This is a genomic window from Halomonas sp. ND22Bw, assembly GCF_003011945.1.
Classification (GTDB): Bacteria; Pseudomonadota; Gammaproteobacteria; order Pseudomonadales; family Halomonadaceae; genus Halomonas; species Halomonas halophila.
Genome location: NZ_PXWD01000010.1, coordinates 1 through 111986, shown reverse-complemented (window position 1 = coordinate 111986; position 111986 = coordinate 1). Strand labels below are relative to the sequence as shown.

Genomic DNA, 111986 nt, shown 5'->3' with positions numbered 1-111986 from the left:
ACTCCGGTGCCCGGGGTAGTGCCGCCCAGATCCGCCAGCTGGCGGGCATGCGTGGCCTCATGGCCAAGCCGGACGGCTCGATCATCGAGACCCCGATCGTCGCCAACTTCCGTGAAGGCCTGAACGTCCTCCAGTACTTCATCTCGACCCACGGTGCGCGTAAGGGTCTGGCGGATACGGCACTCAAGACCGCCAACTCCGGTTACCTGACCCGTCGTCTGGTCGACGTGGCACAGGACATGGTCATCACCGAGGCCGACTGCGGCACCGAGAACGGCCTGACCCTGCACCCGGTCATCGAGGGCGGCGACATCATCGTCTCGCTGGCCCAGCGCGTGCTTGGCCGCGTGGTCGCACAGGACGTCATCGATCCCGAGAGCGAGGAAGTGCTGATTCCGCGCGGCACGCTGCTCGACGAGGCCTGGTGCGCCGAGCTCGACACCATGGGCGTCGACGAGATCGTGGTGCGCTCCGCGATCAGCTGCGACACCAGCCATGGCGTCTGCTCCTCGTGCTACGGTCGCGACCTGGCCCGTGGCCATCAGGTCAACGTCGGCGAGTCCGTGGGCGTCATCGCCGCCCAGTCGATCGGTGAGCCGGGTACCCAGCTGACCATGCGGACCTTCCACATCGGCGGTGCGGCCTCTCGTGCCTCCGCAGTGGACAGCGTCCAGGTCAAGCACGGCGGCAAGGTGCGCCTGCACAACATCAAGCACGTGGAACGCGGCGACGGCAAGCTGGTCGTGGTCTCCCGCTCCAGCGCCCTGGCCGTCGCCGACGAGCACGGTCGCGAGCGCGAGTACTACAAGCTGCCCTACGGCGCCGAGCTCTCCGTCAAGGACGGCGATGTCGTCGACGCCGGTCAGACCGTGGCCAAGTGGGATCCGCACACCCACCCGATCGTGGCCGAGGCCGAGGGCAAGGTGCAGTACGCGGACATGGACGAGGGCGTCACCATCCACCGCAGCGTGGACGAGATGACCGGCCTGTCCTCCATCGAGGTGATCGAGTCTGCGGCGCGTCCCATGGCCGGCCGCGACAAGCGCCCGATGATCCTGCTGTCCGACGAGGCCGGCAAGCCGGTGACCGTGGCCAACTCCGACACCCCGGTGCAGTACCTGCTGCCCGGCAAGGCGATCGTGACCGTCGACGACGGTTCCAAGATCGGCGTCGGCGAGGTGGTGGCCCGTATTCCGGTGGAAGCCACCGGTAACAAGGACATCACCGGTGGTCTGCCGCGCGTGGCCGACCTGTTCGAGGCGCGCAAGCCGAAAGAGCCGGCGATCCTCGCCGAGATCAGCGGTACCATCAGCTTCGGCAAGGAAACCAAGGGCAAGCGTCGTCTGGCGATCACCCCGGAATCCGGCGATCCGTTCGAGATGCTGATCCCGAAATGGCGCCAGATCGCGGTGTTCGAGGGTGAGACCGTCGAGAAGGGCGAGGTCATCTCCGACGGCCCGAGCAATCCGCACGATATCCTGCGTCTGCTCGGCATCGCCGAACTGGCCAAGTACATCGTCGCCGAGGTGCAGGACGTCTATCGCCTGCAGGGCGTGGGCATCAACGACAAGCACATCGAAGTGATCGTGCGTCAGATGCTGCGCAAGGTCGAGATCACCGATGCCGGCGATTCCGACTTCATCCCGGGCGACCAGGTCGAGCTGGTGCGGGTGCTGGAGCAGAACGCGGCGCTCGAGGCCACCGACAAGTTCCCGGCCAAGTACCAGCGCCTGCTGTTGGGTATCACCAAGGCCAGCCTGGCCACCGAGTCGTTCATCTCCGCGGCCTCCTTCCAGGAGACCACGCGGGTGCTGACCGAAGCGGCGGTTACCGGCAAGCGCGACTACCTGCGCGGCCTGAAGGAAAACGTGGTGGTGGGACGTCTGATCCCGGCCGGTACCGGCCTGACCCACCACGCGGAGCGCCGCCGCAAGCGTGAAGACGCCGAACGCGTGCTCCAGCCGTCGGCCCAGGATGTCGAGCAGGAACTGGGCGCTCAGCTCACCGCGCTCGACTCGGACGACGACGAAATCTGACGTCGATGACCGCTCGCGCGGCGCCCCTCGGGGCGTCGCGCTTGACGGTCGATGGCGTCAGCCATTAGAATGCGCAGCCTTTAACAGTGGGGCGGGTGCGCCCGCGCCATTGGGAAAGAGGAACGCAAGACAGGAAGCGAACGGCTACTCGCTTCCGCCAAGGCAACCCATTTGGAGCGATAAATGGCTACCATCAATCAGCTCGTGCGCAAGCCGCGCAAGCGTCAGGCCGCCAAGAGCGACGTGCCTGCGCTGCAGGCCTGCCCGCAGAAGCGCGGCGTCTGCACCCGCGTTTACACCACCACCCCGAAGAAGCCGAACTCGGCCCTGCGTAAGGTCTGCCGTGTGCGCCTGACCAACGGCTTCGAGGTGTCTTCCTACATCGGCGGTGAAGGCCACAACCTCCAGGAGCACTCCGTGGTCCTGATCCGTGGCGGTCGAGTGAAGGACCTTCCGGGTGTCCGTTACCACACCGTTCGCGGTGCCCTGGATACCTCCGGCGTCCAGAACCGTAAGCAGGGTCGTTCCAAGTACGGTACCAAGCGTCCGAAGGCCTAAGCCTCCGCGCAGCGTTACCGGCTACGGCCACACCAGAACATCGATATTGACACGGTCTGATAAGAGTAAGGTCGAGCGCCCATCCGGTCGTCTCGGGTTTACCTGAAGGACCCTTCGGAAGAGGGCTTATCATGCCTAGAAGAAGAGTTGCGGCCAAGCGCGAGATCCTCCCGGATCCCAAGTTCGGATCCGAGCGCCTGGCGAAGTTCATGAACCACCTGATGATCAGCGGCAAGAAGTCCGTAGCTGAGCGCATCGTCTATGGTGCGCTGGACAGGGTTGCCGATCGTTCCAACGAAGAGCCGCTGGAGATCTTCGACAAGGCGCTGGAAACCATCCAGCCCATGGTCGAGGTGAAGTCTCGCCGCGTCGGCGGTGCGACCTATCAGGTACCGGTCGAAGTGCGTCCGTCTCGCCGTCAGGCGCTGGCCATGCGTTGGCTGGTGGACGCCGCACGTCGTCGCGGTGAGAAGACCATGGTGCAGCGTCTGGCTGGCGAAATGCTGGATGCCGCCGAAGGCAAGGGTTCGGCCGTCAAGAAGCGTGAAGACGTGCATCGCATGGCAGAGGCCAACAAGGCCTTCTCTCACTACCGCTTCTAAACCGCACCGCCAACCAACGGGAGTTACATCGTGGCTCGCAAGACTCCGCTCAAGCGTTACCGCAATATCGGTATCGTGGCCCACGTCGACGCCGGTAAGACTACCACTACCGAGCGTGTCCTGTTCTACACCGGTCTGTCTCACAAGGTCGGCGAGGTCCATGAGGGCGCCGCCACCATGGACTGGATGCAGCAGGAGCAGGAGCGTGGCATCACGATCACCTCCGCGGCGACCACCTGCTTCTGGCAGGGCATGAACAAGCAGTTCGATGAGCACCGCATCAACATCATCGACACCCCGGGGCACGTTGACTTCACCATCGAAGTCGAACGTTCCCTGCGTGTGCTCGACGGTGCGGTCGTCGTGCTGTGCGGTTCCTCCGGTGTGCAGCCGCAGACCGAGACCGTCTGGCGCCAGGCCAACAAGTACGAAGTTCCGCGCATGGTGTTCGTCAACAAGATGGACCGTGCCGGTGCCGACTTCTTCATGGTCGTCAACCAGCTGAAAGACAAGCTGGGCGCCAACGTCGTGCCGATCCAGATCAACTGGGGCGCCGAGGACGACTTCAAGGGCGTGATCGATCTCATCCAGATGAAGGCCATCCAGTGGGATGAAGCCAACTTCGGGATGAACTACGAGCTGGTCGACATTCCTGCCGATCTGCAGGACAAGGCCGCGGAATACCGCGAGCACATGGTCGAGTCCGCCGCCGAGGCCTCCGAAGAACTGATGGAGAAGTACCTCGAGGAAGGCGACCTCTCCGAGGAGGAGATCAAGGCCGGTCTGCGTCGTCGTACGCTCGACAACGAGATCGTGCTGGTCACCTGTGGCTCCGCGTTCAAGAACAAGGGCGTGCAGGCGGTTCTGGACGGCGTGATCGAGTACATGCCGTCGCCGACCGAGGTCAAGGCCATCGAGGGTGAGCTGGACGACAAGGACGGCACCCTCGCGACCCGCGAAGCGGACGACAGTGCGCCGTTCGCCGCTCTGGCGTTCAAGATCGCGACCGACCCGTTCGTCGGTACCCTGACCTTCATCCGCGTCTACTCCGGCGTGCTGAAGTCCGGCGACAGCGTCTACAACTCCGTCAAGCAGAAGAAGGAGCGCGTCGGCCGTATCGTGCAGATGCACTCCAACTCCCGCGAGGAGATCAAGGAAGTGCTGGCCGGCGACATCGCCGCCTGCATCGGCCTGAAGGACGTCACCACCGGTGACACCCTGTGCGACCTGAATGACAAGATCATTCTTGAGCGCATGGAGTTCCCGGATCCGGTGATCTCCGTGGCCGTGGAGCCGAAGTCCAAGGCCGACCAGGAGAAGATGGGTGTCGCCCTCGGCAAGCTGGCCCAGGAGGATCCGTCCTTCCAGGTCAAGACCGACGAGGAAACCGGCCAGACCATCATCTCCGGCATGGGCGAGCTGCACCTGGACATCATCGTTGACCGCATGCGTCGCGAGTTCAAGGTGGAAGCCAACATCGGCAAGCCGCAGGTCGCCTACCGCGAAACCATCCGCAACAGCGTCGAGCAGGAAGGCAAGTTCGTTCGCCAGTCCGGTGGTCGCGGCCAGTACGGTCACGTTATCCTGCGTATCGAGCCGTTGACGGCCGAGGACAAGGGCGAAGATGAAGAGATGAACTTCAAATTCGCTTCTGAAATCGTCGGCGGTGTGGTTCCGAAGGAATACGTGCCGGCCGTCGAGAAAGGGGCCTATGAGCAGCTCCAGAACGGTGTCATCGCGGGCTACCCGATGATTGACGTCAAGGTCACGCTGTTCGACGGTTCCTACCACGACGTGGACTCTAACGAGACCGCGTTCAAGGTCGCCTCTTCCATGGCGATCAAGGAAGGCGCACCCAAGGCCAAGGCCGTGCTCCTCGAGCCGGTGATGAAGGTCGAGGTCGTGACTCCCGAGGAATTCATGGGGGATGTCATGGGCGACCTGAACCGTCGCCGTGGTCTGGTCCAGGGCATGGACGACTCGCCCGCAGGCAAGGTCATCCGCGCCACCGTTCCGCTGGCTGAGATGTTCGGTTACGCAACCGACCTGCGCTCTCAGACCCAGGGCCGCGCGAGCTACACCATGGAGTTCGCGGATTACGAAGAGGCGCCGAACAGCGTCGTTGAAGCCGTCATCAACCAGAACGGTTAACCGTTAGCTAACGTAAAGAGGTCATAGCAGTGGCTAAGGAAAAATTCGAACGTTCCAAAACGCACGTCAACGTCGGTACCATCGGTCACGTCGACCACGGTAAGACCACGCTGACTGCGGCCCTGACTCGCGTGTCCGCGGAAGTCTTCGGTGGCGACGCTCGTGCGTTCGACTCCATCGACAACGCCCCGGAAGAGCGTGAGCGCGGCATCACCATCGCGACCGCTCACGTCGAGTACCAGTCCGAAGAGCGCCACTACGCGCACGTCGACTGCCCGGGTCACGCCGACTACGTCAAGAACATGATCACCGGTGCTGCCCAGATGGACGGCGCTATCCTGGTCTGCTCTGCCGCCGACGGCCCCATGCCGCAGACTCGCGAGCACATCCTGCTGTCTCGTCAGGTCGGCGTGCCGTACATCGTCGTGTTCCTGAACAAGGCCGACATGGTCGACGATGAAGAGCTGCTCGAGCTGGTCGAGATGGAAGTCCGTGAGCTCCTGAGCGAGTACGACTTCCCGGGCGACGACTGCCCGATCATCACCGGTTCCGCGCTGATGGCCCTGGAAGGCAAGGACGACAACGGCATGGGTACCACCGCCGTTGCCAACCTGATCAAGGCCCTTGACGCGTACATCCCGGAGCCGGAGCGTGCCATCGATCAGCCGTTCCTGATGCCGATCGAGGACGTGTTCTCCATCTCTGGTCGCGGTACCGTTGTGACCGGTCGTGTCGAGCGCGGCATCGTCAAGTCTGGCGAAGAAGTCGAGATCGTCGGCATCAAGGACACCACCAAGACCACCGTTACCGGTGTCGAGATGTTCCGCAAGCTGCTCGACGAAGGTCGTGCCGGCGAGAACATCGGCGCCCTGCTGCGCGGCACCAAGCGTGACGACGTCGAGCGTGGTCAGGTCCTGGCCAAGCCGGGCACCATCACCCCGCACACCAAGTTCGAGGCCGAGGTGTACGTGCTGTCCAAGGACGAGGGTGGTCGTCACACTCCGTTCTTCAAGGGCTACCGTCCGCAGTTCTACTTCCGTACCACCGACATCACCGGTACCTGTGAACTGCCGGAAGGCGTCGAGATGGTCATGCCGGGCGACAACGTCAAGATGGTCGTCAGCCTGATCGCTCCGGTCGCCATGGACGAAGGTCTGCGTTTCGCCGTTCGTGAAGGCGGTCGTACCGTCGGCGCCGGCGTCGTGGCCAAGATCGTCGAGTAAGCATCACGCTGATCGAGCGATCGAAGGGGGCTCCTTGCGGAGCCCCCTTTCTGCGCACCGTCATGAGGGGTTTGACTCTCGTCGGCGGCGCGCCTATAATGCGCATCCTTTGAATGCGTGGGTTGACGGCTCGCGCCGTCAAGATCCATTGGAGTTTAGGGCAAATGCAGAACCAGAAGATTCGCATTCGGTTGAAGGCCTTCGACCACCGCCTGATCGACCAGTCCGCCGCGGAGATCGTTGATACCGCCAAGCGTACCGGCGCCCAGGTGCGGGGTCCGATTCCTCTGCCGACCAATCGCGAGCGCTACACCGTGCTGATCTCTCCGCACGTGAACAAGGACGCTCGTGACCAGTACGAGATTCGTACGCACAAGCGCGTGCTCGACATCGTCGAGCCGACCGAGAAGACCGTTGACGCCCTGATGAAGCTCGACCTCGCCGCCGGCGTGGACGTGCAGATCAAGCTCGACTGATACCACACTAGACACTCGCGGCCCAGCGCCTGTCGGAACATGGTACAGGCAGCAGCCGCCGCGCCGGGATGGCGCCACACAACGTGCTAGTGGAATGCTCTGGAAAGGGCAGCCATAGCGGGTGATAGCCCCGTACACTAAAGGAGACGTAGTAATGACTATCGGTTTGGTCGGTACGAAGGCCGGGATGACCCGTGTCTTTACCGAAGACGGCGCCTCAGTGCCCGTGACCGTGATCGAGGTTGAGCCGAACCGCGTGACTCGCGTCAAGTCCGTCGAATCCGACGGCTATGCCGCGGTGCAGGTGACAACCGGTTCCCGCAAGGCCAAGCATCTCTCCAAGGCCCAAGCCGGTCAGTTCGCGAAAGCCGGCGTCGAGGCCGGTCGTTCGCTGATGGAGTTCCGCCTGGAAGAAGGCGTCGAGGCTCCGGAAGTGGGCGGCGAACTCACCGTATCCCTCTTCGAGGCTGGTCAGAAGATCGACGTGACCGGCTCCTCCAAGGGTAAGGGTTTCCAGGGCGCCGTGAAGCGCTGGAACTTCCGTACCCAGGACAACAGCCACGGTAACTCCCTGGCCCACCGTGCACCGGGTTCCATCGGCATGTGCCAGACCCCGGGTCGCGTGTTCAAGGGCAAGAAGATGGCCGGTCAGCTCGGCAACGAGCGTTGCACCGTCCAGAGCCTGGAAGTCGTCCGTGTCGACGCCGAGCGTAACCTGCTGCTGGTCAAGGGTGCCGTGCCCGGCGCCACCGGCAGTGATGTCATCGTGCGCAGCGCCGTCAAAGCAGGCTGAAGGGGAATTTACCGATGAATCTGAATCTTGCAGGTGCTGGCGGCACCGTCGAAGTCGCCGAAGCCACCTTTGGCAAAGAGTTCAACGAAGCACTCGTGCACCAGGTCGTCACCGCCTATCTGGCCGGTGGTCGTCAGGGTACCCGTGCCCAGAAGAACCGTTCCGACGTTCGTGGCGGCGGCAAGAAGCCGTGGCGCCAGAAGGGCACCGGCCGTGCCCGCGCCGGTACCATCCGCTCGCCGATCTGGCGTGCCGGCGGCGTGACCTTCGCGGCTCGTCCGCAGGACTACACCCAGAAGGTCAACCGCAAGATGTACCGTGCGGCCATGCGCTCGATCCTCTCCGAGCTCGTGCGCCAGGAGCGTCTGGTGGCCGTCGACGCCTTCGCCGTCGAGACCCCCAAGACCAAGCAGCTGGTCGCCAAGCTGAGCGAGCTGGGCCTCGAGGATAAGGTGCTGATCGTCACCGAAGAGGTCGACGAGAATCTGTACCTCGCCGCCCGCAACATCCCGAACGTGGATGTCGTGGACGTCGCTGCCGCCGATCCGGTGAGCCTGGTCGCCTTCGACAAGGTCCTGGCCACCGTCTCCGCTCTGCGTAAATTCGAGGAGAAGCTGGCATGAACCAGGAACGTGTATTCAAGGTGCTGCTGGGTCCGCACGTGACCGAGAAGGCCGCCATGGCCGCCGAGCGCAACCAGTACGTGTTCAAGGTGGCAAGCGACGCGACCAAGCCCGAGATCAAGACCGCCGTGCAGGAGCTGTTCGGCAAGAAGGTCGATCGCGTTCAGGTCCTGAACGTCAAGGGCAAGACCAAGCGCACCGCGCATGGCACCGGTCTCCGTAAAGGCTATCGCAAGGCGTACGTCACCCTGGCCGCCGGCGAGACGCTCGAAGACTTCTCTGGCGCCGAGTAAAGGCAGGAGCACGGATCATGGCAATCGTCAAGACTAAACCTACTTCCGCCGGTCGTCGCCACGTCGTCAAGATCGTCGGCGAGGAGCTGCACAAGGGCCGCGCGTACGCGCCGCTGCTCGAAAAGCAGTCCAAGTCCGGTGGCCGTAACAACTACGGTCGCATCACCACCCGCCACGTGGGCGGTGGTCACCGTCAGCACTACCGGATCATCGACTTCAAGCGCACCAAGGATGGCGTTCCCGCCGTCGTCGAGCGCCTGGAGCACGATCCGAACCGTAGCGCCCACATCGCGCTGCTGAAGTACATGGACGGCGAACGTCGCTACATCATCGCTCCGCGCGGTGTGAAGGCCGGCGACCGTCTCGAGTCCGGCGTGAACGCAGCGATCAAGAAGGGCAACGCCCTGCCGCTGCGCAACATCCCGCTGGGTTCCACCGTGCACTGCATCGAGCTCAAGCCCGGCAAGGGCGCTCAGATCGCACGCAGTGCCGGTACCAGCGCCCAGCTGGTGGCCCGCGAAGGCAACTACGCCACCCTGCGTCTGCGCTCCGGCGAGATGCGCAAGGTGCTGGCCGAGTGCCGCGCGACCCTGGGTGAGGTGAGCAACTCCGAGCACAGCCTGCGTCAGCTTGGCAAGGCCGGTGCGAAGCGCTGGAAAGGCGTGCGTCCGACCGTTCGCGGCGTGGCCATGAACCCGGTGGATCACCCGCACGGTGGTGGTGAAGGCCGCACCAGCGGTGGTCGTCATCCGGTGTCTCCGTGGGGTATGCCCACCAAGGGCCACAAGACCCGCAAGAACAAGCGCACCGACAAGCTGATCGTCCGTCGCCGCAAGGCCCGGAAATAAGATCCCACGCCAAGACATTAAGAGGTAACGGCTGTGCCACGTTCACTGAAGAAAGGTCCTTTTATTGACCTTCATCTGCTGAAGAAGGTTGAGACTGCAGTGGAGAAGGGCGAGCGCAAACCGATCAAGACCTGGTCGCGCCGCTCCATGATCCTGCCCAACATGGTCGGGCTCACCATTGCGGTCCATAACGGTCGCCAACACGTCCCGGTGCACGTCTCCGAGGAAATGGTTGGCCACAAGCTGGGCGAATTCGCTGCCACCCGCACCTATCGCGGTCATGCGGCGGACAAGAAAGCCAAACGGTAAGCCAAGAGGATTAAGAGATGGAAGTCACAGCAAAGCTGCGTGGCGCTAGCTTATCCGCCCAGAAGGCCCGTTTGGTGGCTGACCAGGTGCGCGGTAAGCCGGTCGCCGAAGCACTCGATCTGCTGACCTTCTCCCCGAAGAAGGCCTCCAAGCTGGTCAAGAAGGTGCTGCAGTCCGCCATCGCGAACGCGGAAGAAAACAACGGCATGGATATCGACGAGCTGCGTGTCTCGACCATCTGCGTCGATGAGGGCATGACGCTCAAGCGCATCCGTCCGCGCGCCAAGGGCCGTGCGGATCGCATTCTGAAGCGCACCTGCCACATCACCGTCAAGGTAGCCGAGAAGTAGGAGTCGACCAGATGGGTCAGAAAGTCAATCCGACAGGCATTCGCCTGGGTATCGTCAAGGACCATACCTCGGTCTGGTATGCCGAGCGCGGCGCCTATGCCGATAAGCTGAACAACGACCTCGAGGTGCGTAGCTTCCTGGAAGAGCGTCTCAAGAACGCCTCCGTGAGCAAGATCACCATCGAGCGTCCGGCCAACAACGCCCGCGTCACCATTCACACTGCCCGTCCGGGCATCGTGATTGGCAAGAAGGGCGAGGACGTCGACAAGCTGCGTCGCGAAGTCACTCAGATGATGGGCGTGCCGGTTCACGTCAACATCGAGGAAGTTCGCAAGCCGGAGCTGGACGCCCAGCTCGTCGCGCAGAACATCGCCGGCCAGCTCGAGCGTCGCGTCATGTTCCGTCGCGCCATGAAGCGCTCCGTCCAGAACGCCATGCGCCTGGGCGCCGGCGGTATCAAGGTGCAGCTCTCAGGCCGTCTCGGCGGCGCCGAGATCGCCCGCACCGAATGGTATCGCGAAGGTCGCGTGCCGCTGCACACCCTGCGTGCGGACATCGACTACGCCACCTACGAGGCCAAGACCACCTACGGCATCATCGGTGTCAAGGTCTGGGTCTTCAAGGGTGAAATCCTCGGGGGCATCGAGGAGGTCCGCGCCAAGGCCAAGCAGCCGCAGAGCGCGCCCTCCAAGAAGAAAGGTTCCAAGTAAGGGGAGAGCGAGTCGATGTTACAACCCAAGCGTTTGAAATTCCGCAAGGTGCAGAAGGGCCGCAACCGTGGCCTGGCGCATCGCGGTAGCAAGGTGAGCTTCGGCGAGTACGGCCTGAAGGCCACTGGTCGCGGTCGCGTCACCGCCCGTCAGATCGAAGCCGGCCGTCGTGCCATCACCCGTCACGTCAAGCGTGGCGGCAAGATCTGGATCCGTGTCTTCCCCGACAAGCCGATTTCCAAGAAGCCGCTGGAAGTCCGGATGGGTAAGGGTAAGGGCTCTGTCGAATACTGGGTCGCGCAGATCCAGCCCGGCCGTGTCCTGTACGAGATCGAAGGCGTTTCCGAGGAGCTGGCACGCGAGGCATTCGCCCTGGCCGCCCAGAAGTTCCCGGTCTCCACCACCTTTGTGAAACGGACGGTGATGTGATGAAAGCCCAGGAAATTCGTGAAAAGTCCGCAGAGCAGCTCCAGGAGCAGCTCCTCGAACTCCTCCGCGAGCAGTTCAACCTGCGCATGCAGAAGGCCACCGGCCAGCTCAGCCAGACCCATCTGCTCAAGCAGGTTCGTCGGGATATCGCCCGCGTGAAGACTGTGCTCAACGAGAAGGCAGGTGTCTGAGATGGCCGAAGAGAAAAAAGCCCGTACGCTCACCGGCAAGGTGGTGAGCGACAAGATGGACAAGTCCATCGTTGTGATGATCGAGCGTCGTGAGCGCCACCCGATCTACGGCAAGTACGTCAAGCGCTCCACCAAGCTGCACGCCCATGACGAGGCAAACCAGGCCAAGGCCGGTGATACGGTCTCCATCGAGGAGAGCCGTCCGCTGTCCAAGAAGAAGGCCTGGACCCTGGTCGAAGTTCTCGAACAGGCCAAGGGTTGATCGGCAAACGCCAGTCGAACCAGTGCAGTCAGTTTAGGTTTGGAGAAAACCGATGATTCAGACTCAGACAATGCTGGATGTCGCCGACAACAGCGGGGCGCGCCGGGTGCAGTGCATCAAGGTGCTCGGCGGTTCACACCGCCGTTACGCCCGCGTCGGCGACGTCATCAAAGTCACGGTGAAAGAAGCCATCCCGCGTGGCAAGGTCAAGAAAGGCCAGGTCCTCAAAGCGGTGGTCGTTCGCACCCGTAGCGGCGTCCGTCGTAACGACGGTTCGCTGATCCGCTTCGATGGAAATGCGGCGGTTCTGTTGAACAACACCAACGAACAGCCGATCGGTACCCGGATCTTCGGTCCGGTGACCCGTGAGCTTCGCACAGAGAAGTTCATGAAGATCATTTCCTTGGCGCCTGAAGTGCTGTAAGGAGCGAGGCGGATATGCAAAAGATCAAACGTGACGACGAAGTCGTCGTCATCGCCGGGAAGGACAAGGGCAAGCGTGGCACCGTGAAGCGCGTCCTCAAGGACGACCGCTACATCGTGTCCGGTGTGAACATGATCAAGCGTCACACCAAGCCCAATCCCATGGCGGGTAATCAGGGCGGTATCGTCGAGCGCGAGGCTCCGATTCACGCGTCCAACGTGGCCATCTTCAACCAGGAGACCGGTAAGGCAGATCGCGTCGGCGTCCAGGTTCAGGAAGACGGTACCAAGGTACGTATCTACAAGTCGACGCAAGCGCAGATCGACGCCTAACGCGAGTCGGGTAGCAAAATGGCGAACTTGAAAGAACGTTATCAGAACGAGGTGATGGCTAAGCTGCAAGAGCAGTTCAGCTACGCCAACGTGATGCAGGTGCCCCGGATCACCAAGGTGACCCTGAACATGGGCATCGGCGAAGCGACCAGCGACAAGAAGCTGATCGACAACGCCATCGGCGACCTGGAGAAGCTCTCCGGTCAGAAGCCGCTGGTGACCAAGGCGCGCAAGTCCATCGCGGGCTTCAAGGTGCGTGAAGGCTGGCCGATCGGGATCAAGGTGACCCTGCGCTCCGAGCGCATGTGGGACTTCCTCGATCGCCTGGTGAATATCGCGATCCCCCGCGTTCGTGACTTCCGTGGTCTCAACCCGAAGTCCTTCGACGGTCGTGGCAACTATTCCATGGGGGTGCGTGAGCAGATCATCTTCCCGGAGATCGAGTATGATAAGATCGACCGGATCCGTGGTCTGGATGTCACCATCACCACCACCGCCAACACCGATGAAGAAGGTCGTGCGCTGCTGAGCGCATTGAACTTCCCGTTCAAGAAATAAGGGTGGGATCATGGCAAAGAAAAGCATGGTAGAGCGTGAGGCGAAGCGCGCCGAACTGGTGGAGAAGTACGCCGCCAAGCGCGCTGCGCTGAAGGCGATCATCCAGGACGTGAACGCTTCTGACGAAGAGCGCTTCGATGCGCAGCTCAAGCTGCAGCAGCTGCCGCGTGACTCCAGCCCGGTGCGCCAGCGCAACCGCTGCCGCGTCACTGGCCGTCCGCACGGCTACTACAACAAGTTCGGCCTCGGCCGTAACAAGCTGCGTGAAGCCGCCATGCGTGGCGATGTGCCCGGACTCAAGAAGTCCAGCTGGTAACGTCACGTAGAATCATCAGGAGCGCAACGTAAATGAGCATGCAAGACACTCTGGCGGATATGTTCACCCGTATCCGCAATGCGCAGATGGCCACCAAGGAGACGGTTTCCATGCCGTCCTCCAAGCTCAAGGTCGAGGTGGCCCGCGTGCTGAAGGAAGAGGGTTATGTCACGGACTACGCCGTCAGCGACGAGGCCAAGCCGTCGCTGACCGTGACCCTCAAGTACTTCGAAGGCAAGCCGGTCATCGAACATCTGCAACGGGCTTCCAAGCCGTCTCTGCGCAGCTACAAGGGCAAGGACTCCCTGCCCAAGGTTGCCGATGGCCTGGGTATCGCGATCGTCACCACCTCCAATGGTGTGATGACCGACCGCGCGGCCCGTCAGGCCGGTGTCGGTGGTGAAGTCATCTGCACCGTATTCTAGGAGTTTGGAATGTCACGCGTAGCCAAATATCCGGTTAAAGTGCCCGCCGGCGTCGAGCTCAAGCTCGACGGCGACCAGCTGTCCGTCAAGGGCAGCCAGGGCGCGCTGTCCATGACCGTTCACCCCGACGTGGCGATCGCTCATGAGGAAGGTCAGGTGACCTTCCAGCCGAGCGAGTCCGCCAAGAGCTGGGCGATGGTCGGCACCACCCGTGCCCTGGTTCAGAACCTGGTCACCGGTGTTTCCGAGGGCTTCACCAAGACCCTCGAAATTAATGGCGTCGGTTATCGTGCCCAGGCCAAGGGCCAGACGCTGAACCTGACACTGGGCTTCTCACACCCGGTCGACTACGAACTGCCTGAAGGTGTCGTGGCGGAAACGCCGAAGAACACCACTATCGTGCTGAAGAGCGCGGACAAGCAGAAGCTCGGCCAGGTTGCCGCGGAAATTCGCGCTTACCGTCCGCCCGAGCCCTATAAGGGCAAGGGTATCCGGTACGGCGACGAACAAGTCCGCCGCAAAGAAGCCAAGAAGAAGTAAGGCAGGGTTATGAACGCGAAGAAAGAATCTCGTCTCCGTCGTGCCCGCCGCGCTCGCGCCAAGATCCGCGAGCTGGGCGTGTATCGCCTGTGCGTCAACCGTACCCCGCGCCACATCTACGCGCAGATCATCTCGCCGGATGGTGGCAAGGTCCTGGCCAGCGCTTCCACGCTGGACAAGGCCCTGCGCGAGGGTGCGACCGGCAATGTCGACGCCGCCACCAAGGTGGGCGCGCTGATTGCCGAACGGGCCAAGCAGGCAGGCATCACCCAGGTGGCCTTCGATCGTGCCGGTTTCAAGTACCACGGTCGTGTCAAGGCCCTGGCCGACGCCGCTCGTGAAGGCGGCCTGGAATTCTAAAGGGTTTTACGATGGCGAAGAACGAACAGCAAAGCGGCGATCTGCAGGAAAAGCTCGTGCAGGTCAACCGTGTCGCCAAGGTGGTCAAGGGTGGCCGGATCTTCGGCTTCACCGCCCTGACCGTCGTCGGTGACGGTAACGGTCGTGTCGGCTTCGGTCGTGGCAAGGCGCGCGAAGTGCCGGTCGCGATCCAGAAGGCCATGGACCAGGCGCGTCGCAACATGGTCAAGGTCAACCTGAAGGGTGGTACCCTGCAGTACGCCGTCAAGGCCCGTCACGGTGCCTCCAAGGTGTACATGCAGCCGGCCTCCGAAGGTACCGGGATCATCGCCGGCGGCGCCATGCGCTCCGTGCTCGAGCTGGCCGGCGTCCATGACGTCCTGGCCAAGTGCTACGGCTCCACCAATCCGGTGAACGTGGTGCGTGCGACCGTCAACGGTCTGACCGCCCAGCGCTCTCCGGAAGACGTGGCCGCCAAGCGCGGTCTGTCTGTCGAAGCGATCACGGGGTGAGTACCATGGCAGCTACGATCAAGGTTACCCAGACCCGCAGCACCATCGGCGTGCTGGCCAAGCACAAGGCCACCATGAAGGGCCTCGGCCTGCGTCGCATCGGTCACACGGTCGAACTGGAAGACACCCCTGCCGTTCGCGGCATGATCCACAAGGTCAACTACCTTGTGCGTGTTGAGGGAGAGTAATCCATGAAACTCAATAGCCTGAGCCCGGCACCGGGCTCCAAGCACGCCGAAAAGCGCGTCGGTCGTGGCATCGGCTCCGGTCTGGGCAAGACCGGCGGCCGTGGCCACAAGGGCCTGAAGTCGCGCAGCGGCGGCAGCGTGAAGCCCGGCTTCGAAGGCGGTCAGATGCCGCTGCAGCGTCGTCTGCCGAAGTTCGGTTTCACTTCCGCGAAGTCGCTGGTCTCCCAGGAAGTCCGCCTGGCCGAACTCGGCCGGGTCGAGGGTGACGAAGTCACTCTGGACACCCTGAAGCAGGCCAACGTGCTGAAGGATGCCACCCAGTATGCCAAGGTGATCCTTTCCGGCGAACTGAACAAGGCGGTTACCGTCCGCGGCCTCAAGGTCACCAAGGGTGCCCGTGCCGCGATCGAAGCCGCCGGCGGTAAGGTAGAGGACTAAATGGCCAAGTCAGGAAACATGCCGGCGATGGGCAGCGGTCTGAGTGAACTCTGGGCGCGTCTGCGCTTCGTGCTCCTCGCCATCGTGGTCTACCGTATCGGTGCCCACATTCCCGTTCCCGGTATCAATCCTGACCAGCTTGCTGCCTTGTTCAGGGAGCAGCAGGGCACCATCCTGGGCATGTTCAACATGTTCTCGGGCGGTGCCCTGGAACGCATGAGCATCTTCGCGCTCGGCATCATGCCGTACATCTCCGCGTCGATCATCATGCAGCTGCTGACCGCCGTCTCGCCTCAGCTGGAGCAGCTGAAGAAGGAAGGCGAGGCCGGTCGTCGCAAGATCAGCCAGTACACCCGCTACGGCACCGTACTGCTGGCTCTGGTCCAGGCCATCGGCATGTCCGTGGGCCTGGCGAGCCAGGGTATCGCCTACACGGCCGACTTCAGCTTCTATTTCACCGCCGTCGTCACTTTCGTGTGCGGGGCGGTGTTCATGATGTGGCTGGGCGAGCAGATCACCGAGAAGGGCATCGGCAACGGCATCTCGCTGCTGATCTTCGCGGGGATCGTCGCCGGTCTGCCGGGGGCCGTGGGCCAGGCCTTCGAACTGGCCCGTAATGAAGGCGCATGGAACGTGCTGCCGCTGCTGGCCTTGTCCCTTCTGGGCATCGCCACCGTGGCCTTCGTGGTGTTCATCGAGCGCGGCCAACGCCGCATCACGGTGAACTATCCGCGTCGCCAGGTCGGCAACAAGATGTACGCCGGCCAGAGCAGCTACCTGCCGCTCAAGGTCAACATGGCGGGCGTGATTCCGGCGATCTTCGCCTCGAGCATCCTGCTGTTCCCGGCTTCGCTGGGTCAGTGGGTCGGTGCCGGGGACGGCATGGAGTGGCTGCAGCGTGCATCCCAGGCTCTTGGCCCGGGTCAGCCGCTGTACATCTTGCTTTTCGCGGCAGCGGTGGTATTCTTCTGCTTCTTTTACACAGCGCTGGTCTTCAATCCCAAGGACGTCGCCGACAACCTCAAGAAGTCGGGGGCCTTCCTTCCGGGCATCCGCCCCGGCGAGCAGACCGCTCGCTACGTCGACAAGGTCATGACCCGTCTGACCCTGTTCGGTGCCCTCTACATCACTGCTGTTTCCCTGATGCCCCAGTTCCTGATCGTGGCCTGGAACGTACCGTTCTTCTTCGGCGGTACTTCGTTGCTGATCGTGGTGGTGGTCATCATGGACTTCATGGCCCAGGTGCAGTCGCATCTCATGTCGCATCAGTACGATTCGGTGATGAAGAAGTCCAACCTGAAAGGCTACGGCAGCGGCGGCATCACGCGCTGAGTGCGCCGCTGGTGAATTGGCGCGCCGCGAGCTGAATTGTTGGCTCGCGACGCGGGCCAACAATGGAGAGGAACGATGAAAGTTCGAGCTTCCGTGAAGAAAATGTGCCGTAACTGCAAGATCATTCGTCGCAATGGCGCCGTGCGCGTCATCTGCAGCGAGCCGCGGCACAAGCAGCGTCAGGGCTGATCCCTGACACTGCACTAAACCGGGTGCCGGCATGCCCCTTGCCCTTTGCAGGGTGAAGGGGTATGCTGTTGCGCCTTTTGTAGATGACTAATCGAGCAAGCCGCTCAAATTTCGGAGTAAGCTGATGGCCCGTATTGCAGGCGTCAATATCCCGGACAACAAGCATGCGGCGATCTCGCTGACCTATATCTTCGGGATTGGCCGCACTCGCGCTCAGGAAATCTGTGTCGCGGCCGGCATTGCGCCGACCACCAAGATCCAGGAGCTGTCTTCTGACGAAGTCGACACCCTGCGTTCCGAAGTCGGTAAGTACACCGTTGAAGGCGATCTTCGTCGTGATGTGACGCTGAACATCAAGCGTCTCATGGACCTGGGTTGCTATCGTGGTCTGCGTCATCGTCGTGGTCTCCCGCTGAAGGGTCAGCGGACCAAGACCAATGCGCGCACCCGCAAGGGTCCGCGTAAGCCGATTCGCAAATAACACGCACGTTCTGCGTAACGACAGGAATTGACATCAACATGGCTAACCCGCGTAGCAACCGTAAAAAGGTTAAAAAGCAGGTAGTGGATGCCGTCGCGCATATCCACGCCTCTTTTAACAACACGATCATTACGATCACAGACCGCCAGGGCAACGCCCTCTCCTGGGCGACTGCCGGTGGTTCGGGTTTTCGTGGTTCTCGCAAGAGCACCCCGTTCGCTGCTCAAGTGGCAAGCGAACGTGCAGCGACCGCTGCAGCCGAGTATGGTGTGAAAAACGTCGACGTGCTGGTCAAAGGCCCCGGTCCGGGCCGTGAATCCGCCGTGCGTGCACTGAATGCCGCCGGCTTCCGCGTGCAGAGCATCACCGACGCGACGCCCATTCCGCACAATGGCTGCCGTCCGCCGAAGAAACGCCGCGTTTAAGGAGACAGATTCATGGCTCGTTATATTGGACCGAAGTGCAAACTGTCTCGTCGTGAAGGCACCGACCTCTTCCTGAAGAGCGGTGTCACTCCCTTCGAGAAGAAGTGCAAATCCGAGCAGATCCCGGGTGTGCACGGCCAGCGTCGTCAGCGGATTTCCGACTACGGCTTGCAGCTTCGCGAGAAGCAAAAAGTACGCCGCATGTACGGCGTGCTCGAGAAGCAGTTCCGCAACTACTACAAGGAAGCGGCCCGTCTGAAGGGCGCGACCGGTGAGCTGTTGCTGCAGCTTCTCGAATCCCGACTGGACAACGTCGTCTACCGCATGGGCTACGGCGCCACTCGCTCCGAGGCCCGCCAGCTGGTGAGCCACAAGGCGATCGCCGTCAACGGCAAGACCGTCAACGTGGCGTCCTACCAGGTCAAGCCGGGTGACGTGGTCTCCGTCCGCGAGAAGGCCAAGAACCAGGCGCGTATCCAGAACGCCCTGAGCATCGCCGCCAACCGTGGCGATGTCGCCTGGGTTGAGGTCGATGCCAAGAAGATGGAAGGCACTTTCAAGGCTCTGCCTGAACGCGGTGACCTGTCTGCCGACATCAATGAGCAACTGATCGTCGAGCTGTACTCGAAGTAAGCGGCGATCGCCGCGCCGCCCTCCCCGCGGGGTGGGCGGCCTTCAGTACCGAGTATCCGTTTGGCAGCCTGAAAGGTATTCATCATGCAGCGTTCAGTGACAGAGTTTCTCCGTCCTCGCGACATCAAGGTCGAAGAGATCAACGCGCACCACGCAAAGATCGTGCTCGAACCCTTCGAGCGTGGCTTCGGCCACACTCTGGGCAACGCTCTGCGTCGTATCCTGCTCTCGTCCATGCCCGGCTGTGCCGTGGTGGAGGCCGAGATCGCCGGTGTCGATCACGAGTACAGCGCGATCGAGGGCGTCCAGGAAGATGTCATCGAAATCCTCCTGAACCTCAAGGACGTGGCGATCAAGATGCACAGCCGCGACGAGGCGGTGCTCTCGCTGAACAAGCAGGGCCCGGCCATCGTGACCGCGGGTGACATCGCTCTCGACCACGACGTCGAGATCGTCAACCCCGAGCACGTCATCGCGCACGTCAACGAGGGCGCCGAGCTGAAGATGCAGCTCAAGGTGGCCCGCGGCCGCGGCTATGAGCCGGCGGACGTCCGTGGCGAAGCCGACGACGAGTCTCGTGCCATCGGCCGTCTGCAGCTGGATGCGACCTTCAGCCCCGTGCGTCGGGTTTCCTACACCGTCGAGGCCGCGCGTGTCGAACAGCGCACCGACCTCGACAAGCTGATTCTCAATCTGGAAACCGACGGCACCCTGGATCCTGAAGAGGCGATCCGTCGCAGCGCGACTATCCTGCAAGAGCAGCTGGCCGCGTTTGTCGACCTGGAAGCCGACAAGGAACAGGAAGTGGAAGAGGAAGAGGATCACATCGATCCGATCCTGCTGCGCCCCGTAGACGATCTCGAGTTGACCGTCCGCAGCGCCAACTGCCTGAAGGCCGAGAACATCTACTACATCGGGGACCTGATCCAGCGCACCGAGGTGGAGCTGCTGAAGACCCCGAATCTCGGCAAGAAGTCCCTGAACGAGATCAAGGACGTGTTGGCCGCCCGTGGTCTGTCCCTGGGTATGCGGCTGGAAAATTGGCCGCCCGCTAGCCTGAAGGACGACAAGGCCTCCGCGTGAGCGTCGACTCGAGTCCCAGTTTGGTAAGGAATCACAACCATGCGTCATCGTAAGAGTGGTCGTCATCTGAATCGCACCAGCTCGCACCGCCAGGCCATGTTCAAGAACATGAGCGTGTCGCTGGTCGAGCACGAGGTGATCAAGACAACCCTGCCCAAGGCCAAAGAGCTGCGTCGTCACATCGAGCCGCTCATCACCCTGGCCAAGCAGGACAGCGTCGCCAACCGTCGTCTGGCCTTCAGCCGCACCCGCTCCAAGGAAGCGGTCGGCAAGCTCTTCAATGAGCTGGGTCCGCGTTACGCCAATCGCCCGGGCGGTTACGTCCGTGTGCTCAAGTGCGGTTTCCGTACTGGCGACAACGCCCCCATGGCCTACGTCGAACTGGTCGACCGTCCGGTCGTCGAGGACGCCGCCGAGGAGTGATCCTCGCGCGCGACCTCCAGGTCCGACACGAAACCGGCTCCCTCAGGGAGCCGGTTTTTTTTATGTCGCCGTGCGGGATGCCGTGGTGTCGCCGGCGGATCAGAAGCGATAGCTGTAGGCCACCACCGGCCCCTCGTAGATGACTTCCTCGAGGAAGTCGCTGTCGTCGAGCCGCCACTTCATGTAGCGATAGCCTGCAGTCACGCTGCTGGCGCCCCAGGCGTACTCGGCGGCGGTGAAGGCCTGCAGGCTGATCTCGGTGCTGCCGGTGCCGACGTCCACGATGAAGGGCGTGGACCAGCGGGGCGTGAAGCTGTAGTGCCCGCGCAGGCCGAAGGTGGCGTCGGTCAGGTTGTCCTCGGTATCGAAGCGCCGGGCCCCATCGTCGGTTTCCACGGTCAGGTCGGTCTCGAAGCGCGTGTAGCGGATGCCGCCTGTGCCGTAGACGGACCAGTTCGCGTCGCGGTACCACTCATGGCCGACGAAGGCGTGAGCCATGGTCGTTCTGGTGGTGAAGTCCAGCGCCGCTCCGATGGCGTCCGGTCCGTCGGGTTCCTCGCTTTCCACCGGCACGTCGACGTCGCCGTCCTTGCCGATATCGGCGTAGAGGCCGTCGAAGCCGTAAAGCCAGGGGCCGCGGCGATGCACCAGGGTGCCCATCAGGCCGAACTCCAGGTTTTCCATCACTGTCTGGCGGCTGGTCTCGAGGCGCGTGCCGCCCTCCAGCGTCTGGTCGACGTCGGTGCCCCACAGGTAGAGCGAGGCCGTGGTCTCGTCGGCCTGGGCCTGAGGCGTCGCCAGCGCCAGGCATAGCACCGTGCCGCCCAGCAGGCGTGTGGTGGTCGGGGCGGGCGTGCGGGAGGTGGCGAGAGGCATGGGCGGTCTCCAGAGGCGGAAGGGGACGAGGGTCGTCTCTGGAAAAGCTAGCAGATTCTGCCTCGTTCGCCGCCGATCGTTCCGACCGGCGGCGAACGGTGGGGATCAGGCGGGCGTGGTGTCTCGCGAGGTGGCCGCCGCCCGCTCCAGCAGCGGCTGGAGGAAGCGCCCGGTGTGGGAGATCTCCTGGCGCGCGACCTGTTCCGGAGTGCCCTCGGCGATGATGCGCCCGCCGCCGGAACCGCCCTCGGGGCCGAGATCGATCAGCCAGTCGGCGGTCTTGATCACGTCGAGGTTGTGCTCGATGACCACGATGGTGTTGCCGTGGTCACGCAGCCGGTGGAGCACCGTCAGCAGCTGGCGGATGTCCTCGAAGTGCAGGCCGGTGGTGGGCTCGTCGAGGATGTAGAGCGTCTTGCCGGTGTCACGCTTGGCCAGCTCCCGGGCCAGCTTGACGCGCTGGGCCTCGCCGCCGGACAGCGTGGTGGCGCTCTGGCCCAGGCGGATGTAGGACAGGCCCACGTCCATCAGCGTCTGCAGGCGGCGGGCGATGGCCGGCACCGGGCTGAAGAACTCCAGCGCCTCCTCGACGGTCATCTCCAGCACCTCGTCGATGCTCTTGCCCTTGTACTGCACCTCGAGGGTCTCGCGGTTGTAGCGCTTGCCCTTGCACACGTCGCAGGGCACGTAGATGTCCGGCAGGAAGTGCATCTCCACCTTGATCATGCCCTCGCCCTGGCAGGCCTCGCAGCGCCCGCCCTTGACGTTGAACGAGAAGCGACCGGGCTTGTAGCCGCGGGAGCGTGCCTCCTGGGTGCCGGCGAACAGCTCGCGGATCGGCGTGAAGATGCCGGTGTAGGTGGCCGGATTGGAGCGCGGCGTGCGCCCGATCGGGCTCTGGTCGATGTCGATCACCTTGTCCAGGTGCTCGAGGCCCTCGATGCGGTCGTGGGCCGCCGGGCTCAGTGCCGTGGCGCGATTCAGCTCGCGGGCGGCGATCGGCATCAGCGTCGCGTTGATAAGCGTCGACTTGCCGGAGCCGGAGACCCCGGTCACGCACACGAACAGGCCCAGCGGCAGACTCAGGGTCACGTCCCGCAGGTTGTTGCCTCGGGCACCGTGCAGCACCACCTGCTTCTCGGGGTTGCCGGGAATGCGCCAGGGCGGCACCTCGATGCGCTTCTCGCCGGACAGGTACTGGCCGGTCAACGAGTCCGGCGTGGCCATGACCTGCTCGGGCGTGCCCTCGGCCACCACCCGGCCGCCGTGGACGCCGGCGCCGGGGCCGATGTCGAGCACGTGGTCGGCGGCGCGGATGGCGTCCTCGTCGTGCTCGACCACGATCACGGTGTTGCCCAGGTCGCGCAGGTGCTCGAGGGTGTGGAGCAGGCGGTCGTTGTCGCGCTGGTGCAGGCCGATGGAGGGCTCGTCGAGGATGTACATCACCCCGACCAGGCCGGCGCCGATCTGGCTGGCCAGGCGGATGCGCTGGGCCTCGCCGCCGGACAGGGTCTCGGCGCTGCGCTCGAGGTTGAGGTAGTCGAGTCCGACGTTGACCAGGAACTCGAGGCGCGCGCGGATCTCGTTGAGGATCTTCTCGGCGATCTCGCCCTTGCGTCCCGGCAGCGTCAGGGCCTGGAAGTAGGACAGCCCCTCGCCGATCGGCAGGCGCACCACGTCCGGCAGAGTCCGGTCGTCGATGTAGACGTGGCGCGACTCCTTGCGCAGCCGCGAGCCGTGGCAGGTCGGGCAGGGCTGCACGGCGATGTGGCGGGCCAGCTCCTCGCGCACCGAGCTGGATTCGGTCTCGCGATAGCGGCGCTGCATGTTGGGCAGCACGCCTTCGAAGGGATGCTCGCGGGTGACCTTGCGGCCGCGGTCGTTGACGTAGTGGAAGGCGATGTCGTCGCTGCCGCTGCCGTGCAGGATGACCTCGCGCTCGTGGCGGGCGAGGTCCTGCCAGGGCGTCTCCAGGGTGAAGCGGTAATGGTCCGCCACCGCCTGCAGCTGGTTGAAGTAGTAGACGCTGCGCCGGTCCCAGCCCTTGATTACGCCCTCGGCCAGCGACAGCTCGGGATGGCTGATCAGCTTGTCCGGATCGAAGTACTGCTGCACGCCCAGGCCGTCGCAGCTCGAGCAGGCGCCGGCCGGGTTGTTGAACGAGAACATCCGCGGCTCGAGCTCGGAGATGGAGTAGCCGCACACCGGGCAGGCGAAGCGCGACGAGAAGGCGATGTCGTCGCGCTCGCCGTCCATGAAGTGGATCAAGGCGGTGCCGTCGGCCAGCCCCAGGGCGGTCTCGAAGGATTCGGCCAGGCGCTGTTCCAGGCCCTCGCGGACCTTGATGCGGTCCACCACCACGCTGATGTCGTGCTTCTTGTTCTTGTCGAGCGGGGCGATGTCGTCGAGCTCGAGCACCTGGCCGTCGACCATGGCGCGCACGAAGCCCTGGGCGCGCAGTTCGGCCAGCAGCTGCAGGTGCTCGCCCTTGCGGCCGCTGACCACCGGGGCCAGCAGCATCAGCTTGCTGCCCTCCGGCAGTGCCGTCACCTGGTCGACCATCTGCGAGATGGTCTGGGCCTCGAGGTCCTCGCCGTGCTCCGGGCAGCGGGGCGTGCCGGCGCGGGCGAACAGCAGGCGCAGGTAGTCGTAGATCTCGGTGATGGTGCCCACGGTGGAGCGCGGGTTGTGGGAGGTCGACTTCTGCTCGATGGAGATCGCCGGTGACAGGCCCTCGATGTGGTCGACGTCGGGCTTCTCCATCATCGACAGGAACTGCCGGGCGTAGGTGGAGAGCGATTCCACGTAGCGCCGTTGGCCCTCGGCGTAGAGGGTGTCGAAGGCCAGCGACGACTTGCCGGAGCCCGACAGCCCGGTGATCACGATCAGCTTGTCCCGGGGCAGCTCGACGTCGATCTGCTTGAGGTTGTGGGTGCGGGCACCCCTGACCAGAATCCTGTCCATTCCTACCTCGCGGGCCGCGGCAAAAGATCGATTATACGGGCCCGGCCCGGAGCGCGGCAAAGTCGCCGGGGGGAGGCGGCGTTTCGTGTATCGAGGCGACGCGGTAGAATACGCGGTCCATCCGGGCCCCGCGCCCTCCCTCTGGAAGTACTGGAATCGCTATGTCCAAGGCCAGCTTGCTGTTAGCCGCCGAGCGGCGGGCCATCGTCGGCCTGGCCGGGCTCTATGCCACGCGCATGCTCGGCCTGTTCATGGTGCTGCCCGTCCTGGCCCTGAAGGCCGAGGAACTGATCGGCGCCACGCCGCTGCTGGTCGGCTTCGCGCTCGGCATCTATGGCCTTACCCAGGCGGTGCTGCAGATCCCTTTCGGCGTGCTGTCAGACCGCATCGGCCGCAAGCCGGTGATCGCCGGCGGGCTGCTGCTGTTCCTGATCGGCAGCGTGGTGGCGGCCCAGGCCGACGACATCGCCGGGGTCATACTCGGGCGCTGTCTGCAGGGCAGCGGCGCCGTGGCCGCCGCCATCATGGCGCTGCTGGCGGACCAGACCCGCGAGCAGGTGCGCACCGCGGCCATGGCCACCATCGGCCTGTCGATCGGCGTGGCCTTCGGCGTGGCCATGGTGCTGGGGCCGCTGGTCTCGGCACACTTCGGCCTGTCCGGTGTGTTCTGGTTCACCGCCGCCCTGGCGGTGCTGGGGCTCGGCGTGCTGTGGAAGCTGGTGCCCCGGGCGCCACAGCGCCGCGGCCATCATGACGTGGGCCTGGACCGCCGCCAGCTGAAGGGCCTCGTCGGCCGCCTCGACCTGTGGCGGCTCAACGCCTCCATCTTCGGCCTGCACCTGGTGCTGATGGCGATCTTCGTCGCCGTGCCGTTCCGGTTGATCGAGGCCGGCATCGCCGAACCGCAGCACGGCCTGGTGTATCTCGGCGTGATGGGGCTGTCCTTCGTGGCCATGGTGCCGCTGGTCATCGTCGCCGAGAAGCGGCGCAAGATGAAGCTGATGTGCCTCGGGGCGATCGCCGCCATCGTCGCCAGCCTGCTGGGGCTGGGCCTCGAGGGGCATGGCCTGGCGCCGCTGCTGGGTTGGCTGTTCGCCTTCTTCACGGCGTTCAATCTGCTCGAGGCGACGCTGCCGTCGATGATCAGCAAGCTGGCGCCGGCCGGCGCCAAGGGCACCGCCATGGGGCTGTATTCCACCAGCCAGTTCCTCGGGGCCTTCCTTGGCGGCGTGCTGGGCGGCTTCCTGTCGCAGCACTTCGGCCTGACGGCGGTGTTCCTCGGCGTGGCCGTGATCGGCCTGGCCTGGTTCGTGTTCATGCTCGGCATGACCCCGCCGCGCCACCTGTCCAGCGAGGTGGTGGCGCTGGCCGAGGAGCAGCAGGACGATGCTCTCGACGCCCTGATGGCGCGCTTCGCCGCGGTTGCCGGGGTCGAGGACGTGCTGGTGGTGCCCGAGGAGCGCGTGGCCTATCTCAAGGTCGACCGCGAGCGGCTGGACACCGAGGCCCTGTCGCGGCTGACCGGGTCACGCTGACCCGCCGGCGGCGTCGCGGCGGGAACTCGCGTATAGTATCGGGATCGGTCTTTCACGTGCCGGGTGTGGCCCGCGCGTCAATCTACATGCATTCGAGCGTTCCGGAAGGCCGGGGCCTTCGCCCGGGGTCGTCCGGCGCCCCGTCTTCCGACAGAATCAAGGAGTCAACCATGGCCCGTGGCGTCAACAAGGTCATTCTTATCGGCAACCTCGGACAGGATCCCGAGGTGCGCTTCACCCCGTCCGGCACCGCCGTGGCCAACCTCAACCTCGCCACCACCGATACCTGGATGGATCGCCAGAGCGGCCAGCGTCAGGAACGCACCGAGTGGCACCGGGTGGTGATGTTCAACAAGACCGCCGAGATCGCCCAGCAGTACCTGCGCAAGGGCAGCAAGGTCTACGTCGAGGGCCGCCTGCAGACGCGCAAGTGGCAGGACCAGAACGGCCAGGACAAGTACTCCACCGAGATCGTCGCCAACGACATGCAGATGCTGGATTCGCGTGGCGGCGAGATGGGCGGCGGTCAGCCGGGCGGGTTCGGCGGCGGCCAGCCCCGTCAGCAGGGCGGCAACTACGGCCAGCCCCAGGGCGGTCAGCCGCCGCAGGGCGGTGGCTTCGGCGGCCCGCAGCAGGGTGGCAACTACGGTCAGCCCCAGGGCGGTCAGCCCCAGCAGGGCGGCGGCTTCGGCGGGCAGCAGCAGGGCGGACAGCGTCCCGCGCCCCAGCCGGCTCCCGGCCAGGGCGGCGGCCAGCAGCAGGGCGGCAACTTCGGCGCCCCGGATCCGGGCAGCTTCGACGACTTCGACGACGAGATCCCGTTCTAAGGACGCGCCTCGACGCTGCTTCACGACGCCCTGCCTCGGCAGGGCGTCGTCGTTTCTGCGTTGTCGTGTCTGCGTTGGTGCCGCGCGTTGACGCAGGGCATTCCGCCTCCGTCGATACCCGCTATGGTGGGAAGAGGTGACGACAGGAGTCCTTCCCATGACACGATCTTTCCCGGGACGCCGAAGCCGGCCTTGCCTCTGGCTGGCCATGGCGATGCTGCTGTGGCTGGCGGGCTGCAGCCCCCTGCCGCCCCTCGAGGGGCGAAGCGAGACGCAGCAGCTGCCGGTGGCGCAGGCCCGAGACACCTCGCTGGGCGAGATGGTGTCGCCGCTGGTGGCGCAGCATGACGATACCAACGGCTTCCACGCCCTGCGCAACGCCCGGGATGCCTTCGCCGCCCGCCTGTTGCTGGCGCGCTCGGCGGAGCAGACCCTCGACGTGCAGTACTACATCTGGCATGACGACATCACCGGCTCGCTGCTGCATCGGGCCCTGCTCGATGCGGCCGATCGCGGCGTACGGGTGCGCATGCTGCTGGATGACACCAACACCGCCGGGCTGGACGACACGCTGGCCGCGCTCGACGCGCATGCCAACATCGAGGTCCGGCTGTTCAACCCCTTCGTGATTCGTTCGCCGCGTTTCGTGGGCTATATCACCGACTTCTCCCGCGCCAACCGGCGCATGCACAACAAGTCCTTCACCGTGGACAACCAGGCCACCATCATCGGCGGTCGCAACATCGGCGACGAGTACTTCGGCGCGGCGACGGACGTGGCCTTCTCCGACCTGGACGTGCTCGCCATCGGCCCGGTGGTGCAGGACGTCTCGGGGGACTTCGACCGTTACTGGGCCAGCCGCTCCGCCTATCCGGTCAGTCGCCTCATCGACTCGGTGGGGCGCGAGGGCACCGCGCGGCTGGAGGACGAGCTCGATGCGCTGCTGGCGGAGCCCGAGGCCCAGGACTACCTGGCGGCCCTGGAGGAGGAGCCTCTGATCCGGCGCCTGCGGGAGCGGCGGCTCCCGCTGGTCTGGGCCGAGGCGACGATGGTCAGCGACGATCCGGCCAAGGGGCTGGGCGAGGCCGGGGCCGACGAGCTGCTGATCGGGCGCATCCGCGGCCTGCTGGGGCCGCCGGAGGACGAGGTCTACCTGGTCTCGCCCTACTTCGTGCCCGAGGACCGCGGGACCGGGCTGTTCACCGGCCTGGAGGCGAGCGGCGTCGATGTCACCATCCTCACCAACGCCCTGGAGGCCACCGACGTGGGCGCGGTGCATGCCGGCTATGCCAAGCATCGGCGCGAGCTGCTGGAGGCCGGGGTGCGGCTGTTCGAACTCAAGCGCCAGCCCGGGGCCCCGGGGCGCAGCCAGGCGGCGGGGCCCTTCGGCAGCAAGGGCGCGAGCCTGCACGCCAAGACCTTCGCGGTGGACGAGGAGCGGCTGTTCGTCGGCTCCTTCAACTTCGACCCGCGCTCCGCGGACCTGAATACCGAGCTCGGCTTCGTCATCGAGAGCCCCGAGCTCGCACGCGAGATGACGGCGTTCTTCCGCGACGACATCCCCGCCAATGCCTACGAGGTGCGTCTCGACGAGGGCGGCGACCTGGTGTGGCTGGAGCGCACCGACGCGGGCATGATCCGTCACGACAGCGAGCCCAACGTCGGGGCGTTGCGGCGGGCCTGGGTGCGGTTCATCTCGGTGCTGCCGATCGACTGGCTGCTGTGAGGGGCGGCGGCGCGACGGTCGGGTTTCGCTTGCGGCGCAACCTGGCCGCGGGCCTCGGACGGGGCCATTCGAATCTTCCAGGGGGGCCGACCGCATAAGGGCATGCCCGGCAACGCGACTCGGCTGTCGCCTCGGCGACGATCTTCCGCTGGCGACACGGCCGCGGCTGCCATGACGGCGGGCGGTAATGGTATAGTGGCGCGATGGCCGACGCGAGGGGCGTCCTGTTTCAGGATGCCCCTCGCGTCGTGGTTCCCAAGATTGTCGCCGTCTGGTGAGTCGTGGTCGCTGCGATCCCGACGCCCAGCCCCTAGGAGTCATCGTGAAGCTGCTGATCCTGGACGCCGGACACTGTCTGAGCCTCGCCATGGCACGCGAGGCCAATCGCCGCACCGACGTGGAGCTGGTCATCGAGCCCGGCCTGTCGCTGTCGGCGGAGCGGCTCGACGCGCTGCGCCCCGATGCGCTGCTGATCCCGCCGCTGTCGCGGCCGATCACCGATGCGCCGGCCGCCGTGACCGCCCACGCCGAAGCGGTGGAGGCCTGCCTGACGGCCTGTCGCGAGCGCGAGGTGCCGATGGTCTGGTGCGTGTCCGACCAGCTCTATGAGGACGGGCTCGAGGAGCCCATCGACGAGCATGTCGTGCCCGCCCCCCGCGACGAAGGGCTGCGGCGCCTGGTCGCCACCGGCGAGCGCATCCGCGCTGAGCTGCCGCGTCACCTGATCGTGCGCCTGGGGCCGCTGTTCGCCCTGGAAGGCACCCACGCCTGGCTGGGCGAGCTGCTCGACACCCTGGTCGGCGGCAACGAGCTGCGCGCCGAGGACGATGTCATCTTCTGCCCGACCTCCGCCGACTCGGTGGCCATGGCGCTGATCGGCATGCTCCAGCAGCAGGGCTGCGGCGCCGATGCCTGGGGCAGCTATCATCTGGCCGGCACCGAGCCGGTCAGCGCCTACACCTTCGTGTCGATGGTGCGTACCCAGCTGGCCACGCGCCTCGAGGGGCGCGGCGAGACCCTCGCCCTGGGGGGCGTCAAGGCGCTCAGCCACCACCACGATCAGCCGCTGCGCCGGGTGCTGAACTGCCGGCGAGTCCTCGATGTCTTCGGTGTCCACCAGAAGCCCTGGCGGCTCGAGGTGGGGCGCATGCTCGATGTCTGGTGCCTGGCGCGTGGCGACGATGCCCGACCCGTCGAGGAGACCCGCGAGACATGAGCGTGATCCGCAGCATCATCTTCTATATCGGTTACCTGATGGCCATGCTGGTCTGCGGCGTGCTGTTCCTGCCGCCGGCGCCGCTGCTGCCGCTGCGCTCGCGCTATCGCCTGCTCAACCTCTACAACCACTTCATCATCGCCTGGTTCCGGATCGCCTGCGGGGTTCGCTACGAGATCCGCGGCCGCGAGCGGCTGCCCGACGGCCCCTGCGTGCTGCTGTCCAATCATCAGTGCGAATGGGAGACCGTCTACCTGCAGCTGCTCAAGCCGCCGGTGTGCACGGTGCTCAAGAAGGAGCTGCTCAACATCCCGATCTTCGGCTGGGGGCTCCGGCTGCTGCATCCCATCGCCCTGGACCGCTCCAAGCCGGCCCGGGCCATGAAGCAGGTGCTGACCCAGGGCAAGACCCGGCTCGAGGAAGGGCTCTCGGTGCTGATCTTCCCCGAGGGCACCCGGGTCGACCCCGGCCAGCGCCGCCGCTACAACAAGAGCGGGGCGGTGATCGCCTGCCGCGCCGGCAAGCCGGTGGTGCCGGTGGCGCACAATGCCGGGGAGCGCTGGCCGGGGCGTCACTGGGTCAAGCACCCGGGGCGACTGACGCTGGTGGTGGGTGAGCCGATCGAGACCGTCGGTCGCAGCCCGGAAGAGGTGCTCGCCGAGACCGAGGCCTGGATCGAGGCGCAGCTGGCGGAGATCTCCGAGGTGCCTCGGCCCCGCGACGACAGCGCCGAGGCCGGCGCCCGGGAGACGGCGGCGAGCTGAGCCCGTTCGTTGCCGGCGCGATCGCCCGGCGAGGCGGCGAGTCGACAGGCATGAGGCAAAAAAGAGAGGCGCCCCGCGGGGCGCCTCTCTTCATTTCCGTCGTGCCTTCGTCGCGGGCAGGGACGGCCCCGTCAGCCGCGATACTTCTCCAGCACCAGGCAGGCGTTGGTGCCGCCGAAGCCGAAGCTGTTGGACAGCACGCGCTCGACCTTGGCCTCGCGGCGCTCGGTGACGATGTCGAAGCCGTCGGCCTGCTCGTCGAGGTCCTCGACGTTGGCGGAGGCGGCGATGAAGTCGTTCTCCATCATCAGCAGCGAGTAGATCGCTTCCTGCACGCCGGTGGCGCCCAGCGAGTGGCCGGTCAGCGACTTGGTCGAGCTCATCGCCGGCGTGGAATCGCCGAACACCTCGCGCACCGCCTTCAGCTCGGCGACGTCGCCGACCGGCGTGGAGGTGCCGTGAGTGTTGATGTAGTCGATGTCGCCGTCGACGGTGGCCATGGCCTGGCGCATGCAGCGCACCGCGCCCTCGCCGGACGGGGCGACCATGTCGTGGCCGTCGGAGGTGGCGCCGTAACCGACCAGTTCGGCGTAGATCTTGGCGCCGCGGGCCTTGGCGTGTTCCAGCTCCTCGAGCACCAGCATGCCGCCGCCGCCGGCGATGACGAAGCCATCGCGGGCCTGGTCATAGGGGCGGGAGGCCTTGTCCGGCGTCTCGTTGTAGTGGGTCGAGAGCGCGCCCATGGCGTCGAACAGGCAGGACAGCGTCCAGTGTTCCTCCTCGCCGCCGCCGGCGAAGACCACGTCCTGCTTGCCCAGCTGGATCTGCTCCATGGCGCTGCCGATGCAGTGCGCCGAGGTGGCGCAGGCGGAGGAGATGGAGTAGTTCACGCCCTTGATCTTGAACGGCGTCGCCAGGCAGGCCGACACGGTGCTGCCCATGGTGCGGGTGACCCGATACGGGCCCACGCGGCGCAGGCCCTTCTGGCGCATGACGTCGGCGGCCTCGACCTGGTTGGCGCTGGAGGCGCCGCCGGAGCCGGCGATCAGGCCGGTGCGCTCGTTGGAGACCTGCTCCGGAGAGAGGCCGGAATCCTCGACCGCCTGGGCCATGCTCACATAGGCATAGGCCGCGGCGTCGCCCATGAAGCGGCGCAGCTTGCGGTCGACCAGGGCGTCGAGGTCGATATCGACGACGCCGGCGACATGGCTGCGGAAGCCGAGCTCGGCGTATTCATCCTTGAAGCGAATGCCTGAGCGCCCGGTGCGCAGGGCGTCGAGAACCTGTGTTGCGTCGTTGCCCAGGCAGGACACGATGCCCAGGCCGGTGACTACCACTCGTCGCATGGGAGCCTCCTGATCAGAAATTCGCGGTGGAGGTGAACAGGCCGACCCGCAGGTCATTGGCCTGATAGATGTCGCGGCCGTCGACGGACACGGTGCCGTCGGCGATGCCCAGAATCAGGCGCCGGGTGATGATGCGCTTGATGTTGATGCGGTAGGTCACCTTCTCGGCATCCGGCAGGATCTGGCCGCTGAACTTGACCTCGCCGCAGCCCAGGGCGCGCCCGCGGCCCGGGTGACCCAGCCAGCCCAGATAGAAGCCCACCAGCTGCCACATGGCATCGAGGCCCAGGCAGCCCGGCATCACCGGATCGCCGGGGAAGTGGCAGTCGAAGAACCACAGGTCCGGGTGGATATCCAGCTCGGCGATCAGTTCGCCCTTGCCGTGTTCGCCACCCTCTTCATGGATGTGCGCGATGCGGTCGAGCATCAGCATGTTGGGTGCCGGCAGTTGGGCGTTGCCGGGGCCGAACAGCTCGCCACGGCTGCATGCCAGCAGTGCTTCGCGATCAAAGGAATGTTGCTTGGTCACTGAATCGTTCCGAGTGTCGAGATGGTGGTATGCCGTATCGAAACGGCATGGGCCGCCCTGGCGGCCCCGCCTAGTCTACTGTTCGTGTCCCGCGAATGCACGCCGGCCAGGGGGCCGGGGGGATTTCGTCGTCGTCCAGGGTACAGTTATGTTCGCGTCGGCCGATAGGGGAAGGTTAGCGCTCTCCCGAAAGGGCAGAGTCTCATTCATGTCGACGAGTCGAGGCCGAAGCCATGTGGCCCGTACTTTCCCTCAATCGCCCGCTGCTGTGGGTCGCCCTGGCCGCGGTGTCGGCCGGCGTCTGGCTGCCCGATGCGGGGCTCCGCGTCGCCGCCGTGCTGATCGCCGCCACCGGGCTGTGGGATGCCTGGCGCCAGGTGCGGCTGGAACGCCTGCGTTCGCGGCTGGGCCAGGAAGCGCTGACCATGACCGAGGAAGGCGTGATCGTCACCGATGCCGACTATCGCATCCTGGTGGTCAATCCCGCCTTCACCCAGATCACCGGCTACGACCCGGCAGAGGTCAAGGGGCTGAACGTCGCCTCCCTGGCGGCGCCGCGGCACGATGCGGCCTTCTTCGAGCGCTACTGGCAGACGCTGCACAGCACCGGCCGCTGGGAAGGCGAGATCTGGAACCGCCGCAAGCAGGGCGACGAATATCCCGAGTGGCTCAAGGTCCGCGCCGTCAGCGACGATCGGGGGCGGGTACGCCACTACGTGTGCCTGTTCTCGGACATCTCGCTGCGCAAGGCCCGCGAGCGCGACCTGCGCCGCATCGGCTTCGAGGACCCCCTGACCGGACTGCCCAACCGGCGCCGCCTGCATGACCTGCTGACCTCGCGGCTGCGTCACCTCCAGGCCGGCGAGAGCCTGGACATGGCGATGATCGACATCGATGGCTTCAAGGAAGTCAACGATGGCCTGGGCGTCGAGATCGGCGACCGCCTGCTGGCCCGGGTCGGCGAGCGGCTGGCGCGACAGGTGGCCGGCGGCGTGGTGGGCCGGCTCGGCGGCGACGAGTTCATGGTCATCCGCACCACCACCTTCGACGACCACGAGCAGTGGGTGGCTGGCCTGCAGTCGCACCTGGGCGAGCCCTTCGAGCTGGATGGCAACACCCTGCGCCTGGGGCTGACGCTGGGCAGCTGCCGTGCGCCGGAGGACGGTCGCGACGCGAGCGTGCTCTTCCAGCGCCTGGAGTCCGCGCTCTATGCCGCCAAGCGCCACGGCCGCAATCATTGCCTGCGCTTCCGCCCCTCGCTGGACGTGCAGGAGGGGCCGAAGCTGGCGCTGGTCAACGAGCTGCGCAATGCCCTGGCCACCGGCGGCCAGCTGGAGCTGCACTATCAGCCCCAGTATCGGCTGATCGACGACGGCCTGGCCGGGCTCGAGGCGCTGCTGCGCTGGCGCCATCCCCGCGACGGCATGATCTCGCCGGGCGAGTTCATTCCCCTGGCCGAGCGCCATGGCCTGATGGCACTGCTGGGCAACTGGGTGATCGACCACGCCCTGGCACAGATCGCCCACTGGCGTCGCCAGGGGATGCCCGAGGTGCCGGTGTGGATCAACATCTCGGCCATGCAGCTGTTCCAGGGCGACCTGGAGTCCGCGCTGGCCGCCGGCCTGTCGCGTCACAAGGTACCGGCGCGGCTGCTGGGGCTGGAGCTCACCGAATCGGTACTGCTCGACGAGCGCGCCGGCGACGTGGCACCGCGGCTGGAGGCCCTGCGCGACCGCGGCCACCCGGTGGCCATCGACGACTTCGGCACCGGCTACTCGTCGCTCGGCTACCTCAAGCATCTGCCGCTGGACAAGCTCAAGCTCGACCGGGCCTTCATACGGGCCCTGCCGGACGACCGCGCCGATGCCGCCATCGTCGGTGCGGTGCTGGCCATGGCCCGGGGGCTTTCGCTGGAAGTCGTGGCCGAAGGCGTGGAGACCCGCGCCCAGCGGGACTTCCTGCGCTCGGTGGGCTGCGAGCTGGTACAGGGCTTCCTCTACGATCGGCCGCTGACCGTTCAGGCCCTGGACGCCCGCTGGCGCACGCAGGCCTCAGCCGGCACGAGCGAGGCCGCCGGGCCGGCCGAGTCGATGGCATAGCCACAGGCACAGCATGGCCCAGCACAGCGCCTCGGTGGCCAGCAGCCAGGGAGCGAGGGTGACACCGGCGAGTTCGGCGCCGGCATAGTAGGACAGCGGCCCGCTGGTGGCGCCGCCGGCCGCCGCCAGCCAGGGATGCCGCCACAGCCAGGCCAGGGAGTGGTGCAGCAGGGTGGCGAACAGCGGCCACAGCAGCCATAGCCATAGCGGTAACGGTCCTGTCCAGGCCGGTAGCGGGCCGATCAGGAAGGTCGCCGGCGGGAAGCGAAAGCCGCCGGCCATCGCCAGGCCGCCGTCGATGACGAGCCCCAGCCCCGCGAAGCCCGCCAGCCAGCGCCATTCCCCCGGCCGCGCCTGCCAGCGCAGGTGCGCCGCGATCACCCCGCCCGCCACGATGCCCCCCACGAGGCTGCCGCCCAGCACGCAGGCCAGCCAGCCCAGCTGGAAGCCGGCTAGGTTGGCCAGCGCCCGCCAAAGCCCGGGTGTCATGCCGCCCCCGTCAGCGGCGCCGGCCGCGCGCCCGGCTTGGCCAGCAGCAGCTGGCTGGTGCCGATGGTGCGCTCCAGGAAGCCGCCCTCGCAGTAGCACAGGTAGTAGCGCCACATGCGGATGAAGCGCTCGTCGTAGCCCAGCCGGCGCACGGTCTCCAGGTTGGCCTCGAAGCGATGGCGCCACTCGCGCAGGGTGCGCGCATAGTGCTGGCCGATCTCCTCCAGGCCCACCAGGTTCAGCGAGGTGTGACGGGTCAGGCCGTCGAGAATGACGCTCTGGGAGGGCAGGAAGCCGCCGGGGAAGATGTAGCGCTTGATGAAGTCCATCTCGCGCTTGGCGGCCTCGTAGCGCTGATCGCGAATGGTGATGGCCTGCAGCATGGCCATGCCGTCGTCGGTCAGCAGCCGGTCCAGGGTGGTCAGGTAGGTCTCCAGGTACTGGTGGCCGACCGCCTCGATCATTTCCACCGAGATCAGCCGGTCGAAGCGGCCCTCCAGCTCGCGGTAGTCGCGCTTGAGCAGGGTGACGCGGTCCTCCAGCCCTTCCTCGGCCAGCCGCCGGGCGGTGTGGGCATACTGCTCGTCGGAGATGGTGGTGGTGGTGACCCGGCAGCCGCGGGTGCGGGCGGCGTGGATGGCCAGCCCGCCCCAGCCGGTGCCGATTTCCAGCAGGTGGTGATGCGGGCGCACGTCGAGGCGCTCGAGCATCAGGTCGAGCTTGTGGGTCGAGGCCTCCTCGAGGCTGGCGCCCGTGCGGGGAAAGACGGCGCTGGAGTACATCCAGTGGCGGCGGTCGAGGAAGGTCGCGAACAGGTCGTTGCCGATGTCGTAGTGGGCGGCGATGTTGCGCCGCGAGCCGCTCAGGCTGTTGCGCTGCAGCCGGTAGAAGGCGCCGAGCAGCCAGCGACCGGCGCCGGCCAGGCCGCCTTCCATCTCGCCGTTGACCCGTTCCAGGTTGGCGGCGAACAGCCGCACCAGCACCACCGGGTCGTCGGCGTCCCAGTCGCCGTCCATGTAGGCCTCGCCGGCGCCCACGGTGCCGCCCAGCGCCATGCGTCGCCAGGCCCGCGAGTCGCGCACCACCAGGGTCACCGAGAGCGGGCCGCCGCGGCCCAGGCGGTGGCGCTGATGGCCCTCGATCAGGGTGATCTCGCCGCCTTCCAGCCGATCCAGCTGGGGCAGCAGGCGAGCCTTGAGCCAGCGCGTCAGGCGATCGCCCTGGGCCGGCAGTGGACGGGCGTTGGCGGTGCGTGTATTCACGGCGAACTCTCCTGATGGCGGGGATGGTCGTGGACGGGGACGCGCTTGAGCCACAGGCGCAGGGCCTCGAAGTGGATGCCGGCGACGGTCTTCAGCGCCATCGCCGGGTGACGGGCCAGGGTGGCCAGCAGCACGCGACGGGTCGCCGGGCGGGCTTCCAGGCTCAGGCTGGCGTCGAAGTGGCGCTCGTCGCCGCGCCAGGTCTCCATGTTCAGGTTCAGGCGTTCGCCGGGGCTGTCGAAGCGCCAGCGGTAGCGCATGTCCATGGGGTTGAACGGCGAGACGTGCATGGCCTTGTCGAACTCGGCGCGATGGCCGTGGCGCCGCGGCTCGACCCGGCAGGCATAGGTGGTGCGCTCGCCCCAGGGCGTGTTGCTGACCTCGCCGAGCAGGGCCCGCAGCTCGCCGCGGGCGTCGTAGGCGTAGTACAGCGACACCGGATTGAAGCCCACGCCGAGGGTGCGCAGCTGGGTGAGCAGGCAGATGCGGCCGTCCGGGGCGTCGCCCAGCCGCCGCGTCAGCTCGGCGCGCACGGCGTCCTTGAGCGGCCGGTCGTGGGGCGCCAGGTAGTCCTCGCGGCGGAAGCGCGCCAGGGCCGGGCGCCGGGCGCTGAAGCCGGGCACGCCGTCGAACAGCTCAGGCAGCTCGTCGAGGTCGAGCCATGCCATCCAAAGCCGGTAGCGGAAGGCGTGGGCACGGGGCGTGAAGCGACGATGACGCAGCCAGCCGCGATAGATGCGCGAGCGCGGGGTGGAGATCATGCCGGCACCTCCGTGGCCGCCCGGGCACCGGCCGGCGCGTCGGGGTCGCAGCCCAGCGCCCGGGCCACCCGTAGCGCGCTCCACACGCCGTCCTCGTGGAAGCCGTTGCGCCAGTAGGCGCCGCAGAAGTGGGTGCGCCGGCCCGGCCCCGAGATCTCGGCGTGGCGGGCCTGGGCGTTCATGCCGGCGAGGCTGAACTGCGGATGGGCGTAGGTATAGCGCCCGAGCACCTTGGCCGGGTCGATGCTGTCGCCGTCGTTGAGGGTCACGCAGAAGGTGTGCGGCGCCTCGAGGCGCTGCAGGATGTTCATGTCGTAGGTCACCGAGACCCGGGCATCGTCGCCGCGGCCGTCGAGCCGGTAGTTCCAGCTCGCCCAGGCGCGCTTGCGGCGCGGCAGCAGTCGGGTGTCGGTATGCAGCACCACCTCGTTGTCGTGGTAGGGCAGGGCGCCGAGGATCTCGCGCTCGGCGGGGCTGGCGTCGTCGAGCATGGCCAGCGCCTGGTCGGCGTGGCAGGCCAGCACCACCTGGTCGAAGTGTTCCTCGCCGGCGTCGCTGCGCACCCGTACCCCGTCGGCCTCTCGACGCACGCCGCGCACCGGCGTGGCTAGCCGGAGGCGTTCGGCGTAGGGCGCGGTCAACGCCGGTATATAGGCCCGCGAGCCGCCGACCAGGGTGTACCACTGGGGACGCTCGTTGACCGACAGCAGGCCGTGGTGATGGAAGAAGCGCACGAAGAAGCGGGCCGGGAAGGCGCGTAGCTGGCCGATGCTGGCCGACCAGATCGCCGCGCCCATGGGCAGCAGGTAGTGGCGCTGGAACCCCTCGCCGTAGCCGCCGGCGTCCAGGTAGTCGCCCAGGGTCAGGTCCGCCGGTAGGCGGTCATCGACCATCGCTTGGGTGGCCTCGCGGTTGAAGCGCAGGATGTCGCGCAGCAGGCCGTGGAAGCTCGGCCGCAGCAGGTTCGACCATTGCGCGAACAGCCGCGGCAGGCTGTGGCCGTTGTACTCGAAATCGCGGGCGGTCTCGTGCACCGAGAAGCTCATCTCGGTGGCCTGGCTCTCCACCCCGAGGGTCGCCAGCAGGCGCCGGAAGTGGGGATAGGTCCAGTCGTTGAAGACGATGAAGCCGGTGTCGATGGCGTAGTGACGGCCCTCGAGCTCGACGTCCATGGTGGCGGTGTGGCCCCCGAGGCGGGTGTCGGCCTCGAACAGGGTGACCTCGTGGTGCCGGGACAGGTACCAGCCGGCGGCCATGCCGGCGATGCCGCTGCCGATTACCGCGATGCGCTGGCGGCCCTGGGGAGAAGCGGGAGTGGCGAGCGACGTCATGACGAAGCCTCCGTGTCGGCGCCGCGGGCCAGGCGCCGCCCGAGGCGGAAGCGCAGCCCCGGCGGCAGGATGCCCAGCAGCTTTAGCGGCAGGGTGAAGCGGCGTGGGAAGTGGATGTCGAGGCGGTGGGCCTCCAGGCCCTCGAGGATCGCCTCGGCGGCCTGGTCGACGCTGACCCGCATTGGCATCGGGAAGTCGTTGCGATCGGTCAGCGGCGTCTTCACGAAGCCGGGATGAATCAGGCTGACGTCGATCTCTTCGCCAGCCAGGTCGAGGCGCAGCGATTCCAGGAAGTGGCTGAGGGCGGCCTTGGAGGCGCCGTAGGCCTCGGCGCGCGGCAGCGGCAGATAGGCCGAGGCGCTGGAGGTGGCGGCCAGCAGCGGCCGGCCGCCCTGGGCCCTGGCCTGACGCAGCAGCGGCAGCGCGGCCTCCACGCCGTGCAGGGCGCCGAAGAAGTTGGTGGCGAAGACCCGCTCGATCAGCGCGGCGTCGAAGGTGCCGGCCTCGAGATATTCGCAGGTGCCGGCGTTGAGGATCGCCAGGTCGAGGCGGCCGAAGCGGGCGGCGATGCGATCGCCGGCGGCCAGCACGGCGTCGCGGTCGCTGACGTCCAGCGGCAGCAGCAGGGCGTTGTCGCGGTCGCCGGCCAGCTCCTGCAGGGCGTCAGGGCGGCGGGCGCTGAGCGCGACCCGATGCCCCTGGTCGAGCAGGCGCACGGCCAGGGCGCGGCCGATGCCGGACGTGGCGCCGGTCAGCCAGATGCAGCGGGTCGTATGGGATGCCGTCATGTCGTCTCCTCGCGTATGGCGACGCCTGTGTTGCAGCTACGCGGGAGGCGGCGTTGCGGTTTCAGCCGCCCTTCAGCCTCCCGCGCGACGCTTGAGCCAGCGGATCGCCGTGCCCAGCAGCGGCACCCGCTCGTAGAGCAGGGCGCCGGCGTCGAAGTAGTCCCGGTGCTCGCGGACCCGCCCCGATCCGTCGTCGGCGAAGAGCAGCCGCGAGGCGCCTTCCACCGTGATCTCCCGGCCGCCGTCCAGGCGGCGGTGAGCCAGATGCATCGTCCAGGTCACGAAGGCGGTGTCGCCTTGTCGCTGGCGATCGTGGAAGACGAATCGACACGCCGTGACGTTCTCGTACAGGGCGGCGAAGTAGGCTTCCAGGGCCGGCAGGCCGTCGATGCGGTGCAGCGGGTCGGCGAAGCTCACGTCCGGAGTATATATCTTGTACAGATTTTTTGTACAGGACTTGTCCAGCTTGTTGTAGAAGGCGCAGAAGGCCTCCAGGTCCGGGTCCGGTGACATGACGACCTCCTTAGCAGAGAAGAAGCGCGGAGCGGGAACGGGGGAGTGGCCGGGAAAATGAGGCGGCGAGACGTGGCCGGGAGCGGCGCCCGCGTCAGGACGCGGGCGGCAGGTTCTTGAACGCGTCCAGGGCGCGGGCGCGGGCGGCCTTGTGGTCGACGATGGGCGCCGGATAGTCGACGCCGCTCAGCAGGTCGTTGCCCGGGGCGTGACGGGCCTTGGGCGACAGCTCGGCGAGCTCCGGCAGCCACTCGGCGAGGAAGCGGCCTTCCGGGTCGAAGCGCTGGGACTGGGTGGTGGGGTTGAAGATGCGGAAGTAGGGCGCGGCGTCGGTGCCGGTGGAGGCCGCCCACTGCCAGCCGCCGTTGTTGGCGCCGAACTCGCCGTCGACCAGGTGACGCAGGAAGAAGGCTTCGCCGCGGCGCCAGTCGATCAGCAGATGCTTGGACAGGAACATGGCGGTCACCATGCGCAGCCGGTTGTGCATCCAGCCGGTGGCGACGAGCTGGCGCATGGCGGCATCGACGATCGGGTAGCCGGTGCGCCCCTCGCACCAGGCCCGGAAGCCGGCCTCGTCGTCGCGCCACGGCAGCGCCTCGGTGTGACGCTGGAAGGCGCGGTGGCGGCACACCCGCGGGAAACCGGCGGCGATGTGCTGGTAGAACTCGCGCCAGATCAGCTCGCCGACCCAGGCGGTGAGGCCGGCGTCACCGTCGGCCAGGGCGCCGTCGTTCTCGGCCATCACCGCCTGCATGCACTGGCGATGGGAGATCATGCCCAGCGCCAGGTAGGGCGACAGCTCGCTGGTGCCGCGGATCGCCGGGAAGTCGCGCTGGTCGTCGTAGTGGCGGCCGCGAAAGCGCAGGAAGCGTTCCAGGCGGTCCGCGGCCGGGCCCTCGCCGGCGGGCCACAGGCGGCCGTCGACCGGCGTGTCCTCGAGCTCGGGCAGCTCGGGGATGGGGTCGGCATCGACCGACAGCCTGGTCTGGGGCTCGGGCGCGTCCTGCAGCGCCAGCCGGTCGGCGGTGATCGCCTTGTGCCAGGCCTTGGCGAAGGGGGTGAAGACGCCGTAGACGTCGCCCTTGCCGGTCAGCAGCTCGCCCGGGGCGAAGGCCACGGCGTCGCGATGGCCGTGGGCGGCGAGACCGGCGTCCTCGAAGGCCTCGATCACCGCCGCGTCGCGGCGCGCCTCGTCGAGCGGGTACTCGCGGTTGAAGTGAATCGCCTCGGCGCCGAGCTCCCGGGCCAGGGCGAGCAGCGTTGCCGGGGCCTCGTCGAAGGCCTCGATGTCGCGATGCAGCAGCGGAATGTTGAGCCCGGCCAGCGACTCGGAGAGCGCGGCGACGCCGCGACGGGTGAAGTCCAGCTTGTTGGCGCCGTGGCCGTGGGCTTGCCATTGTGGCAGGCAGCGCAGGAAGACGCCGATCACCGGGCCGCGGCGGGCCGCGGCGGCCAGGGCGGTGTTGTCGTGGATGCGCAGGTCGCTACGGAACCAGACCAGGGTCGGGGACATCGGTGTCTCCGTTCAGGCGGCTTGGGTCAGGGAGTGCAGGCGTGTCATGGCGTGGCTCAGGTCGTCGCCGAGCAGCTCCACGCCCGAGGCGTCGAGGTCGGCCGCGCGAATGCGGGCCACCGGGCCGCACAGGGCCACCGGCACCTCGAGCTGCTCGGCCAGGCGCGGCAGCTGGCGGCGCACCAGGTCGGCGCGCTCGGCGCGGCCACTGGCCAGCAGCAGGGCGCTGGCGTGGAAGCGCTCTACGGCCAGCGGCAGCTCCTGTGGCGGCAGCGCGGCGTCGAGCCACTGCACGCGGTAGCCGCGATCGGCGGCGGCCAGGGCGGCCAGCAGCCCCCACAGCGGGCCGTCGTCGGGCAGCGGCACGATCAGCAGCGTGGAGCCGCCGGCCCGGGCGTTGGCGTGATACAGCCGCGTGCCGATGCGAGTGCGCAGGAAGGCTTCCAGAGTGCGGCGCTGCAGGTCGGCGCCCAGGCGGTCGTCCCAGCGCTCCTCCAGCTCGCGCAGCACCGGCTGCCACAGCTCGTCGAGGCAGGTGGCGACCGGATAGAGGGCCAGGGCCTGGTTGAACAGCGCCTCCAGGCGCTCGAGGTCCAGCGCCTCGACGGCCTTGATCAGCTGCTGGCGCTGGCTCCCCCAGTCGCCGGCGGCGGGCGGGGGCGCCTCCACGATCTCGGGCTGTTCCAGCAGCTCGCGGACCTGGCTGACGGGCACGCCGCGGTTGAGCCATTGCAGGATGCGCTCGACGCGGGCGATGTCGTCCTTGGCGTAGAGTCGGTGGCCCTTGGGGGTGCGCTTGGGCTGGATCAGCCCGTAGCGGCGCTCCCAGGCGCGCAGGGTCACGGCATTGACGCCGGTCAGGCGCGAGACTTCGCGGATCGGATAGAGCGGCGCATCGGCCGGATGGTTCGCCTGATCGCTCATGCGGGCCTCTGCCTCGGTGGTGAGAACGGTGACGGAAGGGATGGGGCTTCAACCACCAATTTTGTACAAAAAGCAGTCGATGTACAACACGGCCGTCAGTCGCTCTCGCCGGCCCGCTCGGCGATCACCGCCGCCAGGGCCTCGACGAAGGCCGGATGCTCGCCCACCGGCGGCAGCAGCGTCAGCTGTACCTCGGGGTGCGCCTCGCCGAGGGCTTCGACCTGGCCGGGCACGTCCTTGCGCAGGTGGCGGCCGGCGGCGAAGAACAGCGGCAGGATCTCGGCGCGCTCGACGCCCTCGGCCGCCAGCTCGGCCACGGTGTCCTCCAGCGAGGGCGCGCAGATCTCCATGTAGGCCAGGCGCAGCGGGGTCGCAAGCCGGGCGGATAGCTGCTCGGCCAGGCGCTCGAAGGGCGCCCGCCAGTTGGGGTCGCTGGAGCCGTGGGCCATCAGGATCAGGGCATTGCTCATGTCGGGAAATCTCCGTGGTCGGGAAGGGGATGGCGATGGCATAGCGCCTCGCCCAGATGGTGGCCGGACAGCCAGGCGTCCTCGATGCGTCCGCCGCGCCAGCCATCGCCGCACAGCGCCAGGCCGGCGTCCGTCAGGCGATGGTCATGGCCCGGCGCCACCGCGCCGGGTTCGGCATAGCGCCAGCGGTGGGCGCCCCGCGCCTGTACCGCCGGCAGGCTGGCGGCGGGGCGGAGCGTCTCGAGCGCGTCGTTCAGGGTGCCGAGCAGGTCCACGGCCACGGCATCCGGGGCGTCCTCGAGCCGGCGTTCGCTCCAGTCGAGATCGGCCAGCAGGGTGATGAGCTCGGGCGCGTCGCCGCGGCCGGGCTTGGTGCGGTGGCGGACCACGCGCTTCAGCGGGCCCGCGTCGAACTGCAGCAGCGGCCAGTCGGCCTCGGCGCCGGGCAGCGTGAGTGGCGCCTCGAGGCGGGCCCAGGCCGCCCAGCAGGCGCGCTGGGGCACCTGTCGGCATTCGCTCGCGAGCTCCGGCGCATGGGGGGCGATCAAGCCCTCGGCCTGAGGCGCGGGCAGCGCCAGGCTCACCGTGGCGAAGGGGCCATGCGTGGTGCCGCGCTCGTCGATGAGCCGCCAATCATCACCTGCGCGCGCGAGCGACACGATGCGGGTGCCGGTGTGCAGGGGCAGGCCGCGGGCCAGCTGGCGCGTGACCGCGCTCATCCGCGGCGTGCCGGTATAGCGGGGGTGGCCGTCGGCGCGCCGCGCTGCCCGGCCCGCTTCCAGCCGCCACAGGGCGTCGGGCCAGGGCGCGGCTACCCCGGCCTGCACCCAGGCAGCCACCTGCTCGCGGAAGGCCGGATGGGCGGCGCGAAAGCTCTGGGCGCCGAGCTCGATGGCGCCGTCCTCGAGCCGGCGACTGGACATCCGGCCGCCGGGGCCGCGACCCTTGTCGAACACGGTGACGTCGTGGCCGGCATCCGCCAGCGCACGGGCGCAGGCCAGGCCGGCGATGCCGGCCCCGATCACGGCATGGGAAGGGGGCGTCGAGGTCATGTCGGGCTCATGCAGTCAACGGGGTTTACCGCTAGACTAACAGACGTGTACAAAACCTGTATAACACTTGCTCGACGCCATCCAAGGAGACCGGAATGCGCATACTGATCACCGGAGGCAGCGGATTCGTCGGCCAGGCCCTGTGCCGGCGACTGATCACGGACGGGCATCGGGTCCAGGTGGTGTCGCGAGACCCTGCCCAGGCGCGGCTCAAGTTGCCGGAGGGCGTCGACGTGCGTCGCTCGGCGCTGGACTTCGTCGATACGCCACCGGAGGCGCTGGTCAACCTGGCCGGCGAGCCGATCGCCGGCAAGCGCTGGAGCGAGACGCAGAAGGAGCGGCTGCTGGATTCCCGGCTCGGCGCCACCCGCGAGCTGGTGCAGCTCTGCGAGCAGCTCAAGGCGTCGCACGGGCGCGCGCCGTCGGTGATGGTCTCGGCCTCGGCCATGGGCTACTACGGCGACCAGGGCGACACCGTCGTCACCGAGGAGACGCCGCCCCACGACGAATTCGCCCATCGCCTGTGCCAGCGCTGGGAGCAAGCCGCCGAGGGCGTGACGGCCTTCGGCACCCGACTGGCGATCCTGCGCCTGGGCCTGGTGCTGGACGCCGGCGGCGGCATGCTGCAGCGCCTGCTGCCGCCCTTCAAGCTGGGGCTCGGCGGGCGCCTGGGCGACGGCACCCAGTTCATGCCCTGGGTGCATCGCCAGGACCTGGTGAGCGCCATCCTGCTGCTGCTCGAGCGCGACGACCTTCAGGGGGCCTTCAACGGCAGCGCCCCGCACCCGGTCACCAATGCCGTCTTCACTCGCCTGCTGGCGCGGCATCTGCACCGCCCGGCGCTGCTGCCGGTGCCGGCCAAGGTGCTCGAGATCGGCCTCGGCGAGATGTCGCGACTGCTGCTGACCGGCGCCGACATGCGCCCGGCGCGCCTGGAGGAGGCGGGCTTCGCGTTCCGCTTTCCGACCCTGGAGGAGGCGCTGACCGATATTCTCGGCTAGTGAAACGCCGATTTATTGCTGCGCTCGATATCCTGGGCGCCGGCGGTGCCGGTGCGCCGGACCGATCGAAATCCTCATGTAGCAGGCTACACTCCGGTTCCTGCGCTCCGGCGGCACCCAGCCTCTCATCGCTCGCGACATAAATCAGCGCATCCCTTTCGCATCTCCATGTCCTGAAACGACGAGCCCCCGCCGGCCAATGACCGACGGGGGCTGTCGTTCGGGGGGAGTCGCCTCGCCTAGCGGGAGTTCTCGTCGATGGTGACGATGACCCGCACCGCGTCCAGCCGCAGCCGGGTGCCCTCGATGGCGGCGTCCAGGGCGGCGCGCTCCTCGCGCAGCGCCGTCAGCTCGTCCTCGCGCACCGCGGGGTTGCGGCGGGCCAGGGCCTCCAGGCGGGTCAGCTCGGCGTCCAGCGCCTCGCGCATGCGGGCCTGGGCGGCCTCGACGATGGTCGGCAGCTCGCGCTCGGCCTCGGCCTCGGCGCGGTCGAGCAGGTCGCGGAGCTGCTCGTGGCGGCTCTTGATCAGGTCGCGGGCGGCGGCCTTCTTGACCTTCTGCAGGTTCTTCGACAGTCCGGTGAAGGAGACCTTGGCGGTCAGGTTGGCGCCGGACTCGTCGAGCAGCACGCGCACCGCGGTCGGCGGCAGGAAGCGGTTGAGGTGCAGCCGCTTGGGGGCCGGACAGTGGGTGCGGAACACCAGCTCGGCCATCAGCCGGCCGCCGGGGATCGACGGATGCTTGAGCAGCGCCAGCGCGGTGTTGCCCATGGTGCCGTCGAGGATGCGGCCCATCATCTCGCGGGTCAGCGGGTGCTCCCAGGACAGGCGCTGAACGTCGTCGCGGCCCAGGGCGCGCTCGCGGGAGAAGGTGGCCGAGAAGCCGTCCTCGCCCTTCACCAGCCCCGGCAGGCCATCGAGCATCTGCGGGCCGGGCTTGAGGTGCTGGATGTCGTTGCCGATGTCCTTGGCATCCACGCCGAAGATGTCCAGCGCCTGGTCGATGTAGCGGCGCAGGGCGCGGTCCTCGTCGAGCTCGCGGATCGCCTCGATGGTCTGCTCGGCGCGCTCCGGGCGGCAGGCGTTGAGCTCGAGCAGGCGGTTGCGGCCGGCGTCGCGTTCGGTCATGCGGCGGTCGAAGAGTTCGCGGGTGTCCGCGATCACCTCGTCCAGGCTTTCCTCGTCGAGCAGGGCGTCGGCCAGGGCGTCGCCGAAGGCGTCGAACAGTTCGCCGCCCAGGCCGTGGGGCGCGCCGAAGGCGTCCATGCCCTCCTGATACCAGCGCAGCAGCTGCTCGCCGGGGCTGGCGGCGAACACCGGCACGTGCAGCTCGATGGCGTGGCGCTGGCCGATGCGGTCGAGGCGGCCGATGCGCTGCTCGAGCTGGTCCGGGTGCAGCGGCAGGTCGAACATCACCAGGTGGCGGCAGAACTGGAAGTTGCGGCCCTCGGAGCCGATCTCCGAGCACACCAGCACCTGGCAGCCGTCCTCGTCGTCGGCGAAGGCCGCGGCGGCGCGGTCGCGCTCGACCAGGGTCAGGTCCTCGTGGAACACCGGGGCCTGCACGCCGCCCAGCACGCGCAGGCCGTCGGCCAGGCCCTGGGCGGTCTCGCGGTCGTGGGCGATGACCAGGATCTTGTCGTCGCCGAGCTCGGTGATCCGCTCCAGCAGCCAGGTCACGCGCGGGTCGAACTGCCACCAGGGCTCGGCGTTGAGCGGGTCGTTGGCCAGCGCCTGGTACATGGTGTCGAGGTAGACCAGCACCTCGGGGTGGTCGAGGCCGGTCTCGATCAGCAGCTCGTCGAGGTAGTCCTCGTCGCGACCCAGGCGGCGCAGCACCCGGCGGTAGGCGGAGGGCAGCTCGAGGCGGTCGACGTGCAGGCGACGCTCGGGGAAGCCGCCGACGTGGCGGCGGCTGTTGCGGAACATCACCCGGCCGGTGCCGTGGCGGTCGAGCAGCTGCTCGCGCAGCTGGCCGCGGGCGGCGGCCTGCTGGTCGTCGCCGCTCTCGGGGTCGGCCAGAGTGGCGAGCAGCGCGGCGCTGTCGGGGTCGTCGCTGACGGCGGCCACGGCCTCGCGGTCGGCGGCCGCGCCGGGCAGGCGCTCCAGGGCATCGATGGCGGCGGCCACCTCGGCGTAGTGGCGCTCTTCTTCCTGGAAGGCCGCCAGGCTGTGGTAGCGATCCGGGTCGAGCAGGCGCAGCCGGGCGAAGTGGCTGGCCTGGCCCATCTGCTCCGGAGTGGCGGTCAGCAGCAGCACGCCGGGCACGCTGGCGGCCAGGCGCTCCACGCAGGCGTAGCCGGGGCCGACCTCGTCGGCGTTCTCGCTCCATTCCAGGTGGTGGGCCTCGTCGGCAATCAACAGATCCCAGTCGACGGCCTCGGCCTGGGCCTGGCGGTGCGGGTTGGCGAACAGCCAGTCCTGGCTGGCCAGCACCAGCTGGCCGGCCTCGAAGGGGTTGCCGTCGCCCTGGGCCAGACTCTGCTGCTCGTCGAGCAGGGTGACCTCCAGCGAGAAGCGGCGCAGCAGTTCCACCAGCCACTGGTGGGTGAGGCTCGCCGGCACCAGGATCAGGGCGCGCTCGGCGCGGCCCGTCAACAGCAGGCGGTGCAGGATCAGGCCGGCCTCGATGGTCTTGCCGAGCCCGACCTCATCGGCCAGCAGCACCCGCGGCGCCTGGCGGCGTGATACCTCGTCGGCGATGTAGAGTTGGTGCGGGATCAGGTCGATGCGCGGTCCGGCCAGGCCCAGCGCCGGGTTCTGCTCGGTGCGATGATGGTGGTGCAGGGTGCGGAAGCGCAGGTCGAACCAGTCGTTGCGGTCGACCTGGCCGGTCAGCAGGCGGTCGCGGGCCTGGTCGAACTGCATGGAGTCGGCCAGCCGCGCCTCGGGCAGCTCGCGGATCTCGCCCTGGTCGTCCTCGCCGATGTAGACGATCAGGCCTCGGGATTCCTTGCTGTCGTCGACGGTCATCTCCCAGCCCTCGGCGCACCGGATGCGGTCGCCGCTGCCGAAGATCACCCGGGTCAGGGGGGCGTGCTGGGTGCTGTAGGTCCGGGTTTCCTGGCTGGCGCCGAAGAGGACGGTGATGCTGCGCGCGTCGCAGTTGAGGATGGTGCCCAGGCCGAGTTCGGCCTCGCCATCGCTGATCCAGCGCTGACCGGGAGAGAAGTCGCTCATGATGCCTCGGGGGATGCTAGGGATCTGGTCTCGTGCCGCGGGCCACACCCGACCCTCGGCGACAGGGCGCGGTATCTTACAGCAATCCCCGGCGCGGCTTAAGAGGCTTCCCGGTGTTTCCCCCGGTCATCGTGGATCGCTGGCGTCTGGCCGCCCGGGCCGTCGCCGAACCGAAGAGGCACTCCTGCGCCATGGATGGCGCCGGGAGCTACAGGGACGTATTCATGCGTTGCCTCGCCGGTTTGCCGACGGCGTTAGCTGATGGGTTGCCTACTCCGCGTCCAGCCAGCCGTCGAGGGTCGCCCGGGTCAGCTCGCCGACGTGGCGCTCCCGGGCGCGGCCCTCGGCGTCGAACAGCAGGGTGGTGGGCAGTCCCGGGGCATCGCTGGCCACCATCAGCGACTGGCGCGGGTCGAGCAGGGCGTGCTCGAAGGTGAGTCCCTGGGCGTCCAGATAGCGCGCCACCGGCAGCAGGTCCTCGCCCTGGTTGACCACCACCACGGTGACGTCGTCCCGGGCGTCGGTTTCGGCGAGCAGCGGCAGCTCGCGGCGGCAGGGCGGGCACCAGGTCGCCCACAGGTTGACGATGACCGGCTGGCCCGAAAGCTCGGCGAGATTGACCGGCTCGCCCTCGAGGTTCTCGAGCGTCAGCTCGGGCAGGGCGCGAGGCGTGATGCCGCTGCCCAGCGGCGCCCAGCTCATCAGCGCCAGCCAGGCCAGGGTGGCGCCGATCGTCAGGCCCTGGGCGCCGAGCATGGCGGCCAGGCGGTCGCGCAGCGCCCAGGCGCTCCAGGCCAGGGCGGCGAGCAGGCCGAGCCACGCCTGATAGCCCGGCAGCCACAGCTTCAACGCGTCCAGCGGCGCCGCTTCGTAGGCCGGCAGGTTCAGGGCCACGTGGCCGAGCCGCGCGCCGACCAGCCAGGCGATGATCAGGCCGTTGAACCAGCGCGCCCGGCGGGCGCGGGGCAGGCGCAGCGTCAGGGCGGCCACGACGAGCAGCAGCAGGGCGCAGGCCAGGGCATAGAGGCGGGGCAGGGGCAGCAGCACGGGCCCGAGGGCGATGGCATCCATGGGGGCTCTCTCGAGGCAGGGTCGGCGCCTGGGGCCGGACCGGGTACACTGGGCGGATTGACCCCGCCAAGCCTACTGTCGGCGGGCGGGGCTGTCATCCAGCGGGAGCACTCATGGCACGACAGGCCTTCGACACCCTGCGGGCCCTGGCCATTGCCAGCCAGGCCCTGGGCTTCATCCTCATCATCACCCTGGAAACCATGCTCGGCGACGCGGCACGCGTGTGGCAGGGCTGGACCCTGGCCGCCATGGTGGCGGTCGCGCTGTGGATCGCCCTGGTGCGCCTCTATCGTCGCAACAAGGCGCGCAAGGCCATGGCGCGTCGCCTGGCCGACGACGACTGAGCAAGGCCCGCGGCTTGATGTCCGTCAAGCTCGCGGGCGATCCCCGGCCGCCTGCGCCGCCAGCGACTAGGCTGAAAGGACCGTGGGGAGCGGAGCGTTTCCCCCGATCCGCCTTCAGGAGGCCACCATGTATCAGTCCATCCTCGTGCCCGTCGACGGCTCCGAACACTCTGCCAAGGCGCTGGGCGTCGCGGCGCAGCTGGCGCGGGGGTCCTCCGCGTCGCTGGTCCTGCTGACCGTGGCCGAGTATCCGCCCGGTAACATGGGGCTGTTCACCGGCGGCATGCCCGAGCCCTTCACCGCGGACAACTGGAACGATATCGCCGACTCGCTGAAGGCCGACGCCGACGATGCCCTGCAGAAGGTGCGTGACGCCGTCGACCTGAGCGGCCTCGAGGTCGAGACGGTGGTGCGTCAGGGCACGCCGGCCGAGGCGATCCTCCATGAGGCGTCGCGGCGCGGCGTCGACGCCATCGTGATGGGCAGTCGCGGGGTCAGCGACATGCACGGCATGATCTTCGGCAGCACCTCGCACAAGGTCAGCCACGTCGCCGAGTGTTCGGTCATTACCGTGGCCTGACACCCGGACGATCGCTGCGCGCGGGCATCCTGCCATGCTCGCCATCGCTGATGGCCATGGGCGGCAGGGGCAACGAAAATGGCCGAGCCCGTCAGCCGGAGGGCGGCCGTCCCGTCCCGCGCGCTACAGCTGCAGCGCCCCTCGCTTCGCTCCTGCCCGCTCGCGCTATGGCGCTAGTCCCGCCGGCCCCTGCGCAGTTCGCTGCGAGCATCCTGAATGTTCAGGCGACATTTGACCGGATTGAAGCGATTGGTCTTGGCCTGGAGCAGTTCGGCGTTGGCCTTCGTCCGGGCCTCGAGGGTGTACCTGTCCCTGTTGTCGTTGATCTCGGCTTCCAGTGTCCGGATGTCTGCCTGGCAGTCGTCGGTGATGCCCACTTCGCCATCGGAAGAGGTGGCGCAGGCGGTCAGCAGACTGAGTAACACGACGAGTGAGCTACGCTTGAGCATGACGTTCCTCCCTGTGGTGCCACCAGTATAGGGGCAGTCTCTGAGTCGTGTTTCGGCGCGTGAGCCAACCTTCGTGGCGTCGGCTCGTGCGATGCAGGCGCTGCCGCCTACACCAGCGACAGCAGGGCCGTGGCCAGCAGGTCGGGATCGTAGTGCGGCGTGCCGCTCTCGCCGATCAGCCGGGTGTCGATCAGGGTGATGCCGAGCTCGTTCAGGAAGGCGTCGGACAGCTCGCCGGGGTAGTCGCCCCTGGCCCGGTCGAGCAGCACGAAGTTCACCAGTTCGTGGGCGGGGCGGGCCTCGCCGATGTCGCGGCGCAGGGTATCGAGCAGCACGCTGACCTGCTGCTCCAGTCCCATGCCGGCCTGCTCGGGGTCGGGGCTCGAGTTGGGAACGAACACCTTGGGGCAGCGGTTGGCGTGGATCGCTCTGCCGACGCCCTCCGGCAGCAGGTTGGCCAGCAGGCTGGAGTAGAAGCTGCCCGGCGGATAGCAGATCAGCTCGGCGGAAGCGATCAGCCGGCGGTTCTTCTTGCGTAGCTTGGCGGTGACGGGCTCGTCGCGGTCGCGACTGGCCGAGAGCTCGATGCCGGCGATGGGCGAGGTCAGCGGCGCGACCTCCTTGCCGGTGATGCGGTGCTGGCCCAGCACCCGGCGGCCGTCTTCCAGCGTGACCGCCAGGTGGTAGTCCTTGTTGACCACGGCGCGCACCGTGCCGCGCACGTGCACCAGCTTGGAGAACAGGAAGATGATCGGATCGAGCTGCTGATGGTTGTTCAGGTAGCCCCCCGCCAGGATCAGGTTGCCGATGCTGGCGCCGCGCAGATCGAAGTCAGCGGGCATCGCCTCGCGGAAGAAACCGAGCTGGTGGCAGATCAGCCGGCGCATGGGGTTGGAGATGTCGGCGGTCAGCGGATGGTGCCCGCTGACCAGTGCATCCAGGGTCGCGCGCAGGGCCGGCGGTTCGCCGTCCTTCGGCAGCCGGTGGGTGAACAGCCGGTAGACCTCGGGATGGCCGAGGATGGAGTCGTCGGCCAGCGCCATCAGCCGGCTGCGCAGGTCGCCGATGGCGGGCATGTCGAAGGCCTCGCGCAGCTTGGCGGAGCTGCCGCCGGAGTCGAAGGGCGTCACCAGGTGGATGGAGTTGTGGGTGTAGTGCTGCAGCCGCCGTGACACGCCGTTGAGGGCCGAGCCGCCGCTGAAGAACAGCAGACGCGGGCCCAGTTCCGGGGCCTTCTGGTAGCGCTGGACCCGCAGCGGGTCGGGCACCTGGGCGGTGCGGGTGACGCGAACGTCGACCATGCCGTCGATCTTCCCTGTGGCGGACTTTCGGGCTAGCTTGCCTGCTTTCGGCCACGGTGTCGCGGGCTTGAGTGGTACGGGGTGCTGTCACAAATATGTCATATTTTTTGTGGCATGCTAACGATGTGTGACGTACGAGCGACTCGAACATGGCCGAGCTGATTCCCGGGGTGCGCAATTCGGCCAGAGCGCTGATCCTGCGCGATGACCGCCTGCTTCTGCTGAAGAAGGAGGGCGACGTCTATGCCTTGCCCGGCGGCGGGCAGGACACCGGCGAATCCCTGGAGACCGCCCTGCAGCGGGAGTGTCGCGAGGAGATCGATACCGAGGTGCTGTCGCCGACCCTGGTGCGGGTCTGCGACTACGTCAAGCTCAAGCGCACCGAGCCGCCGCTGCGCCGACACCAGGTCGACTTCCTGTTTCTCGCGACCGTGCCCGATGACTACACGCCGCGCAGCGGCACGAGCCCCGACAAGCGCCAGCTCGAGGTGTGCTGGGTCGGGATCGATGCCCTTCCGCGGCTGGCGTTCTCTCCCTTCTATCTGGCCGATCTGCTGCCTCGCCTGGTGGGCGCCGGCGCGCTGCCGGCCGAACCACTCTATGCGGGCGAGTTCCATGACCCAGCGGATACCTGACAGCATCCAGGACAACCTGCGCTTCCTGTGCGTCGAGGTGGATTCCCAGCTGGCCAATCTCCAGGCCTTCTTTGCCACCCCGACCGCGGCCATCGCGCGTCGCGTCTCGGAGCGTGACGGCTATGCCCGCAACCTCAAGATGCGCATCCATGCCGACTGCGTCCGGCGGCTGTCGCGCAAGAAGACCGGCGAGGCGCGGCGGCGCATCCTGCGCAGCCTGGAGCTGGTGGCCACCGACCTGGACCGCCTCACCGAGCTGGCCCGCGAGAGCGTGCGCCAGCTGGTCTACGTGGACGATCCCGCGGCGCTGTCGCCGGAGGCGTTCCCGCCGATGCTGGCGCTGGTGCGCTCCGGCGTGGCCATGGTCGAGGGCGCGGTCGCCGACAGCGACACCCAGCAGGCGCTGCAGATCGGCCGCCTCCAGGACACGCTGCACAAGCGCGTCCAGCAGCGGGTGGGCGACGGTGTCGCCGCGCTCAAGCAGCGCGACAACAGCACCGAGGACCTGACCCGGGCGCTGTTCGTGGCCCAGACGATCCGTCAGATGGGCGACGTGCTGCTGCACCTCAGCGAGGTGATCATCTCGGCCAACCTGGGGCAGTCGATGAACTTCGAGCGCTACCGCTCGCTGCACGCGCTGGTCGAGGAGCTGGCCGACGGCGAGGACGAGGCCTTCAGCATGGCGCCCATCGCCGAGACCCGCTCGGGCAGCAGCATCTCGGGCATCTCCACGGGGGATGACGACGAGTACGTGGCGATCTTCAAGGACGGCCTCAAGCGCAAGGTCAAGGAGGAGCGACAGGGGGTCGAGAGCTGGCACGAGATCTATCCCGGCCTGGCGCCCAGGATCCTGTCCTACAAGAAGCGCGGCCAGTCGGCGGCGCTGCTGATCGAGCACCTGCCCGGCTTCACCTTCGAGCACATCCTGCTCAACGAGTCGCCCGAGCTGCTCGACGAGGCCCTCAAGCGGCTCACCCGCACGCTGAAGTCGGTGTGGCAGGAGACCCATACCGACACCCCGGTCGCCGCCGGCTACATGCAGCAGCTCGAGAAGCGCCTCGGCGAGGTCTACAAGATCCATCCCGAGTTCCGTAGCAGCGGCGCGATGGTGTGCGGCGTCGAGCTGCTCGGCTTCGATGCGCTGGTCGAGCGCGCCAGGGTCCGGGAGGCCGAGCTGGGTGCGCCGTTCTCGGTGTACATCCACGGCGACTTCAACGTCGACAACATCATCTACGACCCGCTAGAGCGACGGATCAACTTCATCGACCTGCACCGCTCCAGCTACATGGACTACGTGCAGGATGTCTCGGTGTTCATGGTCTCCAACTACCGGCTGCAGATCATGGACGCCCCGCTGCGCCGTCGCATCATGGGTCTGGCCCAGGACGTCTACCGCACCGCAAGGCGCTATGCGACGTCCCGTGGCGACACCACCTTCGAGCTGAGGCTGGCGCTGGGGCTGGCGCGCTCCTTCGCCACCTCGACCCGTTTCATCCTCGATCAGTCGCTGGCCAGCCGCATGTTCCTGCGCGCGCGCTATCTGCTCGAGCTGGTCCTGGCGGCCGACCTGGAGAAGGCCGACCGTTTTCGCATTCCCATGAAGGAGATTTTCGTTGACTGACCCCAATCCCAGGATCGGCGTGGTGGGCATTCCCGGCAAGTGGTCCACCGAGGTGCTGGCCGACGCCATCGAGGCGCGGACCGGGTTTCGTGCGGTGATCGACCTTCAGCACGTCAGCCTCGACCTGACCACCGGCCGCCTCGACCACCGGGGGCTGGATCTCGGCGAGCTGGATGCCCTGGTGGTCAAGAAGATCAGCGCCGAGTACAGTCCCGACAGCCTGGACCGCCTGGAGCTGCTGCGGGCGGCGGAGGCCCGGGGCGTGCGGGTGTTCAGCGGTGCCGAGAAGATGCTGCGGCTGATCAATCGCCTCAGCTGCACCCTCACCCTGCGCCACGCTGGCATCCCGATGCCGGAGACGGTCGTCACCGAGGACCTCGACAGCGCCTGCGAGGCCGTCCAGCGCTTCGGCGAGGCGGTCTTCAAGCCGCTGTTCTCGACCAAGGCCCGGGGCATGTGCGTGATCTCCGCCGACCAGTCGCCGCAGGCGCTGCGCGACGAGGTCGAAGCCTTCCGCCGCGACAATCCGATGATGTACCTGCAGCGCAAGGTCGAGCTGCCCGGCCGCGATCTGGGCATGGTGTTCGCCGGCGGGCGCTACCTCGGCACCTACGCCCGCGTGCCCCAGAGCGGCGACAGCTGGAACACCACCATCCACAGCGGCGGCCGCTACGAGGCCTATGCGCCCTCGGAGGCACTGATCGACCTGGCCACCCGGGCCCAGGCGCCCTTCGGCCTGGACTTCACCACCGTGGACGTGGCCGAGACCCCGGACGGCCCGATCGTCTTCGAGGTGTCCGCCTTCGGCGGCTTTCGCGGCGCCCTGGAGGGCGCGGGCATCGACGCCGCCGGCGCCTACCTCGACCACGTGCTGAGCGAACTATGAGCGCCGTGAAGGAGTCGCCGGCGGCCCTGGCCGAGACGCTGATCGGCGAGGCCGAATTGCTCGAGCGCGCGCTGGTGCTCGACATGGGGCGGACGACGCTGGCGATCCGCTCCAATTCGGCCGCGCTGCTCGAGCGCCTCGGCGACTACTTCGCCCACTGCCTGGCGCCCCAGGCGGCGGCGACGCTCGAGGTGATCGCCATCGAACGCGAGGCGCCGGCGCTGGACACCGCCTTCGTCGACTGGGCCCGTGAGCCCGGCAAGACCGGCCGCAAGGACAGCTATCATGACCTGCCCGGCGGCCGGCTGGTGCGCAAGGTGCGCACCGGCATGGTGTTCCTGCAGAGTGCGGCGCTCTGCGTCGCGGCCGGCCCCTGCCTGGCCCACGACAACCAGGTGGTGAACTTCGTCATCGCCCAATACATGAACCATCTGCAGCGGGCGGACTGGCAGGTCTGCCACGCCGCGGCGCTGGTGCGCGGCGGCCGGGCCCTGGCCATCGCCGGCTTCTCCGGCGGCGGCAAGTCCACCGCCATGCTGCACGCCCTGGAACATCCCGCGACCGTCTTCCTGACCAACGACCGGCTGTTCCTCAAGCGCGAGGGCGGCGAGGTGCGGGCCGCCGGCGTGCCCAAGCAGCCGCGCATCAATCCCGGCACTGCGCTCCACAATCCCCGCCTCGAGACGCTGATGCCGGCCGCGCGCCGGGATCAGCTGAGGGCGCTGCCGGCTGACGCGCTGTGGGAGCTGGAAGAGAAGCACGACGTGCCCGTCGCCGCGCGCTACGGTCCCGATCGCCTCACCGATGAGGCGGCCCTGGGAGGCTTCGTGGTCCTCAACTGGCGCCGCGACGATGCGAGCCCGCCGCGGGTCGCCGCCGTGGATCTGACGCAGCGTCGCGACCTGCTGGCGGCGATCATGAAGTCGGCGGGGCCCTTCTATCAGCGTGCGGACGGCAGCTTCCTGGCCGACGACGAGCCCCTCGACGAGGCCGCCTATCTGGACGTGCTGGCCGGCGTGCCGGTGTTCGAGGTCAGCGGCGGCATCGACTTCGATGCCCTGGTGGCGGGGCATCTCATTCCCCTGCTGGAGGGCTAGCCATGTCTCGCGAGCTGCTGTTGCTGCGCCACGGCAAGTCCGACGGGTCGGTGCCGGTCGACGATCTCGAGCGCCCGCTGAAGAAGCGCGGCAAGCTCGGCGCCCAGCGCATGGGCGCCTGGCTGGCCGAGCAGGGGCGGGTGCCGCAGCGCATCCTGACCTCGCCCGCCGAGCGCGCCCGGGCTACCGCCGAGAAGTGCGCCAAGGCCATGGGGCTGACCGCCGAGGCCGTGACGCTGGAGCCGGCGCTCTACGAGGGCGATCCCGAGGCGCTGGCGCACGTGGTGGCGCGCTGCCCGGACGATATCTCGCGGCTGATGGTGGTCGGCCACAACCCCGGCCTGGAGGAATTCCTCGACTGGCTCTCGCCCGAACCGCTTCCCGACGCGGAAGACGGCAAGCGACTGCCCACCGCGGCGCTGGCGCGCCTCGGCCTGGACGACGCCTGGGCGTCGCTCGCCGCCGGCGGGGCGCGGCTGCTCGAGCTACAGCGCCCGAAGGCGCTGCCCGAGGGCTTTCCCTTCCCGTTTCCCGACGGCGCCGAGCGGCGCGAGCGGCCGGCCTACTACTACACCCAGTCCGCGGTGCTGCCCTATCGCTGGCGCGACGGCGCGCTCGAGGTGCTGCTGATCGGCTCGAGCAGCAATCGACACTGGAGCCTGCCCAAGGGCATCGTCGAGCCGGGGCTTTCCCCCGAGGCCTCGGCGCTCAAGGAGGCGGGCGAGGAGGCCGGCATCAGCGGCGCGATCGCCGCCGTGGCGCCGGGCCACTATCGCCAGGCCAAGTGGGGCGCGACCTGCGAGGTGGCGCTGTTCGCCATGCGCGTCGACGCCGAGCAACCGCAGCATGATCGCGAGGAGCCGCACCGCACCCGGCGCTGGTTCGCGCCCGAGGAGGCCGCCGCGGCGGTCAAGGGCGAGGCGCTGGCAAGCGAGCTGCGCGCGCTGGCGGCTCGTCTTCGGGCGGGAGGGGCGTCATGACGCGCACGCCCCGCACCATCGCGGCGCTGATCCGCCACGGCGACTATCACCAGCTGGCCGATACGCCGAGCGCCCACCAGCCCTTTCCGCTGACCGAGCGTGGCGAGGCTCAGGCCGGTGAGGCCGGTCTCGCGCTGGCACAGACCCTGGCCGCAGAAGGCTGGCGCCTGGCCGAGACCATCGATGCCTCGCGCCTGCTGCGGGCCTGGCAGACCGCGGAGGGCCTGAAAGCGGCGCTTTCCTCGGCCGGCGTGCCGTGCGAGGCGGCGCCGCGGGTCGAGAGCTTCTCCGCCCTGGCCGAGCGCGGGCTGGGCTGCGCGGCGAACCTGACCGCGGCGCAGATCGCCGAGGTGGTCGCGGTGGACCCGCGCTGCGGCGAGCTGCCGGCGGACTGGAAGTCGAACAGCCACTTCCGGCTGCCGCTGCCCGGGGCGGAGTCGCTGATGGAGGCCGGCGAGCGCGTCGCCGAGCATCTCGAGTCGCGCATGGCCGCGCTGTCGGCGCAGGCCGGTCAGGACACGCTCAAGGTCTTCGTCGGCCACGGGGCCTCCTTCCGCCACGCCGCCCATCGACTCGGCGTGCTGGCCTTCGACGACATCGCCCGGCTGAGCATGTATCACGCCGCGCCGGTCTACCTGGAGCGCGACGCCCACGGCCGCTGGCATCATGTCGGCGGACGCTGGAAGGTGAGGGGCGGCGATGGCTACCACGACTAGCCCAGGCGCACCGGGGCGTCATCGAACCGTCACCTCGAGGTCATAGGCTGGCCCGTTCCCGCTTTCTCCTTCCCTTCTTTCTCCAGGAGCCCGCGCATGGCGAGTGGTCAGGCCCGTTCCGAGACATCCGGCGCGAATGTCGGCGACGAGGGCAACGGCGTTCCTCGCGGCGTTCCCCGTGGCTTTCCCCAATATAAAGGGCCGTCGTGGCTGACCGAGGCGCTGCCGACCACCGCGGAGCCCTGGGTGCCGGGCGGTCGCAACGCCCAGGCACGGGGCGGCAGTTCGCCGGCGGTGGTCACCCGCCTGCTGCGCCGCGCGGTGTCGCATCGCCCCTGGGCCTGGCCCGAGCGTCGGGTCTTCTTCATCTCCGACCCGCACGCCGATGCGCAGGCCTTCGTGGGCTCGCTGGTGGCCTCGGGCGGCGTGAAGCAGACCGGGCCGGGCCTCGACGAGATACGCCTGACCAAGCGCGGCCGCAAGGGCACCTTCGTGATCGGCGGCGACTGCCTGGACAAGGGGCCCAGCAACCTGACGCTGCTGCGCAGCCTGCGCCGGCTGATGGACAGCGGCGCCCGAGTGACGCTGCTGGCGGGCAACCATGACATGCGCCTGCTGATGGGGCTGATGGCCCTGGAGCACGAGCGCTCGCCGCGCACCGAGCACCTCTTCGTGCGCATGGGCAGCAAGGCCATCCCGCTGCTCAAGGAGGTGTACGCCGAGTACCTGGCCGGCAAGAAGAAGCCGCTGGCCGGCGTGCCGGGCAGGAAGGGCTGCCGGCGGCGGCTGTTTCCCGGCGAGGGCTGGTTCGAGGCCTTCCCGGCCATGGCCCGGGAGCAGTTGAGCGACAAGGCCATCGAGCGGGAGCTCGCCCGGCTGCGCAAGAAGGTGGCGAACTTCGAGGCCGCCTGCGAGAAGGCCGGCCTGACGCTGCGCCAGGTCTACGCCGCGTCGCAGGTGCTGTGCGCGCTGTTCCTGCGCCCGGAGGGCGAGTTCGCCTGGTTCTTCGAGGCCATGCGGCTCGCCCACCGGGAGGGTTCCTTCCTGTTCGTGCACGCCGGGCTGGACGACAGCACCGCTCGCCTGATCGAGGACGAGGGCGTCGAGGTGTTGAACCGGCGCTTCTCCGAGCAGGTGCTCGAGGATCCCTTCGGGTTCTACTATGGGCCGCTGGCCAACACCCTGCGCACCAAGTATCGCAAGGTCGATTTTCCCCTGACCGAGCACGGCGTCGACCGCGTCTATCGCCAGGGCATCCACGCCGTGGTGCACGGCCATATCAACCTCACCGCCGGGCAGCGCCTGATGATCCGCCGCGGCATGCTGCACATCGAGGGCGACATCACCCTGGACCGCAACTCGCGTCGCAAGGAAGGGCTCGAGGGGCATGGCATGGGCGTGACCATCATCGACCCGGCGGGCCGGGTGATCGGCATCAGCAACGACTATCCGCATGCCAAGGTCTTCGAACCGGAGCGTTACCTCGAGAGGCGGCGTGCGGCCACCCAGAAGAAGGCAAGACCATCATGAAGACCGAGAAGAGCCTCTTCCGGCACGAATCGCTGCAGAGCATCAAGGGCGCCCAGGAGATCCTCAAGGCGATCACCAAGGGACTGGCCAAGGGCGTGCTGTCGTTCTCGGACGACGAAGGCGAGATTCGTCTCGCCCCCAAGGGGCTGATCAACCTCAAGATCACCGCGCGCAAGGAAGACGACTATCACCGCCTGGACATTCGCCTCTCCTGGCAGGCCAACGACGGCAAGGCGAAGAAGTCGACGCTGAAGGTCGGCCACGACGAGTGAGGAAGCGTCTTTCCTGAAACGCGTTGAGACGACGACGCCCCGGCCAGGCGGCCGGGGCGTCGGGTATCGCATGGCCGGGCCGATTCAGCCCGCCGGTCCGATCAGGTGCTTGACCTCCAGGTAGCCCGCCAGCCCCCAGGGGCCCAGCTCGCGGCCGATGCCGCTGATGCCGAAGCCGCCCCAGCTCGCCTCCGGCAGCACCAGCTGCTCGCTGTTGAACCAGATGCTGCCGGCCCGCAGCGCGCGGCCGACGCGGCGGGCGCGGTCGGCGTCGCCCGAGATCACGGTGGCGGCGAGGCCGAAGGCGGAGTCATTGGCCAGCGCGATCGCCTCGGCGTCGCTGTCGACGCTGCGGGCGCACAGCACCGGGCCGAAGATCTCCTCCCGCCACAGTCGGCTGTCGACCGGCACATCGCGATACAGGGTCGGCGCGACGAACTCGCCTTGGGTGGGCAGGTCGCGGTGCCGGGCGTCGCGCACCGCGATAAGCCCCTCCTCGGCGGCGATGGCCAGATAGCCTTCCACGGCCTCGCGCTGCCGCGCGCTGGTCATCGGGCCCATGTCGGTATCGTCGGCCAGCGGGTCGCCCAGGCGGATGGCGTCGATGCGCGTGGCCAGCGCCGCGTGGAGCGCGTCGGCCAACGATGCGTGCACGATCAGCCGCGAGGTCGCCGAGCAGATCTGCCCGCTGTTGAAGTAGATGCCGGCCATCACCCAGTCGGCGGCGGCCTCGACCTCGGCATCGTCCAGCACCAGGATCGGCGACTTGCCGCCGAGCTCCAGCGACACGCCGCGGGTGCCCTCGGCGGCGGCGCGCATGACCTTCTCGCCCACGGCGTTGCTGCCGGTGAAGGACAGCTTGTCGATGCCCGGATGGGCGCTGAGCGGCGCGCCGATGCCCTCGCCGTCACCGTGCACCAGGTTGAGCACCCCGGCCGGGAGACCGATCTCGAGGGCGATCTCGGCCACGGCCTGTTCGGGCAGCGGCGTGACCTCGGAGGGCTTGAACACCACCGTGCAGCCGGCGGCCAGCGCCGGGGCGATCTTCCAGGCGCTGGTGACCAGCGGGAAGTTCCACGGCGTGATCAGGCCGACCACGCCGGCCGGATCCTCGTAGGTGCGCGCCTCGATGCCGTCCATGCCATGCTCGACAAGGCGCCCCTGGCGGGCCTCCAGGGCACGGGCCTGGCCGGCGTAGTAGCGATAGCAGGCGATGGCATCGTCGAGATCGATGGCGGTCTCGGCCAGGGCCTTGCCGTTGTTGGTGGAAGACAGCCGCATCAGCGCCTCGCGGCGCTCGACGAGGGCGTCGGCGAAGGCTTCGAGATAGGCCGCCCGACGCTCGCCGCCCAGCGCCTGCCAGTCGGGCAGGGCACGACGCGCGGCGTCTACCGCGGCGTCGACGTCGGCCGGGTCGCCGGCGGTGACCTCGGCGATCGTCTCCTGGCGGTAGGGGTCGGTCACCGGCAGGCGGCGCTCGCCGCGGCTCGCGATCCAGTGGTTGTCGATGAACTGTTGGGTGAGTCGTTGCATGTCAGGCTCCGGGGGGGGCAGAGGGAATACGTTCATTGCCGATGGCGCCGCAGCCAGTCGTCGATCAGGGTGGCGAGGCGGTCGCCCGAGAAGCTCGGGAAATGCCCGCCGTGGACGACTCGGACCGGCAGCTCGCGTAGCCGCCGGAGACTCGCGGCGTAGTCGCTCAGATCGCTGTGATAGGCATCTTCGATGAGCTCGCCGTCATAGATCACATCACCCGAGATCAGCGTGCACGTGTCGGCCTCCCACAGTGAGATGCCGCCGGGCGAGTGCCCCGGCGTGTGGAGCACTGTGAAGCGCCGGTCGCCGAGGTCGATCGTGTCGCCGTCTTCCAGCAGGGCGATTTCGGGAGGCGCCGGGATGCGGTAGCCGCTGTGGGCGTAGGGCGCCGGTGGCAGGGCGTCGAACATCTCGTCGTTCAGGAAGGCATCCGCCAGGGTGCGGCCGTTATCCGGTGTCGACAGGATGTCGGCCTCGGCGGGGTGCACGTGGCAGCAGCTGAATTCGTGCGCGGCGCCGATATGATCGAAATGGGTATGGCTGGCCACTCCGACGATCTCCCGCTCGGCGAGCAGGGCGACGTGTCGGCGCAGGGGCACGGCGCCGAGACCGAAGTCGACCAGCAGGTCGCGATCGCGGCCGCGCACGTGCCAGATGTTGCAGCGATAGAACGGCTTGATGCCGGGCTCGTCGATCAGGGTGATGCCGTCGGCCAGGCGGCGGGTGCGATACCAGCGGTCCGCCGTTGGACGCTCAAGCGTGGTGGTCATGCTCGGGCCTCCTGGCGGCGCTGGGCGATCTGGCAGGTGAGGTAGTAGAGCACGCCGGTGAGCAGGAAGACCGGCAGTGAGGCACCGATGTCCAGCGGGGCGACCCAGTTCCAGTAATAGGCCAGCAGCGCTCCGACCAGGTAGCAGCCGAGGGCACGTCGATTGAGGGCGGGCAGCCGCGAGGCCTGTTCGATCAGCTGGTGTGCCGTGTAGCGGTCGCGGTTGATCAGGAAGTAGTCGACGATCATCAGCGAGAAGGCCGGAATGAAGACGCTGCCGAGGATCAGCAGGAAGGTCTGGAAGCTGTCGAGGATGCCCGGAATCAGTGAGCCCAGCACGGAAGCCACGCCGATGATCAGCGCCGGTTTCCAGAACGGCGTGCTCGGGCGAATGCTCATGTAGGAGAGCGTGGCGCTGTAGACGCACATCACGTTCGTGGTCAGCACGGAGAAGAAGATCACCAGGGCGGCGGGCAGTCCGAAGCCGAAGCCGCTGAGCAGCTCGGTGGGGTCGTAGGTCTGCGGGAAGCCGATCGAGACCGAAAGCGCGGAGACCGTTGCGCCGAGCCCCATGGCGATCAGCGTCGCGGTGACGTAGCCGCCCCAGGTGCCGAGCGTGGCGGCCCTGGCCGAGCGGCAGTGGCGATTGTAGTCGGCCGCCAGCGGAATCCATGAGAAGGCGGTGGCGATCACGATGTCGAAGGCGACGCCGGCGCCGAGATGGCCGGTGGCGTCCAGCTCGGTGATGGTGGGTAGATCGTAATTGTGGGCCAGGGCGAACACCACCACGCCGGACAGGGTCAGCATCAGGATTGCGGCGAGCTTCTCCGCCTTCTCGATGCCCAGGTGGCCTCTGAGAGTGATCAGCACCACCAGACCTTCACAGAGCACCGTGAACAGGGCGACGTTGGAGTACCCCGTGAGGGTGGAAACGGCGTGATCGAGGCTCATGCCGGCCAGCAGGGCTTGGATCCAGCTCCAGGCGATCAGCGCCAGCAGGTTGACCCAGGCGGGAAACATCGCCCCGACGCGCCCGAAGGTGCCCCGGGCCAGCACCATGGTGGTCATGCCGGTCTGCTGCCCCATCAGGCCGATGAGCACCAGCGGGATGATGCCGACGGCCGAGCCGATCAGCACCAGCAGCATGGCGTGCCCAAAGCTGAGGTCGGGGACCAGCAGCATGCCCGTCAGGATGGTGGTGACCACCACGTTGGCGCCCAGCCAAAGGGCGAAGGTGCCGGGAAGCCCCAGACTGTGCTCGACGTGGTCGGCGGCCAGGGTGTCCTGGCCGAGAAAGGTCGGTGTGTCGCTCATGGTCGTATCCTTGTTCGTTGTTGGAGGTAGAGACCGGCGCGTTCGTTATCTTGTTATGTGGGCTGTCGGAGGGTCATGACGCTCCGTCGTCTGGGTGGGCCGTGGCCCGGGTCCAGGCTGCGGCGTCGACTTCGATCAGCAGCGGGCCGTCGGCGGGGCGGCGGGTCAGCGCCTGGGCCAGCTCGGCGGGGGCGGCAACGTGGGTGGCGGCACAGCCGAAGCCGCGGGCCACGGTGAGGAAGTCCGGGGCCTGGATGTCGACGCCGAGGCGGGTGACGCCGGCGTCGTCCATGAAGCGGCGGATCTCCTCATAGCCCTGGTTGTGCCACAGCAGGATCACCACCGGCAGGCGCTCCTCCACCGCGCAGGCCAGCTCCGGCAGGGTGAACATCACGCCGCCGTCGCCGACCAGGGCCACCACCGGCAGGTCGGGGCGGGCGAGGCTGGCGCCGAGCGCCGCCGGCAGGCCGTAGCCGAGGGTGCCGTAGCCGGTGGAGGCGTTGAAGAAGCGCCGCGGGGACGGCTGGGCGACCAGATGGTTGGCCGCGTAGGTGGTGGCGCAGGAATCGCCGACCAGGATCGCCTCGGGCAGGGCCTCGCGTAGGGTGTCGAACAGCGGCACATAGGTGGCAAAGGCCGGGTCCTCGGCGAGCCCCATCGCCTCATGGGCGGCGCGGGTACGCTCGGCGCCGCCGCGTTTCAGCCGGGTTCCTTTGAAGTGCGACGCCAGGGCCGCGAGGGCCTGGCCGGCGTCGGCCACCAGGGCCAGGTCGGCGGCCTGGTTGCGGGCCAGCTGCTGGGGATCCACGTCGATGCGGATCAGTCGGCCCTGGAGCGTGAAGCCGTCGTCGAACACCACGTCGTAGTCGGTCTCGCCGAGCTCGGTGCCGATGGCCAGCACCACGTCGGCGTCCCGTGCCAGCTCGCGCACCGCCGGCAGCGAGGCGTTGGCGCCCAGGTCCAGCGGATGGTCGCGGCCGAGCAGCCCCTTGGCGTTGATGGTGGTGACGACGGGGGCATCGAGCGCCTCGACCAGCGCGCGAGCGGCCTCGGGGGCGGCCACGCTGCCGCCGCCGAGCAGCACCAGCGGCCGTGCGGCACCTTCGAGCCAGGCGCCGGCCTCGGCGATGGCCGCGGGATCCGGCGCGGCCTTGGCCAGGCTCGGGCGGTCGAAGCGCCGCGGCGGCGTAGTCGGGGCATCGAACAGATCGATGGGAATCTCGATATGTACCGGCCCGGGGCGCGCGCCTTCGAATACGGCGAAGGCGCGCGCCAGGACCTCGGGCAGGCCATCGGGATCGAGCAGGGTATGGCTGAAGCGGGCGACCCCAGCCAGCAGCTGCTGCTGGCTGGGTAGCTCGTGGAGCCGGCCCTGGCCGCGGCCCAGGGTGTCGCGGCGATTGACGCTGGAGATCACCAGCATCGGCACCGAGTCGGCCAGCGCCTGGCCCATGGCGGTGGCGATGTTGGTCATGCCGGGCCCGGTGATGATGAAGCACACGCCAGGCTGGCCGGTGGCACGGGCGTAGCCGTCGGCCATGAAGCCGGCACCCTGCTCGTGGCGCGGCGTCACGTGGCGAATGCCGCCGTTCTTTTCGCCACTCAGGCCCCGATAGAGCTCGACGGTATGCACCCCGGGGATGCCGAACACGGTATCCACGCGATAGGTGTCACGCAGCAGTCGGATCAGCAGTTCGGCGCAGGTCATGGGGGCTGTTCCCTCGGTGTTCATGCTCTCGACGTTCATGCGTCTCTCCTCAGCCGACCAGCCAGTGGCCCATGATCACGATGATCGGCAGGGTGATGGCGGTGCGCAGCAGGAAGATCACCACCAGCTCCCACAGCTTGAGCGGGATCTTGGACTTGAGCAGCAGGGCGCCGATCTCGGACATGTAGATCAGCTGGGTCAGCGACAGGCAGGCGATCACGAAGCGCGTCAGCTCGCTTTCGATATCGCTGGCCAGCACCGCCGGCAGGAACATGTCGGCGAAGCCCACCAGGGTGGCGGGGGCGGCGGCCTCGGCCTCGGGGATCTGCATCCATTCCAGCACCGGCACCATGGGCGCGGAGAGCCAGGTGAACAGCGGCGTGAACTCGGCCAGCATCAGCGCCACGGTGCCGATGGCGATCACCAGCGGCAACAGGCCGAGGAAGATGTCGGCGACGTTGAACAGCGCGAGCCGGGCCAGCTTCATCGGCCCAGGGGCGGTCTCGGCGCGCGCCACCGCCATGCCCAGGCTGTAGCGCAGCAGGTTCTGGTCGCCGGTGTTCTCCTCGGCGATCTGGCAGCCTACCGGCTCGTGGTAGGTGTTCGGCTTGCGCGACAGCGGCGGCAGGCGCGGCACGATCACCGCGGCCACCAGGCCGGCCACGACCACGGTCAGGTAGAACGGCACGAACAGGTGATTGATGCCGATGAAGCTGGTGACCAGCAGGGCGAAGGCGATCGAGACGATGGAGAAGTTGGTGGCGATCGCCGAGGCCTCGCGGCCGTTGTAGTAGCCCTGCTCGTACTGCTGGGTGGTGATCAGCACGCCCACGGTGCCGGAGCCCATCCAGGAGGCGGTGGCGTCGATGGCGCTGCGGCCCGGCAGGCCGAAGATGCGGCGGAAGGGCGTGCGCACCAGGCTGCCGATGAACTCCATGAAGCCGAAGTCCACCAGGAAAGGCAGCAGGATGGCGGCGAAAAAGAAGAACGTCAGCAGTACCGGGGCTAGGTCGTTCAGCATCACGCCCCCGGTGAAGGATGCGGTGACCGCTTCCGGGCCGACCTGGAAATAGGTCATCAGCGCGAACGCCGCGCCCAGGATACGCATGATCGCCCACAGCGGTGCCACGTCGAACAGCTCGTGCAGGGCGCCCTCGCGGGCCCAGGCGGGACGGACCAGCTTGACCGTCAGCGTCAGCACCACGGACAGGCACAGCACGACCGTGGCGATGGTCGGCAGGGCATCACCGAGCAGCGCCTTGAGGCCGTCGGCCATCAGGCCCATGCCGATGTTGATGGTGTCGCCGGTAGAGAAGGGCACCAGGAACAGGCCGATGCCCAGCAGCGAAGGGATCAGGAACTTCAGCAGTCCGGCGCGGCTCAGCGGCGCCGCGCGACTGGCCAGATGGGTGTCGTAGGAGTTGGCCATGGGTTTCCCTGTTGATCTTGTAATGGGTAGGGCCCGGCCCGGGAGGGCCGGGGCGGTTCGGTTCGGCTCAGTCGCGGTGTTTCACGCCGGGCAGCACGCACAGCATCTCGTAGAGCAGGGTGGCGCCCATCAGGGCGGTGTTGCCGCTGGTGTCATAGGGGGGCGAGACCTCGACCAGGTCGCCGCCGACGACGTTGAGGCCTGCCGCGCCGCGCACGATCTCCAGCCCCTGCTGGGCGGTGAGGCCGCCCATCTCGACGGTACCGGTGCCGGGAGCGACCGAGGGGTCCAGGCCGTCGATGTCGAAGGAGATGTAGACCGGACCGTCGCCCATCTGCTCGCGCACCTCGGCCATCAGCGGCGCCAGCGACTTGTACCAGCACTCCTCGGCGGTCACGACGCGGAAGCCCTGATCGCGGCACCAGTCGAAGTCGTCGGCGGCGTAGCCGGTGCCGCGCAGGCCGATCTGCACCACGCGGCTGCTGTCCAGCAGGCCTTCTTCCTGCGCGCGGCGGAAGGGGCAGCCGTGGGCGATTTCCTCGCCGAACATGTGCTCGTTGACGTCGGCGTGGGCATCGATGTGAATCAGTCCGACCGGGCCGTGCTTCTTGGCGATGGCGCGCAGCAGCGGCCAGGTCAGGGTGTGGTCGCCGCCCATCGTCAAGGGCACGCAGTCGTGAGACAGCACCTCGTCGTAGAAGCCGGTGATGATGTCGAGGTTCTTGGGCAGGTTGAAGGTGTTGATCGCCACGTCGCCGATGTCGGCGACCTGCAGGCTGTCGAAAGGTGCGGCGCGGGTGGCCATGTTGTAGGGGCGAAGCATGCGCGACTCGTCGCGGATCTGGCGCGGCCCCAGGCGCGTGCCGGGGCGGTTGGAGGCGCCGATGTCCATGGGCACGCCGATGAAAGCGGCATCGAGCCCGGCGGCACTGTCCTGGGTGGGCAGGCGCATCATGGTGGCGGGGCCGCCGAAGCGTGGCATCTCGTTGCCGCCGAGGGGCTGGTTAAAGTCGCTCATTGGGGCTCCATATCATTGGGGTTGTTCATCGTTACCTTAAGCATGAAACGTGCCACTTTTTAACTGGCTGATATTGTTGGAGGTTTAGAGTGCGTCGATTCATTTCTGGATCGCTGGCGCCGTGACCGTGATACATTCGTGAATCGCGCGATTCATTTATGCATCACGGGGCCTTCCATGAGCGAACTCGACAGCTGCATCCTGCAGACCATCATCGACACCGCCCACGATCACTTCTTCGTGGTGGATACCGGGGGACGAGTCTGCGAGGTCAGCCCGGCCGCGGCGGCGGTCTATGGCATGTCTCGCGAGGAGCTGTGCGCTACGACCGTGCAGCAGCTCGAGGCCGAGGGCGTGCTGAAGCCCTCGATCAGCCTGGAGGTCATCCGCACCGGCAAGCCGGCCCAGCTGATGCAGGTGACCGGCACCGGGCGGCGGGTGATCGCGCAGGCGCATCCGGTGTTTCAGGGCGGCCAGCTGGTGGCCGTGGTCAGCCGGTCCATGGACCTGACCGACCTGCAGATGCTCCAGGAAGAGTATGCGTTGCTGCAGCGTCGCTTCAGCGAGCATCTCATGCGTGGCGGCGGCGCCGAGGAGCCCGGTCTGGACGTCGACCTGGGCGAACTCGAGGTGCGTAGCCGGGTGATGCGCGAGGTGGCGCTGCTGCTGCAGCGAGTGGCGCCGACCGACGCCACGGTGCTGATGCTCGGCGAGTCGGGCGTCGGCAAGACCGCCTTCGCCCGCCAGCTGCACCGCTGGAGCGCGCGCGGCGATGGGCCCTTCATCGACGTCAACTGCGGCGCCATTCCCGAGAGCCTGTTCGAGTCGGAGATGTTCGGCTATCGACATGGTGCCTTCAGCGGTGCCGCGCCGGGCGGCAAGGCGGGTCTCCTGGAGCAGGCCGAGGGCGGGACCCTGTTCCTCGATGAGATCGGCGAGCTGCCGCTGGCGATGCAGACCAAGCTGCTCAAGACCATCCAGGACGGCAGCGTGACTCGGCTGGGCGACACGCAGGCGAGGCGTATCGATTTCCGGCTGGTGGTGGCGACCAACCAGGATCTGGCCCGGCGGGTCGAGGAGGGGGCGTTCCGTCTCGATCTCTACTATCGCCTCAACGTGATCCCCGTCACCCTGCCGCCGCTGCGCGAGCGTCGCGAGGACATCCCCGGCCTGGTCGAGCGCCAGCTGAAGCGTCTCAACGCCCGTTATGGGCGTGACAAGCTGATCGGGCGTGACGTCTGGCAGGAGCTGATGGGGCGGGACTGGCCGGGCAACGTGCGGGAGCTCGAGAACTGGCTGGAGCGAGCCTGGCTGTCGGCCGGGGAAGATATCATTCGTGGCGAGCGCGCGGCTGCGGAAGGGTCGGCGCCGCTGCCCGAGACGGAGCCGGGCCGGAGCATCGAGGGGAAGGCCGTCGCCACTCTGCTCGAAGGGGAGTCGCTCAAGGCCATGCTGGCGCGCACCGAGCGGGCCGTCCTCGCCGAGCTATGTGGCGAGCTGTCTTCCACTTATGCAATGGCCGAGCGGCTCGGCATCAGCCAGCCCAGCGTGGTGCGCAAGCTTCGTCAGCATGGGCTGCGGATCGGGCAGAGGGGGTAATGAAACAAGCCGAAGGAAACGAAAAACGCCCACCGCTCGATTGAGCTAAGTGGGCGTTTTTACTGAATTCTTGGTCGGAGTAGCAGGATTCGAACCTACGACCTCTGCCTCCCGAAGGCAGCGCTCTACCAAGCTGAGCTATACTCCGATGTCTGCCGTGTCTCTCGGCGACGGATGGGTATTATACGTAGGCGAAAACGGAATGCAAGCCCTTCTTTTCTTCTCCGTCTTCGCCGATCTCCGGCCTCGGGCTCAGTTGCGGCGCTCCACCGCCAGGCGAGCCAGTTCGGCCATGCTGTCGCGGTAGGGGGAGTCGGGCAGGGCATCCAGCTGGGCCAGGGCCTTGGCGGACATCTCCTCGGCCTTGGCACGGGTGTATTCCAGCGCGCCGGTCTCGCCGACGATGGCCAGCACCTCGTCGAGGCGCTCGAGGCCGCCCTGGCGGATGGCCTGGCGGACCACCTTGGCCTGTTCGGCGGTGCCGGCGGCCATGGCCTGGATCAGCGGCAGGGTCGGCTTGCCCTCGGCCAGGTCGTCGCCGACGTTCTTGCCCATCGCCTCGGCGTCGCCCTGGTAGTCGAGCAGGTCGTCGACCAGCTGGAAGGCCAGGCCCAGGTAGCGGCCGTAGAGGCGTAGCGCGTCTTCCTGCTCGGGCGTGGCGCCGGCGAGCAGGGCGCCGCTGTGGGAGGCTGCCTCGAACAGCATGGCGGTCTTGCCCTGGATGGTCTCGAAGTAGGCGGCCTCGTCCACGTCGGGGTTGCCGACGTTGGTCAGCTGCTGGACCTCGCCCTCGGCGATGGTGCAGGTGGCGGCGGAGAGCACTTCCATGATCCGCATCGAGCCCACGTCGACCATCATCTGGAACGAGCGTGAATAGAGGAAGTCGCCGACCAGCACCGAAGGCGCGTTGCCCCAGGCATCGTTGGCGGTGGCCTTGCCGCGGCGCATGTGGGATTCGTCCACCACGTCGTCGTGCAGCAGGGTCGAGGTGTGCATGAACTCGATCAGCGTGGCCAGGGTGATGTGGCGGTCGCCCTCGACGCCCAGCGAGCGGGCGGCCAGCAGCACCAGCAGCGGGCGCAGGCGCTTGCCGCCGCTGTCGATGATGTACTGCCCGATGGTCTCCACCAGCGGCACCTTGGAGGCGAGCTGTTCGAGGATGGTGCGGTTGACGGCGGCGAAGTCCTCGGCGACGACGGCATGGATGGGCGAGGCGGGGACGGCGTTCTCGAGCTGTGGCGACGAAGGGTTGGCTGACATGAAGGCGGCATCGACGAAGTGGTGGGGGCGGCGGGCGGCATCCGTGCGCGATGCCCCTGGCGCCGGCCTGGGAGTGAGGGTCATGCTATGGGGCCCCCCTTGGGGCGTCAAGGCGCGCGCCCGCGCTGGTGCTCGGGTCGCGCCGGACGCGGCGTTCAGGGTGTCGGCCGGGTTGTCGTCCTGCGCGCGTGCGGTTATAATCCGCGACCCACTCATCTCGCTCCCTGTCAGATGGTTGCCGGAAGGGGCGCCACTCGAAGCAGGTCGATGAAGAGCCAACCCCCGATGAGTACCGGAGAGACAAGCATGTACGCAGTTATCAAGAGCGGTGGCAAGCAGTACCGCGTTCAGGAAGGCCAGACTCTCAAGCTCGAGAAGCTGGAAGTGCCGACCGGCGACACCATCGAGTTCGATGAAGTCCTGCTGGTGGGTGGCGATGACGACGTCCAGGTCGGCGCGCCGACCGTCGACGGTGCCAAGGTGTCTGCCGAGGTCGTCGCTCATGGCCGTGGCGACAAGGTGAACATCATCAAGTTCCGTCGCCGCAAGCACAGCATGAAGCGTCAGGGCCACCGTCAGTGGTTCACCGAAGTCAAGATCACCGGGATCTCCGCGTAAGCGGTCACTCCCCTGAACGAGCGAGGTATTTGCAATGGCTCATAAGAAGGCAGCGGGCTCTACCCGTAACGGTCGCGATTCCGAATCCAAGCGCCTTGGCGTGAAGCTGTTCGGTGGCCAGTCCGTGGCTCCGGGCAACATCATCGTCCGTCAGCGCGGCACCAAGTTCCACGCCGGCGCCGGCGTGGGCATCGGCAAGGACCACACCCTGTTCGCCCTGGACGAAGGCGTGGTCAAGTTCGAGACCAAGGGTCCGAAGAATCGCAAGTTCGTGAGCGTCGTCTCCGCCTGAGACCGCCCGGACCTGTAGCGAGAAGGCCCCGCCATGGCGGGGCCTTCTTGTATCATGGCGGTATGCACCGCCGGGAGAATGACAGATGCAGTTCGTCGACGAAGCCTCGATCATCGTGGAAGCCGGCAAGGGCGGTAATGGCTGCCTGAGCTTCCGCCGCGAGAAGTACGTGCCCAAGGGTGGTCCCGATGGGGGCGACGGCGGCCATGGCGGCAGTGTCTACCTGATCGGTGACGACGCCCTCAACACCCTTATCGACTTCAAGTACCAGCGCTTCTACAAGGCCCAGAACGGCCAGCCCGGCCAGGGTCGGCAGATGAGCGGCCGCGCCGGCGAGGACCTGCACATCAAGGTGCCGGTGGGCACCACGGTGATCGACGAGGACACCCTCGAGGTGATCGCCGACGTCACCGAGATCGGTCAGGTGGTGCTGGTGGGCCAGGGCGGTCGCCGCGGGCTCGGCAATATCCACTTCAAGTCGTCTACCAATCGGGCGCCGCGGCGCACCACGCCGGGCACCGAAGGCGAGCGGCGCAACCTGCGCCTGGAAATGAAGGTGATGGCCGACGTCGGCCTGCTGGGCTTGCCCAACGCCGGCAAGTCGACGCTGATCCGCTCGGTCTCGGCGGCCAAGCCCAAGGTCGCCAACTATCCCTTCACCACCCTGGTGCCGAATCTCGGCGTGGTGAAGCTCGGTCAGCACGAGCACTTCGTGATGGCCGACATTCCCGGGCTGATCGAGGGCGCCTCCGACGGCGCGGGCCTGGGGCTGCGCTTCCTCAAGCACCTGACCCGCTCGCGGCTGCTGTTCCACGTGGTCGACGTGGCGCCCTTCGACGAGTCCGATCCGGTGGAAGCCGCCGAGGCCATCGTCCGCGAGCTGGGCGAGTTCTCGCCGACGCTGGCCGAGCTGCCGCGCTGGCTGGTGCTCAACAAGCTCGACCTGCTGCCCGAGGACGAGCGCGAGGCGGTGGCCGACGAGATCGTCAGGCGCCTCGACTGGGACGGTCCGGTGTTCCGTGTCTCGGCGATCAGCGGCGAAGGCACCGAGGCCCTGGTGCAGGCCGCCCATCGCTGGCTCACCGAGCGGCGCCGCCTCGAGAACGAGGACGAGGAGGTCGCCGAGCACGAGCGCGAGATGCGTCGTCGCATGGAAGAGGAGGCCGTGGCCCGCACCGAGGCCCGGCTGGGTCGCAAGCGTCCTCGCGACGACGAGGACGATGACGACGACTTCGATGACGACGACTACGACGTCGAGATCGAATACGCTCCCTGAGGGCGGGCGTAGTAGGCTGGAGGTGCAGCGGGCGGCGCCGTCGCGCCGGCCGCTGTGGCGGGCGCGAGCCCGATGAACGCGAGTCGTATCAAGGACGGCGAAGATGGCGAAAGGTGAAGAGGTCCCCGGTCGTGACGCCCTGAAGGGCATGCGGCGGGTGGTGGTGAAGATCGGCAGCGCCCTGCTGACCAACGATGGCCGCGCCCTCGACGAGGCCGCCATCGGTGGCTGGGTCGATCAGATCGCCGCCCTGCATCGGTGCGGCATCGAGGTGGTGCTGGTGTCCTCCGGCGCCGTGGCCGCCGGCATGGTGCGGCTGGGCTGGCAGACGCGTCCGTCGGAAGTGCATGCCCTCCAGGCCGCCGCCGCCGTGGGACAGAACGGTCTCACCGAGTGCTACGAGGGCCATTTCGGCCGTCACCAGCTGACCACCGCCCAGGTGCTGCTGACCCACGACGACCTCTCCAACCGCAAGCGCTACCTCAACGCCCGCTCGGCCCTGCGCACCCTGGTCGAGCTCGGCGTGGTGCCGGTGGTCAACGAGAATGACACCGTGGTCACCGACGAGATCCGCTTCGGCGACAACGACACCCTTGGCGCCCTGGTGGCCAACCTGATCGAGGCCGATGCCCTGGTCATCCTCACCGACCAGGAAGGGCTGTTCGACGCCGACCCACGCCACGATCCGAACGCCAGCCTGATCACCGAGGGCCGCGCCGACGATCCGCGACTGGCCGCGGTGGCCGGCGATGGCGGCGCCCTCGGCCGCGGCGGCATGACCACCAAGGTGCGCGCCGCTCGGCTGGCGGCGCGCTCCGGGGCGCTGACCGTGATCGCCAGCGGTCGCCAGCCCGAGGTGCTGACCCGGCTGGTCGACGGCGAGCGCCTCGGCACCTTGCTGACCCCCGACCAGGCGCCGATCGCCGCGCGCAAGCGCTGGCTGGCCGGCCAGCTCCAGGTGCGCGGCACCCTGACCCTGGACGCCGGGGCGGTCAAGGTGCTGCGCGACAGCGGCTCCAGCCTGCTGCCGGTGGGCGTCAAGGCGATCGCCGGGCGCTTCGTGCGCGGGGAGATGGTGCTGTGCGTCGATGAAGAAGGGCGTCGCATCGCCAAGGGGCTGGTCAACTATGGCGTCGATGAGGCGCAGCGTCTGATCGGTCAGCCGAGCCATCGCATCGAGGCGATTCTCGGCTACATGGAAGCGCCGGAGCTGATCCATCGCGACAACCTGGTGGTGCTCTGAGACAGGCGTGGCGGGGCATCCGGCCTTGACAAGGCTGGCAAGCGGTGTCGCTGCGTGATAGTATGCGCCATCCTCTCAGACACGGCCCGTAATCGACTGCGCCACGTCGCGCGGTCGGCCAGATGGCCAGGCCGACGGGGATTTTTGTTTTTCCCTGTTGGATCAAAACGTTATCAAAGCCGCCCTCGCAGGCGGTGACAACTTTCTCCAAGGAGACAGTCAGTGGCTAACAGCAAGCAAGCCCGCAAGCGCGCCCGCCAGGCAGAAGGCCGTCGTGTTCTGAAGGCGAGCCAGCGCAGCATGGTTCGCACCTACGTCAAGAACGTGATCAAGGCCATCAACGGCGGCGACCACGCCCAGGCCATGGATGCCTTCAAGGCGGCCCAGCCGGTCATCGACCGCATCGCCGACAAGGACGTGCTGTCCAAGAAGAAGGCCGCTCGCCTCAAGAGCCGTCTGAACAAGCGCATCAAGGCCCTGGCCGCGTAAGCTCGCCGGACGCCTCTGGGTGCCCGCCGCGTGCGGGCACGCCATCGAAAAACCGGCTTCGGCCGGTTTTTTTGTGCCTGACGATTTTCGCCCGGACCTCACCGGCAAGGGAGCGCCCCGTGACCGATACTCCTCCTCAGCCCGCCTCCGACGCCGCCCCGGCCCCCAAGGGCGGCGGCCTGCTGCGTTCGGGCATGGTGGTCAGCGCCATGACCATGCTGTCCCGGGTGCTGGGCCTGGCCCGCGACGTGGTGATCGCCGCGCTGCTGGGGGCGGGGCAGGGGGCGGATGCCTTCTTCGTCGCCTTCAAGGTGCCCAATTTCCTGCGTCGGCTGTTCGCCGAAGGCGCCTTCAACCAGGCCTTTGTGCCGGTGCTCTCGGAGTACGCGACCCAGCGCACCCGCGAGGAGGTGCGCGAGCTGCTCGATGCGGTGGCCGGCAGCCTCGCCGCGGTGCTGCTGCTGATCACGGCGCTGGCCATGCTGGCCGCTCCCTGGCTGGTGTGGCTGTTCGCGCCCGGCTTCGCCCGGGACCCGGAGAAGCTGGCGCTGACCGCCGACATGCTGCGGCTGACCTTCCCGTACCTGCTGCTGATCTCGCTGACCGCCTTCGCCGGCAGCGTGCTCAACACCTGGAACCGCTTCGCGGTGCCGGCTTTCACCCCGGTGCTGCTCAACCTGTCGCTGATCGGCGCGGCGCTCGCGCTGACGCCGCTGATGAGCGAGCCGTCGCTGGCGCTGGCCTGGGGCGTGCTGATCGCCGGCGCCGCCCAGCTGCTGTTCCAGGTGCCTTTCCTGGCGCGGCTGGGGCTGATGCCGAGGCCCTGGCCGCGCTTCGCCCACGAGGGCGTGCGGCGCATCCTCAAGCTGATGGCGCCGGCGCTGTTCGGGGTCTCGGTGTCCCAGGTCAACCTGCTGCTGGACACCGTGCTGGCCTCGCTGCTGGCGGCGGGCAGCGTGTCCTGGCTCTACTATTCCGACCGCCTGGTGGAGCTGCCGCTGGGGGTGTTCGGCATCGCCATCGGCACGGTGATCCTGCCGGCGCTGTCCAAGCGCCACGCCGAGCAGTCCGGCGAGCACTTCGCACGGATGCTCGACTGGGCGATCCGCGCGGTGCTGCTGCTGGGCATGCCGGCGGCGCTGGCCCTGGCGGTGCTGGCCGAGCCGCTGCTGATCACGCTGTTCCACTACGGCGCCATGACCGACCACGACATCGCCATGGCGGCGATGAGCCTGCGCGCCTATGTGCTGGGTCTGGTGGCCTTCATGCTGATCAAGGTGCTGGCCCCGGGCTTCTTCGCCCGCCAGGACACCAAGACGCCGGTCAAGGTCGGCATCGTGGCGATGGTCGCCAACATGGTGTTCAACCTGATCCTGATCTGGCCGCTGGCCCACGCCGGCCTGGCGCTGGCCACGGCGCTGTCGGCCTTCCTCAATGCCGGCCTGCTGGGCTTCCTGCTACGCCGCGAGGGCGTGCTGCGCTTCCAGCCGGGCTGGGGCCGCTACGCGGTGCAGCTGCTCGGCGGCTGCGCGGTGATGGGGCTGGGGCTGGCCTGGCTGATGCCGGAATGGCACGCCTGGCTGGACTGGTCGCTGTGGCATCGGGTCGGCTGGCTGGCCGCACTGGTGATCCTGGGGGCGACGGCCTACTTCGCCTGGCTGGCGGCGTTCGGCGTGCGACCGCGGCATTTCCGGATCAACGGCTGATGGCCAAGCCGGCCCGGCTGTCAAGGGGCCCTTGGTCCGTTATAATCGATCCCCTTTCACCTCCAGCGCGATGACGCCCATGCAAGTGATTCGAGGACTGCACAATCTGCGCGACGAACACCGGGGCTGCGTGGCGACCATCGGCAACTTCGATGGCGTGCACCGCGGCCACCAGGCGATCCTCGATCAGCTGCGCGAACGGGCGCGGGCGCTGGGGCTGCCGGTCACGGTGGTGGTCTTCGAGCCCCAGCCCCGCGAGTTCTTCGCCGGCGACCAGGCGCCGACGCGCCTGACCCGGCTGCGCGACAAGGTCGAGCTGCTGGCCGAGCACGGCGCCGATCGGGTGCTGTGCCTGCCGTTCAACGACACGCTGCGCTCGCTGACCGCCCGGGCCTTCATCGAGCGGGTGCTGGTCGAGGGGCTCGGCGTGCGCCACCTGGTGGTGGGCGACGACTTCCGCTTCGGCTGCGACCGCCTCGGCGACTTCGCGCTGCTCGAGGCGGCGGGCGCCGAGCGGGGCTTCGGCGTGGAGCACACCCGCAGCTTCCTGCTCGATGGCGAACGGGTCTCGAGCACCCGGGTGCGCACCCTGCTGGCCTGCGGCAACTTCGCCCAGGCCGCGCGCCTGCTGGGCCGACCCTATCGGCTTGCCGGCCGGGTGGTGCGCGACCGCCAGCTCGGCCGCACCATCGGCGTGCCCACCGCCAACCTGCCGCAGTCGGCCCGTGCCCTGGCGCTTCAGGGCGTCTACGCGGTTGTCGCCGAGCTGCCCGACGGCCGCCGCGCCGAGGGGGTGGCCAACGTCGGCTGGCGGCCCACGGTGGGCAGCCAGCGGCCGGTGCTCGAGGTCCACCTGTTCGACTTCGACGGCGACCTCTACGACCAGACCCTGAGCGTGGTGCCCTGCGCCAAGCTGCGCGGCGAGGTGAAATTCGATGGCCTGGACGCCCTCAAGACGCAGATCGGTCTCGACCAGGCGCGTGCCCGGCGCTTTTTCGCCACGGCGGACGATTCTCTTCCTCTGGCATCGGCGCCGTTGGCGCGCGAGGCCGTGACTTCCGATTCCTCGGCGGGCCAGCCCGCCGACCACGACGACGGCTGACCCCCAGGATATGAGCGACTACAAGCACACTCTGAACCTGCCAGAAACCGACTTCCCGATGCGCGGCATGCTGCCCAAGCGCGAGCCCGCGCGGGTCGCCCAGTGGCAGGAGATGGACCTCTACCGGCGCCTGCGCGAGGCGCGTCGCGGCCGCGAGACCTTCGTGCTCCACGATGGCCCTCCCTACGCCAACGGCAGCATCCACATCGGTCACGCCGTCAACAAGATCCTCAAGGACATCATCGTCAAGTCGAAAAACCTGGCCGGCTTCGACGCCCCCTACGTGCCGGGCTGGGACTGCCACGGCCTGCCGATCGAGCACAAGGTGGAGACCACCCACGGCAAGCATCTGGAGGCCGAGCAGGCCCGTGGGCTGTGCCGCGAGTACGCCGCCGAGCAGATCCAGGGCCAGCTGTCCGACTTCGTGCGCCTGGGTGTGATCGGCGACTGGGACAACCCCTATCGCTCCATGGACTACGCCAACGAGGCCGGCGAGATCCGCGCCCTGGCCGACATGGTCGAGGGCGGCTTCGTGTTCAAGGGCCTGAAGCCGGTCAACTGGTGCTTCGATTGCGGCTCGGCGCTGGCCGAGGCCGAGGTGGAGTACGCCGACAAGAAGTCCGACGCCATCGACGTGGCCTTCGCCTGCGCCGAGGACGACAAGCTGGCCGCGGCCTTCGGTCTCGAGAGCCTGCCGAAGCCGGCCGCCGTGGTGATCTGGACCACCACCCCCTGGACCATCCCGGCCAACCAGGCGCTGAACGTCCATCCGGAGTTCACCTACGCGCTGGTCGACACCGGCGAGCGCCTGCTGCTGCTGGCCGAGGAGCTGGTCGAGTCCTGCCTCGAGCGCTTCGGCCTGGACGGCGAGATCATCGCCACCGCCACCGGCGAGCGCCTGGAGTTGATCTCGTTCGCTCACCCGATCTATGAGCGCTGCGCGCCGATCTACCTGGCCGACTACGTCACCATCGACGAGGGCAGCACCGGCATCGTGCACTCGGCGCCGGTCCACGGCGTCGACGACTTCGACTCCTGCCGTCGCTACGGCATGGACTTCAGCGACTTCATCAGCGTGGTCAAGGGCGACGGCGTCTACGTCGACGACCTGCCGTACTTCGGCGGCCAGCTGATCTGGAACGCCAATCCGCACATCGTCGACAAGCTGCGCGAGCTCGGCGCGCTGATGGCCCACAAGACCATCAGCCACAGCTACATGCACTGCTGGCGCCACAAGACGCCGGTGATCTACCGCGCCACCGCCCAGTGGTTCGTCGGCATGGACCTGATCGGCCGTGACGGCCGCACCCTGCGCGAGAAGGCGCTGGAGGGCATCGAGGCCACCGCCTTCACCCCGGCCTGGGGCAAGGCGCGCCTGCACTCGATGATCGCCAACCGCCCCGACTGGTGCATCTCGCGCCAGCGCAACTGGGGCGTGCCGATCCCGTTCTTCCTGCACAAGCAGACCGGCGAGCTGCACCCGCGCACAGTGGTGCTGATGGAACTCGTCGCCCAGCGCGTCGAGGCCGAGGGCATCGACGCCTGGTTCCGCCTGGACGCCGCCGAGCTGCTGGGCGACGATGCCGGCGACTACGAGAAGGTCACCGACACCCTGGACGTGTGGTTCGACTCCGGCACCACGCACCGCCACGTGCTGCGCGGCTCGCATCCGCACGGCCATGAGTACGGCCCGCGCGCCGATCTGTACCTGGAAGGCTCCGACCAGCACCGCGGCTGGTTCCACTCCTCGCTGCTGACCGGCTGCGCCATCGACGGCCACCCGCCGTACCGTGGCCTGCTGACCCACGGCTTCACCGTGGATGCCCACGGCCGCAAGATGTCCAAGTCGATGGGCAACGTGGTCGCGCCGCAGGAGGTGATGGACAAGCTCGGCGCCGACATCCTGCGCCTGTGGGTCGCCTCCACCGACTACGGCGGCGAGATGGCGGTCTCCGACGAGATCCTCAAGCGCACCGCCGACGTCTACCGGCGCATCCGCAACACCTCGCGCTTCCTGCTGGCGAACCTCAACGGCTTCGATCCGGCCAAGGACGCCCTGGCGTTCGGTGACATGCTTGCCCTGGACCAGTGGGTCGTCGACCGCGCCGCCCAGCTGCAGGCGCGCATCGAGACCGCCTACGAGGAATACCGCTTCCTCGACGTCTACCAGCAGGTTCACGGCTTCTGCGCCCGCGAGCTCGGCGGCTTCTACCTGGACGTGATCAAGGACCGCCAGTACACCACCCAGGCCGACTCGGTGGCGCGCCGCAGCGCCCAGACCGCGCTCTATCACGTCGTCCAGGCGCTGGTGCGCTGGGTGGCGCCGATCCTCTCCTTCACCGCCGAGGAGATCTACGAGCACATCCCGGGCAAGCGCGGCAAGAGCGTGCTGCTGCAGGAGTACTACACCGGGCTCGAGACCCTGGGTGACGACGCCGAGATGGGCCGCGAGTTCTGGGAGCGGGTGCTGGAGATCAAGCAGGCCGTCAACAAGTGCCTGGAAGACGCGCGCAACGCCAAGACCATCAAGGGCAGCCTGGCCGCCGAGGTCACCCTCTACGTCGACGACGCCCTGCGCGAGACCCTCGACAAGCTGGGCGACGAGCTGCGCTTCGTGATGCTGACCAGCGAGGTACATCTGGCGCCGCTCGCTCAGGGTGAGGGCGCCGAGGCCACCGAGCTCGAGGGCCTCAAGGTCGCGGTAGCCGCCAGCGGCCACGCCAAGTGCGAGCGCTGCTGGCACCATCGCGAGGACGTGGGCACCCACGAGGGGCACGACGACCTGTGCGGCCGCTGCGTGAACAACCTGCCGGACGGCCCCGGCGAGACCCGTCACTATGCGTGAGGTGGGCAGCATGCCCGAGACCGACAAGGGCGCCCAGGCGGCGCCCATGCACAAGCCGCTGCGCTGGCTGTGGCTCGCCGTGGCCTGGATCATCCTGGACCTCGGCACCAAGGCCCTGGCCTCCGGGATGCTCGACTACGCCCGGCCGCTCGAAGTGCTGCCGTTCTTCAACCTGACGCTGCTGCACAACACCGGTGCGGCCTTCAGCTTCCTGGCCGATCATCCGGGCTGGCAGCGCTGGCTGTTCGCCGCCATCGCGGTGGCGGCGAGCATCGGCCTGACGCTGTGGATGAAGCGCCTCAGGGTAGGCGAGACCCTGCTGGCGGCTTCGCTGGCGCTGGTCATCGGCGGGGCGCTGGGCAATCTCTACGATCGCCTGGTGCACGGCTACGTGGTGGATTTCCTCTCCTTCCACGCCGCCGGCTGGTACTACCCGGCCTTCAACGTCGCGGACATCGGCATCACCCTGGGCGCCATCGGGCTGATCTGGGAGTCGACCATCGGCGAGCGGCGCCGGGCGCGGCGCGCCTGACGCGACCTTCACGACCGTTTCGAGAGAACCTATGAGCGATTCACAAGGCCTGCGCATCGACGAGGGCATGGAAGTCACCCTCCACTTCACCCTCAAGCTGGAGGACGGTACCCAGGTGGACTCCACCCGTGACAAGGCGCCGGCCACCTTCCAGGTGGGCGACGGCAACCTGCCGCCGGGCTTCGAGCAGCCGCTCAAGGGGATGAGCGCCGGCGAGTCCGGCAGCTTCGAGATCTCCCCGGAGCACGCCTTCGGCCAGCACAATCCGCAGAACATCCAAGTGCTCAAGCGCGAGGACTTCTCCACCGATGAGCCCGAGGAGGGCATGGTGATGTCCTTCGCCGACCCGGCCGGCGGCGAGCTGCCCGGCGTGATCAAGAGCGTCGACGACGAGCGGGTGGAAGTGGACTTCAATCATCCCCTGGCGGGGCGTACCCTGACCTTCGAGGTCGAGGTGATTGAGATCAAGCCAGCCACCACGCACTGACCCGGCACTTCAGCGATGCAGATGCATCAAGGCAAGGCAACCCATGCAAGCTAACTCTGTGCAGATCAAGCTGGCCAATCCGCGCGGCTTCTGCGCCGGCGTCGATCGGGCCATCGAGATCGTCAACGGGGCCCTGGACGTCTTCGATCCGCCCATCTACGTGCGTCACGAGGTGGTGCACAACCGCTTCGTGGTCGACAGCCTGCGCGAGCGCGGTGCGGTGTTCGTCGAGGAGCTCGACGAGGTGCCCGATGACACCATCGTGATCTTCTCCGCCCACGGCGTGTCCCGCGCCGTGCAGGAGGAGGCCGAGCGCCGCGGGCTCAAGGTCTTCGACGCCACCTGCCCGCTGGTGACCAAGGTGCACATGGAAGTGCTGCGCTACGCGCGCCGCGGCCAGGAATGCATCCTGATCGGCCACGAGGGACATCCCGAGGTAGAAGGCACCATGGGGCGCTACGACACCTCCCATGGCGGGCACATCTACCTGGTCGAGGACGAGCAGGACGTCGCCAATCTCGAGGTGAACGACCCGAGCCAGCTGGCGTTCGTCACCCAGACCACGCTCTCCATGGACGACACCGCCAGGGTGATCGACGCCCTGCGCGCGAAGTTCCCGGAGATCCAGGGGCCGCGCAAGGACGACATCTGCTACGCGACCCAGAACCGCCAGGACGCCGTGCGCGAGCTGGCCGCCGGCTGCGACCTGCTGCTGGTGGTCGGCAGCACCAACAGCTCCAACTCCAATCGCCTGCGCGAGCTCTCCGAGCGGGAAGGGACCACGGCTTATCTGATCGACAACGCCGAGCAGCTCGACCCGGCCTGGCTCGAAGGGGTGAGCGCGGTGGGCGTCACCGCCGGCGCCAGCGCCCCCGAGGTGCTGGTGAAGGGCGTGATCGAGCGTCTGCAGGCACTCGGCGCCGCGGCGCCCGAGGAACTCCCGGGCCGCGAGGAGACCATTACCTTCTCCATGCCGCGTGAACTGCGCGAACGGGTGATTGCCAGCGATTAGTCATCTGCCACCTGGGACTGTTCTGGCTCAGCGGGTGTGTCAGGCTTTCGCAGGAGTGAAGAAACCGGGCATATGCCCGGTTTTTTTACGATGATCGGCTGTCGGGAGCCTCTCTGCTGATACATACTGAAACTCGTCGTGAGGCCAGAAGGGAGATGCGCCGGAGCATGAATCGGACACGCCGCAGGGACCGCGCCTGGCACCAGGCCGGCTTTACACTGATCGAGCTGCTGATCGTGGTGGCGATTATCGGGATCCTGGCGGCGATCGCCTATCCCAGTTACACGAGCTACGTGGAACGCGCGCGACTGTCGGACGGTCAGGCGGGCCTGATGCAGGCGGCGGGAGAGATGGAGCGTTGCTATACGCGGCATTACTCCTACAAGGCATCTTGTTTGCAGACGAGAACGTCACCGGAGGGGGTGTACCCAAGGATCAGCTTCGACGGTGACCCGGGGAGCGCGTTCAAGCTAAAGGCGACGGAGGGAACGCGAGTGCCATCCGGCTGTGGAACGATCTGGCTGGAGAGTGATGGAACGAGGGGCCCGGATGGCTGCTGGGAATAACCTATGAAGCGTGCCTCTGGATTCACCCTGATCGAGCTTCTGGTCACCATCGCAGTGGCCATGATACTGGCGACCGTCGCGATCCCGGATTTCCAGCGCATGATGGCCGCGAGCCGGGTGTCTTCGGAATACAATGAAGTACTTGTCGGCCTCAACTACGCCAGGAGTGAAGCGATAAAACGTCGTGAAGACGTGACGTTCACGGTGACGCAGGCCACTCCCTGGCGGTATGGCGTGGTGGATGGCAGCGTCCTGCGCCAACGCAGCGGTGAAGACACACGCACGGCGTTATCCGAGGGCTTTTCCGTGACCTTCGGGCCGCTAGGGAAGCCGACGGGGGGCTGCGCATCGGGGTGCACGCTATTCTTGAGCAACACTTACTCGGATGTCAGGATCCGCGCGATCAGTATCAGCCCAATGGGACGGGTCGGGGAGGCATGATGCCAGTGGCAACGTCCGTACAGCGTGGCTTCTCCCTGCTCGAGGCGCTGATCGCCCTGCTGGTGCTTTCCATCGGCCTGCTGGGTGTGGCAGGTATGCAGCTCAAGGCCTTGCAAGGCGCTCATGCAGCCTACCAGCGTTCCATCGCCAGCCTGGCGGCGCAGGATGCACAGGAAAGGCTTTGGGCTGAGGTTGCTGCCATTCCCGGAGTTCCTCCTTGTCCAAGTGATGCTCTTTCGAACGTAGAAAGCCTGTGGCGTACACACTGGTCGGATAGCGATGCTAGGACAGTAATTTTGCCTGGCTTCACAAAAAGCACCATAGGGGAGGATGGCTCCGAGTGTGAGTTTACTATCACTGTGAGCTGGGATGAGGAACGCTTTTCAGGAGTGGTGGAGCCATTTACCTATACGGTCAGGCTGCCGGAGACTACACCATGAAACGTAATGGGGGGTTCTCTCTCGTCGAACTGATGGTGGCCATGGTAATTGGCCTGGTCATCATTCTGGGAGCCGGCCAACTGTTCCTGACGGTGTTTCAGACTCAGCGCCAGGTGGAGGTGCTCGGTGAAAAGCAGGCGGCGGTGAACTTCGCCGTCGATTCGCTGTTGAGAGATATCAGGCGCGCCTGCTGGAACAAGGCGGCTGCCAGTGAAACGATGAACGGGGACAGTCTGACTCTGACCCTGCCCGATGGTGGCGATTGCGAATCGGGAAGCGTGCGCGATGTCACTTATCGTCTGGGGGACATGGCGGGTGAGGCGGGCCATGGTTACGCCCTGACGATCGATAAAAACGACGGGGCTGGTGCCCAGGAAGTGGTGAGCGGCCTGACGAATAATGGGTTCCGCGTCGCCTCTGCAGGGGATTATGGCGTGACGGTCATGCTGGAGCTTGTTCCGGCAGGGCAGGATGGGGCACCGGATACGTTACGTTTCCTTGCCGTCAATAGAACAGAGGCCGTCAGGCATGCTTCTGGTTCTGATTGAATAGAGTGAGGCAATATGAGTCACGTCATCGGAATATCAGAACGCCGCTCAACATCCGACCAGGTGTGGAAATGAAAAGAGAAAAAGGCGCCGCTCTACTTGTCGTTCTCTCGCTGCTGACGGTGTCGCTGATGATGGGGCTTTCCAGCATGCAGTCATCGTTGATCGACGAGCGGCTGGCAGGTAATTACAAGGCGGCTACTCAGGCGCAGATGGGGGCAGAGCAGGCACTTTCGGAAGCCTGGAAGCTTCTTCGCGATGGTGGCGAGCCTGACTGGATTTCAATAGATGATTTTTCTGTTGATGATGTGTCGGATATGGCCTTTCCTGATATAAAAAGCGGCGCTGACAACGAGTGTGACGCGCCTTTGCTTTGCTATTACCAGTATGTTGAAGACGATGGAGATAAATATATCGTCGCGATGGGAGGTGTCTCGGGCGGGGGAGGCGTCAGAAGCCTGCCGGTCGTTGCCGAGGTCGTGTCCGCTGGGGCCGAGGAATATGATAAAGGTGTTGTCGGCTGTGAAGGGATAAGACTTGGAGGTGGTCCTCAAGTTGATAGCTATAATTCCAGTTACGGGGCTTATGGGGAGAGTGTCGTCGTCGATGGGCAGGAGGTTTTTAATGGCCTGAGACGGGAAGCCGTAGTAAAGGCCCTCTCCGAAGGGGCCAGTCTCTCGTTGAGTGGTAACTCGCCTGTGTATGGTCGTGTGGAGGTTCCCGGAGACCTTTCCTTGGATGGTGGAACACCCATCTATGGCAATGTGATGGTCGATGGTGATGTCGATATGAACGGGACTATCTACGGTAACCTGGTGGCCGGAGGAAATGTGGCATTTGGTACGGCGTCAACGATGGAGGGGGAGGTGACGACTGGAGGAAATGCTGTCATTGGCTCGACGAATAATCCACCTGCTTCGATCACTGCATCAGGAAGTGTCTCATATCCTGAGTGGTGGAAGTGGGACGACGCCAAAATGGAGCTGGCAGCGAACTACCATGAATACCAGTCTCCGTTTATCCCCCCAGTTTACAACAATTCTGAGCGCTGCGATCCTGTCGGTGTAACAAGCGAAACGGGCGGCCCCGGAGTCTTGTTCGATAATGTCTGGGATAATGAAGATGTTGTAAGCATCTCTGCCTGGTTTGAACAGCAAGGCTGTGGGCATTGCTATGCTGTCAAAGGAGGGAGATTCTCCTTCACGGGTGGATCTGGAAATAACGATGCAGCCTCCACGGAGTTGGGTCTTCAAGGAGAGACAACGTATCTTCGTGTCGATCAAGACGTGACTGCCGGCGGCAGGTTGAAACAGTTATTGGTCAAGGGCGACGTGACGCTGGTGGTCGATGGAGATTTTGATCTTGGTAATAATACACGGCTGGTCGTGGATGAGAATTCGACGCTGACCGTCCTGGTTACCGGCAAGACAAGGCTGGGAGGCGGGTCTCAGCTTTTAAGCTCTGGCGCGTTTGTTCGAGATGTGAATGGCCAAGAGAAACGGCCGGCGATTGCCCTGTATAGTTCTTATGGTGAGTATGGAGGCTCTCCTAATAGTGCAGGGGTGACGGTCAGTGGGGCCAACAACGCTTTCATCGACATTGTTGCTCCAGATACCGATGTGGTGATTACTGGGAGTGGTTCGATCTTCGGTGCTTTAAGAGCCGGTTGGATCGACATGAGGGGATCAGGGGATATACACTTCGATGAGGCCTTGAAAGAGGTTTCTTTGGTGCAGGATGATATGCCGCTTATGTTGGATAGTTGGCACTGATGCCTTTCCCGGGAAGCGTTGTAAAGGTGATGTCGTACACCTTGTCTCCCCAATGACTCATCGGTGGGCCGGAAAAAGGTCAAGTGCTTGGCGAGGCTGTACTCTATCAACAAGGAGGCCGCCGGGAATCGACGCGAACCCGACCAACGTTATTGACGATGACCCTGGCGCCCTCTTCGTGCCGCCCGCAGAGACGAAAGGTACCGTTATACCCCGATGATCGGCCCAGTGCCGCATAGCGCACCGGACGGTTATCGTTACGGTAGGTCAGCGACGGCAGGCGGCTCTCGTCGAAGCTGCGCAGCAGAGCATCACCGGGTTCGCCGCGCCCTTCGAAGATGGCCAGTGTGGCCAGCCAGGCTTTTCCGTCGGCGTTGTTGTCGATCCGGCATTGGGTCATGTCGACGGTGGGGCAGAGGGTCACGGTGCTGCGCCGGGTAATGGCGGCGCTGCGCGTCATGGCGAGTGCTGACTTCAGCCGCATCACCTCGGCGGCCACTTCATTTCGCGCCATCATCCGCTGAAAGCCGGGCACGGCCACGGTGGCCATGATCACCAGCACCGCCAGCGCCACCAGCAGCTCGATCAGCGTGAAGCCCCTGGCGGCGGGCTTTGCCAAGTTACGCGGCTTGTCGGTAAGGTAGCGTTCTTCGGCGGCGTCGGGTGCCATGTGGTCCCCCTTGGCAAAGTCTCGGCTTTCTTGGCGGTCTCGTCTTAACTATTGGCCGGACGTCGTACTCCCACTGTCAGTCAATTCGGACACGCCTCGTGAGCGATTTCCTCGTCGTGGGCGGTGGCGTCATCGGCATGATGACGACCCTGCAACTGGCCGATGCCGGCCATTCGGTGACCCTTCTCGAGCGCGGCCGCTGCGGCCGCGAGGCCTCCTGGGCGGGCGGCGGCATCGTCTCGCCGCTCTATCCCTGGCGCCACTCGGCGCCCGTCTCCCGCCTTGCCACCTGGTCGGAGGGCTTCTATCCCGAGCTGGCCCTGCGGCTCTTCGAGGAAACCGGCGTCGATCCGGAATATCGTCAGAAGGGCCTGCTCTACCTGCGGGTCGATGACGAGGCCCAGGCCGAGCGCTGGGCGCGTGAGGTGGGCAAGCCGCTTGAGCGGGTCTCGGCCGATTTCCTCTATGCCAAGGAGCCACAGGCCGCGCCGGGCTTCGATGATGCGCTGTGGATGCCGACCCTCGGCAGCATCCGCAATCCTCGCCTGGGCCAGGCGCTGCGCCGCCGGCTCGAGGCCATGCCTCGCGTCACGCTGCGAGAGGGCAGCGAGGTCACGGGCTTCCGGCAGTCGGCGGCGCGGGTCACGGGCGTCGAGACCGCGGACGGCATCGTCGAGGGCGATCACACGATCGTCTGCGGCGGCGCCTGGGCGGCGGAACTGCTCGAGCGGGTCGGGATGGCGCTGCCGGTGCGCCCGGTGAAGGGGCAGATGATCCTGTTCGAGGCACCGCCGGGGCTGGTGAATCGCGTGGTACTGATGGACGGACGCTATGTGATTCCGCGGGCCGACGGCCGGGTACTGGCCGGCTCGACCCTCGAGGAGACCGGCTTCGACAAGACCACGGACGCCGAGGCGAAGGCCTCGTTGCGCGCGTCGGCGATCGGCATCGTGCCGGCGCTGGCCGAGTGCGAGGTGGAGCATCACTGGGCGGGGCTGCGCCCGGGATCGCCGGACGGCGTGCCGTTCATCGGGGCGGTGCCGGGGTTGGAGGGACTCCACGTCAATGCCGGCCACTACCGTAACGGGCTGGTGCTGGCGCCGGCCTCGACGCACCTGCTGGTCGACGCGCTGCTGGGGCGCGAGCCGATACTCGATCCGGTGCCGTACCGTCTCGAAGGCCGGGTGACATCGAGGCGGTAACGAAGAGCACGGTGCGGTAGCGAAGAGAGGAGGGCGGCGCCGTCAGTCCTCGCGCCGGCGCTCCTCCAGATACTTGTCGCGGTGGTCGGTGGAGCAGAACCACTCGCCCTTCTCGCGCAGGGCGTCGTTTTCCGGCAGGTGCACCTGACACCAGGCGCAGCGGACCATCTGTCCGCCCTGATGGCTCGCCTGGTCGGCGTCTTCCCGGTCGAGTTTCCATTCGCGGTACATGCGATAGAGCTTGAGGCCGGCGAAGAACAGCACGGCGAAGATGATCAGGCGGATCAGCAAGAGGTTCATCCTTAAGCGCTCCCTGTAGCGTGTCGGCCGCCTTTGCCACTCGACCGCCCTTGCGGGACAATGCGGGTATCCAAGGATTCTCGAGAGATTTCTACGCCCATGCAAGACCTGACGCTGGTGATGGCTCAGCTGGACCCCCTGGTGGGGGACATTCCCGGCAACACCGACCGGGCCATCGAGACGGTTCGCGAGGCGCGCATCGAGCATGGTGCCGATATCGTGGTGCTGCCCGAGCTGTTCCTGACCGGCTATCCGCCGGAGGACCTGCTGCTGCGCCCTTCCATGGAAACGCGGCTGCGCGAGGCCCGGGCGCGGATGGCCGAGAAGATGTCCCGTGACGTGATGGTGATCGTCGGCTATCCCGGGCGCCGCGAGGGGCAGACCTGGAACCTGGCCGGCGTGCTCTACAACGGCGAGTGGCTCGACGAATACGCCAAGCAGGCGCTGCCCAACTACCAGGTGTTCGACGAGCAGCGCTACTTCGCGGTCGGCACCCGGCCGCTGGTGATCGAGCACAAGGGCGCCAGGCTCGGCATCCTGATCTGCGAGGACGTCTGGGCCGAGGCGCCGGTGCAGCAGGCACGGGACGCCGGGGCCGAGATCCTGGTCACCCTCAACGCCTCGCCCTTCCATCAGGACAAGCCCGCCGAGCGTCTGGCGCTGCTCGAGCAGCGCGCCCGCGAGGCGTCGCTGCCGATCGTCTATGTCAACCAGATCGGTGGCCAGGACGAGCTGGTGTTCGACGGTGGCTCGGCCTGTGTCGATGCCGACGGCCAGCTGCGCGTTCAGGCGCCGCACTGGGCGGTGGGGCTGATGCCGGTACAGTTCGTACGCGAGCAGCGCCGCTGGGTGCCCCAGGCCGGCGAGGTCGACGAGACGGTGGAACCCGAGGAAGACCTCTACTGCGCGCTGGTCACCGGACTGCGCGACTACGTCAACAAGAGCGGCTTCAAGGGCGTGGTGCTGGGCCTGTCCGGCGGCATCGACTCGGCGCTGTCGCTGGCCATCGCGGTGGACGCGCTGGGGCCGCAGCGGGTGCACGCGGTGATGATGCCGTACCACTACACCGCCGACATTTCCAAGCAGGACGCCGCCGAGCAGGCCGAGCTGCTGGGCGTCGACTACGAGGTGATGCCCATCGAGCCGATGGTCGAGGCCTTCATGTCGACCCTGGCCGAGAGTTTCGCCGGCACCGAGCGAGACACCACCGAGGAGAACCTGCAGTCGCGCTGTCGCGGCGTGCTGCTGATGGCGATCTCCAACAAGAAGGGCCAGATGGTGCTGACCACCGGCAACAAGAGCGAGATGGCGGTCGGCTACGCCACCCTCTACGGCGACATGGTGGGCGGCTACAACGCCATCAAGGACGTCTACAAGACCTGGGTCTACCGCCTGGCGCGCTGGCGCAACACCCAGTCGCCGGCGATTCCCGAGCGGGTCATCGAGCGCCCGCCGTCCGCCGAGCTGGCCCCGGACCAGCAGGACAGCGATTCACTGCCGGACTATGACGTCCTGGATGCCATCCTGGTGCGCTATATCGAGGGCGACATGAGCGCCGAGGCGATCATCGACGCCGGCTTCGAGCGCGACGATGTCTATCAGGTGGTGAAACTGGTCGACCGCTGCGAGTACAAGCGTCGCCAGGCGCCGGTGGGCGTGCGCGTCACCCGTCGCGGCTTCGGCCGCGACCGCCGCTATCCCATCGTCAACGGCTGGCAGCCCGGCGAGTAAGCCTCGAGCGCCGAGCTACAAGCGCCGAGCTACAAGAAACCCCCGAAGGTGTTCAGCCTTCGGGGGTTTCTTTTGCTTCGGGGGATCTCATGCTGCCGATTTGCAGCTTGCAGCTTGCAGCTTGCAGCTTGCAGCTTGCAGCTTGCAGCTTGCAGCTTGCAGCTTGTCAGGCGGTGATCGGGGCCGCGTCGACGTACTGCGGGTCGAAGGTGCGGCCGTCGAGGCGCTCGTGGTCCGGGGCGTTGTCGATCAGCACCCGCAGGGTCTCGCGGGCCCGCTCGGTCATGTCGAGCCCCAGGTAGCCCTCGACCATGGTCGCCAGGGCGTCACGGGTGGCCTGTGCCTCGGGGTAGTGCTCGATGACCCAGCGGCCACGCTCGACGGCCGCCAGGTAGGCGCCCTTGCGCAGGTAGAAGTCGGCCACCTGCAGCTCGTGGCGGGCCAGCACGTTGCGCAGGTAGACGATGCGTTGCTGGGCATCCGGCGCATATTGGCTGTCGGGGAAGCGCTGGACCAGCTCGCGGAAGTCGGAATAGGCGTCGCGGGTGGCGCCCAGGTCGCGCTTGGAGATGTCGATCAGCCGCAGCCCTTCGAGGCTGAAGCGCCCGGCCTGCCAGGCGGAGAGACCGCGCAGGTAGTAGGCGTAGTCGACCTGGGGATGGTCCGGGTGCAGGCGGATGAAACGGCTGGCCGCGGCCCGCGCCTTCTCCCAGTCGTCGGTCTGGTAGTAGGCGTAGATCAGTTCCAGCTGGGCCTGCTCGGCGGTATCGCCGAACGGGAAGCGGGTGTCGATGGCTTCGAGCCGGTTGATGGCGGTGGTAAAGCGTCCGCCCTCCAGCGCCGAGCGTCCCTCGTCGTACAGCTGGCGTTCCTGCAGGTCAGGCGCCTCCTGCTCCTGAGAACTGGCACAGCCGGCCAGCAGGGCACTCGCCAGCAGCATGACGGCCAGGCGGGGTCCGGTCGTGATAACGCGCATCGTGATCCTCGTGTCAAACAACCCTGGGTGGCCGTGCTAGAATCGGCCCGAATTCGCCCACTATAAAGCACCTCGTGGCAAAACGCAGTCACCGCGCCGAGCGCGCTGCCGCGGAGCGCTCCACCGCCCAGACGGATGATCATCGAGTCCATGTCCCAGACCTTCGAAGCCCAGCACCGCGTCCCCGAGCACATGGCCGGCCTGCGCCTCGACCAGGCCGCCGCCGACCTCTTCTCCGACTTCTCCCGGGAACGCCTCAAGGCCTGGATCAAGGAGGGCGCGCTGACCCTGGACGGCCGTCCCGCCAAGCCCCGTGACAAGGTCTACGGCGGCGAGGCCGTGGCGCTCACCGCGACGGTCGAGGACGATGCCCGCTTCGAGCCCGAGGACATCCCGCTGGACGTGGTGTACGAGGACGACGAGGTGCTGGTGATCAACAAGCCGCCCGGCCTGGTGGTGCACCCGGCCGCCGGCAATCCCGATGGCACCCTGCTCAACGGCCTGCTGCATCACTGTCCCGAGCTGGCGGCGGTGCCGCGGGCCGGCATCGTGCATCGCCTGGACAAGGACACCAGCGGGCTGATGGTGGTGGCCAAGACCCTGGGCGCCCAGACCGCGCTGGTGGAGCAGCTGCAGGCGCGTACCGTGTCCCGCGAGTACGACGCCGTCTCGGTCGGGGTGATGACCTCCGGCGGCAAGGTGGACGCGGCCATCGGCCGTCACCCCAAGGACCGCAAGCGCCAGGCGGTGACCGCCTCCGGCAAGCCGGCGGTGACGCACTATCGGGTGGTCGAGCGTTTCCGCGCCCACACCCACGTGCGCTGCAAGCTGGAGACTGGCCGCACCCACCAGATCCGCGTGCACCTGGCGCACCTGCACTATCCGCTGATCGGCGACCCGGTCTACGGCGGGCGCCTCAAGCTGCCGGCCGGCGCCGGCGAGACGCTCAAGGAGGTGCTGCGCGAGTTCCCCCGCCAGGCGCTGCACGCCCGCAAGCTGGCCTTCGTGCACCCGACCAGCGGCGAGACGCTGACCTTTCGCGCCGCCCTGCCGGATGACATGCTGATGCTGCTGGACTTCCTGCGCGAAGACCGCGAGACCCGCCGCTAAGGAAACCGCGATGAGCGATGCCCTCGACCTGCGCCCGACCCTGATTCGCCCCGACTGGCCGGCGCCGCCCTCGGTGGCGGCCTGCGTCACCACCCGCGAGACCGGGCCCAGCCAGGGGCGCTTCGCCGCCTTCAATCCGGCGCAGCACGTCGGCGACAACGCTGCCCACGTGGCACTGTGCCGCCGCCAGCTGCAGAAGGAAGTCGGCGACGACCGGCCGCTGCTGTGGCTCGATCAGGCCCACGGCGCCCGGGTGCAGTCGGAATACCTCGAGACCCCGCCCGAGGCCGATGCCTCGGTGGCCCTCGACCGTGGTCATGCCTGCGTGGTGCTGACCGCCGACTGCCTGCCGGTGTTCTTCTGCGACCGCGACGGCCAGCGGGTCGGCGTGGCCCACGCCGGCTGGCGCGGCCTGGCCGGCGGCGTGCTCGAGGCCACGGTGGCCGCCATGGGCGCGCCGCCCGAGTCGCTGATGGCCTGGCTGGGGCCGGCGATCTCCAACGCCCAGTTCGAGGTCGGGCGCGAGGTGCGCGAGGCCTTCGTCGCCGTGCAGCCCGATGCCGCCGAGGCCTTCGTGCCGAGCCCCTATCGGCTGGGCCACTACATGGCCGACCTGTACAAGCTGGCGCGCCTGCGCCTGGAACGGCTGGGACTGTCCCATATCAGCGGCGGCCACTTCTGCACCGCCTGCGAATCCCGTTTCTATTCCTACCGCCGTGACGACGGCGTCACCGGCCGCATGGCCAGCATGATCTGGCTGCGCTAGCCACGCCTCTGTTGCTGACGGCCGGCAGGGCTTCCCTGACTCGGTAGACCCAGACGAGTGGTGCGGCGATCTCCCCCCGCGCCTCCAGGCGCCTTTCTCGTGCACGCCTGTCAGCACGTCCGGTGCACCTTGCTCTCGCATAGGACGAGCGCTAGGGGAACGAGCGTCTCGTGTCGCCGCTTAGAGAGGTGCTGGAGGCGACATCATGTCATGGCCGCAGCTCCCCAGCCTTACCAGGACCATGTGTGGTCGGTGTCTCAGGACCGTACTCTCCCCCAGCGGTCGGTTGGCTTTCGCTTGCTCGCGATGAAACCAGGTGGTTTTTCTGTGTAAGAAGTTTTTGCATTTTTTTGTAAGAAATCGCTTACGGCTCGGCGAATGATACTCGTGTTCATTCTTTCTGGCGGGATGCCTTTCTACGAGTAAAGGGGAATTAATTCAATAAGTTATTTTTAATGTAGCGGTCTTCTTCTGGCGATGTCGTGAATTATCTCTTGGTGGGATGCCTGCCGGTGGAAGAGCGGTAGCGATATGACCGTACTCCGCAGTGAGAGTCAATGCTGGTATCTTTGCGGCCTTTTTTATTTCTTGCCGATGGCAAGTGTCGATGTGATGGCCGCCGATAGGGAGAAGAGGCGTGGAGACTTTCTGGACAGAAATGCTGTCTTTGCCTACCGCATTCTTCGGAATCCTGCTCGTCGTATCGGTCCTGTATTGGCTGATTTCCTTGCTGGGTGCTTTCGACCTCGATATGGATCTCGACGTCGACCTGGAGGGCATGAGCGGACTGGGCGGCCTGATGGCGACCCTGGGGCTGAGCGGTGTCCCGCTGCCGTTGACGATGACGGTGATGACGCTGGGAGCCTGGCTGAGCAGCTATTTCCTGGGGCTGCTCCTGGGGCATGGTCTGCTGGTGGGGAGCATCGTGGCCGCGGTGAGCATCGTGGCCGGGCTCGTGACCGCAATCGGCATGGCGCGGCTACTCGGGCCCGCTTTTCGGCATCTCTACAGTGCACCGCGGAAGAGAAACCTTCAGGGCGAAACCGCCGTGGTGGTGTCCTTCAGTGCCGGTCGTGGTCGCGGTCGTGCCAAGGTGCGGCGTGATGGTGCGGAGCTGGTCATCAACATCCAGTCCGACTCGGCGCTGGAGCGTCGCGATCAGGTGGTGCTGATACGGCATATCCCGGAACAGCGTGCCTACTGGGTCGTGACCGAACATCAGTTCCTTTCCGGGGACATGGAATGAGTCAGATGATGAGGACAGAGGAGTCCCGATGATGAACATGAGTTGGATTATGCCGGTCGCCATTGCCATCGGCGTGTTGCTGCTTGCCCTGGTTGGCGTCCTGTGCCTGATCAAGGCGTTTTATCGCAAGATCGATCAGGGACAGGCGCTGATCGTCAATGATCTCTCCTCGGTGCCCAAGGTGTATTTCACCGGCGCCATGGTGCTGCCGGTTATTCACCGTGCCGAAACCATGAAGGTTTCGGTCATCACCCTGGAGATGAACCGTACAGGTAACGAAGGGCTGATTTGCAAGGACAATCTGCGAGCCGATATTACCGTGGCCTTTTATCTGCGCGTCAACGAGACGGCAGAGGACGTGCTGCGCGTGGCGAAATCGGTCGGGGTGACGCGGGCGTCCGATCGCGTGGCCGTCAACGAGCTGTTCAATGCCAAGTTCAGCGAAGCCCTGAAAACGGTGGGCAAGCGGCTCGAATTCATGCAGCTTTTCGAAGAGCGCCAGCATTTCCGGGACATGATCGTCGAGACCATCGGTGAGGATCTCAATGGTTACGTGCTCGAGGATGTGGCCATCGACTATCTCGAGCAGACGCCGAAGACCTCGCTGGATCAGCACAATATCCTCGATTCCGAGGGGATCCGTCGCATCACCGAAATCACGGCTCAGCACAACGTCGAGACCAATCGTCTGGAGCGTGATGAGGAGCTGGAGATCCAGCGCAAGAACGTGTCTGCCCGTGAAGCGGCACTGGAGCTGGAGCGTACCCAGGCCGATGCCGAGGCGCGTCAGCAGCGTGAGATCGACACCCTCCGCGCCAGGGAATCTGCCGAGACCGAGCAGGTTCGCGAGGAGGAGCGCTCCAAGGCCGAGGCGGCACGCATCAAGACTGACGAGGCCGTGGCCATTGCCGAGGAAACCAAGCAGCGTCAGGTCGAGATGGCGATCAAGGCCCGAGAGCGTGCGGTACAGATCGAGGACGTGCGCATCGCGCAGGCCCGCGAGATGGAAGACGTCAACCGGCAGCGCAGCGTCGAGGTCGAGCGTATCGGCATGGAAAAATCGCTGGAGGCCGAGCGCAAGGACATCGCGGTCATCACCAGCGAGCGCATTTCCGTCGAGCGCCAGGTGGCCGAGGAAGAAGAGCACATCAACGATGTGAGGAATCGTGCCGAGGCCGAGCGTCTCAAGGTGGCCAGCGTGACCGCGGCCGAGGCGGAGGCCGAGGAAGTCAAGATCAAGGAACTGCGGGCCGCCGAGGCGGCATATGAGCGTGCCAAGCTGGAATCCGAAGAGGTCCTGGTACGTGCGCAGGCCGACTCGGATGCCGCCGAGCGCAAGGCCGAAGCCGACGAGAAGGAAGCGCGTGGCCACCAGGCGCGGGCCGCGGCCGAGGGGCTGGCCGAGGCGCAGGTGCTGGAGGCCAAGGCACGCGCCCATCGTTCCGAAGGCCTGGCGGAAGCCGAGGTCAGGAGCGCCAGCGCCGAGTCCGAGGAAAAAGCCGGCCTGGCCGAGGTGCGGGTGCTGGAGCAGCGGCTCGATGCCGAGGCGGAGGGCGAGCAGAAGATGGGCGTGGCCAAGGCCCAGGCGCGCGAAGCCATGGCACGTGCCGAGGCCAATGGCCTGGTCGAGAAGCTGCGTGCCTACGAGGGCATGTCGCAGGAGGCCCGCGACTTCGAGCAGTTCCGCATGCAGATGGAACTGGCCGAGAAGGACACGCTGGGCCGCATCGAGATGCAGCGCGAAGGCATCCTCGAGAACGGCAAGGTGATGGCCGAGGCGCTGAAAGGAGCCAAGTTCGAAATGGTCGGCGGCGATGGCCAGATCTTCGACACCTTCGCCAAGGGACTGGGCATCGGCAAGAGCGTCCAGGGGGTGATGGACAAGTCTCCGGCCCTGCAAGGCGTACTCTCCCAGCTCGCCACCCGCATGATGGCGACGGACACCGCCGCCCCGTCGGTGGTCGACCAGGCCTCGTGACCCCTCTCTGCCTCCCCCGGCCTGTCGGGCGGGGGAGGCAGACCGTTATTGCCCTCCCGAGTCAGGAATCCGTCGTCCATGTCGCAACATGAATCTACCCTCGAACGTCTGGTCGAGGAGGGCTCCACCTTCTCGGTGCTGACGAAACGTCTGCAACAGCAGGGCCAGAGGCTGCATCAGGCCACCCAGGCCCTCAACGACCAGCGTGAACGCGAGTTCGGCAGTACCACGATGAGCGTGCTGGGCCGGGGCAGGGTCCGCACCGAGCTGAAGTCGGTGGCCCGTGACGTGGTGCGGATCGGTTCGCATCTGCTGTTCGGTTTCCATGTCCAGCTCGGGCTGCGCAATGCCCTGAAAGTCGAGGACGTCTTTCGCCTCTATCGAGTCGATCAGGGAGATGGCGAATCGACCTTCGCGGTGGGCGAGTCCGCCATTGCCGACAGTTTCCTCGATGACCCGCGCTTCCGCACCGACTTCGCCGAGCTGCAGCAGTATTACAGCCATGCGCTGCTGTCACGGTTGACGGTGCTGGAGGGCATGCTGCTGATGGTCTTCCAGATCGGCGAGAAGCTCGATGATCGTCGTGTCTTTCGCTGGGAGCTGACGGCGGAGGGCAATGTCGGGCGCTACGTCGATAACCGGGGGGAGCGCCAGCTCGTCTATCCGGATCGCCATGCGGTGAGCTGGATACGGGCGGGGCGCGAGGATCATGTTCAGGGGCGGGCGCCTCACCTGAATATCGCCGACACCCTGTTCGTCGATAACCTCGGCGGCAGCATCACCTTCAAGATCGAGAACAACACCGACAGCGGCGAAGGCATCTTCGATGATCCGGTGGAGTCGGACTCCCAGTCGCTGGACGACGCCAGCTTCGAGTACGCCGACCTCAATGAGCTGCTGATCGTCAGGGTACTGCCCTATGGCGAGGCCAGGCATCGCTACTATGTCTTCCATCGCGAGACGCTCCGGCTGCAGCGTCTCGATGCGCTGGATGATGGCTTCGTCCTGCTGCCCGACCATCATGGTCTGATCTTCCCCGCCGGCTACTGCCTGATGAACGGCGAGCACAAGCTGTTCGACGTGCCCGACGAGTCGCTGCGGCCATTGCCGGCCCGACGGGCGCCCAACGGGGAGGACATGCTGTTCGCCTTCTATGGCCAAGCCAGCGGCCGGGTGGTGCTCTACCGTTACAGCCTGGTGAAGCGCCAGGCCGATGCCCCGTTGATCGGTCACGGGGCCGCGCTGTTCGATAATGGCTATCTAGCCCTGTTCAGCGCCGATCAGGAGCCGTCGCTGGTGCATCCGCTGCAGATCTGGCGGACGCCGTTCATGTCGGAAACGGTGCATGCTCAGCAGGCCTTCGCCAACGACAGCATGCTGAGCCGTATCGGCAATCCCGAGCTGGTGCGTGCCGTGGCCGAGCTCAACGCCCTGCAGGGCCTGATCGATCGGCTGCATGCCAGCGACGATCACTTCAAGCGCCTGATCCGTCACTGTGACCGGCTGCTGGACCAGTTCTACTGGCTCGCCGAGGTGAGCGACGAGGTCGGTCTGGAGCAAGCGGCCTTTCCCGCCTTGCTCAAGGAGCTGCGCGAAGGCAGTGAAAGGGTGCTCGACGAGTTCGAGAAGGTCCAGCAGATCCAGCGCGACAGCGCCGAGGCGGTGGAAGAATGCCGGCAGCGTCAGTCGGCGCTGTTGCGGGGCTTCACCCCCGATAGTTGGCATCATCCCGAGCCCTTCATGGAGGGCCTGCGGGATCTTCGCCGTCAGCGCGGCGACATCAGGACCCTGGAAGAACGCCGCTACGTGGATCGTGACGCCCTGGCGGAGATGGACGCCGAGGCTGAAGCGGCCGAGCGCCGCCTGATCGATCGCACTCTGGCTTTCCTGTCCACTCCCGAGGCCCTGCAGGGCTATCGGCAGAGTCTGGAAGCGCTGTCCCGGTCGGTGCAGGAGGCGGACTCGCGTCCCGAGCTCGCCAAGGCCGTCGACGGCTATCGCGAGCTCAGCGAGGGGCTGGACCTGATCCAGTCGATGCTGGCGTCTCTGGGCGGCGAGGATGTCGAGCGCGAGATCCAGATCAACGACACCCTGTCGTCGGTCTACTCGACCACCAACCAGCAACGCACCGAGGCGGAGCTGCGCCTCAAGGAGATGGTGGAGCAAGAGGACCAGGCGCGCTTCGTGTCACGGCTTCGGCTGTTCGAACAGGGGCTCTCGAACGGGCTGGCGGCGCTGTCCGAGCCGGAGCAGTGCGATGACCTCATGACGCGCCTGCTCGACCAGCTTCAGGAACTCGAGGGGCAGTTCGGCGAGCAGGAAGGATTCCTCGAGGCGATCCTGGAGCAGCGTGAGGCCGCCCAGGAGGGCGTGGCCGCGCGACGGGCTCAGCTCATGGAGGCGCGCCAGCAGCGTGTGGATTCCCTGACCCAGGCGCTGGACCGCATCCTCGGCGGGCTCGAGCGACGGGGCGAGGGCTTCGACGACGAGTCGGAGCTGCAGGCCTTCTTCGCCGGGGATGCCATGGTGCTCAAGGCGCGCGAGCTGATCGATCGGCTGCGCGAGATGCAGGCTGGGCTGGAGGCGGACGACCGTGATTCCCGGCTGGCCGCCATCCGGGATGCGGCGCTGCGCGGGGTACGCGACAAGGCCGAGATGTTCGAGGACGGCGGTCAGGTGGTCCGGCTGGGGCCGCGCCATCGCTTCACGGTCAATCGCCAGGCGCTGGAACTGACCATGCTGCCCCGCAACGAGCGTCTCTGGTGGCATCTGACCGGCACCCAGTTCCAGGAGCCCGTCGAGTCCGACGAACTCGAGGCGCTGCGCGCATGGTGGGGGCAGACGCTGCCCTCGGAATCGCCGAGCGTCTATCGCGGGGAATACCTGGCCTATCGCTTCCTCATCGAGCACGGAGACGCCGGACTCAACGTGGCCGATACCGAGACCCTGCAGCAGCGGATGACGGACTTCGCGTCGTCCCGCTATCGGGAGGGCTACGAGAAGGGCGTGCACGATCATGATGCGGCACGGATCCTGGGCGCCCTGCAGCCCGTCAGGAAGGCCGCCGGCGGATTGCGTCATGGCCCCTGGGCGCGTGCCCTGGCCGTGGCCTGGTGGCTGGAGCGGGAAAGCTGGTCAGGGGCGGAGGGCGCACTCACGGCCGACGTGCTGCATGCCCAATGCATCAGTGCGGGCATCCTCGCGCGCTCGATGGGCTCCGACCGGCTGAAGGATGATCTGGTCGCCGGGGTTCGGGCCTCGCTGGCGCGGTTTGCCCTGGTCGAGGCCTGGGCGATGGAGGAAGCCGACATCGAGGCGGCGGCCGGCTATCTGGTCGAGCAGCTGGCCGCCGAAGGCGAGGCATTCGAGGCCAGTGGCTATGGCATGCGCATGGCCAGGGCCTTCCAGGAGGCGCTCGGCAGGGATTCGCATCGGCCCGAGTTCGAGCGCCTGCGAACCGCCCTGGCGGCACGTCCGGTGGAGCGCTGGCTGACCATCCAGCGCTGGCTCGAGGCCTGGCATGACAAGGCGGCCGCCAGCCACGAGCGCCATTATCTGCCCGAGGCCATGGCCATCGTGGAGGCCGATGAGCGTATCCGCTGGGAAGAGCGGGACGTTCGACTGTCGGTCGAGGTCGAGGGCCTGCTGGGCGATCATCCCCGCATCGAACAGCGCTACCTGAAGTTACAGCTCGACGATTTCGAGCATCGTCTCCATCGGCATCATCATGAGGTGGTGCCGGGTTGGGAGCGCCTTCAGGCCTTGCGTCACGAGCTGCTCGAGCGCCAGCGTGGCCACTTGAGACTCGAGGAATACCAGCCCAAGCCGCTCACCTCCTTCGTGCGCAACCAGCTGATCACCGAGAGCTATCTGCCGCTCATCGGCGACAACCTGGCCAAGCAGATGGGAACGGTGGGGGATGCCCGACGCAGCGATCTGATGGGCATGCTGATGCTCATCTCGCCGCCCGGCTACGGCAAGACCACGCTGATGGAGTATGTGGCGCATCGTCTCGGGCTGGTGTTCATGAAGATCAACTGCCCGAGCCTTGGGCATGACGTGATCGCGCTGGATCCCGAGCAGGCGCCCCATTCCACCGCCCGGGCCGAGCTGGAGAAGCTCAACCTGGCGCTGGAAATGGGCAACAACGTCATGCTCTACCTCGATGATATCCAGCACACCCATCCCGAGTTCCTGCAGAAGTTCATCTCGCTGTGTGACGGCAGTCGCCGCATCGATGGCGTCTGGCGGGGCCAGTCGCGGACCTACGACCTGCGGGGCAAGCGTTTCGGCGTGGTGATGGCGGGCAATCCCTATACCGAGCAGGGAGAGACCTTCAGGGTGCCCGACATGCTGGCCAACCGCGCCGATATCTACAATCTCGGCGATGTGCTGAGCGGCACCCAAGAGCTGTTCGCCATGTCGTACATCGAGAACAGTCTCGCGGCGCATCCTCTGCTCGCACCGCTGGTCAACCACGGCATGGGCGATGTCTATCTCTTCATGGATCTCGCCCAGGGCAAGGAGGTGGCGAGCAGCGACTTCGAGCATGACTACAGTGCCGCCGAGCGACAGGACATCGTCGAACTCATCACGCGCATGTATCACGTGCGCGATGTCGTGATGCGGATCAATCAGGCCTACATCGAGGCCTGTGCCCAGGACGATGCCTATCGCGAGGAACCGGTCTTCCGGCTCCAGGGCAGCTACCGGAACATGAACAAGCTGGTCGAAGGCCTCTCGCCGGCGATGAGCGAGGCCGAAGTCGAGGCGTTGATCGACGATCACTACCTCGGCGAGGCCCAGCTGCTGACCCAGGGAGCCGAGGAGAACCTACTCAAGCTCAAGGCGTTGCGCGGCAGACTGAGCGACGAGGAGCGAGAGCGCTGGGAAGGCATCTGCGCCGAGTTCCGGCGACGCCTGCGAGCCGGCGGGGATGAGGATACCGGCACCAAGGTGGTGCGGCAGCTGTCGATGATCGTCGAGGCGCTGGAGCGCCCCGCCTCCTTGTAACGCCGTGCCCGATGTCGGGTCGTGCGTGATGCGGGTGGTGCGAGGCGTAGGAAACGTTCAAGGGAAAGGACGCATATCTTGGAATCTCAGCAACTGGATAACCCCTTCGATGAGCTGACGGGGATGCTTGAAGACGGTGACCTGCTTGGCTTGTTGCGACATTGGCGGGATAGGGAGGTCTTCGTGCCGGTGATGGTGCACCCCGATACCGGATGCCGCTTGCCGTACATTCAGCACGATGAGCCGGACACGCCGTTTGCGATAGCCGCATGCGATCGGGCCAGCGTCGAGCGAATGCTCGAATCGGGAGGCGCGACACACGAGTTCGAGGTCCATGCCTTCTCGCTGTTCAAGCTGTGTCGGGATTGTCTCTACAACGGCGTGACTCATATCGGTCTGATCGGCTCGGAGTTCATGCTCGATCAAACTGCGCTGTCGTTCTTTGCGCATTCCGCGCTGGTCGAGACGCCGGACGAGGGGGCCATGCGGGTGCGCTGCTCGTTGGTCACGGACAAACCGGTCCGGACGCCGCTGGAAAAGCATGCCAAGCGACTGGCACAAGTCTGGGAACGGTTTTCCGTGGGGCCCGATGGCATCAGCGGTGACCTCGACGGTCTGTGGGTCGTCCACGATGCCGGTGCCGCCGTGCTGCACAAGCCCGAAGGCGGCGAAGAGGTGCTTCGCGACCAGCTGGCGCCTTGCGATGCCGCTCTGTTCGATCAGTGGGATGAGGCCATACCGGACTACGTCGCCTTGGCGCAGGACGCGTCGGTTCCCGAGGAGGCGGCGACGTCCTCCGCCTCCGCATCGAGCGATGTGGACCACGATACGCGGGTCCTCGTGTTACTGGCGCGATGGGGTGTGATCCTGCTGGGCATCGGATTGATCGCCTGGGCGGTGTCCTGAATCGACACGATGCTGGCCGGCACCGACGCCTCGCGGGCGCGGGCTTGACCCATATCAACCCTCCGGCGTTTCCTCCGGCGGCCGACTTGAAAGCCGGCCATCCTGACGCCACTTAAGATGTCAAGACTCATGACATTGGGACAGGCGGCGCGTCCGAATCGCGCCGCTACCCCGACGGAGGAAACGCTATGCGAATCGACAAGTTCACCGCCAAGCTGCAGAACGCCGTGGCCGATGCCCAGTCGCTGGCCGTGGGCCACGGTCATAACCAGCTCGAGCCCGGCCACCTGCTGCTGGCGCTGCTCGATGCCAGCGATACTGGCGTCAAGGCGCTGGTGCAGAAGGCCGGCGGCGACGCCGCCAGGCTGCGCGACGGCCTGGTCGGCCATCTCGACGACCTGCCCAAGGTCGGCGATTTCGACGGTGAGGTGCAGCCGTCCCGCGACTTGATGAAGCTGTTCAACCTCACCGACCGCGAGGCCCAGAAGCGCGGCGACCAGTACATCGCCAGCGAGCTGGTGCTGCTGGCCGCGCTGGAGATGCGCCATGCGGTGAGCAAGCTGCTCGGCCAGGCGGGTGTGAGCCGCAAGGCGCTGGAGACCGCCATCGACAGCGTGCGCGGCGGCGAGAAGGTCAGTGATCCCAACGCCGAGGAGAGCCGCGAGGCGCTGGAGAAGTACACCCTGGACCTCACCGAGCGGGCGTCCAGCGGCAAGCTCGACCCGGTGATCGGCCGCGACGACGAGATCCGCCGCACCGTGCAGGTGCTGCAGCGCCGGACCAAGAACAACCCGGTGCTGATCGGCGAGCCCGGCGTCGGCAAGACCGCCATCGTCGAGGGCCTGGCCCAGCGCATCGTCGACGGCGAGGTGCCCGAGGGCCTCAAGGACAAGCGCGTGCTGTCGCTGGACATGGGCGCGCTGCTGGCCGGGGCCAAGTTCCGCGGCGAGTTCGAGGAGCGTCTCAAGGCGGTGCTCAAGGAGCTGGCCCAGGAGGAGGGCCGGATCATCCTGTTCATCGACGAGCTGCACACCATGGTCGGTGCCGGCAAGGCCGAGGGCGCCATGGACGCCGGCAACATGCTCAAGCCGGCGCTGGCGCGCGGCGAGCTGCACTGCGTGGGCGCCACCACCCTCGACGAGTACCGTCAGCACATCGAGAAGGACGCCGCCCTGGAGCGCCGCTTCCAGAAGGTGCTGGTCGACGAGCCGAGCGAGGAAGACACCGTGGCCATCCTGCGCGGCCTCAAGGAGCGCTACGAGGTGCACCACGGCGTCGATATCACCGACGGCGCCATCATCGCCGCGGCCAAGCTGTCGACCCGCTACATCACCGACCGCCAGCTTCCGGACAAGGCCATCGACCTGATCGATGAGGCCTGCTCGCGGATCCGCATGGAGCTCGACTCCAAGCCCGAGGAGATGGACCGCCTCGACCGCCGGCTGATCCAGCTCAAGATGGAGCGTGAACACCTCAAGAAGGAGACCGACGAGGCCTCCAGGAAGCGCCTCGACAGCCTCGAGGAGCAGATCGAGGAGCTCGAGCGCGAGTACGCCGATCTCGACGAGATCTGGAAGGCCGAGAAGGCCAGCATCCAGGGCGCGGCCCAGTTCAAGGACGAGCTCGACCGGGCCCGCATCGACCTCGAGCAGGCGCGCCGTCAGGGCGACCTGGGGCGGATGTCCGAGCTGCAGTACGGGGTGATTCCCGAGCTCGAGCAGAAGATCGCCGAGTCCAGTGACGCCGAGGCCGATACCGCCAAGCACCAGCTGCTGCGCTCCAACGTCACCGAGGAGGAGATCGCCGAGGTGGTGTCGCGCTGGACCGGCATTCCGGTGTCCAAGATGCTCGAGGGCGAGCGCGACAAGCTGCTGCGCATGGAGGAGGCGCTGCACGAGCGGGTCATCGGCCAGGACGAGGCGGTGACTGCGGTGGCCAACGCCGTGCGCCGCTCCCGGGCCGGGCTCGCCGACCCGAACCGCCCCAACGGCTCCTTCCTGTTCCTCGGCCCGACCGGGGTGGGCAAGACCGAGCTGTGCAAGTCGCTGGCCGGTTTCCTGTTCGACACCGAGGAAGCCATGGTGCGCATCGACATGTCCGAGTTCATGGAGAAGCACTCCGTGGCCCGGCTGATCGGCGCGCCCCCCGGCTACGTCGGCTACGAGGAGGGCGGCTACCTGACCGAGGCGGTGCGCCGCAAGCCCTACTCGGTGCTGCTGCTCGACGAGGTCGAGAAGGCCCACGCCGACGTCTTCAACATCCTGCTGCAGGTGCTCGAGGACGGTCGCCTGACCGACGGCCAGGGCCGCACGGTGGACTTCCGCAACACCGTGATCGTGATGACCTCCAACCTCGGCTCCGAGATCATCCAGGGCATGGGCGGCGACGACAGCGGCTACGCGCAGATGAAGTCCGCGGTGATGGACGTGGTCGGCACCCACTTCCGCCCCGAGCTGATCAACCGCATCGACGAGGTGGTGGTGTTCCACGCCCTGCGTCAGGAGCAGATCCAGGCCATCGCCGCCATCCAGCTCGAGCGCCTGCGCGGGCGGCTGGCCGAGCACGACCTGTCGCTCGAGGTCTCCGACGCGGCCATGGCGCAGCTGGCCGAGGTCGGCTTCGATCCGGTGTTCGGCGCGCGGCCGCTGAAGCGGGCGATCCAGAACCGCCTCGAGAATCCGCTGGCCCAGGACCTGCTGGCCGGGGCGTTCTCGCCGGGCGATGTCATTCGCGTCGAGGCCGAGGGCGACCGCCTGGTGTTCCAGAGCTGAGGCGTTACACGCCCTGAAACGAGACCGCCCGCGCCGAAAGGCGCGGGCGGTTTTCTTTTGCCGGGCCGCCTGCTCGACGGCGGGGAGGCTGCGTCGTCTCAGGCGCGCTGGGCGGCGGCGCTCGAGGCCTCGCGCTTGCCCTGCGGTTCGCGCACCAGGCGCTTCTGCAGCTCCTCGAGGGAGACGCCCTTGGTCTCCGGCATCAGGAACATCACGAACACCAGCTGCAGCGCCATCATCACGGCGAAGAAGGCGAACACCGGGCCGCCGCTGAAGGTGCCGAGCACCCACGGCATCAGCAGCGCGATCAGCGCCGCGCACACCCAGTGCACCGAGCTGCCGAACGACTGGCCGCGGGCGCGCACGTGGTTGGGGAACACCTCGGAGATGAACACCCAGATGATCGCCCCCTGGCTCATGGCGTGGGCGGCGATGAACAGGCCCAGCAGCAGCGGCACGTCCAGCCCGCCGAGCTCGCCGCTGAAGAAGGCGCGCGAGATCAGCACCAGCGAGACCAGATAGCCGGCCGAGCCGATGTAGAGCAGGGTACGCCGACCCAGGCGATCGATCAGCGCCATGCCGAGCATGGTGAACACCAGGTTGACCAGACCGATGCCGGCGGTGGATAGCAGGGCGGTGTTGGCGCCGAGCTCGGCGGCCTCGAGCACCCGCGGGGCATAGTAGATGATGAAGTTGATGCCCGAGAGCTGGTTGAAGAAGGCGATCAGGAAGGCCAGCAGGATCGGCAGCCGGTAGCGGCCGGAGAAGAAGCCGGCGTGGGCGCGCTCCTCGCTGTCCTCGGCGGCCTGGATCTCGGCGATCTGGGCGTCGACGTCGGCGGCGGGGTCGAGGCGCAGCAGCACCTCGCGGGCGCCCTGGGTGTCGCCGCGATGCAGGATCAGCCAGCGCGGGCTGCGCGGCACCCGGCTGATCAGCAGGGTGTAGAGCAGCGCCGGCACGATCTCGATGCCGAGCATCCAGCGCCAGGCGTTGGTCTCGAACAGCCCACCCACCACGTAGTTGGAGATGAAGGCCATCAGGATGCCGAACACCACGTTGAACTGGTACAGCGCGACCAGGGTGCCGCGGTGCTTGGCCGGGGCGATCTCGGAGATGTAGGTCGGGGCGGCCACCGAGGAGATGCCGACGCCGATGCCGCCCAGCAGGCGGAACAGCGAGAACCAGTAGGGATCGGTGGCCAGCGCCGAGCCGATCGCGGACACCAGGTAGAGCATGCCGATCAGCAGCAGGGTGGCGCGGCGGCCCAGGCGGTCGGTCGGCCAGTTGCCGCCGATGGCGCCGATCACGGTGCCCCACAGGGCCATGGACATGATCAGCAGGCCGTGCTGGAGGTCGCTGAGCCCCCAGAGCGTCTGGATGGGCTGGTCGGCGCCCGAGATGACCGCGGTGTCGAAGCCGAACAGGAAGCCGGCCAGGGCCACGGTGATGGACCACTGCACGATGCGTGACATGGGCGTCTCCTCGGTGAGGCGGTGTTCTGAATGTGGGTGAATCGATTCATCTTGCGGGCGTCGCCTCGCCGGCGTGACGAGGAAACGGAAGGGCGCTCGAGAAAGGTGAATCGTGTCAGCTGGCGTCATTAAAGCAGCAACGCCAGACGGTCGCGAGTCGGTCATTTTAGACTTTCGTCTTAAACGATGGCGAGAGTGGGGCGCGGAAACGCCGAAATGCGCCGATCGGCGCCTGCCGGTGCGGGCGGCGGTTGACACTTTTCGGACGCTATTGGAATCTTGACCCTTCCTGATTATCGGGCGCGGACTCCAGCGGGCGACCCCCGATTTCCGTGCGAAGGGTAGGCCGCCTGGCCTCTACCCGCCGAAGGACTTCCGGGTCCGGGCTAACCGCCCGGCCTGGCCAACGCCCCGACGCGGTGATCCGCCGTGATTAGAGTGCTGGCCCTAACCGGGCCTCAATACGCCAGGGTTTGGCATCAGGTGCCGGCGAGACCGGCAGCGGCATACCGCCGCACTCGACCCCGTGCCCGACGAGGGCGCGGATCGCACTCGAGACCTCCAGGGGAGAAACATCAGTGGAACTGCTTTCCGGCGCGGACATGATCGCCCGCTTCCTGCAAGACGAGGGCGTCGAATACATCTACGGCTATCCCGGCGGCGCTGCGCTACACATCTATGACGCCCTGTTCCGCCAGGACAAGGTCAAGCACATCCTGGTGCGCCACGAACAGGCCGCGACCCACGCCGCCGACGGCTATGCCCGGGCCTCCGGCAAGCCGGGCGTGGTGCTGGTCACCTCCGGTCCCGGCGCCACCAACGCGGTGACCGGCATCGCCACCGCCTACATGGACTCGATTCCCATGGTGGTGCTGTGCGGCCAGGTGATGAGCCACCTGATCGGCGACGACGCCTTCCAGGAAACCGACATCGTCGGCGTGACCCGGCCGATCGTGAAGCACAGCTTCTCGGTCAAGCACCCGAGCGAGATTCCGGAAGTCCTCAAGAAGGCCTTCTATCTGGCGTCCACCGGGCGGCCCGGCCCGGTGGTGGTGGACATTCCCAAGGACATGACCGCCCCCACCGAGCGCTACGAGTACGTCTATCCGAAGAAGGTCAAGCTGCGCTCCTACAACCCGGTGACGCGGGGCCATACCGGCCAGATCAAGAAGGCCGTGGAGCTGATGCTCAAGGCGCGCCGGCCGGTCTTCTACACCGGCGGCGGGGTGGTGACCGGCGAGGCCAGCGAGGGGCTGACCGATCTGGTCAAGCGACTCGGCTTCCCGATCACCACCACCCTGATGGGCATCGGCGCCTTCCCGCAGAGCGACGACCAGTGCCTCGGCTGGCTGGGCATGCACGGCTCCTACGAGTCCAACATGGCCATGCACCACGCCGACCTGATCATCGCCATCGGGGCGCGCTTCGACGACCGGGTGACCAACAACACCTCCAAGTTCTGCCCCACGGCCAAGATCGTCCACGTCGACATCGATCCGAGCTCGATCTCCAAGACGGTGCGTGCCGACGTGCCGATCGTGGGACCGGCCGGCAGCGTGATCAACGAGATGATCAGCCTGCTGCAGGGCCGCGAGATCGCCAGCCCCGAGGCGCTCACCGAGTGGTGGCAGACCATCGATGGCTGGCGCGAGGAGCGCCGCGGCAAGCTCTACGAGCCGTCCGCCGAGGGCGAGGTGCTCAAGCCCCAGGAAGTCATCGAGGCGGTGTGCCGCGCGACCCGCGGCCAGGCCTACGTGACCACCGACGTGGGGCAGCACCAGATGTTCGCCGCCCAGTACTACAAGTTCGACAAGCCCAACCGCTTCGTCACCTCCGGCGGGCTCGGCACCATGGGCTTCGGCTTCCCGGCGGCCATGGGCATCAAGCAGAACTTCCCCGACGAGCAGGTGGTCTGCTTCACCGGTGAGGGCAGCTTCCAGATGATGATGCAGGAGCTCTCTACCTGTAAGCAGTTCGGTGGCGGGGTGAAGATCATCAACCTCAACAATGCCTCGCTCGGCATGGTGCGCCAGTGGCAGGACCTGAACTACAAGTCCCGCCATGCGCATTCCTACATGGAGTCGCTGCCCGATTTCCAGAAACTGATCGAGTCCTATGGCTTCACCGCCCTGAAGGTGCAGACGAAAGAGGAACTCGAGTCGGCGTTGGAGAAGACCTTCGCCGACAACGACGAGCTGGTGTTCCTCGACGTCGCCGTGGACCCCCACGAGCACGTCTATCCGATGCAGGTGCCTCTGGGCTCCATGCGTGACATGCTGCTTTCCAAGACGGAGCGGACCTGATGCGCCATATCATCTCGATTCTGATGGAAAACGAACCGGGCGCCCTGTCTCGCGTGGTGGGGCTGTTTTCCCAGCGCAACTTCAACATCGAAACCCTCAACGTGGCCCCCACCGACGACGAGACGCTGTCGCGTCTGACCGTGACCACCATCGGCGACGATCGAGTGATCGAGCAGATCACCAAGCATCTCAACAAGCTGGTGGACGTGGTCAAGCTGGTGGACCTGACCGAGGGCAGCCACATCGAGCGCGAGCTGATGCTGGTCAAGGTGAAGGCGCTGGGCGCGGCGCGGGACGAGGTGAAGCGCACCGTGGACATCTTCCGCGCGCAGATCGTCGACGTGACGCCGAGCCAGTACACCGTCCAGATCACCGGCGACGCCAGCAAGCTGGACGCCTTCCTCGAGGCGATGTCCCCGGTGGGGCTGCTCGAGGTGGCGCGCACCGGGGTGTCGGGGATTGCCCGCGGCGACAAGGTCCTGTCGCTGTAATTTACGACTGCGCTCGATATCTCGGCCGCCGGCGGTGTCGAAACGTCGAACCGTCGCAATCCTCATTGAGCAGCCAGTCAACTCCGGTTGCTGCGCTCCGGCGGCGCCCGACCTATCTTCGCTTGTAACGTAAATTGGGTTTCGCGTAATACGCCCAGTAAGCCGCCCTCCGGGGCGGCTTTCTCGTGTCTGGAAGGTGAGCGTCAGCCGTGTTCCTCGACCTCGGCCCACAGGGCGTGGATCAGCGGGCTCTTCAGCCGGCGGTTGAGTACGCACAGTCCGACGTCGTAGTGGGGCAGCTCCGGCTTCACCGGCAGCACCCGGACTCGCTCGGCCAGCGGGCTCGCCTCCAGCACGATGCCCGGCACCACGCCGACGCCGAAGCCCAGGCTGACCATGCTGACGATGGCCTCGTGGCCCGAGACCTGGGCGTAGATGCGCGGCTTGAGGCCCAGCGCCCGGAACCAGGTGTCGCTGACCTCCCGCGACAGCCCCGATTCCGAGAGGATCATCGGCACGTCCCGCCACTGCTCAGGGCGGGACGCCTCCGGTGAGGCCGGGATCCATGTCTGAGGCTCCCTCGGGGCGATGAACACCAGCGGCGAGCGGGTCAGCGACTTGAAGGCCAGGGCCTCGGGCAGTCGGCGCGGCCTCAGGGTGATCGCCATGTCCTCGTTGCCGGCCAGGACCCGTGGCATCGACTGGGCGGGGTCGCCGGTGTGCAACTTGAGCTCGATGCCCGGGTGGCGGGTGCGGAACTCGCTGAGCAGGTCGTAGAGGAAGCTGTAGCTGGCGGTTACCGAGCAGTAGATGCTGATTTCCCCCGTCAGCGCCTGGGCCTCGCTCATCATCGACTGGCGCAGCCGTTCCCACTCCTCCAGGGCGTCCCGGGCATAGTCGTGGAACTGATGGCCCTGGCGGGTCAGCGTCACGTGACGGTTGTCGCGCTCGAAGAGGCGCACGCCGAGGCTTTCCTCCAGCTGGCGGATCGACCGCGAGAGGGTGGAGGGACTGACGTGGCAGGCCTCGCTGGCACGGCCGAAGTGCAGGGTGTCGGCCAGGGCGAGGAAGTGCTTCAGGGGGCGCATGTCCATGGGCTGAGTATTTCACATTTCGGGATATGACATTGCAAATATAGCGTTTTACGCAATGAAGTGCCTGGCGTAGAGTCGATGCATCGACCGGGCACGCAGACCCGGGGCCTGACGCCCAGCGCCGCGACAAGACGGCGCGGGTGGCCATCAACGCTGACACCTCTTTCTCATACTCGTTTTCAGGAGCCTCACATGCGCGTTTATTACGACAAGGACTGCGATCTCTCCCTCATCCAGGGCAAGCAGGTGGCCATCGTGGGTTACGGCTCCCAGGGGCACGCTCACGCCAACAACCTGAAGGAGTCCGGTGTCGACGTCGTCGTCGCGCTGCGTGAAGGTTCCTCCTCCGCCGCCAAGGCCGAGGCCGCCGGTCTCAAGGTCGCTTCCGTCGAAGAGGCCTCCAGGGCCGCCGACGTGGTGATGGTGCTGGCGCCGGACGAGAACCAGAAGGCCATCTACGAGCAGCAGATCGAGCCTAACCTGAAGCAGGGCGCGACCCTGGCCTTCGCTCACGGCTTCAACATCCACTACAACCAGATTGTGCCGCGCGCCGACCTCGACGTGATCATGATCGCGCCGAAGGCCCCGGGCCACACCGTGCGCTCCGAGTTCGTCAAGGGCGGCGGTATCCCCGACCTGATCGCCATCCATCAGGACGCCACCGGCAGCGCCAAGGAACTCGCGCTGTCCTACGCGGCGGGCGTCGGCGGCGGCCGTACCGGCATCATCGAGACCACCTTCCGCGACGAGACCGAGACCGACCTGTTCGGCGAGCAGGCGGTGCTGTGCGGCGGTGCGGTCGAGCTGGTCAAGGCCGGCTTCGAGACCCTGACCGAGGCAGGCTATGCCCCGGAAATGGCCTACTTCGAGTGCCTGCATGAGCTCAAGCTGATCGTCGACCTGATGTACGAGGGCGGTATCGCCAACATGAACTACTCCATCTCCAACAACGCGGAGTATGGCGAGTACGTCACCGGCGGCGAGGTCATCAACGACCAGTCCCGCGAAGCCATGCGCAACGCCCTCAAGCGCATCCAGACCGGCGAGTATGCCAAGATGTTCATCAACGAGGGTGAGACCAACTACCCGTCGATGACCGCGCGTCGCCGTCTGAACGCCGAGCATCCGATCGAGCAGGTCGGCGAGAAGCTGCGCGGCATGATGCCGTGGATCGCCGCCAACCAGCTGGTCGACAAGTCCAAGAACTGATCGGACGCCATCGATAGCAGCCGAAGCGAGGGCGCGGGAAACCGCGCCCTCGTTTGCGTTCATGGGCAATGAGTCCTGCCGGGCTCTATGTGTAGAATGGAGCCAACCCCAGTCGCAACGGATGACACCATGAGTCAGGACCCCAGCAATCGCGAGTCGCAGACCCCGCCACACGATGACGATGATCTGGCCAAGACCTTCCTGCGTGAGTCGGAGGTGGTCGAGGAGGCGCTGGAGGATGGCAAGAAGGTCCGTCGCAAGGGGATCTACCTGTTGCCCAACCTGTTCACGACCTCCGCGCTGTTTTCCGGTTTCTTCTCCGTGGTCGCTGCCATCAACGGCGACTTCACCTCGGCCTCCATCGCCATCTTCATCGCCATGGTGCTTGACGGCCTGGACGGGCGGGTGGCGCGCCTGACCAATACCCAGAGCGCCTTCGGCGCCGAGTTCGACTCGCTCTCCGATATGCTGTCCTTCGGCGTGGCGCCCGGGCTCGTGGCTTTCACCTGGATCCTGCAGGACGTGGGCAAGACCGGTTGGGTGGTGGCCTTCCTCTATGTGGCCTGTGCCGCCCTGCGCCTGGCACGCTTCAACGTGCAGATCGGCAGCGTCGACAAGCGCTGGTTCATCGGCCTGCCGAGCCCCTCCGCCGCGGCAGTGGTCGCCGCCAGCGTCTGGACCTTCCACAGCTTCGATGCCGATGCCTTCGGCTTCAAGCTGCTGATGCTGTTCCTGGTCGGTGCCGCCGGCGTGCTGATGGTCAGTAACGTTCGCTATTACAGCTTCAAGGACGTCGACCTCAAGGGGCCGGTGCCCTTCGTGGTGCTGCTGGCGATCGTGCTCGGTTTCGTGGTCATCTCCATCGAGCCGTCGGTGATGCTGCTGCTGCTGTTCGGCGCCTATGTCGCTTCCGGCCCGGTATGTGCTCTGCTGCGCAAGATGAAGAGCGGCGCCAAGGGCTGAATCGCGTTATCCTTGCCGGCCATGACGCCCGCCTCGTGCGGGCGTTGTTGTCTCTGGGCGCCGGGCCTGAATTATCCACAGGCGGTTGAGCGGGCAGGCGGGTGTGGATAGCTTTTCGTGGGTACAGGTGCAGGTGAGTGTCACGCCCTGTTCATCCCCTCGTCACGATTCGGTAAATAGTCCTTGCGTTGCCCCGGGAGAATCCGTAAAGTACGCATCCGCTGCCGGCGACGGGCAACGTTGCAGGCGGTGATGAGTGGCAGAAGCGCTTGTTTTTCTTGAGGTTTTTCGGCGATTGTCGAAATCGCTCGATTGACAGGGTCAGCGGAATCGGTAGAATGCCCGCCACTCGCTACGGTAGCCCGCTGAGGGCTCGATCGGATGTCGCTTCACTCGCTGAAGACGACCGCTCGGTCATCCGCTTCGCTCTTCCGAGAGCTCGAAGATCACCGGTTGACACGACGCGCCGATCACGTAGAATACGCCTTCCTTGCCAGGCACTGGCCAAGCGGCCGGTAACGCAAGATGCTCCGCTCTTTATAGAGTCGGGAGCTGCTCTTTAACAATCGATCAGATAATTCATGTGGGCGCTTGTCGGGATGTCGGTGACCAGTCACTAGATA

General features: G+C 66.9%; 110 protein-coding genes and 1 tRNA gene (1 of these 111 running past the window's edge). 80 read left to right on the top strand and 31 right to left on the bottom strand.

Annotation, left to right across the window (positions count from 1 at the left end):
• From rpoC to rplQ, 33 genes are all read left to right on the top strand, one after another.
• A protein-coding gene (gene rpoC, locus CVH10_RS13370) for a DNA-directed RNA polymerase subunit beta' (protein WP_035596338.1) crosses the window boundary here: on the top strand, window positions 1–2036 show its final stretch. 2182 nt of this gene lie to the left of the window's left edge; the window shows 2036 of its 4218 coding nt (coding positions 2183–4218); the start codon falls outside the window, past its left edge; its stop codon occupies window positions 2034–2036.
• A gap of 183 nt (window positions 2037–2219) precedes the next feature.
• Window positions 2220–2594: a 30S ribosomal protein S12 gene (gene rpsL / locus CVH10_RS13365; RefSeq protein WP_016856424.1), complete on the top strand. Its 375-nt coding sequence runs from the start codon at window positions 2220–2222 to the stop codon at window positions 2592–2594.
• Window positions 2595–2725: 131 nt separating this feature from the next.
• A complete protein-coding gene (rpsG, locus tag CVH10_RS13360; RefSeq protein WP_016856423.1) occupies window positions 2726–3196 on the top strand; it encodes a 30S ribosomal protein S7 in 471 nt (156 codons plus the stop codon).
• A gap of 30 nt (window positions 3197–3226) precedes the next feature.
• Window positions 3227–5347, top strand: coding sequence for an elongation factor G (fusA, locus tag CVH10_RS13355; RefSeq protein WP_035596340.1), 2121 nt, complete (start codon window positions 3227–3229; stop codon window positions 5345–5347).
• 29 nt (window positions 5348–5376) lie between these two features.
• The gene (gene tuf / locus CVH10_RS13350; RefSeq protein WP_035596342.1) at window positions 5377–6570 is read left to right on the top strand and encodes an elongation factor Tu; all 1194 of its coding nucleotides are present in this window, start codon (window positions 5377–5379) and stop codon (window positions 6568–6570) included.
• A gap of 164 nt (window positions 6571–6734) precedes the next feature.
• Complete coding sequence (gene rpsJ / locus CVH10_RS13345; RefSeq protein WP_010626466.1) at window positions 6735–7046, top strand: 30S ribosomal protein S10; 312 nt, start codon at window positions 6735–6737, stop codon at window positions 7044–7046.
• 154 nt (window positions 7047–7200) lie between these two features.
• On the top strand, window positions 7201–7839 hold the full coding sequence (gene rplC / locus CVH10_RS13340) for a 50S ribosomal protein L3 (protein ID WP_035596344.1): 639 nt from the start codon (window positions 7201–7203) through the stop codon (window positions 7837–7839).
• Between the two features lie 14 nt (window positions 7840–7853).
• The gene (rplD, locus tag CVH10_RS13335) at window positions 7854–8462 is read left to right on the top strand and encodes a 50S ribosomal protein L4 (protein WP_035596347.1); all 609 of its coding nucleotides are present in this window, start codon (window positions 7854–7856) and stop codon (window positions 8460–8462) included.
• Entirely contained in the window at window positions 8459–8755 is a 297-nt protein-coding gene (gene rplW, locus CVH10_RS13330; protein ID WP_035596350.1) for a 50S ribosomal protein L23, read from the top strand. The genes rplD and rplW overlap by 4 nt, the downstream gene beginning before the upstream one ends.
• Window positions 8756–8772: 17 nt before the next feature.
• A complete protein-coding gene (gene rplB, locus CVH10_RS13325; RefSeq protein WP_035596353.1) occupies window positions 8773–9603 on the top strand; it encodes a 50S ribosomal protein L2 in 831 nt (276 codons plus the stop codon).
• A 33-nt stretch (window positions 9604–9636) separates the two neighbouring features.
• Entirely contained in the window at window positions 9637–9912 is a 276-nt protein-coding gene (gene rpsS / locus CVH10_RS13320) for a 30S ribosomal protein S19 (RefSeq protein WP_026068605.1), read from the top strand.
• Between the two features lie 17 nt (window positions 9913–9929).
• A complete protein-coding gene (gene rplV / locus CVH10_RS13315; RefSeq protein ID WP_035596356.1) occupies window positions 9930–10262 on the top strand; it encodes a 50S ribosomal protein L22 in 333 nt (110 codons plus the stop codon).
• An 11-nt stretch (window positions 10263–10273) separates the two neighbouring features.
• Window positions 10274–10972: a 30S ribosomal protein S3 gene (gene rpsC, locus CVH10_RS13310; protein ID WP_016856414.1), complete on the top strand. Its 699-nt coding sequence runs from the start codon at window positions 10274–10276 to the stop codon at window positions 10970–10972.
• Window positions 10973–10987: 15 nt separating this feature from the next.
• A complete protein-coding gene (gene rplP / locus CVH10_RS13305; RefSeq protein WP_035596358.1) occupies window positions 10988–11401 on the top strand; it encodes a 50S ribosomal protein L16 in 414 nt (137 codons plus the stop codon).
• Window positions 11401–11592 (top strand): 50S ribosomal protein L29, encoded by a 192-nt coding sequence (gene rpmC / locus CVH10_RS13300; protein WP_035596360.1) that lies wholly within the window; start codon window positions 11401–11403, stop codon window positions 11590–11592. The genes rplP and rpmC overlap by 1 nt, the downstream gene beginning before the upstream one ends.
• A 1-nt stretch (window position 11593) precedes the next feature.
• Entirely contained in the window at window positions 11594–11854 is a 261-nt protein-coding gene (rpsQ, locus tag CVH10_RS13295; RefSeq protein WP_035596363.1) for a 30S ribosomal protein S17, read from the top strand.
• 52 nt (window positions 11855–11906) lie between these two features.
• On the top strand, window positions 11907–12278 hold the full coding sequence (rplN, locus tag CVH10_RS13290) for a 50S ribosomal protein L14 (protein WP_016856410.1): 372 nt from the start codon (window positions 11907–11909) through the stop codon (window positions 12276–12278).
• A gap of 14 nt (window positions 12279–12292) precedes the next feature.
• Window positions 12293–12610 carry a 50S ribosomal protein L24 gene (gene rplX / locus CVH10_RS13285; RefSeq protein WP_035596367.1) on the top strand — a complete coding sequence of 106 codons (318 nt, stop codon included), beginning with the start codon at window positions 12293–12295 and terminating at the stop codon, window positions 12608–12610.
• Between the two features lie 18 nt (window positions 12611–12628).
• Window positions 12629–13168, top strand: a complete 540-nt coding sequence (gene rplE, locus CVH10_RS13280; RefSeq protein ID WP_035596369.1) for a 50S ribosomal protein L5 — start codon at window positions 12629–12631, stop codon at window positions 13166–13168.
• Window positions 13169–13178: 10 nt separating this feature from the next.
• Window positions 13179–13484, top strand: coding sequence for a 30S ribosomal protein S14 (gene rpsN, locus CVH10_RS13275; RefSeq protein ID WP_035596373.1), 306 nt, complete (start codon window positions 13179–13181; stop codon window positions 13482–13484).
• 32 nt (window positions 13485–13516) lie between these two features.
• Window positions 13517–13909, top strand: a complete 393-nt coding sequence (rpsH, locus tag CVH10_RS13270) for a 30S ribosomal protein S8 (protein ID WP_035596374.1) — start codon at window positions 13517–13519, stop codon at window positions 13907–13909.
• 9 nt (window positions 13910–13918) lie between these two features.
• Window positions 13919–14449, top strand: a complete 531-nt coding sequence (rplF, locus tag CVH10_RS13265; RefSeq protein ID WP_035596377.1) for a 50S ribosomal protein L6 — start codon at window positions 13919–13921, stop codon at window positions 14447–14449.
• Between the two features lie 9 nt (window positions 14450–14458).
• Window positions 14459–14809: a 50S ribosomal protein L18 gene (rplR, locus tag CVH10_RS13260; RefSeq protein ID WP_016856404.1), complete on the top strand. Its 351-nt coding sequence runs from the start codon at window positions 14459–14461 to the stop codon at window positions 14807–14809.
• 11 nt (window positions 14810–14820) lie between these two features.
• Entirely contained in the window at window positions 14821–15321 is a 501-nt protein-coding gene (gene rpsE / locus CVH10_RS13255; protein ID WP_035596380.1) for a 30S ribosomal protein S5, read from the top strand.
• A gap of 5 nt (window positions 15322–15326) precedes the next feature.
• Window positions 15327–15509, top strand: a complete 183-nt coding sequence (rpmD, locus tag CVH10_RS13250) for a 50S ribosomal protein L30 (protein WP_016419098.1) — start codon at window positions 15327–15329, stop codon at window positions 15507–15509.
• Between the two features lie 3 nt (window positions 15510–15512).
• Window positions 15513–15947: a 50S ribosomal protein L15 gene (gene rplO / locus CVH10_RS13245; RefSeq protein WP_016856402.1), complete on the top strand. Its 435-nt coding sequence runs from the start codon at window positions 15513–15515 to the stop codon at window positions 15945–15947.
• Window positions 15948–17279, top strand: coding sequence for a preprotein translocase subunit SecY (secY, locus tag CVH10_RS13240; protein ID WP_035596383.1), 1332 nt, complete (start codon window positions 15948–15950; stop codon window positions 17277–17279).
• A gap of 75 nt (window positions 17280–17354) precedes the next feature.
• The gene (rpmJ, locus tag CVH10_RS13235) at window positions 17355–17468 is read left to right on the top strand and encodes a 50S ribosomal protein L36 (protein ID WP_008959154.1); all 114 of its coding nucleotides are present in this window, start codon (window positions 17355–17357) and stop codon (window positions 17466–17468) included.
• 124 nt (window positions 17469–17592) lie between these two features.
• The gene (rpsM, locus tag CVH10_RS13230; protein WP_016856399.1) at window positions 17593–17949 is read left to right on the top strand and encodes a 30S ribosomal protein S13; all 357 of its coding nucleotides are present in this window, start codon (window positions 17593–17595) and stop codon (window positions 17947–17949) included.
• 38 nt (window positions 17950–17987) lie between these two features.
• Window positions 17988–18374: a 30S ribosomal protein S11 gene (gene rpsK / locus CVH10_RS13225; RefSeq protein ID WP_013331014.1), complete on the top strand. Its 387-nt coding sequence runs from the start codon at window positions 17988–17990 to the stop codon at window positions 18372–18374.
• A 12-nt stretch (window positions 18375–18386) separates the two neighbouring features.
• Window positions 18387–19007 carry a 30S ribosomal protein S4 gene (rpsD, locus tag CVH10_RS13220; RefSeq protein ID WP_016856398.1) on the top strand — a complete coding sequence of 207 codons (621 nt, stop codon included), beginning with the start codon at window positions 18387–18389 and terminating at the stop codon, window positions 19005–19007.
• Window positions 19008–19091: 84 nt separating this feature from the next.
• Entirely contained in the window at window positions 19092–20090 is a 999-nt protein-coding gene (gene rpoA / locus CVH10_RS13215; RefSeq protein ID WP_035596385.1) for a DNA-directed RNA polymerase subunit alpha, read from the top strand.
• 39 nt (window positions 20091–20129) lie between these two features.
• Complete coding sequence (gene rplQ / locus CVH10_RS13210; protein WP_035596388.1) at window positions 20130–20513, top strand: 50S ribosomal protein L17; 384 nt, start codon at window positions 20130–20132, stop codon at window positions 20511–20513.
• A 99-nt stretch (window positions 20514–20612) separates the two neighbouring features.
• On the opposite strand, the gene CVH10_RS13205 is transcribed toward rplQ, so the two are convergent.
• Together CVH10_RS13205 and uvrA are read right to left on the bottom strand one after the other, a co-directional pair.
• Window positions 20613–21389, bottom strand: coding sequence for a hypothetical protein (locus tag CVH10_RS13205; protein ID WP_035596389.1), 777 nt, complete (start codon window positions 21387–21389; stop codon window positions 20613–20615).
• 105 nt (window positions 21390–21494) lie between these two features.
• On the bottom strand, window positions 21495–24353 hold the full coding sequence (uvrA, locus tag CVH10_RS13200) for an excinuclease ABC subunit UvrA (RefSeq protein WP_106488930.1): 2859 nt from the start codon (window positions 24351–24353) through the stop codon (window positions 21495–21497).
• Between the two features lie 161 nt (window positions 24354–24514).
• Here uvrA and CVH10_RS13195 point away from each other — a divergent pair, with 161 nt between their 5' ends.
• From CVH10_RS13195 to CVH10_RS13175, 5 genes are all read left to right on the top strand, one after another.
• Entirely contained in the window at window positions 24515–25888 is a 1374-nt protein-coding gene (locus tag CVH10_RS13195; RefSeq protein ID WP_106488929.1) for an MFS transporter, read from the top strand.
• Window positions 25889–26058: 170 nt separating this feature from the next.
• Window positions 26059–26715, top strand: a complete 657-nt coding sequence (ssb, locus tag CVH10_RS13190; RefSeq protein WP_035596399.1) for a single-stranded DNA-binding protein — start codon at window positions 26059–26061, stop codon at window positions 26713–26715.
• 157 nt (window positions 26716–26872) lie between these two features.
• Complete coding sequence (locus CVH10_RS13185; protein WP_200880082.1) at window positions 26873–28441, top strand: phospholipase D family protein; 1569 nt, start codon at window positions 26873–26875, stop codon at window positions 28439–28441.
• 322 nt (window positions 28442–28763) lie between these two features.
• Window positions 28764–29657: a sugar nucleotide-binding protein gene (locus CVH10_RS13180; protein WP_035596401.1), complete on the top strand. Its 894-nt coding sequence runs from the start codon at window positions 28764–28766 to the stop codon at window positions 29655–29657.
• On the top strand, window positions 29654–30421 hold the full coding sequence (locus CVH10_RS13175; protein ID WP_035596403.1) for a 1-acyl-sn-glycerol-3-phosphate acyltransferase: 768 nt from the start codon (window positions 29654–29656) through the stop codon (window positions 30419–30421). Before CVH10_RS13180 ends, CVH10_RS13175 begins: the two co-directional genes overlap by 4 nt.
• 131 nt (window positions 30422–30552) lie before the next feature.
• On the opposite strand, the gene fabB is transcribed toward CVH10_RS13175, so the two are convergent.
• Together fabB and fabA are read right to left on the bottom strand one after the other, a co-directional pair.
• Window positions 30553–31767: a beta-ketoacyl-ACP synthase I gene (gene fabB, locus CVH10_RS13170; protein WP_035596404.1), complete on the bottom strand. Its 1215-nt coding sequence runs from the start codon at window positions 31765–31767 to the stop codon at window positions 30553–30555.
• A gap of 13 nt (window positions 31768–31780) precedes the next feature.
• On the bottom strand, window positions 31781–32296 hold the full coding sequence (gene fabA, locus CVH10_RS13165; RefSeq protein ID WP_035596409.1) for a 3-hydroxyacyl-[acyl-carrier-protein] dehydratase FabA: 516 nt from the start codon (window positions 32294–32296) through the stop codon (window positions 31781–31783).
• 233 nt (window positions 32297–32529) lie between these two features.
• Here fabA and CVH10_RS13160 point away from each other — a divergent pair, with 233 nt between their 5' ends.
• On the top strand, window positions 32530–34395 hold the full coding sequence (locus tag CVH10_RS13160; RefSeq protein WP_035596420.1) for a bifunctional diguanylate cyclase/phosphodiesterase: 1866 nt from the start codon (window positions 32530–32532) through the stop codon (window positions 34393–34395).
• On the opposite strand, the gene CVH10_RS13155 is transcribed toward CVH10_RS13160, so the two are convergent.
• The 10 genes from CVH10_RS13155 to CVH10_RS13110 all read right to left on the bottom strand — a co-directional run bounded on the left by CVH10_RS13155 (window position 34348) and on the right by CVH10_RS13110 (window position 43498).
• Complete coding sequence (locus tag CVH10_RS13155; protein WP_106488928.1) at window positions 34348–34884, bottom strand: DUF2878 family protein; 537 nt, start codon at window positions 34882–34884, stop codon at window positions 34348–34350. The genes CVH10_RS13160 and CVH10_RS13155 overlap by 48 nt on opposite strands.
• The gene (locus CVH10_RS13150) at window positions 34881–36146 is read right to left on the bottom strand and encodes a cyclopropane-fatty-acyl-phospholipid synthase family protein (protein WP_106488927.1); all 1266 of its coding nucleotides are present in this window, start codon (window positions 36144–36146) and stop codon (window positions 34881–34883) included. The genes CVH10_RS13155 and CVH10_RS13150 overlap by 4 nt, the downstream gene beginning before the upstream one ends.
• Entirely contained in the window at window positions 36143–36907 is a 765-nt protein-coding gene (locus CVH10_RS13145; protein ID WP_106488926.1) for a DUF1365 domain-containing protein, read from the bottom strand. The genes CVH10_RS13150 and CVH10_RS13145 overlap by 4 nt, the downstream gene beginning before the upstream one ends.
• Window positions 36904–38238 (bottom strand): NAD(P)/FAD-dependent oxidoreductase, encoded by a 1335-nt coding sequence (locus CVH10_RS13140; protein ID WP_035596436.1) that lies wholly within the window; start codon window positions 38236–38238, stop codon window positions 36904–36906. The genes CVH10_RS13145 and CVH10_RS13140 overlap by 4 nt, the downstream gene beginning before the upstream one ends.
• Window positions 38235–39026 (bottom strand): SDR family oxidoreductase, encoded by a 792-nt coding sequence (locus CVH10_RS13135; RefSeq protein ID WP_106488925.1) that lies wholly within the window; start codon window positions 39024–39026, stop codon window positions 38235–38237. Before CVH10_RS13135 ends, CVH10_RS13140 begins: the two co-directional genes overlap by 4 nt.
• Window positions 39027–39098: 72 nt before the next feature.
• Window positions 39099–39539 (bottom strand): nuclear transport factor 2 family protein, encoded by a 441-nt coding sequence (locus CVH10_RS13130; RefSeq protein ID WP_106488924.1) that lies wholly within the window; start codon window positions 39537–39539, stop codon window positions 39099–39101.
• A 94-nt stretch (window positions 39540–39633) separates the two neighbouring features.
• The gene (phrB, locus tag CVH10_RS13125; protein ID WP_106488923.1) at window positions 39634–41052 is read right to left on the bottom strand and encodes a deoxyribodipyrimidine photo-lyase; all 1419 of its coding nucleotides are present in this window, start codon (window positions 41050–41052) and stop codon (window positions 39634–39636) included.
• A gap of 12 nt (window positions 41053–41064) precedes the next feature.
• Complete coding sequence (locus CVH10_RS13120; protein WP_035596449.1) at window positions 41065–41976, bottom strand: MerR family transcriptional regulator; 912 nt, start codon at window positions 41974–41976, stop codon at window positions 41065–41067.
• A 95-nt stretch (window positions 41977–42071) separates the two neighbouring features.
• Window positions 42072–42446 carry a sirohydrochlorin chelatase gene (locus tag CVH10_RS13115; RefSeq protein ID WP_035596452.1) on the bottom strand — a complete coding sequence of 125 codons (375 nt, stop codon included), beginning with the start codon at window positions 42444–42446 and terminating at the stop codon, window positions 42072–42074.
• A complete protein-coding gene (locus CVH10_RS13110) occupies window positions 42443–43498 on the bottom strand; it encodes an NAD(P)/FAD-dependent oxidoreductase (protein ID WP_106488922.1) in 1056 nt (351 codons plus the stop codon). The genes CVH10_RS13115 and CVH10_RS13110 overlap by 4 nt, the downstream gene beginning before the upstream one ends.
• 95 nt (window positions 43499–43593) lie before the next feature.
• Here CVH10_RS13110 and CVH10_RS13105 point away from each other — a divergent pair, with 95 nt between their 5' ends.
• Window positions 43594–44499, top strand: a complete 906-nt coding sequence (locus CVH10_RS13105; RefSeq protein WP_106488921.1) for a TIGR01777 family oxidoreductase — start codon at window positions 43594–43596, stop codon at window positions 44497–44499.
• A 239-nt stretch (window positions 44500–44738) separates the two neighbouring features.
• Here CVH10_RS13105 and rapA read toward each other — a convergent pair whose 3' ends face one another.
• Complete coding sequence (gene rapA, locus CVH10_RS13100) at window positions 44739–47678, bottom strand: RNA polymerase-associated protein RapA (RefSeq protein ID WP_106488920.1); 2940 nt, start codon at window positions 47676–47678, stop codon at window positions 44739–44741.
• Window positions 47679–47948: 270 nt separating this feature from the next.
• A complete protein-coding gene (locus CVH10_RS13095) occupies window positions 47949–48749 on the bottom strand; it encodes a TlpA disulfide reductase family protein (RefSeq protein ID WP_106488919.1) in 801 nt (266 codons plus the stop codon).
• 113 nt (window positions 48750–48862) lie between these two features.
• Here CVH10_RS13095 and CVH10_RS13090 point away from each other — a divergent pair, with 113 nt between their 5' ends.
• Together CVH10_RS13090 and CVH10_RS13085 are read left to right on the top strand one after the other, a co-directional pair.
• The gene (locus CVH10_RS13090) at window positions 48863–49093 is read left to right on the top strand and encodes a hypothetical protein (protein WP_106488918.1); all 231 of its coding nucleotides are present in this window, start codon (window positions 48863–48865) and stop codon (window positions 49091–49093) included.
• A 127-nt stretch (window positions 49094–49220) separates the two neighbouring features.
• Window positions 49221–49673, top strand: coding sequence for a universal stress protein (locus tag CVH10_RS13085; protein WP_106488917.1), 453 nt, complete (start codon window positions 49221–49223; stop codon window positions 49671–49673).
• Between the two features lie 173 nt (window positions 49674–49846).
• On the opposite strand, the gene CVH10_RS13080 is transcribed toward CVH10_RS13085, so the two are convergent.
• On the bottom strand, window positions 49847–50122 hold the full coding sequence (locus CVH10_RS13080; protein WP_035596469.1) for a hypothetical protein: 276 nt from the start codon (window positions 50120–50122) through the stop codon (window positions 49847–49849).
• 107 nt (window positions 50123–50229) lie between these two features.
• Window positions 50230–51423: a GAK system CofD-like protein gene (locus tag CVH10_RS13075; RefSeq protein WP_106488916.1), complete on the bottom strand. Its 1194-nt coding sequence runs from the start codon at window positions 51421–51423 to the stop codon at window positions 50230–50232.
• Between the two features lie 149 nt (window positions 51424–51572).
• Between CVH10_RS13075 and CVH10_RS13070 the strand changes: the two genes are divergently transcribed.
• The 8 genes from CVH10_RS13070 to CVH10_RS13035 all read left to right on the top strand — a co-directional run bounded on the left by CVH10_RS13070 (window position 51573) and on the right by CVH10_RS13035 (window position 59160).
• Window positions 51573–52058: an NUDIX domain-containing protein gene (locus CVH10_RS13070; protein WP_052052494.1), complete on the top strand. Its 486-nt coding sequence runs from the start codon at window positions 51573–51575 to the stop codon at window positions 52056–52058.
• A complete protein-coding gene (locus CVH10_RS13065) occupies window positions 52039–53679 on the top strand; it encodes a phosphotransferase (RefSeq protein ID WP_106488915.1) in 1641 nt (546 codons plus the stop codon). The genes CVH10_RS13070 and CVH10_RS13065 overlap by 20 nt, the downstream gene beginning before the upstream one ends.
• Window positions 53672–54565 carry a GAK system ATP-grasp enzyme gene (locus CVH10_RS13060; protein ID WP_106488914.1) on the top strand — a complete coding sequence of 298 codons (894 nt, stop codon included), beginning with the start codon at window positions 53672–53674 and terminating at the stop codon, window positions 54563–54565. The genes CVH10_RS13065 and CVH10_RS13060 overlap by 8 nt, the downstream gene beginning before the upstream one ends.
• Window positions 54562–55662 (top strand): HprK-related kinase B, encoded by a 1101-nt coding sequence (locus tag CVH10_RS13055; RefSeq protein ID WP_035596479.1) that lies wholly within the window; start codon window positions 54562–54564, stop codon window positions 55660–55662. The genes CVH10_RS13060 and CVH10_RS13055 overlap by 4 nt, the downstream gene beginning before the upstream one ends.
• A gap of 2 nt (window positions 55663–55664) precedes the next feature.
• Window positions 55665–56642, top strand: a complete 978-nt coding sequence (locus tag CVH10_RS13050) for an NUDIX domain-containing protein (protein ID WP_106488913.1) — start codon at window positions 55665–55667, stop codon at window positions 56640–56642.
• The gene (locus tag CVH10_RS13045) at window positions 56639–57358 is read left to right on the top strand and encodes a histidine phosphatase family protein (RefSeq protein ID WP_106488912.1); all 720 of its coding nucleotides are present in this window, start codon (window positions 56639–56641) and stop codon (window positions 57356–57358) included. Before CVH10_RS13050 ends, CVH10_RS13045 begins: the two co-directional genes overlap by 4 nt.
• Before the next feature lie 96 nt (window positions 57359–57454).
• Window positions 57455–58888, top strand: coding sequence for a metallophosphoesterase (locus CVH10_RS13040; protein ID WP_106488911.1), 1434 nt, complete (start codon window positions 57455–57457; stop codon window positions 58886–58888).
• A complete protein-coding gene (locus tag CVH10_RS13035; RefSeq protein WP_035596484.1) occupies window positions 58885–59160 on the top strand; it encodes an amphi-Trp domain-containing protein in 276 nt (91 codons plus the stop codon). Before CVH10_RS13040 ends, CVH10_RS13035 begins: the two co-directional genes overlap by 4 nt.
• Before the next feature lie 84 nt (window positions 59161–59244).
• Here CVH10_RS13035 and CVH10_RS13030 read toward each other — a convergent pair whose 3' ends face one another.
• The 6 genes from CVH10_RS13030 to speB all read right to left on the bottom strand — a co-directional run bounded on the left by CVH10_RS13030 (window position 59245) and on the right by speB (window position 66934).
• Window positions 59245–60693: an aldehyde dehydrogenase family protein gene (locus tag CVH10_RS13030; protein ID WP_106488910.1), complete on the bottom strand. Its 1449-nt coding sequence runs from the start codon at window positions 60691–60693 to the stop codon at window positions 59245–59247.
• 32 nt (window positions 60694–60725) lie between these two features.
• The gene (locus CVH10_RS13025) at window positions 60726–61466 is read right to left on the bottom strand and encodes an MBL fold metallo-hydrolase (protein WP_106488909.1); all 741 of its coding nucleotides are present in this window, start codon (window positions 61464–61466) and stop codon (window positions 60726–60728) included.
• Window positions 61463–62779 carry a cytosine permease gene (locus CVH10_RS13020; RefSeq protein ID WP_035596493.1) on the bottom strand — a complete coding sequence of 439 codons (1317 nt, stop codon included), beginning with the start codon at window positions 62777–62779 and terminating at the stop codon, window positions 61463–61465. The genes CVH10_RS13025 and CVH10_RS13020 overlap by 4 nt, the downstream gene beginning before the upstream one ends.
• A gap of 73 nt (window positions 62780–62852) precedes the next feature.
• Window positions 62853–64526, bottom strand: coding sequence for a 5-guanidino-2-oxopentanoate decarboxylase (locus CVH10_RS13015; protein ID WP_369335803.1), 1674 nt, complete (start codon window positions 64524–64526; stop codon window positions 62853–62855).
• A 10-nt stretch (window positions 64527–64536) separates the two neighbouring features.
• Entirely contained in the window at window positions 64537–65916 is a 1380-nt protein-coding gene (locus tag CVH10_RS13010; RefSeq protein WP_052052321.1) for a YjiH family protein, read from the bottom strand.
• Between the two features lie 67 nt (window positions 65917–65983).
• Entirely contained in the window at window positions 65984–66934 is a 951-nt protein-coding gene (speB, locus tag CVH10_RS13005) for an agmatinase (protein ID WP_035592820.1), read from the bottom strand.
• A gap of 177 nt (window positions 66935–67111) precedes the next feature.
• On the opposite strand from speB, the gene CVH10_RS13000 reads away from it, so the two are divergent.
• The gene (locus tag CVH10_RS13000) at window positions 67112–68533 is read left to right on the top strand and encodes a sigma-54-dependent Fis family transcriptional regulator (protein ID WP_106488908.1); all 1422 of its coding nucleotides are present in this window, start codon (window positions 67112–67114) and stop codon (window positions 68531–68533) included.
• Window positions 68534–68604: 71 nt separating this feature from the next.
• Here the strand turns inward: CVH10_RS13000 and CVH10_RS12995 are convergent.
• Together CVH10_RS12995 and ispB are read right to left on the bottom strand one after the other, a co-directional pair.
• Window positions 68605–68681, bottom strand: a tRNA-Pro gene (locus CVH10_RS12995).
• A gap of 104 nt (window positions 68682–68785) precedes the next feature.
• Entirely contained in the window at window positions 68786–69793 is a 1008-nt protein-coding gene (ispB, locus tag CVH10_RS12990) for an octaprenyl diphosphate synthase (protein ID WP_035592822.1), read from the bottom strand.
• A 306-nt stretch (window positions 69794–70099) separates the two neighbouring features.
• Here ispB and rplU point away from each other — a divergent pair, with 306 nt between their 5' ends.
• From rplU to CVH10_RS25335, 16 genes are all read left to right on the top strand, one after another.
• On the top strand, window positions 70100–70411 hold the full coding sequence (gene rplU / locus CVH10_RS12985) for a 50S ribosomal protein L21 (protein ID WP_035592824.1): 312 nt from the start codon (window positions 70100–70102) through the stop codon (window positions 70409–70411).
• 34 nt (window positions 70412–70445) lie between these two features.
• Window positions 70446–70703, top strand: coding sequence for a 50S ribosomal protein L27 (rpmA, locus tag CVH10_RS12980; protein ID WP_035592825.1), 258 nt, complete (start codon window positions 70446–70448; stop codon window positions 70701–70703).
• Window positions 70704–70788: 85 nt separating this feature from the next.
• The gene (gene cgtA, locus CVH10_RS12975) at window positions 70789–71979 is read left to right on the top strand and encodes an Obg family GTPase CgtA (protein WP_035592827.1); all 1191 of its coding nucleotides are present in this window, start codon (window positions 70789–70791) and stop codon (window positions 71977–71979) included.
• A gap of 103 nt (window positions 71980–72082) precedes the next feature.
• The gene (gene proB / locus CVH10_RS12970) at window positions 72083–73222 is read left to right on the top strand and encodes a glutamate 5-kinase (RefSeq protein ID WP_106488907.1); all 1140 of its coding nucleotides are present in this window, start codon (window positions 72083–72085) and stop codon (window positions 73220–73222) included.
• A gap of 222 nt (window positions 73223–73444) precedes the next feature.
• Window positions 73445–73711, top strand: coding sequence for a 30S ribosomal protein S20 (rpsT, locus tag CVH10_RS12965; protein ID WP_035592830.1), 267 nt, complete (start codon window positions 73445–73447; stop codon window positions 73709–73711).
• A gap of 119 nt (window positions 73712–73830) precedes the next feature.
• Entirely contained in the window at window positions 73831–75417 is a 1587-nt protein-coding gene (gene murJ / locus CVH10_RS12960) for a murein biosynthesis integral membrane protein MurJ (protein WP_369335802.1), read from the top strand.
• A 79-nt stretch (window positions 75418–75496) separates the two neighbouring features.
• Window positions 75497–76519: a bifunctional riboflavin kinase/FAD synthetase gene (gene ribF, locus CVH10_RS12955; RefSeq protein WP_035592832.1), complete on the top strand. Its 1023-nt coding sequence runs from the start codon at window positions 75497–75499 to the stop codon at window positions 76517–76519.
• A 10-nt stretch (window positions 76520–76529) separates the two neighbouring features.
• Window positions 76530–79364 carry an isoleucine--tRNA ligase gene (ileS, locus tag CVH10_RS12950; protein ID WP_106488906.1) on the top strand — a complete coding sequence of 945 codons (2835 nt, stop codon included), beginning with the start codon at window positions 76530–76532 and terminating at the stop codon, window positions 79362–79364.
• Window positions 79365–79374: 10 nt separating this feature from the next.
• On the top strand, window positions 79375–79896 hold the full coding sequence (gene lspA, locus CVH10_RS12945) for a signal peptidase II (RefSeq protein ID WP_106488933.1): 522 nt from the start codon (window positions 79375–79377) through the stop codon (window positions 79894–79896).
• A gap of 31 nt (window positions 79897–79927) precedes the next feature.
• Window positions 79928–80383: an FKBP-type peptidyl-prolyl cis-trans isomerase gene (fkpB, locus tag CVH10_RS12940; RefSeq protein ID WP_106488905.1), complete on the top strand. Its 456-nt coding sequence runs from the start codon at window positions 79928–79930 to the stop codon at window positions 80381–80383.
• 43 nt (window positions 80384–80426) lie between these two features.
• Complete coding sequence (gene ispH / locus CVH10_RS12935) at window positions 80427–81395, top strand: 4-hydroxy-3-methylbut-2-enyl diphosphate reductase (RefSeq protein ID WP_106488904.1); 969 nt, start codon at window positions 80427–80429, stop codon at window positions 81393–81395.
• 167 nt (window positions 81396–81562) lie between these two features.
• A complete protein-coding gene (locus tag CVH10_RS12930) occupies window positions 81563–81961 on the top strand; it encodes a type IV pilin protein (RefSeq protein WP_052052325.1) in 399 nt (132 codons plus the stop codon).
• 3 nt (window positions 81962–81964) lie between these two features.
• Complete coding sequence (locus CVH10_RS12925) at window positions 81965–82402, top strand: GspH/FimT family pseudopilin (protein ID WP_106488903.1); 438 nt, start codon at window positions 81965–81967, stop codon at window positions 82400–82402.
• Window positions 82403–82407: 5 nt separating this feature from the next.
• Entirely contained in the window at window positions 82408–82842 is a 435-nt protein-coding gene (pilV, locus tag CVH10_RS27250; protein ID WP_369335801.1) for a type IV pilus modification protein PilV, read from the top strand.
• Window positions 82839–83390 carry a PilW family protein gene (locus tag CVH10_RS12915; RefSeq protein WP_106488902.1) on the top strand — a complete coding sequence of 184 codons (552 nt, stop codon included), beginning with the start codon at window positions 82839–82841 and terminating at the stop codon, window positions 83388–83390. Before pilV ends, CVH10_RS12915 begins: the two co-directional genes overlap by 4 nt.
• Before the next feature lie 71 nt (window positions 83391–83461).
• On the top strand, window positions 83462–85162 hold the full coding sequence (locus CVH10_RS25335) for a PilX N-terminal domain-containing pilus assembly protein (RefSeq protein WP_146142934.1): 1701 nt from the start codon (window positions 83462–83464) through the stop codon (window positions 85160–85162).
• A gap of 106 nt (window positions 85163–85268) precedes the next feature.
• Here CVH10_RS25335 and CVH10_RS12910 read toward each other — a convergent pair whose 3' ends face one another.
• Window positions 85269–85832: a GspH/FimT family pseudopilin gene (locus tag CVH10_RS12910; protein WP_106488901.1), complete on the bottom strand. Its 564-nt coding sequence runs from the start codon at window positions 85830–85832 to the stop codon at window positions 85269–85271.
• 98 nt (window positions 85833–85930) lie between these two features.
• On the opposite strand from CVH10_RS12910, the gene thiO reads away from it, so the two are divergent.
• The gene (gene thiO / locus CVH10_RS12905) at window positions 85931–87034 is read left to right on the top strand and encodes a glycine oxidase ThiO (protein ID WP_035592836.1); all 1104 of its coding nucleotides are present in this window, start codon (window positions 85931–85933) and stop codon (window positions 87032–87034) included.
• 42 nt (window positions 87035–87076) lie between these two features.
• On the opposite strand, the gene CVH10_RS12900 is transcribed toward thiO, so the two are convergent.
• Window positions 87077–87334, bottom strand: coding sequence for a PP0621 family protein (locus CVH10_RS12900; protein ID WP_035592837.1), 258 nt, complete (start codon window positions 87332–87334; stop codon window positions 87077–87079).
• Window positions 87335–87433: 99 nt separating this feature from the next.
• Here CVH10_RS12900 and CVH10_RS12895 point away from each other — a divergent pair, with 99 nt between their 5' ends.
• On the top strand, window positions 87434–89065 hold the full coding sequence (locus CVH10_RS12895) for an NAD+ synthase (RefSeq protein ID WP_106488900.1): 1632 nt from the start codon (window positions 87434–87436) through the stop codon (window positions 89063–89065).
• 166 nt (window positions 89066–89231) lie between these two features.
• Here the strand turns inward: CVH10_RS12895 and CVH10_RS12890 are convergent, their stop codons facing one another.
• Window positions 89232–90041, bottom strand: a complete 810-nt coding sequence (locus CVH10_RS12890) for an outer membrane protein assembly factor BamD (protein WP_035592839.1) — start codon at window positions 90039–90041, stop codon at window positions 89232–89234.
• Window positions 90042–90191: 150 nt separating this feature from the next.
• On the opposite strand from CVH10_RS12890, the gene rluD reads away from it, so the two are divergent.
• The 7 genes from rluD to clpB all read left to right on the top strand — a co-directional run bounded on the left by rluD (window position 90192) and on the right by clpB (window position 103831).
• Entirely contained in the window at window positions 90192–91151 is a 960-nt protein-coding gene (rluD, locus tag CVH10_RS12885) for a 23S rRNA pseudouridine(1911/1915/1917) synthase RluD (protein WP_035592853.1), read from the top strand.
• A 10-nt stretch (window positions 91152–91161) separates the two neighbouring features.
• Window positions 91162–91917 (top strand): peptidoglycan editing factor PgeF, encoded by a 756-nt coding sequence (gene pgeF, locus CVH10_RS12880; protein WP_035592840.1) that lies wholly within the window; start codon window positions 91162–91164, stop codon window positions 91915–91917.
• Window positions 91918–92554: 637 nt separating this feature from the next.
• The gene (locus CVH10_RS12875) at window positions 92555–93163 is read left to right on the top strand and encodes a hypothetical protein (protein ID WP_106488899.1); all 609 of its coding nucleotides are present in this window, start codon (window positions 92555–92557) and stop codon (window positions 93161–93163) included.
• Window positions 93164–93200: 37 nt separating this feature from the next.
• Window positions 93201–95141, top strand: coding sequence for a hypothetical protein (locus CVH10_RS12870; RefSeq protein WP_369335800.1), 1941 nt, complete (start codon window positions 93201–93203; stop codon window positions 95139–95141).
• 78 nt (window positions 95142–95219) lie between these two features.
• A complete protein-coding gene (locus tag CVH10_RS12865) occupies window positions 95220–100154 on the top strand; it encodes a DNA repair ATPase (RefSeq protein WP_106488898.1) in 4935 nt (1644 codons plus the stop codon).
• Window positions 100155–100232: 78 nt separating this feature from the next.
• Entirely contained in the window at window positions 100233–101060 is an 828-nt protein-coding gene (locus CVH10_RS12860; RefSeq protein WP_106488897.1) for a hypothetical protein, read from the top strand.
• A 188-nt stretch (window positions 101061–101248) separates the two neighbouring features.
• A complete protein-coding gene (gene clpB, locus CVH10_RS12855) occupies window positions 101249–103831 on the top strand; it encodes an ATP-dependent chaperone ClpB (protein WP_106488896.1) in 2583 nt (860 codons plus the stop codon).
• A gap of 98 nt (window positions 103832–103929) precedes the next feature.
• Here the strand turns inward: clpB and CVH10_RS12850 are convergent, their stop codons facing one another.
• The gene (locus CVH10_RS12850; RefSeq protein ID WP_369335799.1) at window positions 103930–105432 is read right to left on the bottom strand and encodes a sugar porter family MFS transporter; all 1503 of its coding nucleotides are present in this window, start codon (window positions 105430–105432) and stop codon (window positions 103930–103932) included.
• A 449-nt stretch (window positions 105433–105881) separates the two neighbouring features.
• On the opposite strand from CVH10_RS12850, the gene CVH10_RS12845 reads away from it, so the two are divergent.
• Window positions 105882–107606: an acetolactate synthase 3 large subunit gene (locus CVH10_RS12845; RefSeq protein ID WP_035592843.1), complete on the top strand. Its 1725-nt coding sequence runs from the start codon at window positions 105882–105884 to the stop codon at window positions 107604–107606.
• A complete protein-coding gene (ilvN, locus tag CVH10_RS12840; RefSeq protein ID WP_035592844.1) occupies window positions 107606–108097 on the top strand; it encodes an acetolactate synthase small subunit in 492 nt (163 codons plus the stop codon). The genes CVH10_RS12845 and ilvN overlap by 1 nt, the downstream gene beginning before the upstream one ends.
• A gap of 203 nt (window positions 108098–108300) precedes the next feature.
• Here the strand turns inward: ilvN and ilvY are convergent, their stop codons facing one another.
• The gene (gene ilvY, locus CVH10_RS12835; protein ID WP_106488895.1) at window positions 108301–109191 is read right to left on the bottom strand and encodes an HTH-type transcriptional activator IlvY; all 891 of its coding nucleotides are present in this window, start codon (window positions 109189–109191) and stop codon (window positions 108301–108303) included.
• A gap of 192 nt (window positions 109192–109383) precedes the next feature.
• On the opposite strand from ilvY, the gene ilvC reads away from it, so the two are divergent.
• Window positions 109384–110400: a ketol-acid reductoisomerase gene (ilvC, locus tag CVH10_RS12830; protein WP_035592846.1), complete on the top strand. Its 1017-nt coding sequence runs from the start codon at window positions 109384–109386 to the stop codon at window positions 110398–110400.
• 129 nt (window positions 110401–110529) lie between these two features.
• Window positions 110530–111363, top strand: coding sequence for a CDP-diacylglycerol--serine O-phosphatidyltransferase (gene pssA / locus CVH10_RS12825; RefSeq protein WP_106488894.1), 834 nt, complete (start codon window positions 110530–110532; stop codon window positions 111361–111363).
• Window positions 111364–111986: the final 623 nt, after the last annotated feature.

What these genes read in the sequence shown, in the direction of transcription:
- rpsL (WP_016856424.1), top strand. Translation starts at nt 2,220, where the DNA reads ATGGCTACCATCAATCAGCTCGTGCGCAAGCCGCGCAAGCGTCAGGCC.
- rpsG (WP_016856423.1), top strand. Translation starts at nt 2,726, where the DNA reads ATGCCTAGAAGAAGAGTTGCGGCCAAGCGCGAGATCCTCCCGGATCCC.
- rpsJ (WP_010626466.1), top strand. Translation starts at nt 6,735, where the DNA reads ATGCAGAACCAGAAGATTCGCATTCGGTTGAAGGCCTTCGACCACCGC.
- rplC (WP_035596344.1), top strand. Translation starts at nt 7,201, where the DNA reads ATGACTATCGGTTTGGTCGGTACGAAGGCCGGGATGACCCGTGTCTTT.
- rplD (WP_035596347.1), top strand. Translation starts at nt 7,854, where the DNA reads ATGAATCTGAATCTTGCAGGTGCTGGCGGCACCGTCGAAGTCGCCGAA.
- rplW (WP_035596350.1), top strand. Translation starts at nt 8,459, where the DNA reads ATGAACCAGGAACGTGTATTCAAGGTGCTGCTGGGTCCGCACGTGACC.
- rplB (WP_035596353.1), top strand. Translation starts at nt 8,773, where the DNA reads ATGGCAATCGTCAAGACTAAACCTACTTCCGCCGGTCGTCGCCACGTC.
- rplV (WP_035596356.1), top strand. Translation starts at nt 9,930, where the DNA reads ATGGAAGTCACAGCAAAGCTGCGTGGCGCTAGCTTATCCGCCCAGAAG.
- rpsC (WP_016856414.1), top strand. Translation starts at nt 10,274, where the DNA reads ATGGGTCAGAAAGTCAATCCGACAGGCATTCGCCTGGGTATCGTCAAG.
- rplP (WP_035596358.1), top strand. Translation starts at nt 10,988, where the DNA reads ATGTTACAACCCAAGCGTTTGAAATTCCGCAAGGTGCAGAAGGGCCGC.
- rpmC (WP_035596360.1), top strand. Translation starts at nt 11,401, where the DNA reads ATGAAAGCCCAGGAAATTCGTGAAAAGTCCGCAGAGCAGCTCCAGGAG.
- rpsQ (WP_035596363.1), top strand. Translation starts at nt 11,594, where the DNA reads ATGGCCGAAGAGAAAAAAGCCCGTACGCTCACCGGCAAGGTGGTGAGC.
- rplN (WP_016856410.1), top strand. Translation starts at nt 11,907, where the DNA reads ATGATTCAGACTCAGACAATGCTGGATGTCGCCGACAACAGCGGGGCG.
- rplX (WP_035596367.1), top strand. Translation starts at nt 12,293, where the DNA reads ATGCAAAAGATCAAACGTGACGACGAAGTCGTCGTCATCGCCGGGAAG.
- rplE (WP_035596369.1), top strand. Translation starts at nt 12,629, where the DNA reads ATGGCGAACTTGAAAGAACGTTATCAGAACGAGGTGATGGCTAAGCTG.
- rpsN (WP_035596373.1), top strand. Translation starts at nt 13,179, where the DNA reads ATGGCAAAGAAAAGCATGGTAGAGCGTGAGGCGAAGCGCGCCGAACTG.
- rpsH (WP_035596374.1), top strand. Translation starts at nt 13,517, where the DNA reads ATGAGCATGCAAGACACTCTGGCGGATATGTTCACCCGTATCCGCAAT.
- rplF (WP_035596377.1), top strand. Translation starts at nt 13,919, where the DNA reads ATGTCACGCGTAGCCAAATATCCGGTTAAAGTGCCCGCCGGCGTCGAG.
- rplR (WP_016856404.1), top strand. Translation starts at nt 14,459, where the DNA reads ATGAACGCGAAGAAAGAATCTCGTCTCCGTCGTGCCCGCCGCGCTCGC.
- rpsE (WP_035596380.1), top strand. Translation starts at nt 14,821, where the DNA reads ATGGCGAAGAACGAACAGCAAAGCGGCGATCTGCAGGAAAAGCTCGTG.
- rpmD (WP_016419098.1), top strand. Translation starts at nt 15,327, where the DNA reads ATGGCAGCTACGATCAAGGTTACCCAGACCCGCAGCACCATCGGCGTG.
- rplO (WP_016856402.1), top strand. Translation starts at nt 15,513, where the DNA reads ATGAAACTCAATAGCCTGAGCCCGGCACCGGGCTCCAAGCACGCCGAA.
- secY (WP_035596383.1), top strand. Translation starts at nt 15,948, where the DNA reads ATGGCCAAGTCAGGAAACATGCCGGCGATGGGCAGCGGTCTGAGTGAA.
- rpmJ (WP_008959154.1), top strand. Translation starts at nt 17,355, where the DNA reads ATGAAAGTTCGAGCTTCCGTGAAGAAAATGTGCCGTAACTGCAAGATC.
- rpsM (WP_016856399.1), top strand. Translation starts at nt 17,593, where the DNA reads ATGGCCCGTATTGCAGGCGTCAATATCCCGGACAACAAGCATGCGGCG.
- rpsK (WP_013331014.1), top strand. Translation starts at nt 17,988, where the DNA reads ATGGCTAACCCGCGTAGCAACCGTAAAAAGGTTAAAAAGCAGGTAGTG.
- rpsD (WP_016856398.1), top strand. Translation starts at nt 18,387, where the DNA reads ATGGCTCGTTATATTGGACCGAAGTGCAAACTGTCTCGTCGTGAAGGC.
- rpoA (WP_035596385.1), top strand. Translation starts at nt 19,092, where the DNA reads ATGCAGCGTTCAGTGACAGAGTTTCTCCGTCCTCGCGACATCAAGGTC.
- rplQ (WP_035596388.1), top strand. Translation starts at nt 20,130, where the DNA reads ATGCGTCATCGTAAGAGTGGTCGTCATCTGAATCGCACCAGCTCGCAC.
- CVH10_RS13205 (WP_035596389.1), bottom strand. Translation starts at nt 21,389, where the DNA reads ATGCCTCTCGCCACCTCCCGCACGCCCGCCCCGACCACCACACGCCTG.
- uvrA (WP_106488930.1), bottom strand. Translation starts at nt 24,353, where the DNA reads ATGGACAGGATTCTGGTCAGGGGTGCCCGCACCCACAACCTCAAGCAG.
- CVH10_RS13195 (WP_106488929.1), top strand. Translation starts at nt 24,515, where the DNA reads ATGTCCAAGGCCAGCTTGCTGTTAGCCGCCGAGCGGCGGGCCATCGTC.
- ssb (WP_035596399.1), top strand. Translation starts at nt 26,059, where the DNA reads ATGGCCCGTGGCGTCAACAAGGTCATTCTTATCGGCAACCTCGGACAG.
- CVH10_RS13185 (WP_200880082.1), top strand. Translation starts at nt 26,873, where the DNA reads ATGACACGATCTTTCCCGGGACGCCGAAGCCGGCCTTGCCTCTGGCTG.
- CVH10_RS13175 (WP_035596403.1), top strand. Translation starts at nt 29,654, where the DNA reads ATGAGCGTGATCCGCAGCATCATCTTCTATATCGGTTACCTGATGGCC.
- fabB (WP_035596404.1), bottom strand. Translation starts at nt 31,767, where the DNA reads ATGCGACGAGTGGTAGTCACCGGCCTGGGCATCGTGTCCTGCCTGGGC.
- CVH10_RS13160 (WP_035596420.1), top strand. Translation starts at nt 32,530, where the DNA reads ATGTGGCCCGTACTTTCCCTCAATCGCCCGCTGCTGTGGGTCGCCCTG.
- CVH10_RS13155 (WP_106488928.1), bottom strand. Translation starts at nt 34,884, where the DNA reads ATGACACCCGGGCTTTGGCGGGCGCTGGCCAACCTAGCCGGCTTCCAG.
- CVH10_RS13145 (WP_106488926.1), bottom strand. Translation starts at nt 36,907, where the DNA reads ATGATCTCCACCCCGCGCTCGCGCATCTATCGCGGCTGGCTGCGTCAT.
- CVH10_RS13140 (WP_035596436.1), bottom strand. Translation starts at nt 38,238, where the DNA reads ATGACGTCGCTCGCCACTCCCGCTTCTCCCCAGGGCCGCCAGCGCATC.
- CVH10_RS13135 (WP_106488925.1), bottom strand. Translation starts at nt 39,026, where the DNA reads ATGACGGCATCCCATACGACCCGCTGCATCTGGCTGACCGGCGCCACG.
- CVH10_RS13130 (WP_106488924.1), bottom strand. Translation starts at nt 39,539, where the DNA reads ATGTCACCGGACCCGGACCTGGAGGCCTTCTGCGCCTTCTACAACAAG.
- phrB (WP_106488923.1), bottom strand. Translation starts at nt 41,052, where the DNA reads ATGTCCCCGACCCTGGTCTGGTTCCGTAGCGACCTGCGCATCCACGAC.
- CVH10_RS13120 (WP_035596449.1), bottom strand. Translation starts at nt 41,976, where the DNA reads ATGAGCGATCAGGCGAACCATCCGGCCGATGCGCCGCTCTATCCGATC.
- CVH10_RS13115 (WP_035596452.1), bottom strand. Translation starts at nt 42,446, where the DNA reads ATGAGCAATGCCCTGATCCTGATGGCCCACGGCTCCAGCGACCCCAAC.
- CVH10_RS13110 (WP_106488922.1), bottom strand. Translation starts at nt 43,498, where the DNA reads ATGACCTCGACGCCCCCTTCCCATGCCGTGATCGGGGCCGGCATCGCC.
- CVH10_RS13105 (WP_106488921.1), top strand. Translation starts at nt 43,594, where the DNA reads ATGCGCATACTGATCACCGGAGGCAGCGGATTCGTCGGCCAGGCCCTG.
- rapA (WP_106488920.1), bottom strand. Translation starts at nt 47,678, where the DNA reads ATGAGCGACTTCTCTCCCGGTCAGCGCTGGATCAGCGATGGCGAGGCC.
- CVH10_RS13095 (WP_106488919.1), bottom strand. Translation starts at nt 48,749, where the DNA reads ATGGATGCCATCGCCCTCGGGCCCGTGCTGCTGCCCCTGCCCCGCCTC.
- CVH10_RS13090 (WP_106488918.1), top strand. Translation starts at nt 48,863, where the DNA reads ATGGCACGACAGGCCTTCGACACCCTGCGGGCCCTGGCCATTGCCAGC.
- CVH10_RS13085 (WP_106488917.1), top strand. Translation starts at nt 49,221, where the DNA reads ATGTATCAGTCCATCCTCGTGCCCGTCGACGGCTCCGAACACTCTGCC.
- CVH10_RS13080 (WP_035596469.1), bottom strand. Translation starts at nt 50,122, where the DNA reads ATGCTCAAGCGTAGCTCACTCGTCGTGTTACTCAGTCTGCTGACCGCC.
- CVH10_RS13075 (WP_106488916.1), bottom strand. Translation starts at nt 51,423, where the DNA reads ATGGTCGACGTTCGCGTCACCCGCACCGCCCAGGTGCCCGACCCGCTG.
- CVH10_RS13070 (WP_052052494.1), top strand. Translation starts at nt 51,573, where the DNA reads ATGGCCGAGCTGATTCCCGGGGTGCGCAATTCGGCCAGAGCGCTGATC.
- CVH10_RS13065 (WP_106488915.1), top strand. Translation starts at nt 52,039, where the DNA reads ATGACCCAGCGGATACCTGACAGCATCCAGGACAACCTGCGCTTCCTG.
- CVH10_RS13055 (WP_035596479.1), top strand. Translation starts at nt 54,562, where the DNA reads ATGAGCGCCGTGAAGGAGTCGCCGGCGGCCCTGGCCGAGACGCTGATC.
- CVH10_RS13050 (WP_106488913.1), top strand. Translation starts at nt 55,665, where the DNA reads ATGTCTCGCGAGCTGCTGTTGCTGCGCCACGGCAAGTCCGACGGGTCG.
- CVH10_RS13045 (WP_106488912.1), top strand. Translation starts at nt 56,639, where the DNA reads ATGACGCGCACGCCCCGCACCATCGCGGCGCTGATCCGCCACGGCGAC.
- CVH10_RS13040 (WP_106488911.1), top strand. Translation starts at nt 57,455, where the DNA reads ATGGCGAGTGGTCAGGCCCGTTCCGAGACATCCGGCGCGAATGTCGGC.
- CVH10_RS13035 (WP_035596484.1), top strand. Translation starts at nt 58,885, where the DNA reads ATGAAGACCGAGAAGAGCCTCTTCCGGCACGAATCGCTGCAGAGCATC.
- CVH10_RS13030 (WP_106488910.1), bottom strand. Translation starts at nt 60,693, where the DNA reads ATGCAACGACTCACCCAACAGTTCATCGACAACCACTGGATCGCGAGC.
- CVH10_RS13025 (WP_106488909.1), bottom strand. Translation starts at nt 61,466, where the DNA reads ATGACCACCACGCTTGAGCGTCCAACGGCGGACCGCTGGTATCGCACC.
- CVH10_RS13020 (WP_035596493.1), bottom strand. Translation starts at nt 62,779, where the DNA reads ATGAGCGACACACCGACCTTTCTCGGCCAGGACACCCTGGCCGCCGAC.
- CVH10_RS13015 (WP_369335803.1), bottom strand. Translation starts at nt 64,526, where the DNA reads ATGAACGTCGAGAGCATGAACACCGAGGGAACAGCCCCCATGACCTGC.
- CVH10_RS13010 (WP_052052321.1), bottom strand. Translation starts at nt 65,916, where the DNA reads ATGGCCAACTCCTACGACACCCATCTGGCCAGTCGCGCGGCGCCGCTG.
- speB (WP_035592820.1), bottom strand. Translation starts at nt 66,934, where the DNA reads ATGAGCGACTTTAACCAGCCCCTCGGCGGCAACGAGATGCCACGCTTC.
- CVH10_RS13000 (WP_106488908.1), top strand. Translation starts at nt 67,112, where the DNA reads ATGAGCGAACTCGACAGCTGCATCCTGCAGACCATCATCGACACCGCC.
- ispB (WP_035592822.1), bottom strand. Translation starts at nt 69,793, where the DNA reads ATGTCAGCCAACCCTTCGTCGCCACAGCTCGAGAACGCCGTCCCCGCC.
- rplU (WP_035592824.1), top strand. Translation starts at nt 70,100, where the DNA reads ATGTACGCAGTTATCAAGAGCGGTGGCAAGCAGTACCGCGTTCAGGAA.
- rpmA (WP_035592825.1), top strand. Translation starts at nt 70,446, where the DNA reads ATGGCTCATAAGAAGGCAGCGGGCTCTACCCGTAACGGTCGCGATTCC.
- cgtA (WP_035592827.1), top strand. Translation starts at nt 70,789, where the DNA reads ATGCAGTTCGTCGACGAAGCCTCGATCATCGTGGAAGCCGGCAAGGGC.
- proB (WP_106488907.1), top strand. Translation starts at nt 72,083, where the DNA reads ATGGCGAAAGGTGAAGAGGTCCCCGGTCGTGACGCCCTGAAGGGCATG.
- ribF (WP_035592832.1), top strand. Translation starts at nt 75,497, where the DNA reads ATGCAAGTGATTCGAGGACTGCACAATCTGCGCGACGAACACCGGGGC.
- ileS (WP_106488906.1), top strand. Translation starts at nt 76,530, where the DNA reads ATGAGCGACTACAAGCACACTCTGAACCTGCCAGAAACCGACTTCCCG.
- lspA (WP_106488933.1), top strand. Translation starts at nt 79,375, where the DNA reads ATGCCCGAGACCGACAAGGGCGCCCAGGCGGCGCCCATGCACAAGCCG.
- fkpB (WP_106488905.1), top strand. Translation starts at nt 79,928, where the DNA reads ATGAGCGATTCACAAGGCCTGCGCATCGACGAGGGCATGGAAGTCACC.
- ispH (WP_106488904.1), top strand. Translation starts at nt 80,427, where the DNA reads ATGCAAGCTAACTCTGTGCAGATCAAGCTGGCCAATCCGCGCGGCTTC.
- CVH10_RS12930 (WP_052052325.1), top strand. Translation starts at nt 81,563, where the DNA reads ATGAATCGGACACGCCGCAGGGACCGCGCCTGGCACCAGGCCGGCTTT.
- CVH10_RS12925 (WP_106488903.1), top strand. Translation starts at nt 81,965, where the DNA reads ATGAAGCGTGCCTCTGGATTCACCCTGATCGAGCTTCTGGTCACCATC.
- CVH10_RS12915 (WP_106488902.1), top strand. Translation starts at nt 82,839, where the DNA reads ATGAAACGTAATGGGGGGTTCTCTCTCGTCGAACTGATGGTGGCCATG.
- CVH10_RS25335 (WP_146142934.1), top strand. Translation starts at nt 83,462, where the DNA reads ATGAAAAGAGAAAAAGGCGCCGCTCTACTTGTCGTTCTCTCGCTGCTG.
- CVH10_RS12910 (WP_106488901.1), bottom strand. Translation starts at nt 85,832, where the DNA reads ATGGCACCCGACGCCGCCGAAGAACGCTACCTTACCGACAAGCCGCGT.
- CVH10_RS12900 (WP_035592837.1), bottom strand. Translation starts at nt 87,334, where the DNA reads ATGAACCTCTTGCTGATCCGCCTGATCATCTTCGCCGTGCTGTTCTTC.
- CVH10_RS12895 (WP_106488900.1), top strand. Translation starts at nt 87,434, where the DNA reads ATGCAAGACCTGACGCTGGTGATGGCTCAGCTGGACCCCCTGGTGGGG.
- CVH10_RS12890 (WP_035592839.1), bottom strand. Translation starts at nt 90,041, where the DNA reads ATGCGCGTTATCACGACCGGACCCCGCCTGGCCGTCATGCTGCTGGCG.
- rluD (WP_035592853.1), top strand. Translation starts at nt 90,192, where the DNA reads ATGTCCCAGACCTTCGAAGCCCAGCACCGCGTCCCCGAGCACATGGCC.
- pgeF (WP_035592840.1), top strand. Translation starts at nt 91,162, where the DNA reads ATGAGCGATGCCCTCGACCTGCGCCCGACCCTGATTCGCCCCGACTGG.
- CVH10_RS12870 (WP_369335800.1), top strand. Translation starts at nt 93,201, where the DNA reads ATGAGTTGGATTATGCCGGTCGCCATTGCCATCGGCGTGTTGCTGCTT.
- CVH10_RS12865 (WP_106488898.1), top strand. Translation starts at nt 95,220, where the DNA reads ATGTCGCAACATGAATCTACCCTCGAACGTCTGGTCGAGGAGGGCTCC.
- clpB (WP_106488896.1), top strand. Translation starts at nt 101,249, where the DNA reads ATGCGAATCGACAAGTTCACCGCCAAGCTGCAGAACGCCGTGGCCGAT.
- CVH10_RS12850 (WP_369335799.1), bottom strand. Translation starts at nt 105,432, where the DNA reads ATGACGCCAGCTGACACGATTCACCTTTCTCGAGCGCCCTTCCGTTTC.
- ilvN (WP_035592844.1), top strand. Translation starts at nt 107,606, where the DNA reads ATGCGCCATATCATCTCGATTCTGATGGAAAACGAACCGGGCGCCCTG.
- ilvY (WP_106488895.1), bottom strand. Translation starts at nt 109,191, where the DNA reads ATGGACATGCGCCCCCTGAAGCACTTCCTCGCCCTGGCCGACACCCTG.
- ilvC (WP_035592846.1), top strand. Translation starts at nt 109,384, where the DNA reads ATGCGCGTTTATTACGACAAGGACTGCGATCTCTCCCTCATCCAGGGC.
- pssA (WP_106488894.1), top strand. Translation starts at nt 110,530, where the DNA reads ATGAGTCAGGACCCCAGCAATCGCGAGTCGCAGACCCCGCCACACGAT.